Source organism: Micromonospora sp. WMMD961 (assembly GCF_029626145.1).
Lineage (GTDB): Bacteria > Actinomycetota > Actinomycetes > Mycobacteriales > Micromonosporaceae > Micromonospora.
On the sequence record NZ_JARUBJ010000002.1, the window covers coordinates 6,818,732 to 6,931,750 of the forward strand.

108 protein-coding genes, 1 tRNA gene and 1 riboswitch (1 of these 110 running past the window's edge) are annotated in these 113,019 nt (G+C 71.9%); of the genes, 42 read left to right on the plus strand and 67 right to left on the minus strand.

What is annotated here, in order from left to right; genetic code table 11:
- The 3 genes from O7614_RS31255 to O7614_RS31265 all read right to left on the minus strand — a co-directional run.
- A protein-coding gene (locus O7614_RS31255; protein ID WP_278141942.1) for a GNAT family N-acetyltransferase crosses the window boundary here: on the minus strand, positions 1-200 show its 5' end (the start). 820 nt of this gene lie to the left of the window's left edge; 200 of the gene's 1,020 nt are visible here — the first part of the coding sequence; its start codon is at positions 198-200; its stop codon lies beyond the left edge, outside the window.
- A 267-nt stretch (positions 201-467) separates the two neighbouring features.
- Positions 468-1,754, minus strand: a complete 1,287-nt coding sequence (thrC, locus tag O7614_RS31260; protein ID WP_278141943.1) for a threonine synthase — start codon at positions 1,752-1,754, stop codon at positions 468-470.
- Positions 1,755-1,763: 9 nt separating this feature from the next.
- Positions 1,764-1,899, minus strand: a riboswitch (SAM riboswitch).
- A 68-nt stretch (positions 1,900-1,967) separates the two neighbouring features.
- Positions 1,968-2,936 carry a DMT family transporter gene (locus O7614_RS31265; protein ID WP_278141944.1) on the minus strand — a complete coding sequence of 323 codons (969 nt, stop codon included), beginning with the start codon at positions 2,934-2,936 and terminating at the stop codon, positions 1,968-1,970.
- A gap of 91 nt (positions 2,937-3,027) precedes the next feature.
- Between O7614_RS31265 and O7614_RS31270 the strand changes: the two genes are divergently transcribed.
- Entirely contained in the window at positions 3,028-3,333 is a 306-nt protein-coding gene (locus O7614_RS31270; RefSeq protein WP_278141945.1) for a metalloregulator ArsR/SmtB family transcription factor, read from the plus strand.
- 219 nt (positions 3,334-3,552) lie between these two features.
- Here O7614_RS31270 and O7614_RS31275 read toward each other — a convergent pair whose 3' ends face one another.
- Together O7614_RS31275 and O7614_RS31280 are read right to left on the minus strand one after the other, a co-directional pair.
- On the minus strand, positions 3,553-4,002 hold the full coding sequence (locus O7614_RS31275) for a DoxX family protein (RefSeq protein WP_278141946.1): 450 nt from the start codon (positions 4,000-4,002) through the stop codon (positions 3,553-3,555).
- A gap of 376 nt (positions 4,003-4,378) precedes the next feature.
- Positions 4,379-4,612: a winged helix-turn-helix domain-containing protein gene (locus tag O7614_RS31280; RefSeq protein ID WP_278141947.1), complete on the minus strand. Its 234-nt coding sequence runs from the start codon at positions 4,610-4,612 to the stop codon at positions 4,379-4,381.
- Between the two features lie 229 nt (positions 4,613-4,841).
- On the opposite strand from O7614_RS31280, the gene O7614_RS31285 reads away from it, so the two are divergent.
- From O7614_RS31285 to O7614_RS31305, 5 genes are all read left to right on the plus strand, one after another.
- Positions 4,842-5,396 (plus strand): hypothetical protein, encoded by a 555-nt coding sequence (locus O7614_RS31285; RefSeq protein WP_278141948.1) that lies wholly within the window; start codon positions 4,842-4,844, stop codon positions 5,394-5,396.
- Positions 5,397-5,520: 124 nt separating this feature from the next.
- Positions 5,521-5,769 (plus strand): DivIVA domain-containing protein, encoded by a 249-nt coding sequence (locus O7614_RS31290; RefSeq protein ID WP_347404409.1) that lies wholly within the window; start codon positions 5,521-5,523, stop codon positions 5,767-5,769.
- Positions 5,757-6,011, plus strand: a complete 255-nt coding sequence (locus O7614_RS31295; protein ID WP_278141950.1) for a hypothetical protein — start codon at positions 5,757-5,759, stop codon at positions 6,009-6,011. The genes O7614_RS31290 and O7614_RS31295 overlap by 13 nt, the downstream gene beginning before the upstream one ends.
- A gap of 115 nt (positions 6,012-6,126) precedes the next feature.
- Positions 6,127-7,614, plus strand: coding sequence for a plasmid pRiA4b ORF-3 family protein (locus O7614_RS31300; RefSeq protein ID WP_278141951.1), 1,488 nt, complete (start codon positions 6,127-6,129; stop codon positions 7,612-7,614).
- A 193-nt stretch (positions 7,615-7,807) separates the two neighbouring features.
- Positions 7,808-8,419 carry a DUF4232 domain-containing protein gene (locus O7614_RS31305; RefSeq protein WP_278141952.1) on the plus strand — a complete coding sequence of 204 codons (612 nt, stop codon included), beginning with the start codon at positions 7,808-7,810 and terminating at the stop codon, positions 8,417-8,419.
- On the opposite strand, the gene O7614_RS31310 is transcribed toward O7614_RS31305, so the two are convergent.
- Together O7614_RS31310 and O7614_RS31315 are read right to left on the minus strand one after the other, a co-directional pair.
- Positions 8,409-9,272, minus strand: a complete 864-nt coding sequence (locus tag O7614_RS31310; protein WP_278141953.1) for an ABC transporter permease — start codon at positions 9,270-9,272, stop codon at positions 8,409-8,411. The genes O7614_RS31305 and O7614_RS31310 overlap by 11 nt on opposite strands.
- Positions 9,272-12,136: an alpha/beta fold hydrolase gene (locus O7614_RS31315; protein WP_278141954.1), complete on the minus strand. Its 2,865-nt coding sequence runs from the start codon at positions 12,134-12,136 to the stop codon at positions 9,272-9,274. Before O7614_RS31315 ends, O7614_RS31310 begins: the two co-directional genes overlap by 1 nt.
- Positions 12,137-12,508: 372 nt before the next feature.
- Here O7614_RS31315 and O7614_RS31320 point away from each other — a divergent pair, with 372 nt between their 5' ends.
- The 7 genes from O7614_RS31320 to O7614_RS31350 are packed head-to-tail and all read left to right on the plus strand — an operon-like array spanning position 12,509 to position 20,715.
- A complete protein-coding gene (locus O7614_RS31320; protein ID WP_278141955.1) occupies positions 12,509-13,687 on the plus strand; it encodes a hypothetical protein in 1,179 nt (392 codons plus the stop codon).
- Positions 13,674-16,238, plus strand: a complete 2,565-nt coding sequence (locus O7614_RS31325; protein WP_278141956.1) for a nitrate- and nitrite sensing domain-containing protein — start codon at positions 13,674-13,676, stop codon at positions 16,236-16,238. The genes O7614_RS31320 and O7614_RS31325 overlap by 14 nt, the downstream gene beginning before the upstream one ends.
- Positions 16,235-16,711, plus strand: a complete 477-nt coding sequence (locus O7614_RS31330; RefSeq protein ID WP_278141957.1) for a roadblock/LC7 domain-containing protein — start codon at positions 16,235-16,237, stop codon at positions 16,709-16,711. Before O7614_RS31325 ends, O7614_RS31330 begins: the two co-directional genes overlap by 4 nt.
- Positions 16,708-17,187 carry a DUF742 domain-containing protein gene (locus O7614_RS31335; RefSeq protein WP_278141958.1) on the plus strand — a complete coding sequence of 160 codons (480 nt, stop codon included), beginning with the start codon at positions 16,708-16,710 and terminating at the stop codon, positions 17,185-17,187. The genes O7614_RS31330 and O7614_RS31335 overlap by 4 nt, the downstream gene beginning before the upstream one ends.
- Positions 17,165-17,923: an ATP/GTP-binding protein gene (locus O7614_RS31340; RefSeq protein ID WP_278141959.1), complete on the plus strand. Its 759-nt coding sequence runs from the start codon at positions 17,165-17,167 to the stop codon at positions 17,921-17,923. The genes O7614_RS31335 and O7614_RS31340 overlap by 23 nt, the downstream gene beginning before the upstream one ends.
- Before the next feature lie 38 nt (positions 17,924-17,961).
- Positions 17,962-18,468: a hypothetical protein gene (locus O7614_RS31345; protein ID WP_278141960.1), complete on the plus strand. Its 507-nt coding sequence runs from the start codon at positions 17,962-17,964 to the stop codon at positions 18,466-18,468.
- Positions 18,469-18,504: 36 nt separating this feature from the next.
- On the plus strand, positions 18,505-20,715 hold the full coding sequence (locus O7614_RS31350; protein WP_278141961.1) for an AAA family ATPase: 2,211 nt from the start codon (positions 18,505-18,507) through the stop codon (positions 20,713-20,715).
- 57 nt (positions 20,716-20,772) lie between these two features.
- Here O7614_RS31350 and O7614_RS31355 read toward each other — a convergent pair whose 3' ends face one another.
- The 6 genes from O7614_RS31355 to O7614_RS31380 form a co-directional block, all read right to left on the minus strand.
- Positions 20,773-21,282 carry a GNAT family N-acetyltransferase gene (locus tag O7614_RS31355; RefSeq protein ID WP_278141962.1) on the minus strand — a complete coding sequence of 170 codons (510 nt, stop codon included), beginning with the start codon at positions 21,280-21,282 and terminating at the stop codon, positions 20,773-20,775.
- Between the two features lie 131 nt (positions 21,283-21,413).
- Complete coding sequence (locus tag O7614_RS31360; protein ID WP_278141963.1) at positions 21,414-22,247, minus strand: hypothetical protein; 834 nt, start codon at positions 22,245-22,247, stop codon at positions 21,414-21,416.
- 121 nt (positions 22,248-22,368) lie between these two features.
- On the minus strand, positions 22,369-22,797 hold the full coding sequence (locus O7614_RS31365) for a DUF3263 domain-containing protein (RefSeq protein WP_278141964.1): 429 nt from the start codon (positions 22,795-22,797) through the stop codon (positions 22,369-22,371).
- 104 nt (positions 22,798-22,901) lie between these two features.
- Positions 22,902-23,918 carry an ABC transporter permease subunit gene (locus tag O7614_RS31370; protein WP_278141965.1) on the minus strand — a complete coding sequence of 339 codons (1,017 nt, stop codon included), beginning with the start codon at positions 23,916-23,918 and terminating at the stop codon, positions 22,902-22,904.
- A complete protein-coding gene (locus O7614_RS31375; RefSeq protein ID WP_278141966.1) occupies positions 23,915-24,925 on the minus strand; it encodes an ATP-binding cassette domain-containing protein in 1,011 nt (336 codons plus the stop codon). Before O7614_RS31375 ends, O7614_RS31370 begins: the two co-directional genes overlap by 4 nt.
- Before the next feature lie 121 nt (positions 24,926-25,046).
- Positions 25,047-25,832 (minus strand): DeoR/GlpR family DNA-binding transcription regulator, encoded by a 786-nt coding sequence (locus O7614_RS31380; protein WP_088987368.1) that lies wholly within the window; start codon positions 25,830-25,832, stop codon positions 25,047-25,049.
- Between the two features lie 200 nt (positions 25,833-26,032).
- Here O7614_RS31380 and O7614_RS31385 point away from each other — a divergent pair, with 200 nt between their 5' ends.
- From O7614_RS31385 to nagA, 3 genes are read left to right on the plus strand one after another with little or no spacing between them, the layout of a single operon-like run.
- Positions 26,033-26,962, plus strand: coding sequence for a sugar isomerase (locus O7614_RS31385; protein ID WP_278141967.1), 930 nt, complete (start codon positions 26,033-26,035; stop codon positions 26,960-26,962).
- The gene (locus O7614_RS31390) at positions 26,959-28,008 is read left to right on the plus strand and encodes an ROK family protein (protein ID WP_278141968.1); all 1,050 of its coding nucleotides are present in this window, start codon (positions 26,959-26,961) and stop codon (positions 28,006-28,008) included. Before O7614_RS31385 ends, O7614_RS31390 begins: the two co-directional genes overlap by 4 nt.
- Positions 28,005-29,114 (plus strand): N-acetylglucosamine-6-phosphate deacetylase, encoded by a 1,110-nt coding sequence (gene nagA, locus O7614_RS31395; protein ID WP_278141969.1) that lies wholly within the window; start codon positions 28,005-28,007, stop codon positions 29,112-29,114. The genes O7614_RS31390 and nagA overlap by 4 nt, the downstream gene beginning before the upstream one ends.
- A 301-nt stretch (positions 29,115-29,415) precedes the next feature.
- On the opposite strand, the gene O7614_RS31400 is transcribed toward nagA, so the two are convergent.
- Complete coding sequence (locus tag O7614_RS31400) at positions 29,416-30,639, minus strand: DUF4032 domain-containing protein (protein WP_278141970.1); 1,224 nt, start codon at positions 30,637-30,639, stop codon at positions 29,416-29,418.
- A 120-nt stretch (positions 30,640-30,759) separates the two neighbouring features.
- Between O7614_RS31400 and O7614_RS31405 the strand changes: the two genes are divergently transcribed.
- Together O7614_RS31405 and O7614_RS31410 are read left to right on the plus strand one after the other, a co-directional pair.
- Positions 30,760-31,497, plus strand: a complete 738-nt coding sequence (locus tag O7614_RS31405) for a phosphatase PAP2 family protein (protein WP_278142443.1) — start codon at positions 30,760-30,762, stop codon at positions 31,495-31,497.
- An 11-nt stretch (positions 31,498-31,508) separates the two neighbouring features.
- Positions 31,509-32,747, plus strand: coding sequence for an APC family permease (locus O7614_RS31410; protein WP_278141971.1), 1,239 nt, complete (start codon positions 31,509-31,511; stop codon positions 32,745-32,747).
- A 27-nt stretch (positions 32,748-32,774) separates the two neighbouring features.
- On the opposite strand, the gene O7614_RS31415 is transcribed toward O7614_RS31410, so the two are convergent.
- The 5 genes from O7614_RS31415 to O7614_RS31435 all read right to left on the minus strand — a co-directional run bounded on the left by O7614_RS31415 (position 32,775) and on the right by O7614_RS31435 (position 40,112).
- On the minus strand, positions 32,775-33,530 hold the full coding sequence (locus O7614_RS31415; RefSeq protein ID WP_278141972.1) for an ABC transporter permease: 756 nt from the start codon (positions 33,528-33,530) through the stop codon (positions 32,775-32,777).
- Between the two features lie 26 nt (positions 33,531-33,556).
- Positions 33,557-34,546, minus strand: coding sequence for an ATP-binding cassette domain-containing protein (locus O7614_RS31420; protein WP_278141973.1), 990 nt, complete (start codon positions 34,544-34,546; stop codon positions 33,557-33,559).
- Positions 34,547-34,576: 30 nt separating this feature from the next.
- On the minus strand, positions 34,577-37,426 hold the full coding sequence (locus O7614_RS31425; protein WP_278141974.1) for a BTAD domain-containing putative transcriptional regulator: 2,850 nt from the start codon (positions 37,424-37,426) through the stop codon (positions 34,577-34,579).
- Between the two features lie 76 nt (positions 37,427-37,502).
- On the minus strand, positions 37,503-38,150 hold the full coding sequence (locus tag O7614_RS31430; RefSeq protein WP_278141975.1) for a DUF416 family protein: 648 nt from the start codon (positions 38,148-38,150) through the stop codon (positions 37,503-37,505).
- The gene (locus tag O7614_RS31435) at positions 38,151-40,112 is read right to left on the minus strand and encodes an NAD-binding protein (protein ID WP_278141976.1); all 1,962 of its coding nucleotides are present in this window, start codon (positions 40,110-40,112) and stop codon (positions 38,151-38,153) included. It abuts the gene before it with no gap.
- A gap of 95 nt (positions 40,113-40,207) precedes the next feature.
- Between O7614_RS31435 and O7614_RS31440 the strand changes: the two genes are divergently transcribed.
- The 4 genes from O7614_RS31440 to O7614_RS31455 all read left to right on the plus strand — a co-directional run bounded on the left by O7614_RS31440 (position 40,208) and on the right by O7614_RS31455 (position 44,196).
- The gene (locus O7614_RS31440) at positions 40,208-40,690 is read left to right on the plus strand and encodes an MSMEG_6728 family protein (RefSeq protein ID WP_278141977.1); all 483 of its coding nucleotides are present in this window, start codon (positions 40,208-40,210) and stop codon (positions 40,688-40,690) included.
- A 27-nt stretch (positions 40,691-40,717) separates the two neighbouring features.
- On the plus strand, positions 40,718-42,271 hold the full coding sequence (locus tag O7614_RS31445; RefSeq protein WP_278141978.1) for an FAD-dependent oxidoreductase: 1,554 nt from the start codon (positions 40,718-40,720) through the stop codon (positions 42,269-42,271).
- Positions 42,272-42,337: 66 nt separating this feature from the next.
- Positions 42,338-43,540: a hypothetical protein gene (locus O7614_RS31450; RefSeq protein WP_278141979.1), complete on the plus strand. Its 1,203-nt coding sequence runs from the start codon at positions 42,338-42,340 to the stop codon at positions 43,538-43,540.
- A 212-nt stretch (positions 43,541-43,752) separates the two neighbouring features.
- A complete protein-coding gene (locus O7614_RS31455; RefSeq protein WP_278141980.1) occupies positions 43,753-44,196 on the plus strand; it encodes an HNH endonuclease in 444 nt (147 codons plus the stop codon).
- Positions 44,197-44,265: 69 nt separating this feature from the next.
- Here O7614_RS31455 and O7614_RS31460 read toward each other — a convergent pair whose 3' ends face one another.
- The 3 genes from O7614_RS31460 to O7614_RS31470 all read right to left on the minus strand — a co-directional run bounded on the left by O7614_RS31460 (position 44,266) and on the right by O7614_RS31470 (position 47,096).
- Positions 44,266-45,984, minus strand: coding sequence for a serine/threonine-protein kinase (locus O7614_RS31460; RefSeq protein ID WP_347404388.1), 1,719 nt, complete (start codon positions 45,982-45,984; stop codon positions 44,266-44,268).
- 79 nt (positions 45,985-46,063) lie between these two features.
- Complete coding sequence (locus tag O7614_RS31465; protein WP_278141981.1) at positions 46,064-46,291, minus strand: hypothetical protein; 228 nt, start codon at positions 46,289-46,291, stop codon at positions 46,064-46,066.
- Between the two features lie 22 nt (positions 46,292-46,313).
- Complete coding sequence (locus O7614_RS31470; protein WP_278141982.1) at positions 46,314-47,096, minus strand: enoyl-CoA hydratase/isomerase family protein; 783 nt, start codon at positions 47,094-47,096, stop codon at positions 46,314-46,316.
- Between the two features lie 273 nt (positions 47,097-47,369).
- On the opposite strand from O7614_RS31470, the gene O7614_RS31475 reads away from it, so the two are divergent.
- Positions 47,370-47,933, plus strand: a complete 564-nt coding sequence (locus O7614_RS31475; RefSeq protein ID WP_278141983.1) for a hypothetical protein — start codon at positions 47,370-47,372, stop codon at positions 47,931-47,933.
- Here the strand turns inward: O7614_RS31475 and O7614_RS31480 are convergent.
- The 4 genes from O7614_RS31480 to O7614_RS31495 all read right to left on the minus strand — a co-directional run bounded on the left by O7614_RS31480 (position 47,921) and on the right by O7614_RS31495 (position 49,779).
- Positions 47,921-48,565: a histidine phosphatase family protein gene (locus tag O7614_RS31480; protein ID WP_278141984.1), complete on the minus strand. Its 645-nt coding sequence runs from the start codon at positions 48,563-48,565 to the stop codon at positions 47,921-47,923. The two genes, O7614_RS31475 and O7614_RS31480, sit on opposite strands and share 13 nt — an antisense overlap.
- Positions 48,566-48,785: 220 nt before the next feature.
- On the minus strand, positions 48,786-49,205 hold the full coding sequence (locus tag O7614_RS31485; RefSeq protein ID WP_278141985.1) for a VOC family protein: 420 nt from the start codon (positions 49,203-49,205) through the stop codon (positions 48,786-48,788).
- 35 nt (positions 49,206-49,240) lie between these two features.
- Complete coding sequence (locus tag O7614_RS31490; RefSeq protein WP_278141986.1) at positions 49,241-49,642, minus strand: AraC family transcriptional regulator; 402 nt, start codon at positions 49,640-49,642, stop codon at positions 49,241-49,243.
- 60 nt (positions 49,643-49,702) lie between these two features.
- Positions 49,703-49,779: transfer RNA gene (locus O7614_RS31495), tRNA-Thr, on the minus strand.
- A gap of 350 nt (positions 49,780-50,129) precedes the next feature.
- Between O7614_RS31495 and ugpC the strand changes: the two genes are divergently transcribed.
- Complete coding sequence (ugpC, locus tag O7614_RS31500) at positions 50,130-51,221, plus strand: sn-glycerol-3-phosphate ABC transporter ATP-binding protein UgpC (protein ID WP_278141987.1); 1,092 nt, start codon at positions 50,130-50,132, stop codon at positions 51,219-51,221.
- 56 nt (positions 51,222-51,277) lie between these two features.
- Here ugpC and rlmB read toward each other — a convergent pair whose 3' ends face one another.
- Together rlmB and cysS are read right to left on the minus strand one after the other, a co-directional pair.
- A complete protein-coding gene (gene rlmB / locus O7614_RS31505) occupies positions 51,278-52,408 on the minus strand; it encodes a 23S rRNA (guanosine(2251)-2'-O)-methyltransferase RlmB (protein WP_278141988.1) in 1,131 nt (376 codons plus the stop codon).
- Positions 52,408-53,823, minus strand: coding sequence for a cysteine--tRNA ligase (gene cysS / locus O7614_RS31510; RefSeq protein WP_278141989.1), 1,416 nt, complete (start codon positions 53,821-53,823; stop codon positions 52,408-52,410). Before cysS ends, rlmB begins: the two co-directional genes overlap by 1 nt.
- A gap of 153 nt (positions 53,824-53,976) precedes the next feature.
- On the opposite strand from cysS, the gene O7614_RS31515 reads away from it, so the two are divergent.
- From O7614_RS31515 to O7614_RS31525, 3 genes are all read left to right on the plus strand, one after another.
- Positions 53,977-54,597, plus strand: coding sequence for a helix-turn-helix domain-containing protein (locus O7614_RS31515; protein WP_278142445.1), 621 nt, complete (start codon positions 53,977-53,979; stop codon positions 54,595-54,597).
- Between the two features lie 224 nt (positions 54,598-54,821).
- A complete protein-coding gene (locus tag O7614_RS31520; RefSeq protein ID WP_278141990.1) occupies positions 54,822-55,850 on the plus strand; it encodes a hypothetical protein in 1,029 nt (342 codons plus the stop codon).
- Positions 55,851-56,039: 189 nt separating this feature from the next.
- A complete protein-coding gene (locus tag O7614_RS31525; RefSeq protein WP_278141991.1) occupies positions 56,040-56,969 on the plus strand; it encodes an AfsR/SARP family transcriptional regulator in 930 nt (309 codons plus the stop codon).
- Here the strand turns inward: O7614_RS31525 and O7614_RS31530 are convergent.
- The 3 genes from O7614_RS31530 to O7614_RS31540 form a co-directional block, all read right to left on the minus strand.
- Positions 56,931-58,616 (minus strand): vanadium-dependent haloperoxidase, encoded by a 1,686-nt coding sequence (locus O7614_RS31530; RefSeq protein ID WP_278141992.1) that lies wholly within the window; start codon positions 58,614-58,616, stop codon positions 56,931-56,933. The two genes, O7614_RS31525 and O7614_RS31530, sit on opposite strands and share 39 nt — an antisense overlap.
- Before the next feature lie 69 nt (positions 58,617-58,685).
- On the minus strand, positions 58,686-59,393 hold the full coding sequence (locus O7614_RS31535) for an HAD family hydrolase (RefSeq protein WP_278141993.1): 708 nt from the start codon (positions 59,391-59,393) through the stop codon (positions 58,686-58,688).
- A 13-nt stretch (positions 59,394-59,406) separates the two neighbouring features.
- A complete protein-coding gene (locus O7614_RS31540; RefSeq protein WP_278141994.1) occupies positions 59,407-60,363 on the minus strand; it encodes a DMT family transporter in 957 nt (318 codons plus the stop codon).
- 85 nt (positions 60,364-60,448) lie between these two features.
- Between O7614_RS31540 and O7614_RS31545 the strand changes: the two genes are divergently transcribed.
- Complete coding sequence (locus tag O7614_RS31545; RefSeq protein ID WP_269682087.1) at positions 60,449-60,994, plus strand: CGNR zinc finger domain-containing protein; 546 nt, start codon at positions 60,449-60,451, stop codon at positions 60,992-60,994.
- Here the strand turns inward: O7614_RS31545 and O7614_RS31550 are convergent.
- The 3 genes from O7614_RS31550 to O7614_RS31560 form a co-directional block, all read right to left on the minus strand.
- The gene (locus O7614_RS31550) at positions 60,961-61,536 is read right to left on the minus strand and encodes a GNAT family N-acetyltransferase (RefSeq protein ID WP_278141995.1); all 576 of its coding nucleotides are present in this window, start codon (positions 61,534-61,536) and stop codon (positions 60,961-60,963) included. The two genes, O7614_RS31545 and O7614_RS31550, sit on opposite strands and share 34 nt — an antisense overlap.
- 168 nt (positions 61,537-61,704) lie before the next feature.
- Complete coding sequence (locus O7614_RS31555) at positions 61,705-61,887, minus strand: DUF397 domain-containing protein (RefSeq protein ID WP_278141996.1); 183 nt, start codon at positions 61,885-61,887, stop codon at positions 61,705-61,707.
- Positions 61,878-62,690, minus strand: a complete 813-nt coding sequence (locus tag O7614_RS31560; protein WP_278141997.1) for a helix-turn-helix transcriptional regulator — start codon at positions 62,688-62,690, stop codon at positions 61,878-61,880. Before O7614_RS31560 ends, O7614_RS31555 begins: the two co-directional genes overlap by 10 nt.
- Before the next feature lie 657 nt (positions 62,691-63,347).
- Between O7614_RS31560 and O7614_RS31565 the strand changes: the two genes are divergently transcribed.
- Positions 63,348-63,701: a hypothetical protein gene (locus O7614_RS31565; RefSeq protein ID WP_278141998.1), complete on the plus strand. Its 354-nt coding sequence runs from the start codon at positions 63,348-63,350 to the stop codon at positions 63,699-63,701.
- On the opposite strand, the gene O7614_RS31570 is transcribed toward O7614_RS31565, so the two are convergent.
- The 5 genes from O7614_RS31570 to O7614_RS31590 form a co-directional block, all read right to left on the minus strand.
- Positions 63,646-65,055, minus strand: a complete 1,410-nt coding sequence (locus O7614_RS31570; protein WP_278141999.1) for a class II fumarate hydratase — start codon at positions 65,053-65,055, stop codon at positions 63,646-63,648. The genes O7614_RS31565 and O7614_RS31570 overlap by 56 nt on opposite strands.
- Positions 65,056-65,090: 35 nt before the next feature.
- Positions 65,091-68,069 (minus strand): BTAD domain-containing putative transcriptional regulator, encoded by a 2,979-nt coding sequence (locus O7614_RS31575; protein ID WP_278142000.1) that lies wholly within the window; start codon positions 68,067-68,069, stop codon positions 65,091-65,093.
- A 257-nt stretch (positions 68,070-68,326) separates the two neighbouring features.
- The gene (locus O7614_RS31580; RefSeq protein ID WP_278142001.1) at positions 68,327-69,994 is read right to left on the minus strand and encodes a fumarate hydratase; all 1,668 of its coding nucleotides are present in this window, start codon (positions 69,992-69,994) and stop codon (positions 68,327-68,329) included.
- Between the two features lie 126 nt (positions 69,995-70,120).
- Positions 70,121-71,530 carry a PQQ-binding-like beta-propeller repeat protein gene (locus O7614_RS31585; RefSeq protein ID WP_278142446.1) on the minus strand — a complete coding sequence of 470 codons (1,410 nt, stop codon included), beginning with the start codon at positions 71,528-71,530 and terminating at the stop codon, positions 70,121-70,123.
- Between the two features lie 129 nt (positions 71,531-71,659).
- Entirely contained in the window at positions 71,660-72,166 is a 507-nt protein-coding gene (locus O7614_RS31590; protein WP_278142002.1) for an Lrp/AsnC family transcriptional regulator, read from the minus strand.
- A gap of 139 nt (positions 72,167-72,305) precedes the next feature.
- On the opposite strand from O7614_RS31590, the gene hppD reads away from it, so the two are divergent.
- Genes hppD through hisC form a run of 4 tightly spaced genes read left to right on the plus strand, consistent with a single transcriptional unit; the run spans position 72,306 to position 76,504 of the window.
- On the plus strand, positions 72,306-73,511 hold the full coding sequence (gene hppD / locus O7614_RS31595) for a 4-hydroxyphenylpyruvate dioxygenase (protein WP_278142003.1): 1,206 nt from the start codon (positions 72,306-72,308) through the stop codon (positions 73,509-73,511).
- Positions 73,512-73,522: 11 nt separating this feature from the next.
- The gene (locus O7614_RS31600; protein WP_278142004.1) at positions 73,523-74,230 is read left to right on the plus strand and encodes an RDD family protein; all 708 of its coding nucleotides are present in this window, start codon (positions 73,523-73,525) and stop codon (positions 74,228-74,230) included.
- A gap of 37 nt (positions 74,231-74,267) precedes the next feature.
- Positions 74,268-75,404 carry an RDD family protein gene (locus tag O7614_RS31605; RefSeq protein WP_278142005.1) on the plus strand — a complete coding sequence of 379 codons (1,137 nt, stop codon included), beginning with the start codon at positions 74,268-74,270 and terminating at the stop codon, positions 75,402-75,404.
- Positions 75,401-76,504: a histidinol-phosphate transaminase gene (hisC, locus tag O7614_RS31610; RefSeq protein ID WP_278142006.1), complete on the plus strand. Its 1,104-nt coding sequence runs from the start codon at positions 75,401-75,403 to the stop codon at positions 76,502-76,504. Before O7614_RS31605 ends, hisC begins: the two co-directional genes overlap by 4 nt.
- Positions 76,505-76,639: 135 nt before the next feature.
- Here the strand turns inward: hisC and O7614_RS31615 are convergent, their stop codons facing one another.
- From O7614_RS31615 to O7614_RS31640, 6 genes are all read right to left on the minus strand, one after another.
- Positions 76,640-77,035 carry an LPXTG cell wall anchor domain-containing protein gene (locus tag O7614_RS31615; RefSeq protein ID WP_278142007.1) on the minus strand — a complete coding sequence of 132 codons (396 nt, stop codon included), beginning with the start codon at positions 77,033-77,035 and terminating at the stop codon, positions 76,640-76,642.
- A 98-nt stretch (positions 77,036-77,133) separates the two neighbouring features.
- A complete protein-coding gene (locus tag O7614_RS31620) occupies positions 77,134-78,390 on the minus strand; it encodes a PQQ-binding-like beta-propeller repeat protein (RefSeq protein WP_278142008.1) in 1,257 nt (418 codons plus the stop codon).
- Between the two features lie 81 nt (positions 78,391-78,471).
- The gene (locus tag O7614_RS31625) at positions 78,472-78,954 is read right to left on the minus strand and encodes an SRPBCC family protein (RefSeq protein WP_278142009.1); all 483 of its coding nucleotides are present in this window, start codon (positions 78,952-78,954) and stop codon (positions 78,472-78,474) included.
- A 143-nt stretch (positions 78,955-79,097) separates the two neighbouring features.
- Positions 79,098-79,307, minus strand: a complete 210-nt coding sequence (locus O7614_RS31630; RefSeq protein ID WP_088987326.1) for a DUF397 domain-containing protein — start codon at positions 79,305-79,307, stop codon at positions 79,098-79,100.
- 174 nt (positions 79,308-79,481) lie between these two features.
- Entirely contained in the window at positions 79,482-80,678 is a 1,197-nt protein-coding gene (gene fahA, locus O7614_RS31635; protein WP_278142010.1) for a fumarylacetoacetase, read from the minus strand.
- Complete coding sequence (locus O7614_RS31640) at positions 80,675-81,544, minus strand: hypothetical protein (RefSeq protein ID WP_278142011.1); 870 nt, start codon at positions 81,542-81,544, stop codon at positions 80,675-80,677. The genes fahA and O7614_RS31640 overlap by 4 nt, the downstream gene beginning before the upstream one ends.
- 95 nt (positions 81,545-81,639) lie before the next feature.
- Between O7614_RS31640 and O7614_RS31645 the strand changes: the two genes are divergently transcribed.
- Positions 81,640-82,806, plus strand: a complete 1,167-nt coding sequence (locus O7614_RS31645; protein WP_278142447.1) for a cupin domain-containing protein — start codon at positions 81,640-81,642, stop codon at positions 82,804-82,806.
- A gap of 140 nt (positions 82,807-82,946) precedes the next feature.
- Here O7614_RS31645 and O7614_RS31650 read toward each other — a convergent pair whose 3' ends face one another.
- The 4 genes from O7614_RS31650 to O7614_RS31665 are packed head-to-tail and all read right to left on the minus strand — an operon-like array spanning position 82,947 to position 85,721.
- Positions 82,947-83,975: a tetratricopeptide repeat protein gene (locus O7614_RS31650; protein ID WP_278142012.1), complete on the minus strand. Its 1,029-nt coding sequence runs from the start codon at positions 83,973-83,975 to the stop codon at positions 82,947-82,949.
- 10 nt (positions 83,976-83,985) lie between these two features.
- Positions 83,986-84,471 (minus strand): 2-C-methyl-D-erythritol 2,4-cyclodiphosphate synthase, encoded by a 486-nt coding sequence (ispF, locus tag O7614_RS31655; protein WP_278142448.1) that lies wholly within the window; start codon positions 84,469-84,471, stop codon positions 83,986-83,988.
- Between the two features lie 13 nt (positions 84,472-84,484).
- Positions 84,485-85,180 carry a 2-C-methyl-D-erythritol 4-phosphate cytidylyltransferase gene (ispD, locus tag O7614_RS31660; protein WP_278142013.1) on the minus strand — a complete coding sequence of 232 codons (696 nt, stop codon included), beginning with the start codon at positions 85,178-85,180 and terminating at the stop codon, positions 84,485-84,487.
- 55 nt (positions 85,181-85,235) lie between these two features.
- Positions 85,236-85,721: a CarD family transcriptional regulator gene (locus tag O7614_RS31665; RefSeq protein WP_007073334.1), complete on the minus strand. Its 486-nt coding sequence runs from the start codon at positions 85,719-85,721 to the stop codon at positions 85,236-85,238.
- Between the two features lie 328 nt (positions 85,722-86,049).
- Here O7614_RS31665 and O7614_RS31670 point away from each other — a divergent pair, with 328 nt between their 5' ends.
- Positions 86,050-86,739, plus strand: a complete 690-nt coding sequence (locus O7614_RS31670) for a hypothetical protein (protein ID WP_278142014.1) — start codon at positions 86,050-86,052, stop codon at positions 86,737-86,739.
- A 21-nt stretch (positions 86,740-86,760) separates the two neighbouring features.
- On the opposite strand, the gene O7614_RS31675 is transcribed toward O7614_RS31670, so the two are convergent.
- From O7614_RS31675 to O7614_RS31690, 4 genes are all read right to left on the minus strand, one after another.
- The gene (locus O7614_RS31675; RefSeq protein ID WP_278142015.1) at positions 86,761-87,408 is read right to left on the minus strand and encodes a hypothetical protein; all 648 of its coding nucleotides are present in this window, start codon (positions 87,406-87,408) and stop codon (positions 86,761-86,763) included.
- Between the two features lie 31 nt (positions 87,409-87,439).
- Positions 87,440-88,489, minus strand: a complete 1,050-nt coding sequence (locus O7614_RS31680) for a type III polyketide synthase (RefSeq protein ID WP_278142016.1) — start codon at positions 88,487-88,489, stop codon at positions 87,440-87,442.
- Between the two features lie 97 nt (positions 88,490-88,586).
- Positions 88,587-89,753, minus strand: a complete 1,167-nt coding sequence (locus O7614_RS31685) for an acyl-CoA dehydrogenase family protein (RefSeq protein ID WP_278142017.1) — start codon at positions 89,751-89,753, stop codon at positions 88,587-88,589.
- 41 nt (positions 89,754-89,794) lie between these two features.
- Entirely contained in the window at positions 89,795-90,568 is a 774-nt protein-coding gene (locus tag O7614_RS31690; RefSeq protein ID WP_278142018.1) for a methyltransferase domain-containing protein, read from the minus strand.
- Between O7614_RS31690 and O7614_RS31695 the strand changes: the two genes are divergently transcribed.
- The 4 genes from O7614_RS31695 (at position 90,567) to disA (ending at position 95,233) form a co-directional block, all read left to right on the plus strand.
- Positions 90,567-91,454 (plus strand): UbiA family prenyltransferase, encoded by an 888-nt coding sequence (locus O7614_RS31695; protein ID WP_278142019.1) that lies wholly within the window; start codon positions 90,567-90,569, stop codon positions 91,452-91,454. The two genes, O7614_RS31690 and O7614_RS31695, sit on opposite strands and share 2 nt — an antisense overlap.
- 139 nt (positions 91,455-91,593) lie before the next feature.
- Positions 91,594-92,373, plus strand: a complete 780-nt coding sequence (locus tag O7614_RS31700; protein WP_278142020.1) for a hypothetical protein — start codon at positions 91,594-91,596, stop codon at positions 92,371-92,373.
- A gap of 85 nt (positions 92,374-92,458) precedes the next feature.
- Positions 92,459-93,916, plus strand: a complete 1,458-nt coding sequence (gene radA, locus O7614_RS31705) for a DNA repair protein RadA (RefSeq protein WP_278142021.1) — start codon at positions 92,459-92,461, stop codon at positions 93,914-93,916.
- A gap of 132 nt (positions 93,917-94,048) precedes the next feature.
- Positions 94,049-95,233 carry a DNA integrity scanning diadenylate cyclase DisA gene (disA, locus tag O7614_RS31710; protein ID WP_145778622.1) on the plus strand — a complete coding sequence of 395 codons (1,185 nt, stop codon included), beginning with the start codon at positions 94,049-94,051 and terminating at the stop codon, positions 95,231-95,233.
- A gap of 29 nt (positions 95,234-95,262) precedes the next feature.
- Here disA and O7614_RS31715 read toward each other — a convergent pair whose 3' ends face one another.
- The 3 genes from O7614_RS31715 to O7614_RS31725 all read right to left on the minus strand — a co-directional run bounded on the left by O7614_RS31715 (position 95,263) and on the right by O7614_RS31725 (position 97,182).
- Entirely contained in the window at positions 95,263-95,982 is a 720-nt protein-coding gene (locus O7614_RS31715; protein WP_278142022.1) for a hypothetical protein, read from the minus strand.
- A 118-nt stretch (positions 95,983-96,100) separates the two neighbouring features.
- On the minus strand, positions 96,101-96,673 hold the full coding sequence (locus O7614_RS31720) for a peptide deformylase (RefSeq protein WP_278142023.1): 573 nt from the start codon (positions 96,671-96,673) through the stop codon (positions 96,101-96,103).
- Complete coding sequence (locus O7614_RS31725) at positions 96,670-97,182, minus strand: ACT domain-containing protein (protein ID WP_278142024.1); 513 nt, start codon at positions 97,180-97,182, stop codon at positions 96,670-96,672. Before O7614_RS31725 ends, O7614_RS31720 begins: the two co-directional genes overlap by 4 nt.
- Positions 97,183-97,278: 96 nt before the next feature.
- On the opposite strand from O7614_RS31725, the gene O7614_RS31730 reads away from it, so the two are divergent.
- Entirely contained in the window at positions 97,279-98,190 is a 912-nt protein-coding gene (locus tag O7614_RS31730) for an A/G-specific adenine glycosylase (protein WP_278142025.1), read from the plus strand.
- Positions 98,191-98,606: 416 nt separating this feature from the next.
- Here O7614_RS31730 and O7614_RS31735 read toward each other — a convergent pair whose 3' ends face one another.
- From O7614_RS31735 to lysS, 3 genes are all read right to left on the minus strand, one after another.
- Entirely contained in the window at positions 98,607-101,150 is a 2,544-nt protein-coding gene (locus O7614_RS31735) for an ATP-dependent Clp protease ATP-binding subunit (protein ID WP_145778617.1), read from the minus strand.
- Positions 101,151-101,695: 545 nt separating this feature from the next.
- Positions 101,696-102,040 (minus strand): Lsr2 family protein, encoded by a 345-nt coding sequence (locus O7614_RS31740; protein WP_145778616.1) that lies wholly within the window; start codon positions 102,038-102,040, stop codon positions 101,696-101,698.
- 111 nt (positions 102,041-102,151) lie between these two features.
- Positions 102,152-103,660, minus strand: a complete 1,509-nt coding sequence (gene lysS, locus O7614_RS31745; RefSeq protein ID WP_278142026.1) for a lysine--tRNA ligase — start codon at positions 103,658-103,660, stop codon at positions 102,152-102,154.
- Positions 103,661-103,749: 89 nt separating this feature from the next.
- On the opposite strand from lysS, the gene O7614_RS31750 reads away from it, so the two are divergent.
- Positions 103,750-104,490, plus strand: a complete 741-nt coding sequence (locus O7614_RS31750; RefSeq protein WP_278142027.1) for a class I SAM-dependent methyltransferase — start codon at positions 103,750-103,752, stop codon at positions 104,488-104,490.
- A gap of 36 nt (positions 104,491-104,526) precedes the next feature.
- Here O7614_RS31750 and O7614_RS31755 read toward each other — a convergent pair whose 3' ends face one another.
- The 8 genes from O7614_RS31755 to O7614_RS31790 form a co-directional block, all read right to left on the minus strand.
- Positions 104,527-105,285, minus strand: coding sequence for a type III pantothenate kinase (locus O7614_RS31755; protein ID WP_145778613.1), 759 nt, complete (start codon positions 105,283-105,285; stop codon positions 104,527-104,529).
- 17 nt (positions 105,286-105,302) lie between these two features.
- Positions 105,303-106,199 (minus strand): carboxylating nicotinate-nucleotide diphosphorylase, encoded by an 897-nt coding sequence (gene nadC / locus O7614_RS31760; RefSeq protein ID WP_278142028.1) that lies wholly within the window; start codon positions 106,197-106,199, stop codon positions 105,303-105,305.
- Positions 106,196-107,890, minus strand: coding sequence for an L-aspartate oxidase (locus tag O7614_RS31765; RefSeq protein WP_278142029.1), 1,695 nt, complete (start codon positions 107,888-107,890; stop codon positions 106,196-106,198). The genes nadC and O7614_RS31765 overlap by 4 nt, the downstream gene beginning before the upstream one ends.
- Positions 107,891-107,998: 108 nt before the next feature.
- Positions 107,999-108,895: a septum formation family protein gene (locus O7614_RS31770; RefSeq protein ID WP_278142030.1), complete on the minus strand. Its 897-nt coding sequence runs from the start codon at positions 108,893-108,895 to the stop codon at positions 107,999-108,001.
- A 95-nt stretch (positions 108,896-108,990) separates the two neighbouring features.
- Entirely contained in the window at positions 108,991-109,419 is a 429-nt protein-coding gene (panD, locus tag O7614_RS31775) for an aspartate 1-decarboxylase (protein WP_278142031.1), read from the minus strand.
- A gap of 44 nt (positions 109,420-109,463) precedes the next feature.
- Positions 109,464-110,312, minus strand: coding sequence for a pantoate--beta-alanine ligase (panC, locus tag O7614_RS31780; RefSeq protein WP_278142032.1), 849 nt, complete (start codon positions 110,310-110,312; stop codon positions 109,464-109,466).
- A complete protein-coding gene (locus O7614_RS31785; RefSeq protein WP_278142033.1) occupies positions 110,309-111,283 on the minus strand; it encodes a Rossmann-like and DUF2520 domain-containing protein in 975 nt (324 codons plus the stop codon). The genes panC and O7614_RS31785 overlap by 4 nt, the downstream gene beginning before the upstream one ends.
- A 111-nt stretch (positions 111,284-111,394) precedes the next feature.
- A complete protein-coding gene (locus O7614_RS31790) occupies positions 111,395-111,970 on the minus strand; it encodes a TetR family transcriptional regulator (RefSeq protein WP_278142034.1) in 576 nt (191 codons plus the stop codon).
- A 118-nt stretch (positions 111,971-112,088) separates the two neighbouring features.
- Here O7614_RS31790 and O7614_RS31795 point away from each other — a divergent pair, with 118 nt between their 5' ends.
- Positions 112,089-112,997: an SDR family oxidoreductase gene (locus O7614_RS31795; protein WP_278142035.1), complete on the plus strand. Its 909-nt coding sequence runs from the start codon at positions 112,089-112,091 to the stop codon at positions 112,995-112,997.
- Positions 112,998-113,019 lie beyond the last annotated feature (22 nt).

Below are 113,019 nucleotides of genomic sequence, written 5' to 3' on the forward strand. Positions count from 1 at the left end.
GCTGGCGCCCCCTCCAGGCGGGCCAGTGCCCAGAGCGACTCGGTGCCGGGCATCGGCGTGTGGAACAGCGCGTCGAAGCGTTGCCGGCAGAAGGGCGGAAGCTCCGGCAGATCGACGTCTCGGGCCGCCGACCCGATCCGGTACGCCTCGTCGACCGATGCCCGGTCAGCGCCGTCGAACGGCGCGATCGCGATGCTCATGCCGCTGAGCGTGCGCCCGAGAAAGCGATCGGGCCAGCGAATTAATTCGCTGGCCCGATCGGACGTGGTCGGGAGGGACAATCGCACAACGCCTCCGGCGTTGGGTCGCAAGAACTTCAAAAGTCTTCGGCGAAATGCCCTCCCGCACGGAGCATCTTGCGCCGTCCGGTTCCTGCCGTCAAGTCCGTAGCGGCGGGTTATCCACACTCACAGCGAAAACCCAGTTACCCGGCGGATCGCCCGGCCCTCCGTCCGGGCAGGCCGGGATCAGCCGAGCAGACCGGCGTCACGGGCGGCCCGCAGCGAGGGCTTGATGTGGTGGGTCGGCCCGACCTGACCGGCCACCGCGTCGATGGTCTTCAGGCCCTCGCCGGTGTTGAACACCACGGTCTCCGCGGTCGGGTCCAGCCGACCGGACTCGACCAGCTTGCGCAACACCGCCACGGTGACGCCGCCTGCGGTCTCCGCGAAGACACCCGTCGTGCGGGCGAGGTCGCGAATGCCGGCGCGGATCTCGTCGTCGGCGGCGTACTCCATCCAACCGCCGGTGCGACGGACCGCCTCCAGGGCGTAGAGGCCGGCTGCGGGGTCGCCGATGTTGAGGGACTTGGCGATGCCGGTGGGCTTGACCGGGGTGATCGTGTCGGTGTCGGCTTGCAGCGCCACGGCGATCGGGTTGCAACCCGCCGACTGGGCGCCGAAGACCTTCCAGCCGCCGGCCGGCGCCTCGACCAGGCCGACTTCCACCAGCTCGGAGAACGCCTTGTCAATCTTGGTGAGCAGCTCGCCGCTGGCCATCGGGATGACCACCTGCGCGGGGATCCGCCAACCGAGCTGCTCGGCCACCTCGTAGCCGAGGGTCTTGGAACCCTCCGCGTAGTACGGCCGGACGTTCACGTTGACGAACGCGGTGTCCTCGAACTCGTCGGTCTCCACCAGCTCGCCGCAGAGCCGGTTGACGTCGTCGTACGAGCCGTCGATGGCGACCAGCTCGCCGCCGTAGACGGCGGTGGTGATGACCTTGCCCTGCTCCAGGTCGCTGGGGATGAAGACCACCGAGGGCACCCCGGCACGGGCCGCGTGCGCCGCCACCGAGTTGGCCAGGTTGCCGGTCGACGCGCAGGCGAACCGGGTGAAGCCGAGCGCCCTCGCTGCGGTGAGCGCCACCGAGACGACCCGGTCCTTGAAGGAGTGGGTGGGGTTGGCGCTGTCGTCCTTGACCCAGAGCGGCGCCGTGATGCCCAGCTCGGCGGCGAGGTACGGGGCCGTCACCAGCGGGGTCAGCCCCGGGTCGAGGGTGACCCGGGTGGCCGGGTCCTGACCGGCGGGGAGCAACGCGGCGTACCGCCAGATGTTCTTCGGCCCGGCCTCGATCTGCTCCCGGGTGACCGTCGCCAGTGCGGCGGTGTCGTAGTCGACCTCCAGCGGGCCGAAACACTCGTAACACGCGTGCTGGGCGGCGAGCGGGTAGCGCGCCGAACAGGCACGGCAGACCAGGGCGCGGGCGGGGCTGGCGGAGGTGTCGATGCCGGAGGCGGCGAGCGTCGACGTCATGTCGAAGTCCTCTCATCTTTCCCCGCATCGCACGGTGCGGCGGGGACGGAATTGGCACCTGCCCCGCGGGTCGCTCAGCGGTGAGCGCGCGGGGTGGTTGCCGGGGCGTCGTCGGGCCGTATCCCTCAGCCCCTCTGGATGAGGTATGCAGTTGTGCCGCCGAGTCTAGGACAACGCTGTCGGCCCTAGCTACCGCCGATCCCAGGGAGTGGGTCAGCGAGCGCTCACCGCGGCGGGATCGGTAACCGCGATCGGGTCGGTCACCGCGGTGGCACGAGGCAGCGACGAGACCCGGGTACGGGGCCGGCTGGCCAGATTCGCGGCGACCAGCGCGGCGATGGTGACGGCGGCCCCGACCAGCTCGACGGCCTCCGGGCGGTAGCCCCGGGCGATCTGCACGGCGAACGTGGTCACCGGCACCAGGTTCATGAACAGCGCGGCGTTGGCGGCCCCGAGTCGCTGCACTCCGGTGTTCCAGGCCAGGACCGCTATGACAGCTCCCACGATCACGGCGTACGCCAACTGTGGGGTGACCGCCACGAGGTCGGCGGCGGCCGGCGCGTGCTGCCAGCCGACGGCGTCCGCGCCGATGCTCGCGGCCAGCATGGCGGCCGTGCCGGCGAGCGCGGTCAGCGTGGTGAAGCGCAGTGGCGACCACGCGCCGAAGCGGCTGGCGCCGTGCGTGTAGATGGCCCAACCGACCACCGCGCCGACCATCATCAGACCGCCGAGACCGAACTGACCGAGCCCGGCCAGGCTTCCGCGCGTGATCACCAGACCGACGCCGAGGAGCGCCACCAGGGAGAGGCTCAGCAGGAGCGGCTTCGGGCGTACGCCGTCCCGGGCCCAACGGACCAGCTGGGTGATCACCGGGGTGGTGGCCACGAAGAGCGCCACCTGCTGCGGAGCGGCGTGTTCGAGCGCCAGGCTGGTGAGCACGTTGAAGCCGGCGAAGCCGACCACGCCGAGCACCACCACCTCGACCGTCCGGACGCCGGGCCGCAGCGCGTCGGCACCCTCGCGGAGCAGCAGGATGGCGACCAGGACGACGGCGGCGAGAAGGTAACGGGCGGTGGTCAGGTTGAGCGGGTCGACCCGGGTCAACGCGCTGGCCAGGACCGGGAACATCACCCCCCAGCCGAGGACGGCGAGCAGCGGGTAGGCGGAGGCGCGGGATCGCATCGGCAGCTCCAATGTTCGAGTATCGTCGAACCAACGACACCGACAGTAGGAGCTTGTTCGACATTTGTCGAACAACGGTTACACTGGTCACATGGAGCCGCACGAACCCGACCTGACCGCCGTACCGGTCACCGCCGTGCTGGCCGCACTCGCCGACGACGTGCGGCTGCAGATCGTCCGGGCGCTCGCCGAGGGCGGCGAGGCCGCCTGTGGAAGCTTCGACTTCGGGGTGTCCAAGGCGACTCGCAGCCACCACCTCAAGGTGCTGCGCGAGGCCGGCCTGACCCGCACCCGCGCCGCCGGCACCAGCCGCCTGGTCCGGCTCCGCCGCGACGAGGTGGACAAGCTCTACCCCGGCCTCCTGGACGCGGTCCTCACCTCCCGCCCGCCGGCCTGACCGCCCCGACTCCCCGTCGCGGACCTGCCCCGCGCCCGACTCCACCGACCTTCCCGCGCCCGACTCTCGGACCTTCCCGCGTCCGGCTCCCTGGTCCCGCACCTGTCCCGCGCATCCTTTGGAGCTGAATCGTTCACGGCATCACCGGACATGCGCTCCCCAGCACGCGTCGCCGGAACCACCTCGTCGGGGCTCCGGCGACGCGCGGGACGGGTGCGGTCAGACGGACACCGGGCTGGGTTCGGCCACCGAGGACGGCGGAGCGTCGGTGCGACGCCGGAAGAGCAGTGCGTCGAGCGCCCACGGGCCGGAGCCGAGCGCGGCGACCAGCAGGAACGACCAGCAGAACAGGGCCGACAACTCGCCCCCGTTGTGCAACGGCAGCAGGTGGTCCGGCTGGTGCACGACGAAGTAGGCGTACGCCATCGAGCCGGACGCAAGGAGCGCGGCGGGTCGGGTGAACAGCCCGACCAGCACCAGGGCGCCGCAGACCAGTTGGATCAGCGCGGCCCACCAGCCGGGCCAGGTGCCGACCGGTACCGCCTGGCCGGTCATGGGGTTGCCGCCGAACAACCCGAAGACCGAAGTCAGACCATGCAGCGTGAACAGCAGCCCGATCACGATGCGGAACAGGGACAGGGTCGGCCCGCCGAGCCGAGTGACGTTCATAGGTACCTCCATCGAAGGAAACAGATCTCTTCAATGTGAGGCATGAAAGTATCGAAGTTTATAAATTCCTTGCTAGTGGGAAAGTCCCCGGTCGGAATGTACCGGCGTCCAGGGCCTCGCGTCGAGCACCCGCAACGCCACAGCCGCGACAACCGCGCCCTGAGCTGCGCAAATAGTCCAGTCACGGCAGGCCAACCGCCGTGGGCACGCTCCCACACTGTGGGTGCGGCCCGTTACGCCCACCTTCCACACGGGCCTGGTGCAGCCCTCACCCGCGATGAGGTGTCTCGCGAGTCATGCGACCTCGCTCGCCGAGATGGAGTTGCGCTCGAATTTTCGTGGTGCGGGCATGCGGGGTGCTCACAGCTAGGCACGCCTACCGTTGGTCATCGGCTCGATCACGCACGAAGACGCCGCGACCCTGATGCCCCTCGATCAGGCCCTCGGCACGCAGGGTCAACATGGCCGAGCGGATGACCTGGGTAGAGACCCCGTAATGGGCGCACAGCTCAGAGATGGACGGCAGCTTGTCGCCAGGCTTCAGGTCGCCCGACCTAATCCGATCGCGAATCTCGGTGGCTATGCGCTCGTAGAACGGCGTGACTGACACGGTGGCACTCCCTCGTCGGCACCACCATCTGACCACTCTTCGCTTATGACATCAAGTTCTTGGTGTCTCAAGGGTTGCACTACTAATACTAGGCATCATATGTTGGAGCCGAGGCGGCCCTCGTCGGCAAAACAAGGGACGACTCACCCCCGGGTACGCCCGGTTCGCCGGGGCGGCACCCTCATGTGCTGCCCCGGCATCCCCGTAACCCCACGAGAGGAGTCCACCCGTGACCGTGTCGGAGACAACGACGGACGTGCCGGAGGCGAGCGCGATCTGGTCCGTGGAGCAGGTGACCGCCGAGCTGCGGGAGACGTACCTCGCCGTCGCCGCCGCCGCTGTGCTGCTGGAACGGACCGGGGCGGGTTGCGCACACCCGGCGATCCGGCTGGCCCGGCGCAGCGGCGAGGATGCGCTCGACCTGGCCGGTGACGCGGAACGGCAGCTCAGCGACGGCGTTGACCTGCTCCGCGCTGACGCCGGCCATCAGGATCGGGCCACCATCGGCGCTCTGGTCGAGGTGCTGGACACCGTCCGGGACCAGTTGGCCGGTGCGGCCACCCGGATCGGTGTGCTCCCGGCCCGGATCTCCACCGCTGGGCAGCAACTCCTCGACCCTAACCAGCACGACCGGCCCAGCCACCCGGCGACCGAGACGGCGGCCGGGCAGTGGCACCGCGCCGCCGACCAACTCGGGCTGATGGCCGAGAGCCTGTCCGCTGCGGTCGCCGCGCTCACGTCGTACACCGGTGGGTTGTCCGGCGTGGAACCCGCCACCGCCTGAAACCTGCCCGCGGACCTCCGCGCGACGGGAAAGGCCCGGGGTGGGTGCCGGTCGACCCCGCCCGCCTCGGTGCCGCCCGGGACCAGCATCGAACGGAAGGCGACCCACCGTGATCTACCAGGCCATGCGGCGCCTGCTCCCTCAGCACGTCCGCGCCGCCACCTTCGATGTCCGCCGGTGGCGCGGCCTCGACCCCACACAGGTGTACGGCTACCTCGCCCTTGTCGCCGACGAACTGGAACGGCTGAGCCGCGATCTCGCCACCGCGCACACCGAGGGTGAACGCATCCGCCAGGCCCTGCGGCAGTGGCAGTCGCGGCACACCGACTGTCGGCACACCTCGACCGCCCCGAACAGCCGGTGGTCCCGGTGACCGAACCGCACTGGATCATCCACCTGCCGACCACCCTGCGCCGGGTCGACGACGCTGCGGCGCTGGCCATGGCGCTGCGCCACTCCCTCGGCCACGTGCTCGCCATCGACTTCGGCGAGACGACGCTCAGCGAGGAAGACCGACAGTTCGTGCGTACCCGGGTCTGGTGCGACATCAGGATCGCCGGGACCGGCCGCTGCGGACGCCCGGCGGACCACGACGGACCCTGTGTGGCACCGTGACACAGCCTCGGCGGGTCGTTTGTGGGCCGGGTCGGCACCGTGTAGACATGCGCGGATGAGCCCGGTGAGCCGTCGTCGCAAACGTGCCACGTCCAGTCGATCAGGTCAGCGGGTCGTGCGTCTTGCCGAGCCCGTCAACCCGGAACCGTGCGACTGCCCGGCGTGCTCGGATGCGGACGTCGACCCGCACGAGCTCATCGACGCCCTGGTCACCGGGGGCGCTGAACTGCTCAAGACGGACGATCCCATTGAGGCGGAGCTGTTCGCCGCATCGTTCCTGGCCGCCGGAGACCTCGCCGGTGACGGGTTCACCGAAGCGCTCGACGCTGGCATCGTTCCGGCCGTGGCCGAGATCGCCACCCCGGAAGCCCTCGCGGTGCTGCTCGCGCTGGACACCGTGCACGACGGGACGGCCGCCGCCGAGGCCGCCCGGCAGCTGCTGAACGCGGGGGTGCCCGCCCCGAGTTGGGCAGACGAGGTGCGCGAACCGCTCCAGGCCGGCACCTGTCGACGGTTCGCCGACCCGGCGGGCAGCGCCTCCATGCTCGTCTGCACCTTCGACCGGGCCGGGCGGTCGTACGGGTTCGTGATCCACATCGACCATCTGGACTGTGATGCTGCGGCGAACCTGGTGCTGTTTCCCGCCGAGGTCCTGGAGGAGGTCGTCAGCACGCTCGCGGAGAACAGCCGCCGCGCGGGCGTGACAGTCACCGAGGAGTCGCTGGACCCTGCCGAACTTCGCTGGCAGGTCGAACGTGCCCTCGACGCCCGTGCGGACCACGACCGGGAGGCCGACCCCGCCGAGTTGGCCGACGAGTTCGAGGAAGGGGACGAGGAGGGGCCGGGTTACCACCTGCTGGCCGTGCTCCTGCGGGCCTGGATCCGAGCGCTGCCCGAGCCGACCCGGCCAGCCGCCCGGCACCACGACGGACCGGCCGCCCTCAGTCTGGTGGACGACATGGCGCAGATCCTCGCGGCGGCGCAGCAGATCCAGAGCCGCGGCTCGCGACGGGCCGGCAGCCCTACGAAGCTGCCGGCGAAACGGAGGAAGTCCGCGCCGCCCGCGCCGATCTACCAGATCAAGGTTGGCCTTCGCGGGGCGAAGCCGCCGATCTGGCGACGCCTGGAACTGCCCGCCGACACCAGCCTGGCCGCCCTGCACGACATCATCCAGGTGGCGTTCGGCTGGAACGACTCCCACCTGCACGTCTTCGAGACGGCGTACGGCGACTTCGGGGTCGCCGACCGGGAGTTGGGCTACCGCGCCGAAGCCCCGGTGACGCTGGAACAGGTCGCGTCCGGCGTCGGTGACCGGTTCAGGTACACGTACGACTTCGGCGACGGCTGGGAGCACGAGATCGTCGTGGAGAAGGTGCTGCCTCGCCAGGCCATCGCGTACCCCCGATGCACCGGCGGGCGGCGGGCGGCCCCGCCGGATGACTGCGGCGGCATCTGGGGTTACGCCGAACTCGTCGAGGTGTTGGGCGATCCCGGCCACCCCGAGCACGGCGACCGGCTGGAATGGCTCGGCCTTGCCTCGGCCGCCGATTTCCAGCCCGCCCGGTTCGACGCCGCCGAGATCACCCAGGCCCTGCAGGCGTAAGCATGCATGCGATGCCCTGAACGATTCAGCTCGAAAGGCGGACCGGGACGGCACGCCAGTCGGCCAAGGGGCGTGTCACCGCCCCGGATCCGGGGCAGCTCTACAGGCTCCGACCACCCGACGGCAGGTCTGCACCAGCGCTGCCGCGAGGGTCGGGCAGCGGTGGGACACCTCGATGGGTGAGGATCGACAGATGATCTTCAGCCGTACGGCAGCACGGCGACGGGCCGGCGCAGCGGTCGCGGCGGCTCTTGTGCTCACCGCCTGCACCCCCGACGGCCATCGCGGCCAGGGCGGAGACCCGACAGGCCCGCCGCCGACCGTGTCGAGCCCCACCGCGTCGGCCAGCGTCGAGCCGATGGCGTCGTGTCCGGCCTCCGGCGTGCGGATCCGGTCCACCGGGTCGGACGCCGCGATGGGCCTCCGCGCCCTCGGCCTTGAGCTGGTCAACTGCGGCGACCGCCCCTATCAGCTCAACGGGTACCCGATCCTGCACGTGTTCGACGAACAGCGCGAGCCGGTCATGCTGCGGGTGGTCAACGGCGCCAAGGAGATCACCTCCGGCTTCGACCAGCCGCCCCGGAAGGTCACCCTCGCCACCGGGGAGCGGGCCACCGCCGTGGTGCTCTGGCGCAACCTCGTCACCGATTCGACAGTGGTCGCCACGAACGGGAAGTACCTGACCGTCGCGCCGGCTGCCGGGCTGCCAGCCGCCGAGGTCGACCCGGACGGGCCGGTCGACCTGGGCAACACCGGCCGGATCGGCGTCAGCGCCTGGAAGAAGGCCGACCCGGCTACGACGTGATGTCCTTGCGGGTGAAGCGCCAGAACGCCAGCCCCCAGAACAGCGTCGCGTAGCTGATCGCCGAGACGCAGCCGCGCACCACGTCGTCTGTCTGCATCGGCGTCGACAGCAGCCCCAGCCAGGCGGTGCTGAAGTGGGTGGGCAGGAAGTCGCGTATCGCGCCCAGGGCGGTGATCTGGTCCAGGATGCTGGACAGGATCCACAGCAACACCGCGCCACCGACCGCGCCCAACGCGGCGTCAGTGGTCACCGACAGCAGGAACGCCAGCCCGGCCACCACCAGGAGTACGACCGCCAGGTAGCCGAGCACCGCCAGCAACCGGAGCAGCCCCTCGGTGGGTTCCAGCTCGGCGGCGACAGTGCTGCGCAGCGGCGACCAGCCGTACCGCAGGGTCCCGACCAGCAGCGCGGTGCCGGCCAACAGCACCAGGGCCAGCCCCGAGTACGCGAGCGCGACCACCAGCTTCACCGTCAGCAACCGGGCCCGGGGCACCGGGATCGCCAGCAGGTACCGCAGGCTCCCCCAGCTCGCCTCGCTCGCCACCGTGTCCCCGCAGAACAGCGCGACGACGACCACCAGCAGGAACGACGCCGACACGAAGATCGAGAACAGGGTGAAGTTGAGGCCGCCCGAGGTGGCCAACTCGACCAGGCTGGAGAACTCGTTGCGGCCGTTGTCGTCGTCGCCCGAGTCGAACTGGAAGGCGATCAGGATGATCAGCGGCAGCAGCACCATGAAGCCGAGCGCCACTTGGGTACGCCGCCGGGACGCCTGCCGCCGGAACTCCGCCGCGAAGGGCATGGTGGCCGCGGCCCGGTAACCGCGGGCCTCGCCCGCTTCGGAAACAACCATCACCGGTCACCGCTTCCCCGAGAGTTCTCGCCCACCAGGGCGAGGAACGCGTCCTCCAGGCGGCGCCGGGGCACCACCCGGTCCACCCCGATGCCGGCGCGCACCAGCTCGGCCACCACCTCGCTGCGGGCCGTGCCGTTGGTGTCCACCACCAACTGGCCGTCGCTCTCCGGCAGCACCCGGACGCCGTGCAGCCGGTCCAGCACCGCCCGCGCCGCCACCCGGTCGCTCACCTCGAACAGCACGCTCGGCGACTCGCCCACGATCTCCTCCACCGGCCCGGACGCCACGATCCGGCCCTTGTTCACCACCACCGCGTGGGTGCAGGTCTGCTCGACCTCGGCCAGCAGGTGGCTGGAGACCAGCACCGCCCGCCCGTCCGTGGCGTAGCGCTGGAGCACCCGACGCATCTCGGCGATCTGCGGCGGGTCGAGCCCGTCGGTCGGCTCGTCCAGCACCAGCAACTCGGGCAGGCCGAGCATGGCCTGGGCGATGGCCAGGCGCTGGCGCATCCCGTGGCTGTAGTTCTTGATCTTCCGGTGCACCGAGTCGCCCAGCCCGGCGATCTCCAACGCCGCGTCGAACCGCGCGTCGTCCCACGGCCGCCCGGTGGCCCGCCAGTACGCCTTCAGGTTCTCCAGACCCGACAGGTGCGGGAGGAAACCGGGCCCCTCCACGAGCGCGCCGATCCTCGACAGCACCGGCGATCCGGGCACCAGCCGGCGACCGAAGACGTAGATCTCCCCGGCGGTCGGCTGGGTCAACCCCATCAACACCCGCAGGGTGGTGGTCTTGCCGGCGCCGTTGGGCCCGAGCAGACCCACCACCTGACCGGGGTGCACCTCGAAGTCCACGTTCGACACCGCGACGAAGCCGTCCGCGTACTCCTTGCGTAGTGCGCGCACGGCCAGCGGGGTGTCCGCGTACTCCGGATGCACGGAGCGGTCCTGGCGGCGGTGTCGGCGGCGGACCACGGCGACGACCACGACGAGCCCGATCGCGATGGCCGCGAGCAGGCCGGCGAGCACCCAGCGCCAGAGCGTCGCGGCGGTGGGGATCGGCTCGCCGCTGACCGTGGGCACCGTGACCGCCCCGTCCGCCGCCACCGTGTAGACGGTCGGTTGCGCGGGCGTGGTGTACGCCTGGTCGGAGGTGGCCACCACGAGACGCAGCCGGTGGCCGGCCTCCACCCGCCGGACGATCGCGGGCAGTGTCACGGTGACCGGGCGGGCGTCCTGCACCTGCTGCGGCAGGCCGGTGAGCCGGATCGGGGCGACCAGCCCGTTCGGCAGGGTGGCCGCGCCGTCCGGGTCGACGTCGTAGAGCTTGACGAAGAGCACGGCCTCGCCGGTCGGCGACGCGGCCCGCACGGTGACGGTGGGCGACCCGGCGACGTCGACCGCCTCGGTCAGCGGTGCCGACTCGAACCGGGCGTGCTGGCCGGGCACGTCGCCGGCCACACCGTCCAGCAGCGAGGCGAGACCCCCGGCGAACGGGATCGAGGAGATGGCGGCCGGGTTGCCGTTGGGCGGGTTCGCGACCGGCTGGGCCGGTCCGGCGACCGGGATCTCCCGGCGGGCGTTGCCGGTCAGGCCCGGGTAGTCGGCGCGGCGGAAGGCGGTGGCGACGAGGCCCCGGTCGAGCGCGTCGAACCCGGCGATCCGGGACCAGGTGAAGTCGTCACCGGGCGCGTCGCCCTCGCCCTTGACGTAGTGGTCGAGCCACTGCACGGTCAGGAACTTCACCCGGTCGGAGTCCGAGCGGGGTCCACTGCCACCGTCGTGCCCGCCGGTGAACCAGGCGACGCGGACCGGGGTGCCGGCGGCGGCGATGCCACGTGCGTTCGCGTCGGCCTCGCCGAGGGGGAAGAGCGTGTCCGCCTCGCCCTGCACCAGCAGGGTGGGTGCCTTGATCCGGTCCAGGACGCCCGCCGGGCTGGACCGACGCAGCAGGTCCACGGCGGCCTGGTCGGCGCGACCGGTGGTGGCGATCCGCAGGTACGCGGCGCACACGTCGGCGGCGAAGCGACCACAGGACGGGTCGGCGGCACCGGTCGGGACGCCACCGGGACCGTTACCCGGGCCCGCGCCCGGCCCGGGGCTGGGTGGACCGGCCGACGCCGGTGCGCCCTGCGGCGCGGCGGCGGTCACGCCGGAGAGCCCGGCCGGCCCGGATCCCACGTTGCCCCCACCACCGAAGAAGAGGCCGGCCCAGCCCTTCTTGAACACGCCCTCGGTCGGTGCCCCGCCGGTGCTCTCCGGCAGGAAGGCCCGGGACAGGTCGTTCCAAGTGATCATCGGGACGATCGCGTCGACCCGGCTGTCCTGGGCGGCCAGCAGCAGCGCCAACCCGCCGCCGTACGAGCCGCCGACCACACCCACCTGCGGGTCACCGGCGGCGTTGGTGCGCACCTCCGGCCGAGCTGCCAACCAGTCCAGCAGCCGCTGGGCGTCGCGCACCTCGTAGTCCGGGTTGTCCAGGTGGATCTCGCCGCCGCTGCGACCGAAGCCCCGCGCGGTCCAGGTGAGCACGGCGTAGCCGCGCCCGGCGAACTCCTCCGCGTCGGAGCGCACCGACTCCTTCGTCCCGCCGAACCCGTGCGCCAACAGCACCGCCGGCACCTTCCGACCCGACGACGCGTCGTCCGGCAGGTAGAAGGTCGTGTCCAGGTTCACCGGCTGGTCGCCAGCCGGTCCGGAGCGGACGGTGAGCATCGCGCTCTCGGTGCGTACGCCCGATCCCCGCGGCCACACCGCCCAGGTCACGGCGGCGGCCAGCAGCACGACGACCGCAGCTGCGGCGATCGCGCGGCGGCGGGTGGGCAGGGCACGCCGGAACCACGCGGCCGGCGACGGCGGTGTCATGCGGCACACGGTACGGCCCACAGCCTGAGCGTTGGCTGAGATCCGCCGTACGTCCGTCCGGTTGCCCCGATCGGTGGGGGGTGGGGGTGCGAGCGCGCACCGTCCGGCGCGGCCCAGTGAGTTGACTTCGGATTCCGTGAATTCCGATCTTTTCGCGGATATCCATCGCGATCCCTCCATGTCACACCCATCGACGCAACGGAGAGTGCCCGAGACGCGGACAAATGGTGACATCGCTTGAACTGACGCGAACCTGACTCGCCGACCAAGGCCTGACCAGTGGGGGGTTCGGTTAGTTTTCCGGTCCGGTGCACGGGACTGTTCGGCTACCCGAGACCACACCAACCCGCGCCCACGCCGGAGGAGACACACATGACAGTCCCCGCGCCGCGGGCCCGCCGACGGCCGTCCACCGTGGGCCGCCTGCTGCCGCTGCTGCTCATCGGGGCGCTACTCGCGCCGGTCGGGCTGCTCGTCAGCTACGCCTGGCGGCAGACCAGCGACGACCGGACCCTGGCGGCCCGCGAACGCATCGGCGTGCAGTACCTCACCGCCCTGGCCGGAGTGACCGACGCCCTCGTGGAGGCCCAGTCCGCCACCGTCAACGGTCGACCGGTCGCCCGGGAGGCGTTGGACCGGGCGGTCGAGGAGGCCGCCGCGGTGGACGCCCGCATCGGCAAGGAACTGCTCAGCCAGGAACGCTGGGCCGGCGTACGGGCCAAGCTGGAGGCGCTGCGCGGACGCACCACCACCGACCCGGAGTCCGCCTACACGGCGTACGGGGAGGCGTCCGACCTTCTGCTGGCCCTGCACCGCAAGGTCCGGGAAAGTTCCGGCCTGGTCCGTGATCCCGCTGCCGACTCCTTCTTCCTCCAGGACAGCGCCGGCCAGGATCTGCCCGAGGCGGTGGTGGCCGCCGGTCGGCTCGCCGACCTGGGTGCGCTGATCTCCCGCCGGCCCGCCGCCGAGCAACCCCGTGCCCTGATGGAGCTGAGCGGCCTACGGGTGGCCGCGCTGGCACCCGCCGGCGACCTCGTCGACAACCTGCGCTCCGCCGTGGACGGCTCGGAGAGCACCGACCTCGGCGCCAACGTGCTGACCCCGCTCGACACCTATCAGCGCTCGGTGGAGGCGCTGGCCGCCTACTCCACCCCGGCGAGGGGCACCGGCGTCGTGGACCAGACCCAGTTGGCCGCCGCCGGGCTCAACACACACCGCGCGGCCCGCCAACTCCAACCGGTCATCCTCGCCGAGCTCGACGCCCTGCTGGTCGAGCGCATCGACGAGCTGGACCGGGACCGCTGGCTGATCATCGCAGCGGGGGCCGTCGCCGTGCTGCTGCTGGGCTGGCTCGCCGCGCTGTCGATCAACGCCGCTGGCCGGGCCCGACGCCGAGCCGCCCTGGCCGCGAGCCACACCGACAGCCCGGACACGCCGGTGCGGGGCGATCCCTGGCAACCGGCGACCAGTGAGCCACGAGGGCTGCAACCCGCAGGCGCCGTCCGGGAACCGGAGACCGCGCAGTGGGGGGCGTTCGATGCTGCTCGGTAGGCTCCGCATCCGCGGCAAACTCGCCCTTCTCGTGGTGATCCCGCTGCTCAGCATGATCGGACTTGCCGTGCCGGTCATGCTCGACCGGGTAGCCGCAGCCCAGCGGGCCGGCGACACCGCCGAGCGGGTACGGCTCGCCAGCCGGGTCGGCAGCCTGGTCCAGGACCTCCAGCAGGAACGCATCCTCTCCGTCGGTTACCTGCTCGGCCGGGTGGATCGGAGCGAGCTGGTCCGCAAGTCCGCCGACGTGGACGACCGGGTGGCCGACCTGCGGGCCGCTCGTAGCGACGCGTTGACCGACCGGGTGGACAGCGCCCTGGACCGGGTGTCCAGCCTCGTCGACCTGCGGGCCGCAGTGCTCGCCCGGGTCGCGAACCCCGGTCAGGTGATGGAGACGTTCGGCCCGGTCCACACGGGGATCATCGAGTCCCTGCGGCTGGTGTTCGGGGTGGACACCGACACGTTGCCGGGCCGTCAGGTGCTCGCTCTCGACGGGCTGCTCCGGGCCGACGAGGGCCTGGCGGCCTGCGCCACGTTGAGCCTGCTGGTCAAGGCGGTCGGCAGCCCGGACACCGTCGCCGGTTACGTGTCGTGCATCGCCGCGCTCCAGGTCGACAGCGCACGCTTCCGCAGCCTGATCACGCCCGAGCAGCTCACCGTGGCCCAGCTCAACGACGCGGCCGTGGCCGCGCGTACCAGCCCGGACTTCCTGGTCACCAGTGCTCGGGACCCGGCCGCCGCGGTCCGCCCGGTGCCGATGGAGGCGCTCTTCCCGGCCGTCCGCACGATGATCCGGCTCGGTCAGTTCGTCGAGAAGAAGCTGGTCGCCGACGTGCTCGCCGAGGCGACGGCCGAGCAGCGGCGCGCACTGACCGCCGCGTACCTGGTCGGTGCCGCCGCGGCGTTGATCCTGACGCTGGTGGTGCTGCTCAGTGTGGCGGTCGCGCGGACGGTGGCTCGACCGTTGACCCGCCTCACCAGCTCCGCCGACCGGGTCGCCCGGGTCGCCGAAGCCGAGCTGGTCCGGGTCACCGACGACGAGGCGGAGAGCCCACAACCGGTCCGGTTGGAACCTGTGGACATCCGGGCCAACGACGAGATCGGCGACCTGGCGCGGGCCTTCGACCGGGTGCAGAACACCGCGGCGCGGCTGGTCGAGCGGCAGGTCGCGGGCCGGCGCAACGTGGCGCAGATGTTCGGTCACGTCGGGCGGCGCACCCAGAACCTGGTGGGCCGGCAGCTCGCGCTGATCGACCGGCTCGAGCAGCAGGAGGCCGACCCGGGTCGGCTGGAGCACCTGTACCGCCTCGACCACATCTCCAGCCGGCTGCGCCGCAACGCCGGCAGCCTGGTGGTGCTCTCCGGCGCGGCCGGGGCCGACGCGCACACCGCGCCGGTGCCACTGGCCGACCTGGTCCGGTTGGCGCTCGGCGAGATCGAGGACTACACCCGGGTGGAGGTCCGGGTGCCGGCGGGCATCTCGGCCGCGCCGGCGGTGGTCGGTGACCTCATCCTGGCGTTGGCCGAGCTGATGGAGAACGCCACCGTGTTCTCGCCGCCGCACACCCGGGTGCTGGTCGCCGCCGAGGCGGCCGGCCTCGGCGCGCGGATCTCCGTGGTGGACCACGGCATCGGCATGAACGAACAACGGCTGGCCGAGGAGAACGCCCGGTTCACCCGCCGGGAACGGCTCGACCTGGCCCCCACCGAGGTGCTCGGTCTCTTCGTGGTGGGTCGGCTGGCCCGCCGGCACGGCTGGGAGGTGGGTCTGGCCGCCACCGTCGGCGGTGGGGTGACCGCGCACCTGGAGATCCCGTCGACGTCACTGGTGCTGCGCCGCGCCGACCGGGCCGGAGCCGCAGTGGCCCGGGCCACCGTGCCGGAACGGGACCGGCGTGCGCCGGCCGCAGCCGAGACCGACCAGGACGGCCGATCCCTCGCGGCGGCCATCGCCGCGCCGGCCCGCTTCGACTCGGACCTCCTCAGCCGGGCCACCCGCAGCCTGGAGGCCGGGCCGTCCTGGAACGCGTTCGGCCACAGCCAGCCGGAGCAGACCGCCCCCGCACCCCCGGCGGCGGAGCCGTCGGGCACGCCGACCGGGCCACGGATCCGGCAGCGGGTGCCCGGGGCCAGCCTGGACGCCTCGGCCGCACCGACCCGACCGGTGGACGCCACCGGCGCGGACCCCGCCGCAGCGCGCGCCCTGGTCGAGGCGTTCCAGGCCGGTGTACGTCGGGCCGAGGCAGCCAGCGTCGGGGCGACCGCGGCCGACCTGGGCGCGACCGTCGACCTGCCGAGCACGCCGGGAGGCGCCGGCCCCGCGGTGGCGGGTAACGCCAGCCCGTCGGACAGCACTTGGGCTCGGCCCCGGCTGAGTCGACGGGTGCCCGGGGCGAACCTCACGGCCGTCCCGGCCTGCCAACCGCCCAGTACGCATCTCGGTGACCCGGCCGAGGTCCGGAACCTCATCAGCGAGTTCGAGGCGGGCGTTGCCCGCGCTCTGCGCGAAGTCAGCCCAGACCACCGGAACGAAGAAGGATCATCACGGTGACCAGCCCCTTCCTGCACGACAACGTCGACCACCAGAGCCAGCCCGCAGCCGGTGGGGACCTCAGCCCGGAGGCCCGTACGTTCAACTGGCTGCTTGATTCCTTCACCTCCAGCACCGCCGGGGTCCTGGAGGCGATCGCGGTCTCCTCGGACGGCCTGCTGATGGCCATGTCGGCGATCAAGGACCGGTCCAACGCGGAACGGTTGGCGGCCGTCGTTTCCGGGATGACCAGCCTGGCCGGTGGGGCAGCCAGCTGGTACGCCCTCGGCGGCCTGAACCGCGTGATCGTCGACATGGCCGACGGCTACCTGCTGATCAGCGCGATCAGCAGCGGTTCCGTGCTCGGGGTGGTCGCCGACCGGTCGGCGAACCTGGGCACCGTCGCGTACGAGATGACGCTCTTCGCCGGGCGGGCCGGCGGTGCCCTGACCCCGCGGTTGATCGTCGAGTTGAAGAACGCCGTCCAGCAGTGACCCCAGAGGTCGCCGGCGAGGATCCGGACCCGCGGGTCCGGATCCGCCCGTACCTGCGCACGCCGCCCCCGCCGGGGGACGGTGCGGCGGCACCGGCGCTGCCCGAGCCGGAGGCGGGCGGTGGCGGGCCGACAGGTCCCCGTCCGTTCGTGCTCACCTCCGGGCGGGTGGCGGGTGCCGACCCGGCGATCGGGCTGGAGACCCAGGTGACCGTCCGGATGGACAGCGGCTGGTGGGCCGGCCCGCCGGACGCCGTGATGGCACCGGAGATCCAGGCGATCATCGCGCTCTGCGCCGAGCCGATCTCGGTGGCCGAGATCTCGGCCCGGACCCGGCTGCACTTCGGCGTGACCCGGGTCCTGGTCGGTGATCTACGGGCGGCCGGGCATCTGGACGTGCACGTCACCGACACCGACGACGCCCTCGACCCCAATCTCATCCTGCGAGTGATTGATGGACTCCGTGCGATCTCCTGAATGGCCGGTCGCCCCCATGGGCGGGGCCTCCGCGAACAGTGCCGCCGCCCGTTACGGCAGCTCACCGGGCACCGGTCCGATAATCGGGCGGGCCGGCCCGCCGCCGGCCACGCCACCGCCTCCGTACCAGCCCTCGTCCGGTGCGAAGCCGACGCCGCCGGTCGGTAAGCCGGCCGCACCTCCGATCCCGGTCAAGATCCTGGTCGCCGGCGGCTTCGGGGTCGGTAAGACCACCACAGTGGGTGCGATCTCCGAGATCGCGCCGCTGACCACCGAGGCCGAGATGACCACCGCCGGGATCGGCGTGGACGACCCGGGTACCCGGTCGACCAAGACGACCACCACGGTGGCGATGGATTTCGGTTGTGTGACCATCGACCGCAGTCTCAAGCTCTACCTGTTCGGCACGCCGGGGCAGTCCCGGTTCGGCTTCATGTGGGACGACCTCGCACGGGGGGCGCTGGGCGCGTTGGTGGTGGTGGACAGCTCGCGGCTGGACGACTGCTTCCCGGCGATCGACTTCTTCGAACGGGCCGGGCTGCCGTTCGTGGTCGGGGTCAACGCGTTCGACGGGCGGCTGGCCCTGGAACTCGGCGAGATCCGCTGGGCGCTGGCCATCGGCGACCACGTTCCCCTGGTGCAGTTCGACGCCCGGGACCGACTCTCGGTGCGGGACGCCCTGCTGGTCGTCCTGGACCGGGCGCTGGACCGGGCCACGCGGGACCGGAGGGCCTGAGCCGACCGGCTCCGGCCGTGGCGGGAAGGAGTGATGCGGTGAGGGGTGACCTCGACGAGACGCTGGCCCGACTGGCCCGGCGCGAGGAGGCGCAGCGCCGACGGGTCAACGACCAGGACGACACCACACCGCCGTCGGGTCAACCGGCTGTGGGGCGCGGCAACGCCCGGCCGGGCCGGCACGACCCACGCCACGCGGGGGCGGACCCCTCGGGCGACACGGCCGGTTGGGGGCCGGTCGAGGAGGTGGCCGAGGCGGTACGCCAGGCCGTCGCCGCCCACCCGGGGCTGTCGGTGACCGTGCACGTGGAGCACGACGGGCGCACGTACCCGTTGCGGGTGTCCTGGGACGGGCCGGACGTCACTGTCGTTCCGGTGCCCCCGGCGGCCCCGGTGGAACCTCCACCGACCTGGCCGCTGTCCGGCCGGACGGTGCCCGCCTGGGCTCCCGGCCCGGTCGGGTTGACCCCCGACCCGGCGGCCCGGTTGGCCGAGCTGATCCGCCGGGACCCGTCGCTGTTGGACGAGTTGGATCCGCGGCGCTGACCGGCGGAGGTGGCTGACGACCGCTACGGTCGGGCGGTGGCGCAACCCGACCTGACCTTGACGGCGAGCCTACGGCCGGCCGCGTTGGACGCCCGACGGGGCATCGTCCGGCTGCACCCGGAGGCGATGACCGCACTGGGCCTGCGCCCCGGCGACCCGGTCCGGCTCGCCGGCCGCCGGGAGACCGCCGGCATCGTGGCGGCGGCGGCACCCGGCGCGAGCAGCGCCCTGATGTACGCCGACGACCTGGTCCTGGGCAACCTGGGCCTGCGCGACGGTGGTCAGGTGCGGGTCAGCCCGGCGCCGCTGACCCCGGCGGGTCGGGTCGTCCTGGCCGGGCCGGTGGGGGTGGTGGCGGCGGTCAGCCCGGAGATGCTGCGGCTCGCCCTGCTGGGCAAGGTACTCACCGCCGGTGACGACGTGTCGCTGCTGCCGCAGGATGTGCTGCCGGACGCGTCGGTACGCGGCCTGGTCGAGGCGGCTCGTCGCAGCCTCGCCAACACTGTCGGTTTCGCCTGGACCAGCACCCTGCTCACCGTGGTCGCGGTCGAGCCGGCCGTCGGCGCGCTGGTCACCATGAACACGGTGGTCGCCTGGGAGCACGGCGCGACCACCCACGGGCCCAGCGCGGCCGACACCGCGCCGCCCGAGCCGCGCGGGGCGGCCGACACGGCCCCGGTCGACGACGCCCCGGACGTGGACGAGCTGCCCGGGCTGCGGGCCCAGGCCGAGGAGCTGACCGAACTGCTCGACCTCGGTTTCCACCACCGGGAGGTGCTGGGCCGGCTGGGCACCACGATCTCGTTGGGGGTGCTGCTCGTCGGCCCGGCGGGCTCCGGGAAGTCGGCGCTGGTCCGGGCCGTCGCCGCCCGGGTCGGTGCCCGTGTCCATCCGCTCTGGGCACCGGAGGTGGCCGCGCTGGCCAACCAGGCCGCCGCTGACCGGCTGCGCACCGCGGCGACAGCGGCCCGCGCCGGGGGGCCAGCGGTGCTGCTGGTCAGCGACGTCGAGGCGCTCGCACCGGCGGACGAGCCCGGCCCGGTGGCGACGGTGTTCCGCCAGGTGCTCGTGGAGAGCATCCGGGCCGGCGTCGCCGTGGTCTGCGCCACCAGCCGACCGGAGGCTGTCGACAGCGCGCTGCGCGCGCCGGACCTGTTGTCGCTGCGGATCAGCATCCCGCTCCCCGACCAGGCGCTGCGCCGCGAACAGCTCACCGTGCTGACCCGGCAGGTGCCGCTGGCCGACGACGTCCGGCTGGACGACGTGGCCGCGCGTACCCCCGGGTTCGTCGCGGCGGACCTGGCCGCGCTGGTCCGGGAGGCCGGGGTACGCGCGGCACTGCGGCAGAAGTCCGCCGAGACGCCCACTGTGTCGATGGCCGATTTCACCGCCGCCCTGGAGGTGGTCCGGCCGACCACGATGGCGGCGTCCACGCTGGACCTGGCCTCGGTGACCCTCGACGACGTGGGTGGCCTGGACGAGGTCAAGCAGACCCTCACCGAGTCGGTGTTGTGGCCGTTGACCTATCCGGACACGTTCGCCCGGCTCGGCGTCCAGCCGCCACGTGGCGTGCTGCTCTACGGGCCACCGGGCTGCGGCAAGACGTACCTGGTCACCGCGCTGGCCGGGTCGGGCCGGGCCAACGTGCTGTCGGTGAAGGGCGCCGAACTGCTCTCCAAGTGGGTCGGCGAGAGCGAGCGCGCGGTCCGGGAACTGTTCCGCCGGGCCCGCGAGGCGGCTCCCACACTGATCTTCCTGGACGAGGTGGACGCGCTGGCCCCGGTACGCGGCCAGGCGACCGACGGGGGCACCACGGACCGGGTGGTCGCCGCTCTGCTCACCGAACTGGACGGGGTGGAGACGCTGCGCAACGTGGTGGTGGTCGGCGCGACGAACCGGCCGGATCTGGTCGACCCCGCACTGCTGCGACCGGGCCGGCTGGAGCGGCTGGTCTACGTGCCGCCGCCGGACGGGCCCGCCCGCTCGGAGATCCTGCGGGCCGCGTCCCGGCAGGTGCCGCTGGCCCCGGACGTGGACCTGGCGACCCTCGGCGACGAACTGACCGGCTTCTCCGCCGCCGACTGCGCGGCGCTGGTCCGGGAGGCGGCGCTGGCCGCCATGCGTGAGTCGCTCGCCGCCGCCACGGTCACCGCCGGGCATGTGGCGACCGCGCGGGCACGGGTGCGACCGTCGCTGGACCCGGCCCAGGTGGCCTGGCTGGCCGCGTACGCCGCTGACCGGGAGTGAGCCGACCAGCACAGGTGGTCGGTGGTGACCTCCGCGGCTGCCGCCGACCGGCCGGCGTCAGAGCGCGGGTGGCGTCGAATCCAGGCTGATTTCGGCGCGCACCTTACCGCCCTGCTCATGCAGTTTCGCGCCACATTTGTCAAGAACGGCGACAGCGCCCACGTTGTCCGGAGTCGTCTCCGCCACCACGACTCGCATTCCCGCCCGGGCTGCGGCGTTCAACAACTCGCGCAGGGCTGCCGCGCCGATCCCCTGCCCGCGCGCCGAGCGGCCGAGCCACATCCCGGTCTCCACCGTGTCGGGCTCGTCACAGCGCGTCATCCGCACCATGCCCACCACCTCGCCGCCGGCGAGAATCGCGTACATCTGCGAACGGGTCGGGCCGTCCAACCCGCCGAAGCTCGCCCTGTGGAACTCCCGAAAGGCCTCACGGCGGGCGAGCGACCAGCCGGCAGGTGCTTCGACCGGCGGCATGACATCGCCGGGCTCCGCCTCGGCAGCCGCTACGGAGAGCAACGGCTCCAGGTTCCGCTCGTCCACCGGCTCCAGCCGGACCGCACCCGCCACGTGCCGCAGTCTGCCGCCCCCATCGGCCGAAGTCCACCCCAACGGCGATGCACTGGCGGTCCGGCCACCCGTCCCGGCCGGTCGGGCGGCCTGGGTGTTACTCATCACGCTCTGTTGTCACCCGTTGGTGGTCAGAGCGCCGGCCCGAACTCGCAGAACACCACCGAGGCGTCGTCGGTCGCCTTGTGCCGGCGCAGCCGATCGGGGTGGTCGCGCTCTGCGGCCCGGACCCGGTCGATCAACCCGCCCGGCCCGTGGGCGCTCAGCAGGTCCAGCAGACCGGGCCAGTCGGTCAACCCGAACTGCTCCACCGCGCTGGACGCGCCGTCGCTGAGCAGAGCCGCCCGGCGCAGCGCCGTCGGGCCGTGCCGGGGCAGGGTCCCGGTCACCGCGTGGAAGGCCGCGTCGGGATCGGCCGCCGCGACCCAGTAGCCGTGGGTGCGGTTCATCCGCTCCCGCTGGACGCTCACGGCGTGCCGGAACCGGGTCATCGGGTCCGCGGCCCCGCCCGGAACCGTTGCGACCGTCTCCCGCAGCTCCACCATCGCCGCGTCCAGCCGGCTGTCGGTCACCACGCTGACCTGACCGCCGCAGTCCAGGACCAGCGGGCTGTCGCAGAGCACCAGGTAGTCGACCTGGTCGCCGCAGTCGCGCAGGAGGCAGACCGTGCTGGACGGGGTGCCGGGATGGTCGAGGTCGCACTGCTCGCCGTGGTCGGCACGCACCGCGAGGATGGCGGCGGCCAGGTTACTGGTCAGACGGGCCGCCGGGCGGACCGCCTCCGCCACGCCGAGCCGGGCGGCCAGGTGCCGGACGTACCACTCCGGCCCGTGCACGCACCCGGTGTCGAAACCCTCCGGCACTGTCGCGCCGTCGAGGACACCGACCAGCGGCCCGATCTGGAACACCAGGTCCTCGTTGACCGGCCGGCCGGGGGCCGGCGCGGACGCGGATCGTACGCGCATCACCGTTGCTCCCCGGTCGGATTGCTGCCCGTCATGACCCGCCCCCTCCGTCGCCTCCGGCGAGACGCGCTCGCCGCGTACCCCTTGGGCCTGGTGCCATTCCTGCTCCGGCCGGTGGAGGTCAGCGGCGACGGTTGCGGGCGCGCGACGAACGCAGCCGCCGGAGCCGACCGATCAGGACGGGATCGGCGGCGAGTGCGGCCGGATTGTCCAGCAGCCCGTTGAGCAGTTGGTAGTAGCGGGTCGAGGAAACCCCGAACGTGTCCCGGACGGCTTGCTCCTTGGCCCCGGCGTGCCGCCACCACTGCTGCTCGAAGGCGAGGATCGCCCGCTCCCGCTCGGTCAACGCCGCCCCTCGGTCGACGGGCTGGACGTCCACCGGTTCAACCGGCAGCGCCGACTCGTCGGCGGTCTCGATCGGCTCGGCCGGCAGCGCCGACTCGTCGGCGGTCTCGATGGGCGGAGCGGGCCGGGGGGCCGGAACGGTCGGCCCGACGCCACCCGGGCGAGCGTCGGTGGACGGCTCCGGGGTGGTGGCGTCGACGGACATTCGCTCAGCCTAGCCAGCGAGGACCCCTGTCGCAGCAGCCGGCGCGGCGTCGACCGAACGCACGAAGGCCCCCGACTGTCGCCGGGGGCCTTCGTAGCGGTACCTCAGGAGATGTCGCGGCGACGCATCGCCCAGAGCGCCGCCCCGAGGATCACCACCAACCCGACCGAGAACAGTGCGGACGACTGCTGCCAGGTGATGTCCAGCGTGGCGGGTTTGCACTCCCCGTAGTAGGTCGCGTTACAGGAGTTCCAGTCCTGCAACGTCACCGTCTTCGTCATCCAGGCCAGCGCGTACGTGGGCAGCAGCCACGCCTCGGTGAACCGCACGCTGGCCATGGACAGCAGGATGCCCAGGCCGAACTGGCCGACCACCATCACCGCCACCACGCCGCCGAGGGCCATCGCGGTGTGCCGACCCAGCGAGGCGAGGGCGAAACCGATGGTGGTGAGCACCAACACCAGCACCACACCGCGTACGCCGGTCAACATGAAGGACTGCCATACCCCGGAGGTCATCTTCTCGGTGCTGCCCCGGAAGCTGGCGACCGCCCAGAAACCGGCGAACCACAGCACCGCGGCCGGCAGCGTCACCGCCAGGATGCCGGTGAGCAGCGCGGCCAGCTTGGTCAGCAGTACGGTGAGCCGCTTCGGCCGCCAGAGCAGCAGGTTCATCATGCCGCCGGTGCTCCACTCGGCCCCGATGAAGGACGCGCCGATCACGAACCCGACCAGGGCGAGGATCGCCGCGAACGGGATCAGCGTCTCGTCGAACGTCTCCCGGAAGTCGAACGTCGACGGCAGGAACCACTCCGCCTTGATCTCTTCCCGGGGCGGTGGCGTGATCACCGAGCAGTCATCGGGGTAGCGGCCGTCGCTCGGCGTGCCGGCCGTCTTGGCCCTCTCACACTCCGCGCGCTCCCTCTCGCTCCAGCGCACCTGCTCCTGGTACTGCTGGTCGGCTTGGCGCTCGGCCCGGGCGAGCTGCCCGGCGTCGATCTTCTGGTTGGTGAAGAACACGCCGACCACCACCGCGGCCAGCACCAGCAGGCCGAGCAGCGTCATGTAGCGGGTGAAACGCCGCTTGGCGAGCCGGCGCAACTCCGTACGATAGAGGCTCACGCGCCCCACCCTCCCCCGGCGGCGCCGGGCTGACCCGTCCCGCCGACCTTCATGGACTCGTCGACCTGCCGGTGCTGACCGGGTACCGGCGCGGTGGCGGTCAGTTCGAGGAAGACGCTCTCCAGATCGACGGCGATCGGCGCCAACTCGCTGACGTAGAGGTTCTGCTCGGCGAGCAGCCGCGTCACCGAGGCCGGCTTGTCGACGCCGGCCAGCATCAGGTGGTCGGGATGACCGGTCACCCGGATCCCGGCCTTGGTGAGCGTCTCGGTTGCCACCGGCAGGTCGCTGACCGCCTCCAACCGGATCCGGACCGCACCGGACGAGTGCTGCGCGAGCACCTCGTCGACCGGGCCGAACGCGACCCGCCGTCCCAGCGAGATGATGGTGACCGAGTCGCAGATCAGCTGGATCTCGCCGAGGATGTGGCTGGACAGCACCACAGTCATCCCCGACTCGGCGAGGTTGCGCATCAGCGTGCGCATCTCCCGGATGCCGCCCGGATCGAGGCCGTTGGCGGGCTCGTCGAGGATCAGCAGCTTCGGGTTCTTCAGCAGGGCCGAGGCCACCGCGAGTCGTTGCTTCATGCCCAGCGAGTACGTCTTGACCCGCTCGCCGGCCCGGTCGCGCAGCCCGACGAGTTCCAACACCTCGTCGACCCGGGTGGCCGGCACCTCGCCCGCCCCGGCCAGCAGGGACAGCGTGTCCCGTGCGGTGAAGTGCGGGAAGAACTGCGGGCTCTCCACGATCGCGCCGACCTGGCCGGCGACCGCGGGCAGCGCGTCGGGGACCTCGTGCCCGAGCAGCGCCATCCGGCCGCCGTCGGGTCGGATCAGGCCGAGCAGGGTACGCAGCGTGGTGGTCTTGCCGGACCCGTTGGGGCCCAGGAAGCCGTGCACCTGCCCTGCGTCGACCCGCATGTCGAAGCCGTCGAGCGCGTTGCGGGTGCCGCGTCGACGACTCTTGTACGTCTTACGTAGACCTTCGATCTCCAGGACAGCCGACAAGCTGCACCTCCCCCGATGGGTGGGCGTGACAGCCGACACCATACGCGGTATGCAGGAGCACGCAATACGCGGTATGCATCGACGCGCCGATAGCGTCAATTCATCGACGGAACGTGACGGCTCAGGCGCAGACGACCTGCACGCCGGCGGCGCGGAACGCCTCCACCACCTCCGGGGCGGCACCGGAGTCGGTCACCAGCGTCTCCACCCGCTCCACCGGGCAGATCCGAGCGAAGGCGTGGCCCCCCAACTTGGACGAGTCGGCGATGATCACCACGCGCTTTGCCCGGGCCACCATCAGGTTGTTCATCGCCGCCTCGCCCTCGTGGTGGGCGGCTGCGCCGAGCTGCGGGTCGATCGCGTCCACACCGAGCAACGCGACGTCCAGGGTGACCTCACGCAGCAGCGCCCCGCCCAGCGGACCGACGAGTTCGAACGACTTCGGGCGCACCACCCCGCCGGCCACCACGACCTTCATCCGGGACCGCACCAGCAACTCGTTGGCGATGTTCAACGCGTTGGTGACCACGGTGAGCTGGGCGCCCTCGGCGCTGGTGTTCAGGTCCGGGCGGACGGCGAGAGCCCTCGCCACCTCGGTGCTCGTGGTGCCGCCGTTCAGGCCGACCACCGTGCCCGGCGTGACCAGCGCGGCGGCGGCTGCGCCGATCCGCTGCTTTTCCGCCGAGTGCTTGGCCGTCTTGTAACGCAGTGGCAGGTCGTACGAGACGCCGTTGGCGACCGCGCCACCCCGGGTCCTCGTGATCATCTGCTGCTGGGCGAGCTGGTCGAAGTCACGCCGGATGGTGGCCTGGGAGACGTCCAGCCGCTCGGCTGCCGCCTCGACGCTGACCCGGCCGTTGTCGGTCAGCATCTCGAGAAGGGCGTTCCATCTGGCGTACCGGTCCACCGCGGAGGCCCTCCCAGCAACTGCACGGACGGTGATTGATTGCGTGCACACTAGTGCGCGAAACTGGGTGGGCGCAAAAGACTGACCTGCGCGATCGGCTGACCGGTTGCCACGGCCACCCGCATTCGCGCAGAATAACGCGCGAAATGCGGGTCTAACGAGCCGTATTGCGCACCGGTCGCCCCTGCGAGGAGTTTTCCATGGCGTACGTGGACGCGGAGATCGCGAGCCAACCCGACTGCTGGCGGGAGGCGGCCGAGCTGGCCGGTGTCGTCCATGGCGACCTGCCGCGCCCCGGCGAACGAGTCGCCGTCGTCGGTTGCGGCACGTCGTGGTTCATGGCCATGGCGTACGCGGCCCGCCGCGAGCAGGCCGGCCAGGGTGAGACCGACGCGTTCCAGGCGTCCGAGTTCCCCGCCGGCCGCCACTACGACCGGTTGATCGCGATCACCCGCTCCGGCTGCACCACCGAGGTGGTGGAACTGCTCGCCGCGCTGCGCGGGCGGACACCCACCACAGTCATCGTCGGCGACCCGGCGTCCCCGGCGGTCGACCTCGCCACCGCCGCGGTGACCATGCCCTTCGCCGACGAGCGGTCGGTGGTGCAGACCCGCTTCGCGACCACCGCGCTGGCCCTGCTCCGGGCCCACCTCGGCGATCCGGTGACCGCGCTCGCCGCCGACGCCGAGGTGGCGGTGCGTTCGCCGCTGCCGATCGACCCGGCCCTCATCGGGCAGGTCACCTTCCTCGGTCGGGGGTGGACGATCGGGCTGGCCCAGGAGGCGGCGCTGAAGTGCCGCGAAACGGCGATCTTCTGGGCCGAGGCGTACCCGGCGATGGACTACCGCCACGGGCCCATCTCGGTCGCCGCGCCCGGCCGGCTGGTGTGGGCGTTCGGCGAACTGCCCGACGGTCTGCCTGAGGACGTGGCCGCCACCGGCGCGGCTTTCGTGCACAGCCGCACCCATGGTTGGCGCACGGTGTTGGGTAGCTGGTCCGCCGGTCGTACCCCGGTCGACCCGATGGCCGACCTGATCCTGGCACAACGCTTCGCGGTCGCGCTGGCGACCAGCCGGGGCCTCGACCCGGACGCGCCCCGGCACCTGAGCCGGTCGGTGGTGCTGGCGTGAGCGACGCCGTGGACGCCGACCGCGTGGTCGTCGCGCTGGACGTCGGTGGCACCGGCATGAAGTGTGCCCTGGTCCGGCCGGACGGCGTGGTGGTACGCACCGAGCGGCACCCCACCGACGCCGGACGCGGCCCGGCGGCCGTGGTCGCCACCGTCCTGGACGTGGCCGAAGGGCTCGCCGACAAGGCCCGCGCCGACGGCCTCACCCCGATCGCGGTCGGCATCGCCGTCCCCGGGGTGGTGGACGAGGCACGCGGGGTCGCGGTCTGGTCGGCGAACGTGGGCTTCCGGGACGTACCCCTGCGGGACCTGGCGGTGCGACGGCTCGGCCTGCCGACGGCGCTCGGCCACGACGTGCGGGTCGGCGGTCTCGCCGAGGCTCGGCTCGGTGCCGGGCGCGGTGCCGGGCACGTGCTGTTCGTGGCGATCGGCACCGGCATCGCCGCCGCGCACGTCGTGGATGGCCAGGCCGCTGTGGGCGCGCACGGCGCTGCCGGGGAGATCGGCCACATCCTGGTCCGGCCGGACGGCCCGCGCTGCGGCTGCGGCCGACCCGGCTGCCTGGAGGCGGTCGCCTCGGCCGCGGCGGTCGGACGCCGCTACGCCGAGCTTGCCGGCGCGGCTGCCGAGCTTGCCGGCGCAGCCGCCGAGCTTGCCGGCGCGGCTGCCGACGCTCCGGTGTCAGCCGCCGAGCTTGCCGGCGCGGCTGCCCACGCTCCGGTGTCAGCCGCCGAGGTGGCCGAGCGGGCCGCCGCCGGCGAACCACTCGCCGGCCAGGTCTGGCAGGAGACGGTCGAGGCACTCGCCGACGGCCTGGCCAGCGGGCAGGCGCTGTTCGACGTGGCGACGATCGTGCTCGGCGGTGGCCTCGCCCAGGCCGGGGATCGGCTGCTGACCCCGCTGCGGGCGGCGCTGCACGAGCGGATGACCTTCCACCGGGAGCCGCAACTGGTCGCGGCAGCCCTCGGCGACGAGGCCGGCTGCCTCGGTGCCGCCCTGCTCGCAATGGACGCCGTACGCGGCCACGACCACCAGGAGATGCGATGACCCTACGGGTAAACGGCCGCGTGGTGACCCCTACCGGTGTCATCCGACAGGGCTGCGTCGAGTGGGACGGGGATCGGATCACCGCGGTCGCCGAGTATCCGACGGTCCGTGACGGGCACTGGATCCTGCCGGGCTTCGTCGACATGCACACGCATGGCGGCGGCGGCCACACCTTCACCACCGGGGACGCCGACGAGGCCCGGGCGGCGGCCGACTTCCACCTCGCGCACGGCACTACCACCGTGCTGGCGAGCCTGGTCAGCGCACCCTTCGAGTTGATGCGCTCGGCCACCGAGGCGTTCGCCCCGCTGGCGGAGGAGGGTGTGCTGGCGGGTGTCCACTTCGAAGGGCCCTACCTCTCCGAGACGCGTTGTGGCGCGCAGAACCCGGAGTACCTCCGCGACCCGTCGACCGACGAGCTGGCCGAACTCATCAAGCTGGGCCGGGGCGCGGTCCGGATGGTCACCCTCGCCCCGGAACGTGACGGTGCGCTGGAGGCGATCAAGCTGCTCACCTCGCAGCGGGTGGTGGCGGCGGTCGGCCACACCGACGCCACGTACGAGCAGACCCGGGCCGCCGTCGCCGCCGGCGCCAGCGTCGGCACCCACCTGTTCAACGGCATGCGACCGGTGCACCACCGTGAGCCGGGCCCGGTGGTGGCCCTGCTCGACGCGCCCACCGTGATCTGTGAGCTGATCGCTGACGGGGTACACCTGCACGACGGGATGCTGACCTTTGTCGCCGCGACCGCCGGGCCGGACCGGGCCGCGCTGATCACCGACGCGATGGCCGCCGCCGGCATGCCCGACGGCGAGTACGAACTGGGTGGTCAGGCCGTCGCAGTTGCCGACGGGGTGGCCCGACTCGCTCGCGACGGCGCGATCGCCGGGAGCACCCTGACCATGGACGCCGCGCTGCGGCACGCCGTGACTGCCGGAATTCCGATCGCCGACGCGGCACGGATGGTGGCCACCACCCCGGCCCGGGCCATCGGCCTGGGTGACCGGGTCGGGGCCCTCCAGGTGGGCCTACGCGCGGACCTGGTGGTGCTGGACGACGACCTCAACGTGGTGCGGGTGCTGCGCGGCGGCTCCTGGGTGAACTGACCGTTACTGCCCTCGCTGAGAGCCAGGCCGCTACCGATCGCGCCTGGTGCCCCGCCTGTCGAGCTGCCCCACATCCGGGGCAGACCAGGCGCGCGAGCAGCCTTTGGAGCTGAATCGTCTACGACATCGGGCTCGTCACCGGCGTGCCCGGCCACCGGCCGACCCGACCGACCCACCCCAACCGACCAGGACTGAATCGTCTACGACATCAGCTCCAAAGGCAGCCGCCAGATAGTCGGGGCGCCGAACCGACGAGGCAACCGTGAGAGGCCAGGCCCGGACGACCAGGCCGGGCGGAGTCTCAGTTGAGGCTGGGGACGTCCACGCCGAGGATGGCCTGCTCGTCGGGGCGGTGCACCAGCACGTCGCTCAGGTACGACTGGACCGCGTGGCGCATCCCGACGTCCCGGCCGGCCTGCTCGGAGAGCAGCCACTTGTGCTCGATGATCTGCGCGAACAGCTCCTGCGGCTCCAACTTGCGACGCAGGTGCGCGGGAACGGCCCGGACCACCGGCTCGAAGACCTCGGTGAGCCAGCGGTGGGCGGCCTGCTGCTCGTCGATCAGGTCGCTCTCCGCCCGGTAGGCGTCCAGGTCGTTGAGCAGCTTGCGCGCCTGGTTCTCCTCGGCGTCCAGACCGGTCAGCCGCAGCAGCCGCCGGGTGTGGTAGCCGGCGTCCACCACCTTCGGCCGCACCAGGAAACGCCCGTCGTCGATGGACGACATGGCCACCTCAGCCACGTCGAAGCCCAGCTCGTTGAGGCGGCGGATCCGGCCCTCGATGTCGTGCCGGGCCTCCCGTTCGACGGCCTGCTCGTAGGTGATCTCGTGCCACAGCCGCTCGTAGCGCTGCACGACCTCCTCGCAGACCACCTCCGGGTCGATGGACTCGTGCAGCAGACCGGCGGCCTGCAGGTCCAACGCCTCGCCGAAGATGTTCACCCGGGCGATCTCCAGGTCCTCACCGCGCTGACCGTTGGAGAGCGAGTTGTGCAACGCGCCGGTCTCCGCGTCCACCAGGTAGGCGGCGAACGCACCCGCGTCCCGACGGAACAGCGTGTTCGACAGCGAGCAGTCGCCCCAGAAGAACCCGGTCAGGTGCATCCGCACGATCAGGGCGGCGAGCGCGTCGAGCAGCCGGCTCATCGTCTCCGGTCGCAGGGTGTGCGAGAAGAGCGCACGGTACGGCAGCGAGAACTGGAGGTGCCGGGTGATCAGCACGGATTCGAGGGGCTCCCCGTCGTCGGTCTGCCGATCGGCGACGACCGCTACCGCCTCCACCGAGGGGAAGTCGATCCGCTCCAGGGCCCGGAGCAGGTCGTACTCCCGCTCGGCGATCCGCTCGCGGGTCTCCTTGAACGCGTAGACATAGTCACCGAGCCGGACGAACCGGACGATGTGTCGGGAGATGCCCTGCGGCAGTGCCACCAGGTGTTGGGCAGGCCACTCCTCCAGCGGAGTCGACCAGGGCAGGTCGAGCAGCGCCGGGTCCACGAGGGCAGACGTGATCCGCACGGGCACAAGCATGACGCCTCGCCCCCCGCATCCGCCTCACATCGTGGTTGGGCCCACAGCGCCGAACACCCCGGCCTCGCACCGGGCCGGTAGCGTGGTCGCGTGTTCAAACCCACGGCGGTACGACGTGACCTGCGGCTACGGCCCGTCCGCCCGGCCGGCTGGTGGTTCGACGCCCTCCTGCTGGTCGGATTGGTGGGGTTGACGGTGGCGCTCGCCGCCGGCCAACTCTTCGGGTTGGACCGGGCGGTCGCCGACTGGGCCGACGCGCATCGACCGACCGCCGCGTACTGGGTCGCCCGGGTGCTGAACTTCCTCGGCCAGGGCACCCCGCTGACCCTGATAGGCGCTGGGCTGGGCGTGCTGCTGGCCGTCCGGCTGCGATCGGTGCGGCCGATCCTGCTGCCGGTGGTCGGGTTCGTGATCACCACCTTCACGATCGGTCCGCTGAAGGTCTGGACTGCACGGGCGGCACCGAGCGCCAGCGTCAAGGAGCCTTTCCTGTCGCCCGAGCAGACCCTGCCGCTGTTCCACGACGACCTGCCGGTGCGATTCGCCCAGTCCTACCCTTCGGGGCACGTCGCCAACGCCATCGTCTGGTACGGCGTCATCGCGCTGCTGCTCGCCCCGCTGGCCCGCAGCTTCGGCCGGCAACTCCCGAGCCGGCTGGTCACCGTGATCCGCATCGTGCCCCCGCTGGTGGTCCTCACCACGACCACCTACCTGGGTTGGCACTGGCTTACCGACTCGGTGGCCGGGCTGCTGCTGGGTCTGCTCCTGGACCGGCTGCTGCACCGGGTGCCCTGGGACGATCTGCCGCTCCCCGGCCGGCTACGCGAATGGGACCGGCCGTTCACGTCGTACCCCTAGGGTTTCGGCCCGTGGACCAACTGGCGCGGCGGCTCGGCGTACCCGATGCGGTTGTCATCGGTTTGGGCTCGATGCTCGGTGCGGGCGTCTTCGTGGTCTTCGGCCCGGCGGTGGCGGCGGCCGGCGGCGCCGGGCTGCTGCCTGCGCTGGTGCTGGCCGGTTTCATCGCCTTCTGCAACGCGACCAGTTCGGCGCGGCTGGCGGCCCGTTTCCCGGAGTCGGGTGGCACCTACGTCTACGGCCGGGAGCGTCTCGGGCCGTTCGCCGGGTTCCTGGCCGGCTGGGGGTTCGTGGTCGGCAAGACGGCGAGCTGCGCGGCGATGGCGTTGACCATCGGGGCGTACCTGTGGCCGGGGCAGGCCCGACTGGTCGCGGTCGGCGCGGTGCTCGCGGTGACCGCTGTGAACCTACGCGGCATCGGCAAGACGGCCACCGCCACGAAGCTGCTGGTCGCGCTCGTGCTCGCGGTGCTGACAGTGGTCACGGTCGTCGGCGTGGCAGGTGGACCGGTGCGCCTAGACCGGCTGGGCGAGCCCGGAGGATCCGCCCGGGGCGTGCTGACCGCCGCCGGGCTGCTGTTCTTCGCCTTCGCCGGGTACGCCCGGATCGCCACGCTCGGCGAGGAGGTCCGCGACCCACGGCGGACCATCCCCCGTGCGGTGCCGCTGGCCCTCGGGCTGGTGTTCGCGGTCTACCTGGTGCTGGCCATGGTGACGCTGGGCGTGCTCGGCGCCGACCGGCTGGCCGGGTCCGCCGCGCCCCTGGTCGACGTGGTGACCGCCGCCGGGCTGCCCGGCCTGGCCTGGGTGGTCCGCGCCGGGGCCACGATCGCGGTCGTCGGCGTGCTGTTGTCGCTGGTCGCCGGGGTGGGCCGGACCACCCTCGCGATGGCCCGCCGCCGCGACCTGCCCGGCGCGCTGGCCGCCGTGCACCCGGTGCACCAGGTGCCGCACCGGGCCGAGCTGGCCGTGGCCGCCGTGGTGATCGTGGTGGTGCTGCTCGGCGACGTGCGACAGGCGATCGGCTTCTCCAGCTGCACGGTGCTGGTCTACTACGCGATCACCAACGCGGCGGCGCTCACGCTGGGTAGGGAGTCTGGTCGTCGACTGCCGGTGCAGGTACTCGCCGGCCTGGGGCTGGCCGGGTGTCTGCTGCTCGCGGTCAACCTGCCCGTGACCAGCGTGCTCGCGGGGTTCGGTGTGCTCGCGGCCGGTGCCGCCTGGTACGCGCTGCGCCTCGCGCGCCGGTGACCCGCAGAGGCCACCGGCGCGTGGGGTTCAGCGGCTCAGCCGCCGATAGCGGCGCACCGCCAGCGGGGCGAAGATCGCGATCAGGAGCACCGGCCACAGCACCGCCAGCAGCATGGCGTGCTCCGCCGGCCAGGAGTCGCCACCCAGGCCCGGGTTGCCGAACAGCGCGCGCATCGCCGCCACGGTGGCCGACAGCGGGTTCCACTCCGAGATCGTGCCGATGACCGGTGGCATCAGCTCGGGCGACACGAAGACGTTGGAGATCGCGGTGAGCGGAAACGCGGCCGGGAAGACGATCACGCCGACCGTGTCCGGGTTACGGACCAACAGCGCCAGGTAGATCCCGATCCAGGTGATCGCGACTCGGAGCAGCAGGAGCAGCCCGACGGCGAGCAGGGCCTTGCCCACACCGTGTCGCCACTGCCACCCGACGAGCAGGCCGCAGACCAGCAGGGTGGACATCTCCAACAGCGCGCGGAGCAGGTCGGCCGCACTGCGACCGGTCATCAGGGCGGACCGGGCCATCGGCATCGACCGGAACCGGTCGACGACGCCTCGGCTGAGGTCCAGCGCCACGCCGGTCGCGGTGGCGCCCAGGCCGTACAGCATCGTCATCACGAAGACGCCGGGCAGCAGGAACTCGCGGTAGTTGCCACCGCCGGCCACCTGCATGCCGCTGCCGAACACGTACCCGAAGACCAGCACGAACATGATCGGCAGTGAGAAGTAGAGGATCAGCTCCTCCGGCGCGCGCACCACGTGGATCATGTTTCGCCTGGTCATCGTCCAACCGTCGGCCACCGCTGCCGTCATGCCAGGTCCGCCTTTCGTCCGGCGCCGACGGGCTCGCGGGCCTCGTCGGGCCGGTGCCCGGTCAGGTACAGGAACGCCTCGTCCAGCGTCGCGCGCCGCAGACCGATGTCCTCGACCGCGATCCCGGCGTCGTCCAAGGCCCGCACCACGTCGACAAGCCCGGCCACCCGGTCGGCCACCGGGACGCTGAGGCGCCGGATCTCCCGATCGACCTCCGGCTCGACACCGCAGATCGGCGCGACGACGCCGGCGGCCCGGGTCAGCGCGGCGAGGTCACGGACCACCACCTCGATCCGGTCACCGCCGGTCATCGACTTCAGCTCGTCCGGTGAGCCCTCGGCCACCACCCGCCCGGCGTCGATCACCGAGATGCGGTTGGCGAGCTGGTCGGCCTCCTCCAGGTACTGCGTGGTGAGCAGCACCGTGGTCCCGTCCGTGACCAGGCCGCGGACCAGGTCCCACACCTGGTTACGGCTGCGCGGGTCCAGGCCGGTCGTCGGCTCGTCGAGGAAGAGCACGCGGGGGGTACGGATCAGGCTGGCGGCGAGGTCCAGCCGTCGGCGCATTCCGCCCGAGTACTCGCCGGCGGACCGACTCGCCGCCTCGCTCAGCCCGAACCGTTCCAGCAGCTCGTCGGCGCGATGGCGGGCTTGCCGCCGGCCGAGCCGGAACAGTCGGCCGAACAGTTCCAGGTTCTGCCGGCCACTGAGGATCTCGTCGACCGCGGCGTACTGCCCGGTCAGCCCGATCCGGGCGCGCACCTCGTCCGGCTGGCGCAGCACGTCGTACCCGGCCACGCTGGCCCTGCCGGCGTCGAAACGCAGCAGCGTGGCAAGGACCCGTACCGCCGTCGTCTTACCCGCGCCGTTGGGGCCGAGCAGCCCGTACACCGTGCCGGCCGGCACGGCCAGGTTGAACGTGTCCAGCGCTCGGGTCGGGCCGTACCGCTTGCCCAGCCCCTCGGCGACCACCTCGAAAGTCGTCATGCCCCCACGGTGCGGTGGTCCGCTGACGAGTCACGCACGGTCCGCTGACGGCGGCGCACCGGGGCCGGCCTGCTCCGCCTCGGCGATCTGTTCGAGAACGAACATGATCTCCGTCCGGGTGGCGTCGCCGACGTACCAGCCGGTGAGTCCGCCGGTGAGCGCCACTTCGCAGAACCGCCTCGCCTCGACCAGATCACCGCGCAGCCGTGCCACCTGGGCGAGGCCGAGCCGGGCGCCGGCGACGAACTCCGGTGCGCCGCTGCGCTGCGCGAGGAGCAGGGCTGCGGCGAAGTCGTCGTGCGCCGCGCCGAGGTCACCGGCGCGCAGCCCGATCTCGCCCCGCGTACGCAGCATGTCGGCCTGGTCGACAGTCGATTCGAGTTCCTCGGCCAAGCCCATGGCCTGGTCCATGTAGGCGCCCGCCGCTTCCGGATCATCGCGCCAGGCGGCGAGTTCGCCGAGCACGCCCAGCGTGATCATGGACCCCCAACGGTCCCCGGCCTGCCGGAAGCCGTCGAGCGCGGCGTCCAGTGCCGTCCCGGCCTCGTCCCACCGACCAATCCACATCTGCACCGAGCCGCTGCCCATCGCGTCCAACGCATTGATCCACACGTCCGAGCCGACCAGCCGTCGCAGCTCCCGCATCAGCTCGTTGACGTGCTCGGACCCGCCGGACGGCGGGCCGGCCGAGATTCCCGACAGATACAGCAGGAAGGGTTGCCGGGGCGGTCGGTCGAGACTGCGGATGACCCAAGGCTGTGTTCTCAGCGAGTCCAGCGGCCCGGATCCACTGAGCGAGGCGTTGTAGACGCACAGCGCGAACTCCTCGCGCAGCCCGGGAGGCGCTTCGGCACCGAGCACGTCGAGGACGTCGGCGGCCAGCCGGGCCCCTTCCCCACGCATGCCGCGCAGCCACCAGTAGAACGACAGGGCCGCGACCAACCCGGCCGCGTCGGCCGCGTCTCCGGCAACGGTGGCACGGCGCAGCGCGGCATGGAGGTTGTCCCGCTCGGCGTCGAGCCGCCGCAACCAGTGCAACTGCTCCGCTCGCCGGAGGTGGTCGCTGGCGGTCCAGGCGAACTCCAGGAAGTACGCGGTGTGCGCACGGCGCAGGTCGTCGGCCTCGCCCGCGTCGGCGAGACGCTCGGCGCAGAAGGCGCGGACCGTCTCCAGCATCCGGTACCGGCCACCGGACATCTCCACGAAGGACTTGTCGACCAGGCCGGTCAGTGCGTCGACGACTTCCTCCCTGGGCAGGCCACAGACCTGTTCGGCAGCCTCCAGCGTCGCACCGCCGGCGAAGACGGTCAGGCGTCGAGCCATCGTCCGTTCGGCATCGCCGAGCAGATCCCAACTCCACTCGACCACGGCTCGGAGCGTCCGGTGTCGCGGCGGCGCGGCCCGACTGCCCATCGACAGCAGCCGGAACCGATCGTCGAGGCGGGCAGCCACCTCGGCGACGGGCAGTGCGCGCAGCCGGGCGGCGGCCAACTCGATAGCCAACGGCAGGCCGTCGAGGGTGCGGCAGATCCGCAGCACCGTGTCGACGGTGGCCGGCGTGACGGTGAAGTCGGGTACGACGTCGGCGGCCCGCTGGGCGAAGAGGCGGACGGCGGCGTAGTCGTCGGCTTCCGGCGCGGACGCTCCCAGCGGTGGCAGGGTGAGCCCGGACAGCGGGCACAACGCCTCGCCGGCCAGCCCAAGCGGCTCGCGACTGGTGGCCAGGACACGCAGGGCCGGGCAGGCGCCCAGCAGACGCGCGGCCAGCCGGGCGGCATCGGCGATGACGTGCTCACAGTTGTCGAGCACCAACAGCAGCCGGCGTTCGGCGAGCGCCTCGACCAACCGGTCGGTGGGTTGCCGGCCCGGCTCGGCCGGGGCGCGCAGGCCCGCGTCGCGCAGGCCGAGCGCGCTCAACACCGCCTGCGGTACGTCCGAACCGTCGGCCAACCCGGCCAGTTCGACGAAGCGGACCTCCCCGTCGACCCGGCCCGCAGCCTCGATCGCCAACCGGGTCTTGCCTGCTCCTCCGGGACCGATGAGGGTGACCAGCCTCCGCTCGCCGAGCAGATCGCCGACGCGCTTGAGCTCCTCGTCCCTACCGACGAACGTGGTGAGCTGGCTCGGCAACGCCCGTTGGGTCGACGCGCTCTCCTCACCTCGCAGCACCGCGAGGTGGATCGCGGCCAGCTCCGCCGACGGGTCGGTGCCGAGCTGCTCGGCCAACGTGCTCCGGGCGGCCTCGAACTCGGCCAGCGCCTCCGCCAACCTGCCCAGTGCGGACAGGGCACGCATGAGCTGGCCCCGTGACCGCTCCCGCAGCGGGTGCGCGGCGACGAACTCCCGCAGCTCCGCGACCAGTGCTGCCGACGCACCCATCGCCAGGTCCGCGTCGACCCGGTCTTCGATCGCGGCCAGCCGTAGTTCGTCCAGCCGGGCCGCCTGGGCGGGCGCACCCGGAACATCGGCCAGGGCGGGGCCACGCCACAGCGCCAGCGCCTCGCGCAACACGGTCGCCGCTCGGGGCCAGTCACCACCGGCGAGCGCGCGCCGCCCGGCCTCGGCACGTCGCTCGAACTGGTACGCGTCGACATCCTCGGGATCCACGGCGAGGCGGTAGCCGGCCGGGTGGAACTCGATCGGGTTCTGCTCGGCGGGCAGAGTCTGACGTAGGCGCGACACCTGGGACTGGAGCGCGTTGGCCGCACCTCGGGGAGGGCGTTCGCCGTACAGGCCGTCGATCAGTCGGTCGGCGGAGACGACCCGTCCCGCGTCGAGCAGAAGGAGCGCCAGCAGCGCGCGCAGCCGAGGGCCGCCCACAGGAATCTCGCGCCCGTCGGCCAGCAGCACCTGGGTCGGCCCCAGGATGCGGAAACGCATGCATGGATTGTCACTCAGCGCCGGTCCGTTCACGCTGACCGATCGCCGATCTTGCAGATCATGAGGCCCCTGCCGATTACAGCGCCCCACCAACTGAGAGCCGTCGAGCAGCGGTACGTAGTTCGGTGACGGCTGACCGCTCGACCGTCGACTCCTGCAGGAGTCTCAATGCCTCCGCTTGACGCCGCAGCTCAGCCTGAACGAGGGGCGACTCCCGCAAGGCCTCCCGGTCGTCCGCGTCGAGCACTTCGAGGCCCTGCTCGCGAGCCGCGAATTCGTCGACGGCCGCATACGCCCGCTCGGCGGTGTACGCGGCATAGGAGGCGTCATCGGCACCCAGCAGCTCGAGCAGGTAGACGAGCGACGCGATCGCATCCTCTGCCTGGGGTGCCCATTCGTTCCATTCATCCGCCGAGGGCAACAGCTCCTTCACCGACTCCGGCGACGGCAGGTCCGAATGGATCACCTCCGGCTCGCGGCCTTCCAGAGCCGACCAGACAGCGTCGACGCTGGCCCGCACGAGGTTGGCGTCACCAACCTGCTCCAACTCGCTGTATCTCACGTACGAGGCCACCAGAACCTCGACGCAACTGGCCGCGAACGCAATGCGTCCGGACAGTGTGAGGGTGGTGAGGACCTCGCGAAGCCTCTGACCATCGAAACGCACCGTAGACATCAGCACCCCACGACCATCGATCGGCGGACAACCCGACAGCCTGTTCATCTACGTGGCCTCCGCGTCCCGGGTCGGCGGTGACGCGCCGTCGACAGGCGACAACGGAGTCGGTACCGGATGAGCTGCACCGGGCGCCGAAGCAGCGACCTCCTGACCTGTCGGTCCCGGCAGTGGTTCAGGTCCTGCTGCCAACTGGGTCGGTACGGGCCGGGGCACCGATCCGATGTGACCGGGTGGCGTCAGGGTCCTGCCCGGCACGGGTGGGGCGCACCGCCGCGTCAGCCAGTCCAACCCGCGCCGCCGGGCGACAACGGTCAGTCGATCACCGGCGAAGATCACCTGCCGGGGGTCGAGGTCCTTCCACCAGATCGTCTTGCCACCGCCGGCCGGAGTCCGGGCGATCAGCCGGACCTGCCCGTCCCGGTTGACCACCTCCAGCGGTCGTCCGTCCAGCTCGGATCCGGCGGCGACCGGCACCTCGGCCACCGGCAGCGCGTGCCGGTCGACCGGAATGGTGGTGATCACCGCGCGTTCGGTGAGCGCCCCGATGAAGGCCGGGGCGGCCAGGTAGGAGACCGACCGGGACACGCCGAGGGCGAAGGTCTCCTCCACCCGCTCGGCGAAGTCACCGTCGAAGAACCGCAGCACCACCCGCAGGTCGTTACGCAGATCGCGAGCGGTGAGTGCCGCCTCCAGGTTGGCGACATCGTCGGTGGACGCCACCACCAGCGCCTGGCAGTCCGCCACCGACGCGGCGACGAGCGTTTCCGGCAGCGCGGCGTCGCCGACGATCAGCGGCACCTCCAGTTGACGGGCCAGGGCTGCGCCGCGCGGCTCCGGATCCTTGTCGATCGCCACCACCTCGACGTCGTACTCGCGGAGCTGCGCCATCACCCGCGTCCCGACGTTGCCCAGGCCGATCAGGACGACGTGCCCGGCCCGCGCCGGCTGCAACCGGCCGCTGTGCAGAGCCAGCCGGGCGTTGACGATGCCGTCCACCACCACCGCGGTGATCAGCGGGATCAGCGCCAACCCGGCCAGGTTGAGCACCACCTGCATGATCTGCGCGTCCGGCGGCTTGCCGGTGTCCGGGTCGGCGCCGCTGAGCGTGGTGACCAGCGTCAGGTACAACGCTTCCAACGGAGAGACGTCCTCGGCGCGGGAGATCAGCGCCCCCAGCACCGCGATCAGCGCGAGCACCATCATCACCGCGATGCCGATCTTGCGGGTGGCAAAACCACGGATGGCCCGCATGAGTACGGCGACCGGGCGACGCCGCCGACGGGCTCGGACCAGTCGACGGGCGGCAACCTCGGTGCCCGGCGGCTGCCCGGTCGCCTCGGCGAGCACCAGGTCCGCACCGGCCTGCTCGGCCGGCAGCAACTCGACGCCCTGCGCCTCGTTGAGGTGGGCCAAGGCGCAGACCACATCCTGCGGTCGGACGTCGGTCCGCCGCGCCACCCGCAGCGTCTTGTCCCGATGCTGGAAGGAGCTGGGGTCGACCTCGTTGAGCGCGGCGGCCACGAAGGCCGGCGCGGCCATCTCGGCGTCGGAGAGCACCTCGACCGGCGCCTTCAGCAGTTTGCGCACCCCGTCGGCGAGCGTGCCGTTGAACATCCGCAGCACCTGGCGGACGCGCTGGTCGACGGCCTGCGCGCAGAGCGCGGCATGCAGGTTGCCGACGTCGTCCTGGTTCAGCAGGGCCAACCCGGTCGCCCCGGCCAGACCGGCGGCCTCGAAGGTGTCCACGTCCAGCCGATCCGAGCGGACCACCCGGACTCCTCGTAGTGCCGCCACGTCCGGGCCGTTGCTGCGGTAACGCTCCGGCACCACGACTGTCACCCGGGCCCCACCCGCCGGCAGCTCGGATTCGAGCATCGCCCGGGCCACGTAGTAGGCGAGCGCGTCCTTTCCGCAGACCACGTAGTGCGGTCGCGGATCGCCGGCGGACCGCAGTCGCCAGTTCCACTCGACCGCCCGTCGCGCCCTGTCCCGCCACGGCTCTGCCATGCCCGGATCGTAATCAGCACGGCCATGCCGGGCGACCCTGTCCGGATCATCCCCCGACCAGGCATGCCCGCACCGACGACGGGTAGAGCAGCGACATGCAGACGTTCCTCCCGTACCCGGACTTCCTGGCCAGCGCCCGCGCGTTGGACCAGAAGCGGCTGGGCAAGCAGCGGGTGGAGGCCATCCAGGTGCTACGCGGACTCACCCGACCCGATTACGGCTGGCGCAACCACCCGGCCGTGAAGATGTGGGCCGGGTACGAGGAGGCGCTCACCCGCTACGGGCTGGACATGTGCGCGGTGTGGACCGAACCGGGGCGGGCGGACACCTGCGCCACCACGATGACCGTCGACCTCGCCGCCGCCTGCGGGGCCGGGGTCGTACGGACCCAGGAGGAGCTGGACCGGGCCGGCGAGCTGCCGCCGTGGCTGGGCCGCGACGACCTGCACCTGAGCCACCGCTCGTCGTTGCTGCGCAAGGACCCGTCGCACTACCGCCCGCTGTTCGGCGACGACGTCCCGGAGGACCTGGAGTACGTCTGGCCGGCCTCCGACCGCGAGCGCCGCTGCCTCCCGTAGGGGAGACTGAGCCGACGGAGGTGCGCCATGGCGTTGTCGCAAGTGGTGGGTCGGCTCATCGGCGTACGGCAGCACGTGGTGGACCCGGGCGGCGGTGGCGCGCACCGCGTGCCGCGACCGACCACGGCGGTGGTGGTCGGCGGCGGCATCGCCGGCATGTCGGCGGCGGTGGTGCTGGCCGAGCGGGGTGTGGCGGTCACGGTGTTGGAGGCCGCACCGACGCTCGGCGGTCGACTGGGAGCCTGGCCCGAGGCGCTCTCCGACGGCAGCCAGCAGAACGAGCACGGCTTTCACGCGTTCTTCCGGCAGTACTACAACTGGCGGTCGGTTCTCCGCCGGGTCGACCCTGACCTTGCCTTCCTCAAGCCCATTCCGGGCTACCCGATCCTCAGCGAGCAGTGGCCGACCGAGGAGTTCGGCAAGCTGCCGCCGGCACCTCCGGCGAACCTGCTCGCGTTGCTGCTACGTAGCCCCAGCCTGCGCCTGGCCGACCTGCGACTGATGGATCGCGACGCCGCGTTGCCGCTGCTCACCTACGATCCGGTACGCACCTACGCCGAGTTGGACGGCACCACCGCCGACGAGCTGCTGGCGTCGCTGCGGCTGCCGGACCGGGCGCGGGCGATGCTGTTCGAGGTCTTCTCGCACTCGTTCTTCAACCACGAGGCCGAGATGTCGGCCGCCGAGATGGTCGCGCAGTTCCACTTCTACCTGCTCGGCAACCCGGAGGGGCTGGCGTTCGACTGCCCCGACGAGGACTACGCCACGGCGATCTGGGAGCCGCTGACCCGGCACGTCGAGAAGCACGGCGGCCGGGTGCTCACCAGCTCCGCCGCGACCGGGGTGCACCGCGACGCCGACGGCTGGCGGGTGGCGACCACCGACGGCGGCAGCCACCCGGCCGGGCACGTCGTGCTGGCTGTCGACCCGCCGGCGCTCGCCGCACTGGTCGCGGCCTCTCCCGATCTCGTCGAGCAGGCACCGGAGCTGGCGGCGCGAATGCCCGCGTTCGGCCGGCCCGGCCCGCCGTACGCGGTGGCGCGGTACTGGTGCGACGGGGACGTGGCCGCCGAGCGGGCGGTGTTCAGCGGGGTGTCCCGGCAGCCCACTCTGGACTCGGTGACGCTCTACCACCGGTTGGAGAACGAGCCTCGGCGCTGGGCGCGGCAGACCGGCGGGTCGGTCATCGAGTTGCACGCGTACGCCTGCGAGCCCGACGTACCGGCCGACGAGCTGGCCGAACGGATGCGCCGCGAGCTGGTCGCGCTCTGGCCGGAGGCCGGCGACCTGCGGGTCCGCGAGCTGCGGGCACGGGTCGAGGCGCAGGCGCCGGCGTTCACGCCGGGCAGCCACGCCTGGCGTCCCGGGGTACGCACCGACGCGCCCGGCGTCTACCTGGCCGGCGACGGCATCGCCACGGACTTCCCGAGCGCGTTGATGGAACGCTCCGCGGCGACCGGGATCATCGCCGCGAACCACATCCTGCGGGCAGAGGGCGCCTCGGCCGAGCCGGTGCGCTCGATCCGACCGCGAGGGCTGCTGGCCGGGCGCGGCAAGCCGAATCGACGAAACCCGACATAAGCCGCATAAGCTGCCGTACGCTCGAATGATCAACCGTCGATCGGCCGGGCGGGAGGGCAGCGGCAGATGTCACCACTGCACCGCGCCGGCGGGAACAGCGGCCCACCGATCGACGACATCGGCCGCGACGACGCGTACCCGCTGATCCGCGACGAACGCTCCTGCATCGTCACCGCCCTTCGACTGGGCTGGTGGATGGCCGACGCCTACCACCACGGGCAGCACGCGGAACTGGGCGCTCCCGCCGAGGCGCGTCCGGCCGTACCGCCGGCCAAGCTCTCCAACCTCACCGAGATGTCCGCCCACCGACGGATGCGGATGTATCTCGACGGCGTGGACGTCGCACTGGCCCAGATCGCCGAACTCACCAGGCACAACGGGCCGGTGCCCGACACCGCCGCCGCCCGTGCCCTCCTGCCCGGCCTGGACCGGCCCGACACCGCCGACCCGGTGCCACTGCTGCTCGCCCTCGACGACCTCAACGTGGACGTGCTCCGCTGGGCGATGGCCACCAACCACCGGGTCGGCCTGGCCTACCGGCTGGGCCGGTCGGTGGCCGACACCGTCCGGGCCGGCGACGCCGCCCAGTTGCTGAGGCAGTTCGGCGGTCGCCAGATCCAGATCAGCCGGTGGTTGGACGAGCTGGCCACCGTCCTGCCGCCGTACTCGGCAGCGGTGGTGCGTCGGTCCCTGGCCGCCTGGTCGAGCGCCGTCGACCGGGCGGGCCACGGCGACCCGGCCGCGCCGACGCCCGCCGAGCTGAGCCGGGCGCTACGCGGCCAGGGCGACCTCTGGCGCGACGTGCTCACCGGCGGCCTGCACCCACGCGACCTACTCGACGAGGAGGACTACGCGGTGATCGCCAGGAACCTGATGATCCGGGACCGGCGACTGGTGGCGCAGGCGGCACGGGGCATCTTCTGGCCGGTGCTGGCACCCGTGCTGTTGGTGCTCTTCGTGGTGGTCGGGGTGAGTGCCGCCGCAGCAGCCGGCTCACCGACCACCAGGGCCACCGTCGCCTTGGTGGGCCTCGGCGCCGGACTGGCCGCGATCTGGCGGTCGGTGTCCGGGCCGGCGCTGGCGGTCGCGGGTGAGGTCAACCGCCCTCTGCTGGACAGCGAACTCACCGCGCGGATGGCCCTACGGATGAACCGACCACTGACCACCGCGCAGGCCCCGCCGCGAGTGGCGTCCCGCCGCCAGCGGCGTCCCGAGGACGCGGGCCGATCGAAATACGTTGCCGGTGTCTCCCCCGCGGACCTACCGTGATCGCGCAAGGTCAACCACCACCGCGGGAGCAGCTCATGGCGATGTCGCACGTCACCACCGTGCCGTTGTTGCTGCCCAGCGACGGTTGCCGAGCGGAAGGTCCCCGGGCGGGCCGGCCCGACTGACGCGTACCCGTACGCGCCGAGCCGCCCGTCCGACAGCCGGACCGGGCGGCTCTTCGCTGTCCGGTCGTCGTATGGAAAGGAGTCCCGGTGGACGCCGTCCTCGTCGTCAACGCCGACCTCGGCCCGCTGCACCGGGTCACCGTCCAACACGCCGTCCGGATGCTCTGCCGTCGGGTGGCCGAGATCCACGAGGCCGAGCCGGACCGGGTGATCGGGGTCTTCCCGATGCCCCGGGTGGTGCGGCTGGTCCGCTACGTGGTCACCAGGTGGAGGTTCAACTCCGGGCCGGCGTGGTCCCGCTCCGGTGTGCTGCGCCGCGACGACAGGTGCTGCGCGTACTGCGGCGGCGCGGCCTCCACCATCGACCACGTCCTGCCCCGCTCGCGCGGCGGCCGGAACACCTGGCGGAACACCACTGCCGCCTGCTACGCCTGCAACCAGCGCAAGGGCGACCGGACGCCGGCGGAGGCGGGCATGCCACTGCGCCGGGAACCGGTGAACCCGGGCTGGGGGGCGCTGGCCGGGCGGTGACGGGCCGGCCGGCGGGAACGGGGGGCCGTGTCCGGGTACGTCCCGGGCGCGGCACCCGCCGGCCCCCGATCAGGCGGCGCGTTCCTTGACCTTCGATCTGGGGTTGCCGTTGGGGCAGTTCAGCCGGATCTCGCTACGGTGCTCCGCGGAGGCCAGCTCGACCTGGACCTGCTTCGCCGGGCCCGGGTCGTACGCCTCGGCCCGGAAGCCGGGGGCGGGAGTCACCGCGAGCACCTCGACCGATTTCCCGACGCACCGAACGGTGACTGTCCCGCCGCGCGCGCCGACGGACGTGCCCCCACCAGGGGTGGGCGTCGGCGCGGCTCCGGTCGGGGTTGGGGTCGGGGTCGCTGTCGGGGTGGCGACGGTCGGGCTCGGGCCGGTCGACGGGCTCGACCGGGGTGCAGGTGCGGTGCCGTCAGCCGGCGGGACGACGGCCGGTCCGCTGTCGACCTCGACTAACGGCTCCTCACTGCTCGGCATCCCCACCGTGGTGGTGCCCGGACCGGTACCCGTCGACGGGCCTTGCGGCCCGGGTCGGCGGTTGTTCGAGTCGCCGAGCGATCCGGCCATCGCCACTGCGGCGAGCACCGCGCCGCTGACCGCCAGCATCGCCCGCCGACGACGCCACGCTCCGCCCGGCGAGGTCGGCTCGGGGGCCGCTGGTGCGGTCGGGTCGACCGGCTCTGCGGGCGACGCGCCATGTGCTCGCCCGGTGCCGTCAGCCGCCGCGGTGGCGGTCGACGCGGTGGCGGTCGACGCGGTGTCGGTCGCCGCGGTGTCGGTCGCCGCGGTGTCGGTCGCCGCGGTGTCGGTCGCCGCGGTGTCGGTCGCCGCGGTGTCGGTCGCCGCGGTGTCGGTCGCCGCGGTGTCGGCGGCCGTCCCGGCCGCGTCGGCGGCTGGGTTCGTGGCCGCCCCGCCCGTGTCAGCCGCCGCGGTGGCCGCCATCCCGCTCGCGTCTTCGCCCGGTGCGGCGGAGAGGGAGGCGGCGGCGAGCAGGATGCGGGCGGCCTCGACGGCCGGCGGCCGGTCCGCGGGATCGCGAGCCAGGCACCAGCGATAGAGGCGGTGGACCTCGGGCGGCACGCCATCGATCGCGGGCAGCGGGTCCGGTTCGACGTGTGTGGGAGCGCGGAGCATCCCGGTCTGCGCTTCACCCGGCCACGGCAGCCGGCCGGTGAGCACCCGGTGCAGCAGCAGACCGAGGGCGTACACGTCGCAGGCCGGCAGCACCTCCCCGGCCTCCAGCCGCTCCGGGGCCAGGTAGGCCGGGGTGCCCAGCAACCGCCCCTCGAAGTCGATTTCCGAGTCGCCGGTGGCTGCGGCGATGCCGAAGTCGAGCACCTTGGCACCGGTGGGCGTGAGCATCACGTTGCCCGGCTTGATGTCGCGGTGCACCAACCCTCGCGCGTGCGCGTCGGCGAGCGCGGAGGCCACCTCGGCGCAGACCCGCAAGCCTGCGCGAGGCGGCAACGGCCCGACCAGCAACCGTTGTTCGAGAGTGTGACCGCCGAGCAGCTCCATCACCACGAACGGGACCTGGACGCCGTCGACCGACGACTCGCCGTAGTCGTAGACGCTGGTGACGTGCGGATGCGACAGCCGGGCCGCTGCCCGGGCCTCGCCCTGGATCCGCTGCCGCGCGCCCGCGTCCGAGGCCACCAGCACCTTCACCGCGACATCCCGTTCGAGCACTTCGTCGTACGCCCGGTGCACTGCCGACATGCCACCACTGCCGAGGCGTTCCATGAGCCGGTAGCGGCCCGCAAGCAACTGATCACGCTGCACGACGGACAGCCTGCCGTACCGACCCGGGGCCGGGCCACCCCGGGATCGAGATCCTGCGATGATTGCTAGCGCGCTGCGGCTAGCGTCCGCCGAGATCGGGGTGGGCCCGCAGGAACGCCTCGCCCTGGTTGGCACCTCTAAGGAGCACCACGATCAGGACGACCCAGATCACCATCAGCACCCCACCGATCACCGTGTGGAACGGCGCGAACCCGAGCAGCACCTGACCGAGGCTCACCGCCGCCAACCCGACGATCAGCACCGCGAGCCAACGCTGGCGGACAGCCTGACGCGCAGTTTCCACCACGACCGCGACAGCTCAAACGCGGTCAGTCGGCGGTCGGTGGTTGCCAGGCGAAGCGGGGAGTACGGCGCTCGGCTATCGCCGCAACACCCTCCCTGGCCTCGCCGGTGGTCACCACCTTCCGGTGCCACCAGGCCACCCGCGCCGGTCCGGCCCGATCGTCGATGATCTCCTTCGCGGCGGCGACGCTCACCGGCGACCGCTGGGCGATCGTCGCCGTCAGCTCGTCCACCCGTCCGGCGAGCCGGTCGGAAGGCACCACCTCGTCGACCAGGCCGATCCGCAGGGCGCGTTCGGCGCCGATCAGCTCGGCGGTGAACAGCAGGTGCTTGGCGGCGGACGGGCCCACCAGCCGGGCAAGCCGGCGCGTGGTCGGCGCGGGATAGACCAGACCGAGCCGGGCCGGCGGTACGCCGAAACGGGCATCGTCCGCGGCGATCCGCAGGTCACAGGCGACAGCGAGCTGGGCGCCACCGCCGACGCAGGCACCCCGGATGGCCGCCACGGTCGGCTTGGCGAAACGGGCCAGCCGTTCCTCGGCATCCACCGCGATGCTGGCGTCACCGGCGTCCAGCAGCTCGGCCAGGTCGCCGAGGTCGGCACCCGCACAGAAGGCGTCGCCGGAGCCGGTGAGCACCAACGCCCGTACGTCGGGGTCGGGCTCCAGCCGGTCGAGCAGTTCGGGAAGCTGACGCCACATGGCGGCCGTCATCGCGTTACGCCGAGCCGGGTTGTGGATCACCACCGTCGCGACCGGTCCGGTCACCTCGACTGTCAACTCCGCGTCCGACACGCCCGATCCCCTCATCCGCGCCACAGTGCGCAACGACGTCGACCGACCCGCGACGCACCCGACCCGCGACGCCGCCCGCCGGGCCCGGCGACCATAACCGCGCCGACCCGTGACCGATCGGCCAGGCCCGCCGCAGGCGTTGTACTGGGCGATCTTGGACAGTTTCCGTTAGCGCGTCACGGAAACTGTCCAAGATTGCCATGACCGAGCGAGGCACGGGATCGATGATGCCGTCTGGCGGATGCCGTTGACGGGGAACCGACGCTGCGGGCCGCGCGTCCGACGAGGATGAGAGCCACGTCGACGACCGGCGTCACCGTCGCGCTACTGGTCGCCCTGCTGGCCGGGTGCACCAGCACCGACCGGGCCGGCACCGCCGGAGATCCTCCTCCGGAGACCCCCGCCCCGACGGCCACCGGCATCCCGACGCCCGGCGTCAAGCCCACAGTCGCCCCGACTGTCGATGCCGCCCCCACCAGCCTCGCATCGGACAGCGCGGCACCCCGGGTGACGCTACGAATCTCTGGCGGCTTCGCCGGGCGTGGTGACTCCATCACCGTCGAGCCGGACGGCAGGTGGACCATGGTGGACCGGGCCGGCAGTCGACGCAGCGGCAAACTCACTCCTGCCGACCTGGGTAGCCTGACCAGCCTGGCCGCCGACCCCCGACTGGCTGCCGAGTCGGGGCCACCACCCACCTCGACCAGCTGCTCAGACGTGTTCCACTACCGGCTCGTCGTGGGCCGCAACGAGAGCGGGTACGCCGACTGCCCGGCCGACGCGAGCCCGCCGCCGGCCACCCGGGCGGTGGTCAAGCTGCTGCTGCGGGCCACCGGCACCTACACCAGGTAGTCCGGGGGCAGGCCGGTGGCTCGCAACTCCGGCGGAAGATGGGCCACGTCGTTGACGGCGAGCAGGTTCGGCGGGCCGGCAGGGCTGTACCGGATCACGGTCAGCCCCGCGTTGTGCGAGTTCGAGCCCAGCCATCGTCGCTCCGGCGCGTCGAGGGCGTGCCGTACCAGCCAGCCGATCAGGAAGGTGTGCGTCACGACCAACTCGCGGACCGGCTCGTCACCGTCTGTCGTTCCGGTGGCCGGGCCGGCGAACCGCCGCACCGCCTCCGCCGTCACTCGCGGCCCGTCGACCCGCTGAGCCGCCGTGAACTGGGCCAGAAACGTCGCGTACGCGGGCGGCAGGCCGGACGGGTCCGTGTCGTGTGGGAGGTGGTCACCGGCCAACTCCGTCTCGTACACCGGAACCTCGGGCAGCGACGTGGCGATCAGCTCGGCGGTCTGCGCGGCCCGGCGCAGCGGCCCGTGGTGGACGGCGGTGAACCGCCGGCCCCGCAGGCGTTCACCGAGCAGGATGGCCTGCCGCCGACCCCTCTCCGACAGGCCGGAGTCGGGCTCCTCGGTCGCGGCACTGCTCAGACCGGTCAGGTCCTGTTCGGCGTGCCGGGCGAGGTACAGCAGTCGGGTCGGCATGCCGAACACCCCAGCACACCGGGAGGTGCGGTGGCGACCCCGCACCTCCCGGCTGTGCGGGCTCTCAGCTCAGTCGGCCCGCCCGGAGGCCGCCCGCGCGAAGGTGACGGACAGCCACAACCAACCGGCCGACACCGCCAGGCCGAACGCCACGGTCCCGACCGACATCGGCCCGTGGTACCAGGGGAAATGGTGCGGCCTGGCTCATCGTCGATCCCCCCTACGCCCGCGGGAACATCTGGCCGATGCGGATCTTGTTGCCGAACGGGTCCCGGATGCCGAAGTCGATCCCGTACGGGCGCTCGGTCGGTTCGTCGGTGATGTCGACGCCCTTCGCCACGAGGTCCTCGTGCGTCTTGTGGGCGTCGTCGGTGGTCATGAAGAGGTACCCGCCGAGGGCACCCTTGCTGAGCAGTTCCCGGACCTGCTCGGCGGTGGCCGGGTCCAGCGCGGGCGGGCCCGGCTTCTCCAGCAGGATCTCCCGCTCCGGGTCGCCGGGCAGGTTGACCGTCAACCAGCGCATGAAGCCGAGGTCCTGGTCGGTGTTGACCTCCATGCCGAGTTTGTTCACGTAGAAATCGAGCGCCTCGTCCTGGTCGAGGACGTAGATCTGGGAGCGGCTGATCGCGTTCATCGTCATGCCCATGACGCTAGAGGTAGACCGTGACCTGCGGCTTATCCAAAACTGCTGGGTCGGGTCCAGGCTTTGGTGAAGCACGACGGCACGTTGGCGGGCGCGCCGCGTTGACGCCGGAAATCCGAGGGCGACTCCCCGACGATCTGGCGGAACGTCCGACTGAACGTGCCCAGGCTGCCGAAGCCGACCGCGTAGCAGATGTCCGTCACGTCCCGGTCGGTCTCCACCAGCAACGCCATCGCCCGCTCCACCCGGCGACGTTGCAGGTAGCGGTGCGGGGTCTCACCGAAGGTGGCCCGGAAGGTACGGATGAAGTGCGCCTCGGAGACGTGCGCGATCCGGGCCAACGCGGGGATGTCCAGAGGCTCGGCGTACGCCCGGTCCATCGCGTCCCGGGCACGCAGCATCGCCCGGTTCGACTCCTCCACCGCGCGGCTCATCGGCCTCCGTCTCGCCCGGTCGACCGTTACGCCCACCGATACGGGATCGGAGGGTTGAATTGGAGCCCCCGGCCGGGATCGAACCGGCGACATCTCGCTTACAAGGCGAGTGCTCTGGCCAGCTGAGCTACAGGGGCGCGTGCGTCGAGGTCAGCATAGCGAGTGACATCCGGATATCCCGCTCGCGAGGCCTCCCGAGCACGGGAAACGTCAGCAACCCGACGCCGGTAGGGCTTCGCGACGCTCAGCGGTGCGTCGATTGATGTCCGACCGTGCCGGAGTGACCGGAATGCGTAGGCGGGGTGCCGCGTTCGATCCTCCCTCACCTTGGCAGCAAGGGGAAACACGTTTACGGTTCATGACACGGACGACGACCCGGCGCCCTCGCGACGGAGCCGGCGTCCGTTGACCGGCGCGGACACGTGCCGGTCGCTCCTTCACTCGGATCGTCCGGCACGTTCCTGCCGGTGAAAGGAAGCGCTTCACCATGGCTACGGTCACCTATTCCAAGGCGTCCCGGGTCTACCCGGGCCAAGAGCGTCCCGCCGTCAACGAGCTGGACCTCGAGATCGGCGACGGCGAGTTCCTCGTCCTGGTCGGCCCCTCCGGTTGCGGCAAGTCCACCAGCCTGCGGATGCTCGCCGGCCTGGAGGACGTGGACGCCGGCTCGATCTACATCGACCAGCGTGACGTCACCCACCTTCCCCCGAAGGCCCGCGACATCGCGATGGTCTTCCAGAACTACGCGCTCTACCCGCACATGACGGTGTACGAGAACATGGCGTTCGCGCTCAAGCTGCGCAAGACCTCCAAGTCGGAGATCGACCGGCGGGTCAAGGAGGCGGCCGCGCTGCTCCAGTTGGAGGAGTACCTCAGCCGTAAGCCGAAGGCGCTCTCCGGCGGTCAGCGTCAGCGTGTCGCGATGGGCCGGGCGATCGTCCGCGAGCCGCAGGTCTTCCTCATGGACGAGCCGCTGTCGAACCTCGACGCCAAGCTGCGGGTGCAGACCCGTACCCAGATCGCGTCCCTGCAGGCCAAGCTGGGTGTCACCACGGTCTACGTCACGCACGACCAGGTCGAGGCCATGACCATGGGTCACCGGGTCGCGGTGCTGCTCGACGGTGTCCTGCAGCAGGTGGACACCCCGCGGGCGCTCTACGACACCCCGGCCAACGTGTTCGTCGCCGGCTTCATGGGCTCGCCCGCCATGAACATCAAGACCGTCCCGCTGAACGAGAAGGGCGCCGAGTTCGCCGAGATGTACATCCCGCTGACCCGGGAGCAGGTCGAGGCGGCCCGTGCCGAGGGTGGCGACGGCAAGGTCACCGTGGGCTTCCGCCCGGAGGACTGCGAGCTGGTCAGCCCGACCGAGGGCGGCATGCCGGTCGTGGTCGAGCTGGTCGAGGACCTCGGCTCGGACGCCAACATCTACGGCCACGCCGCGCTCGGTGGCAACTCGGAGCGCTTCGTGGTCCGCACCGACCGTCGCAACATGCCGAACATGGGTGACACCGTGTTCGTCAAGCCGACCGCCGGTCGCAGCCACGTCTTCCACGCCTCCACCGGCACCCGGATCTGACGTAACGCACTACCGACAGGGGCGGTCCGCTCAGGCGGGCCGCCCCTCGTCGTGTTCTACAGCTCGACGGAACGCCGGCGGGCGACCTCGGCCAGGGCGACCGCCGCCGCCACGCTGGCGTTGAGCGACTCGACCTCGGAGATCATCGGAATGCTCACGGTCAGGTCGCAGGTCTCCCCGACCAGGCGGGAAAGACCGCGCCCCTCGGAACCGACCACCACCACCAGCGGCCCGACCGCGGCCTCCAGGTCGTACAGGTCGGTGTCGCCGTCGGCGTCCAGGCCGACGACCATGAAGCCGGCGTCGCGGCACGCCTTCAACGACCGGGTCAGGTTGGTCACCTGCGCCACTGGCACCCGCGCGGCCGCGCCGGCACTGGTCCGCCACGCGGTCGCGGTGATCCCGGCAGCCCTCCGCTCGGGTACGAAGACACCCTGCGCGCCGAACGCGGCAGCCGAGCGGATCACCGCGCCCAGGTTGCGGGGGTCGGTGACGCCGTCCAGCGCGACCAGCAGCGGGGCCTGCTGCTCCAGGGAGGCGGCGACCATGTCCTCGAAGGGCTGGTACGCGAAAGGCGGCACCTGGAGCCCGACGCCCTGGTGCAGCACCCCACCGGTCATCCGGTCCAGTTCGGCCCGGCTGATCTCCAGGTTGGCGATGCCCCGGTCGGCGGCGGTCCGGATGATCTCGTTGATCCGGTCGTCCATGTCGATGCCCTGGGCGGTGTAGAGCGCCGTCGCCGGCACCTGGGCGCGCAGCGCCTCCAGCACCGGGTTACGCCCGACCAGCAGCTCCGGGGTGTCCTTGGAGGGGTTGGACTTGCGCCCCGGCGTGACCCGGGGGCCGGACCGTGCGGTGGGCTTGCCGCCCCGACCGCCGGTCGCACCCCGGCCGGCCGGCACACCCCGACCGCCGCCCCGGCCCCAGGTGGTGTCCTTGGTGCCCGGCTGACCGATCTTCGGGGCCCGCCCCTCCTCGGCCGCCGCGCGGCGCTCCTTGTCCTGCTTCCAGGCGGTGCGCTGCGGCAGCTTCTCGGTGCCCGAGTAGCCCTTGTGCCACGGCCGCTCGTCGGCGGGAAGGGTACGGCCCCGCCCGGCCAACGAGTCCTTGTTCTTGCCGCCGGAGCCCTTGGGGGCGCTTGCCTTCGACGTCAGTCGCCGGCCACGGCGCTGCGAGTTGCCGGCCATCAGTCCTGCTCTCCAATAGTCCAACGGGGGCCCTGGGGGGTGTCCTCGACCACCACGCCGGCCAACTTGAGCTGGTCACGTACCGCGTCCGCGGCGGTCCAGTCCTTGCGGCCCCGGGCCTGCGCGCGCTGCTCCAGGGCCAGCGCGATCAGGGAGTCCACCACGGCACGAAGATCATCCGATCGGCCGCCACCGGTCCAGGCCGGGTCGAGGGGGTCGATCCCGAGGATATCCAGCATTGCCCGCACCACGGCCAGGGTGGTGCGGACGGTCACATCGTCGCCGGCACTCAGCGCGGTGTTGCCGTCGCGCAGGTGCTGTTGCAGCACGGCCAGCGCGGCGGACGTGTTGAGGTCGTCGTTCATCGCCGCGACGAACCCGTCCGGCAGGTCACCGGGCTGCCCGGCGCCGACCCGCTCGGCCGCCCGCTGCACGAAACCCTCGATCCGGCGGTACGCGGTGGCCGCGTCCCGCAGCGAATCCTCCGAGTAGTCGATCACCGAGCGGTAGTGCGCCGCGGCGTAGTAGTAACGCAGCTCCACCGGCCGAACCCCGAGCGAATCCACGTACGCCAGGTCCAACGCGTTGCCCGCGGACTTGCCCATCTTGGCCCCACCGATGCTGAGCAGCCCGTGGTGCACCCAGTAGCGGGCGAACGGCAGCCCGGCGGCCTGGGACTGGGCGATCTCGTTCTCGTGGTGCGGGAACGTCAGGTCCAGCCCACCGCCGTGGATGTCGAACTCCGGACCGAGATACCGCCAGCACATCGCCGAGCACTCGATGTGCCAGCCCGGACGGCCCAACCCCCACGGCGACGGCCAGTACGCGTCCGCCGGCTCGTCCGGTTTGGCACCCTTCCACAGCGCGAAGTCACGCGGATCCCGCTTGCCCCGGTCCGGTGCGTCCCCGGCCGACTGCATCGCGTCCGGCGACTGACCCGACAGCGACCCGTACGCCGGCCAGGACGCCACGTCGAAGTAGACGTCGCCGGAGCCGTCGGTGGCCGGGTACGCGTGCCCGTCGGCGATCAGCTTCGTGATCAGCTCGTGCATCTCCGGGATGTGCCCGGTGGCCCGCGGCTCGTAGGTGGGCGGCAACACGTTCAACGACCGGTACGACTCGGCGAGCAGCAGCTCGTTCGCGTACGCGATCGACCAGAACGGGCGACCCTGCTCGCCGGCCTTGACCAGGATCTTGTCGTCGATGTCGGTCAGATTGCGAATGAAGGTGACCTCGTAGCCGGCGGCCAACAGCCAGCGACGCAGCACGTCATAGTTGACGCCGGAGCGAAGGTGGCCGATGTGCGGCGGGGCCTGCAGAGTGAGACCACACAGGTAGACCCCCACCTTGCCGGCTTCCCGCGGGACGAAGTCCCGCACCGATCGGGTGGCGGTGTCATACAGGCGTAGCGTCACCGTACAAGGGTAGCTGTCCGTGCCTGTCCGGGTCCGCCGGTGCCGGGTCGTACGCTGCCAGGCGTGGATGCGACCGCACGCTCGGATGAGACGCCGGCCAGCCCCGGCGCGGTTGCCGGTCCGCCCGAGGGCGACGCGGGGCGGGTCGGGGAGATGGCGCAGACCCTCGACCGGGGGCTGCGGATGCTGCACCTCGTCGCCGACGCGCAGGGCGGTCTGACCGTCACCGAGGTCGCGACCCGGCTGGGGATCGGCCGTGCCGCCGTCTACCGGCTGGTGGGCCCGCTGACCGGGCACGGGATGCTGCGCCGCGACGCCGACGGGCGGCTCCGCCTCGGTGCCGGGGTACTGCACCTGGCCCGACGTGCCCAGCCGCTGCTCGGCGAGAGTGCCCTGCCGGCGCTGCGCCGGCTCGCCGAGCAGGCCGGTGCCACCGCGCACCTGACCGTGGTCGAGGGTGGAGAGGGCGTCGCGCTGGCCGTGGTCGAGCCGAGCTGGACGTCGTTCCACGTCGCCTACCGGACCGGGGCGCGGCACCCGCTGGATCGGGGAGCGGCCGGGCGGGCCATCCTGGCCGGCCGGGCCGGGTTGGCGGAACCGGTGAGCAGCAGCGGGGAGCTGCAGTCCGGGGCGTACGGGGTGGCCGCCCCGGTGCTCGGCGTACCCGGGTTGGAGGCGAGCGTCGGCGTGGTCGCGCTCGCCCCGCTGGACGTCGACCTGATCGGCCCGCAGGTGCTGGCCGCCGCCGAGACCGTCGCCGCCGCCCTCCGCTGACCGTCTCACCCGCCTCGCTGGCCGGCTGGGCCTGATCGACTCGGGATCGTGGAAATCGGGGTGTTCCGACAGCCCGATTTCCAGGATCGCGAGTGGATCGCCGCGGACGCCATACCATGATCGGCAGGTCGAGCCGCGCCTGTCCACAGCGGTCGACGGTCGGCTCGAGGCGGGTTGTCCACAGGGGTTTCGGCGGGCGATCGGCAGCCGTCACGCTGCTCGACATGCCACCTCGTCCGTACCGACCCGATGCCCTGACCTGGCAGGTCTTCCGCGGCTCCGACGCTGTCCGGGGCGGCCTGCTCACCGAGCACCAGTTGCGCAGCGCCGCCTGGGTGCGCCTACGCCACGACATCTACGCCGACGCACGGTTGGAACGGGACCACACCCTGGCCTGTCGCGCCGCCCTCCTCCGACTACCGCCGGGTGTGCTGGTCGGCGGCCCGTCGGCCGCCCACCTGCACGGCATCGAACACGCCGCCGCCTTCACTGAGGACGTGCACGTCCTCGTGCCCCGGCAGTTGCGGGTCGGCGCACAGCGTGGCCTCCGCGTACACGTCAACGCGTCCACCCCGATATCGACCATCAGCCCAACGCCACGGCGGGCTAGATGGCTACCCCGACCGGGTGCCGTGGCGGTCGGGGCGGGCGGCATCGTGGTGCCCGATCCGGGCCACGGGCTGAGGACGGCCACCGCAGTGCGGCCCAACTGGGCCTCGGGCGTGCCGATCCCGCGCTCGGCCCCCGGTCGAGCCGCCTGGGAGACGGCCGTCTGGCTCGATCCGGTCCGCGCGGTCGGGATCGTCGACTCGCTGCTCGGGCGGGGGTTGACCGACCGCGACGAGCTGGCCGCGATAGCGGGCCGGAACGCCCATCAGCACGGTGGGCGACGGGCGCGGTGGGTCTTCGACCTGGCCGACCCCGGGGCACAGTCTCCGCCGGAATCGCATTTGCGCGTACGGCTGGTGCTCGGCGGGCTGCCACGGCCGATCGCTCGACATCCGGTGCGCCTGCCCAACGGCGTCGTCGTGCACCCCGATCTGGCGTGGCGGGAATACCGGGTGGCGGTCGAGTACGACGGCCAGCGGCAGGCAGGCCGGGATCAGCCGCAGCGGGACCGTCGCACGCTCAATCTGCTCGTCGGCGCGGGCTGGCTGGTCCTGCTTGTCACCGGTCGCCGGCTGCACAGCGAGTTCCCGGCAGTGCTCGGCGAGGTACGCGCCGCGCTGCTCAGCCGCGGATGGCGACGGTGAGCACCGGGGCCGGGTCGATCGTCGCCGACCGCTGAGGAGCCGATCGGACCCTGACCGTAGGTCTCATTGTCATCGCATCGTGCAACTTCTATGGTTACTGCTGCTTGGCGTTCTCCTCGAAACGGGGGCTGGAGGACTGATGGGCTGCTGCCGTTTGCGTACCGTCCGCTGTGACTTGGTCCGGCCGGCATGAGATTCCGATTGTTGGGCCCGCTCACCGTTGAGGGGGCCGAGGATCCGTTGCGTCTTGATGGCAGGCGTCCTCGGGCCGTCCTGGCGTTCCTGCTCCTTGAGGCCGGTGCGCTGCTCCGGGTCGAGCAGATCGTCGACGCGGTATGGGGCGACGCGCCGCCCCGGACGGTGCGAACCCAGGTACACGCCCAGATCTCGGTGGCACGCCGGTGGCTGCGCGCACTGCCGGACGTACGGATCGTCACCCACGCCACCGGGTACGCGTTGCAGGTCGCCCCGTCGGACGTGGACGTGAGCGTGTTCCGGCAGCTCGTCCGGCAGGGTCGAACGCTCGCCGGGACCGGGCAGCCGGCCGAGGCAGCCGAGGCGTACCGGAGCGCCCTGGGTTTGCACCGGGGCGAACCACTCGTCGACATCGAGGCCCCGTTCGCCGCTGCCGCCGCTGCCCGGCTCGCCGACGAGCGTCTCGGCGCACTGGCCGAACTGATTGGCCTGGACCTCGCGGCGGGCCGGCACCACGACCTGATCCCGGCCCTGTCCGCGCTGGTCGAACGGCACCCGTGGCACGAGCCGCTCTGGTGCCATCTGCTGGTGGCGCTGAACCGGGCCGGCCGGCGCGGTGAGGCGATCCGCTGCTACCAGCGGGCCCGCCGGCTGTTCCGCGACGAGTTGGGCGTCGAGCCGGGGTCGGAGCTGACACTGGCCTACCGCTCGTTGCTGACCGGCGGGCCGGCCGCAGAGCTCTCCGGTGAGATGGCCCGCACCCTCAATCGACTCTCGGAGGCGGAGCGGATTCTCGGTGAGGTCCGGCAACAGCTCTCCCGCCTGGGGCTCGACGGGTGGGCGGCGCGGCCGAATCCGGTCGCGCCGCCCGTCCCGCCACGTTCGTCAGACGGTGGTGCAACTGACGCCGAAATTGCGGCGTGACCCGTCCCGTAGCAGCACGGAGAGGGTTTGGCCGCCTGGACCGCACGCCTTGCCGGGGTTGACGGTCACCTGGTAGCGGCCGTTGGTGAAGGCCAGGGTGCCGACGCTCGCTCCTGGTTGCCCGTTCCAGGTGATGCCCGTGACGGCTCCCAGGTCAGTGACCGGTGTGCCGCCGGCAGCGAGTTTGAACCCGAGGGTGAAGGCCCCTCCGGCGACCGCGTCCGGGTAGCTGCCACCCAGGTAGCTCTGCCCGTCGTAGAAACCGTCCAGGGTGTACGCGGGGACCGCCGGTCGGAGAAAGTTCCCGGCGACGTAGTTGGCCAGAGCCGTGCCGGACGACAGCCCTGCGTCGGCATCGAACTGGTAGTGCACCCCCAGGTAGATCCGGCTGCGGGCGTTCTCCACGGCCGCCAGGCTGAAGCTGGTGAAGGTGCGGGTCACCCCCACCGCGTGCGGATCCTCCGTGGTGCCGATGAAGCGGAAGGCGTCCGCGCCGAAGAAGCCCTTCATCGCCCCTGCCCAGGCAGCCCCAAAGGTGGCGTGCCCCGAGGTGTACGCGGGGAACGGCGGGGAGAAGCTCACGTTGTTGCGGTCGGCGGAGAGCGGCTTCCAGTTCGGGTCGGCGGCGGTGTCGTCCCGGTAGTCGGAGCCGGCGAGCTTGATCGCGGTCTCCGGCCGCCACAGGTCGACCGAGGTCTGATACTTGGTGTCCCAGGACACCACGGCGGCGTCGGCCATGGTGATCCCGACCAGGGCGAACAGGCGGGCGTTGCCAGCCTGGTTCAGCTGGGCGGCGGCGGACACGATCCGGGTGTGCGCGAAGAGCTGACCTGGCGGCTTGTAGGTGCCGTCCAGATCGTTCGCCCAGAACCAGGCGGCCTGGGTCTGGTCCGCGTTACGAGCGCTGCCGCTGGCCGCGCCGAAGCTCTTCACCTCGTTGACCTGGGCGGCATATTGCGGGCTGGCGAGCAGCGTGGCGTAGCTGGAGTAGCCAGCCGGCGGGCCGGGCCGGAACTGGGTGTTGGAGGTCATGGTGAACGGCCTGGTCAGCCCCCAGCTCGGCGTGGCGGGCTCGCCCGAGCCGGTGCGCCGCCACTGGCCGGGCACGGTGCCGTCGACGTAGGTGGAGGTGTCCGGTGCCCCGTCGCCGGCCCGGAAGCTGATCATCGCCTGGGCGCTGGCAACACCCATCCGCTGGCCCTCGGTACGCGCCGCGGAGTTGGGGATGCCCTCCTGCGCCGCGGTCAGGTCGGCGCTGAAGTTGATCGACGGATAGACGCTGCGCAGCGTGTCGTACGCAGCGTGGTCGATGGCGGTGGCGAGGTCGGGGGTGATCCCGGCCGTCGGGGTCACCTTGATCCGGTACGCCTGCCCGATGCACCGGTCCGCGCCCGTGGCGCAGAGCGCGGAGTTCGCGGCGTCATACATGGCGCCGTGCATCATGGCTCCGGCCCTGGCCAGCGGGCCGGGAGCCCCGCCGACCTGGCGGAAGGTCCGGAGCAGGACGTCGTTCCAGTAGAGCACGTGGTCAGCGGGGCCGGCGGCGTGCGCCGGGGCGGCGGGTACCACGACGGCGGTGATGCCGATGGTGAGGGCCGCGAGCGCCGTGGCGCCGCGGCGGCGGAGGGACAGTTGCAACCAGCCCATGGGACTCCTTGGTCAGAGGCCTCGTCGCCGCGGCTGATGACCGCGGCTGTCCCAGGCTGGGCGGGCTGACTACGCGTCCACTACGTCTTCGCTACGGGCAGCGACCAGTCTGTTCAGCGCTACCGGGAGCGCGTCCAGACCGGACACCTCTAGGTCGGGGGTCACCCCGGGCGGGAGTGGTCGGTTGAGCCGGTTGAGCCAGATCCCCCGCAGCCCGGCGCGCTGCGGGCCGACCACGTCGTGCTCGGGCGAGTCTCCGACGTACGCGATGCTGGCCGGCGGCACACCGGCGGCCTGGACTACCGCAGCGTAGAACGCGGGGTCGGGCTTCTTGGGCAGGCCGTTCTCGTGCGCGTACACCTCGAAGGCGAACTCACCGGCGAGCCCGCAGCGTTCGGCGCGGCTGTTGCCGTTGGTGGCGAAGCCCAGCGCGTACCGGGTGCGCAGGGTCGCCAGCGCCGGCGCGACGTCCGGGAAGGGCCGGGTGAGGGCGAACCGCCGGGCGAAGAAGAGGGCGGCGATCTCGTCCAGGTGATCGTCGAGGCCGGCTCGGGCCAGCGACCGGGCGAGGGCGGCGCGGCGGATCTCCATCACCGGGGCGGCGCTCAGCTCGCCGAAGACCGCCCCCCAGTCCGACTCCAGTTCGGCGAGCGACACGCCGGCCGCGGCGGGTGTGCGCCGCCGCATCTCGTCGAGGACGGCCACCAGCCCGCCGGTCACCGCCGGGCGTAGATCCAGCAGGGTCTCGTCGGCGTCGAACACCACGTGGGTCAGCACGGCATCCACTGTCTCACCGGGCGTTGCCGGCCAGCACGGGCTCGGGGGTAGCGGGCACGGGCGAGCCGCGCAGTTCGTCGAGGCGCACCAGCGCGACCCCGGCGACGATCAACGCGCCGCCGAACAGTTGCCAGCCGGTGGGCAGTTCGTTCAGGAAGAGCCAGGCGATCAGCACCGCGAACAGCACCTCGGTCAGCCCGACGAACGACGACAGCCGGGGGCCGAGGATGCGGGTGCCGGCGATCCCGGCCAGGTACGCGATGACGGCGGCCACCAGCGACAGCCCGGCGATGGGTACCAACCAGCTGGTGGGCTGCCCGGCGAAGGTGACGTCGCCGAAGGTGGCGTGCAGCGGCAGCAGGCCGGTCAGCCCGACGAGGAGCAGCACGGCGGCACCGACGGCCATTCCACCGCTGGCCATGGCGACCGAGGGCAGCCGGGGGTCGACCCGGCCGGCGAGCACGAAGTAGCCGGCCAGGCCGAACGCCGCGCCCAACCCCCAGAGCACGCCCACCGGGTGGAAGTCGGCGGTGCCGGCGAGGTCGAGAACGAACACCAGCCCGACCAGGGCGGCCACCGATCCGGCCACGGTGAGCCGGCGGGGTCGCTGCCCGTGCCGCAACCACATCCAGGCCACGACGAGAATGATGCCGAGGTATTCGAGCAACAGAGCGACACCGACGGGCAGGTAGCGCACGGCGTTGAAGAAGCAGACCTGGGCCAGGGCCACCCCGAGGAGCCCGAACATCGCGATCGCCGAGGCGTTGCTCCGCAGCACGGACCACCTGCCGCGCAGCGACAGCAGGGCGGGGATCGCCAGCACCAGGGCGGCCACGCCGACCCGGGCGATCACCGCCGACTCGGCCGACCAGCCGGCCTCGATGAGTGACCGCGCGAAGGTGCCGGAGGTCGCGAAGGTGACGGCGGAGAGCACCGCCAACGCGGCGCCGGCAGCAGGTCGTGAGTGCATGTCGCGCTCCTCGGGTCGGCACCGTGTCATGACCAAACTATTCTTGTGCTGATGACGCTAGGCGTCCGCCATGACAGGAGTCAAGATGCTATTCGCTCATGACACCGAATGTTCGTTGATCGCCACCGCCGCGCTGGTCAACACCGCGGGCCGGGACGGCGAACTGCTGCCCGACGTCGCCGCGCTGGACGCGTTCTTCGTCCGCCACTCCTACAGCGGACGGCACGAGCACACCGACGCCGAGCTGCGCGCCGTGAAGGAGTTGCGCCCCCAACTGCGCCGCATCTGGCACGCCGAGCCGCCCGAGATCGTCGCGCTGGTCAACGGCCTGCTGCTGGAGCACAAGGCGTTACCCCAGCTCATCGAGCACGACGACGAGCCGTACCACCTGCACGCCGTTCCCCGCGACGCTCCGCTGGCGACCCGGATCGCGGTGGAGGCGGCGATGGCCATGGCGGACCTGGTCCGTTCGCGGGAACTGAGCAGGTTGCGCATCTGCGAGTATCCGGACTGCGACAACGTCGTCGTCGACCTGTCCCGCAACCGGTCGCGGCGGTTCTGCGAGGCCGGTTGCGGCAACCGCGCCGCCGTGACCGCCTACCGTGCCCGCCGCGCCGCCGGCCGCTCCTGAACCACCTCGTACTCCACCTCGCCGTGCTCGGTGCCTGGAATCGGGTCGTCCCACTGCAGGTGGAACGTGCGCACGTGGCGCAGCCCGGCCTTCGCCATCACCCGCCGGGACCGTTCGTTGACCGCCATCGTCTCGGCCCAGACCCGCCGCACCCCGACGGTGTCGAAGGCGTACCGGACCAGCGCCCGCGACCCCTCGGTCGCCAGCCCGCGCCCCCACGTCGAGCGGCGCAGCCGGTAGCCCAACTCGGCCTCGGTGCCGTCCGCCGACGGGTCGAGCGCGAACCACCCCAGGAACTCGCCGGACTCCCGATCGAGCGCCGCCCAGCGCCCCAACCCGGGATGCCGCTCGTACTGGGCCAGCAACCTCGGCAACTGCTCGTCCCGGACCGTCGCCAGCGCAGTGGCCACCCCACCGCTGAGGAACCGCATCACCTCGGGGTCGCTGTCCAGCTCGACCAGCGCGTCCACGTCGCCCATGGTCAACCGCCGAAACCGCAGCCGCGCGGTCCCCGCAGGAACCACCAGGTCACCGCCATCCACGACCGGATCATTCCGCCGCGCCACCCCACCGTCGACCCGTTTACCCGGGCCCACCCGCAAGATCCGCGCAACATCGGCGAATCTGCTGCCTCCGGCGCCGCCGAAGCAGCAACATCGGCGAAGTTGCGCGCGGTAACCCCGACCGCCGCCGCGCGCGAGGCAGTCGGGTCAGCGCGGGGGCGCGACCACGAAGAGCCGCCAGGAGTACGCGTCGACAACGAGCACGGGCCCGTCCGGGTCCTTGCTGTCTCGCACCCCGACCACGCCCCCGAGATTCGTAGCCACCTCGACGCACATGTTGTCCTGGTTGCTGCGGCTGCTCTTGCGCCAGTCAGCGCCGATCAACTCCACGACTCGGCCACCTCGCTCAGCAACTCGACGGACGCCTGCGGGGGCAGGGCTTCGCCCAGGGTGGCCTCCCAGACCCGTTGCAACCGCAGCAGATCCCCTGGCTGGTCCAGTTCCTGGCCACGAACCTGGCACTCCAGGTAGGCCAGCTCCGTGCCGTCGGGCAGGGTGGCCAGCGAGAACTGCCCGCCGAGCCCCGGGTACTCCTCGGCGGATCGCGGCACCACGTGCAGCCGGACCCGAGGGTGGCTAGTGGCGATGCCCGCCAGGTGCATTGCCTGATCGCGCATCACCTTCCGGCCGCCCACCCGTCGGCGCAACACCGCCTCATCCAGCACCGCCACGATGTGCGGCGACCGTTCGCTGTAGAGCACCTGCTGGCGGTCCATCCGGTCGGCCAGCCGCCGGTCGACTTCCTCGGCATCGAGCAGGCCACCCGCCTCGAAGACCGCCCGCGCGTAGGCCTCGGTCTGAAAGAGCCCGGGCACGTAGCGGTGCTCATACCACCGGACCGTGCGCGCCTGCTCAAGGATCGCCTGCCAGCCCCGTAGCCAGGGCTGGGCCCGGTCCAGGCTCACCAACTCGGTCGACATTCGGCCGAAGAGGCCGCCGGTGTCCAGGGCACGGTCGACGAGTTCCAGGTACTTCCCGGTGGGCGGCTGTTGACCCAACTCGACGGCGCTGACCATCGACGCCGAGTAGTTGACCGCCTTCGCCAACTCGTCCTGACTCCACCCTCGCCGGACCCGCGCCCGACGCAGCTCCGCGATCAGGAACGCCGCCGCCGTCATCTGCCCATCGGCCATGCCAGCCGCCCTCCACCCCGCCGACGATGAAATCCAGCCGACCAACAGAACCCGCGCAGCCCGAGAACAGGGCAACCACGACAGGTCGGCCGAACCCTTCCGACCGTAGTCGTCTGATCACCAGACTGTGAAGCGCGGCGCCGCTCCCCGCCCCCCGGGTCCTGCGGCATCGCACGGGACCGCCCGCTCCCCCGTGCCGGGCGGTCCCACTCCCGGACGAAGCAGACCGACGCCCGAAGATCGCGCTCGATCCTGGAAGTAGTGGGGTCCTGACGGGAACAGGCCACTACATCAAGGATCGAGCACGATCTTGTACGGCCCGACCGACGACGCACGGCAGAGCGCGGCGAGGCACTGCCTGCGAGGCGGCCCATGTAACGCCACCCCACGCGCCGCAACCCACACGCCGCAACCCACACGCCGCAACCCACACGCCGCAACCCCACGCGCCGCGACCCACGCGCCGCAACCCCACGCCGCAACCCCACGCGCCGAGACCCACGCGCCGCGCCCACACGCCGCAACCCCACGCCGCGCCCACACGCCGCAACCCCACGCCGCGACCACACGCCGCAACCCCACGCGCCGCGACCCGCGCCAGGCGACGCTCGCGGGGGTGATGTCACAGACGAGTCAGCTCGAAAGGACGACAACACCATGTCCCCGACCACCCTGGACGACCGGGCGACGACGGCCCGCCGACCGCACCTGCCACTGCGCCCGCTCTGGCTCTGCCGGGTCTGTGCCGCCCCGTGGCCCTGCCCGGTCGCCCGGCTCACCCTCTGTCAGGAGTACGCCCACGACCGGATCGCGTTGAGCGTCTACCTGTGCACGGTGCTGCACGACGCGGCTGCCGACCTGTACCGGCTCAACCCGCACGACGGGCCGGACCCCGCCGCGCTCTACGCCCGTTTCCTCGGCTGGGCGGCACCACGCGGTGACCTCGCCGAGCAGGTCAGGGGTGGGTCATCCGGAGCAGGTCCAGCGTCTCGTCCAACTGGGTCTCGGTGAGCTTGCCCGAGTCGACGTGCCCCCGGGAGATCACCACCTCGCGGATCGAGGTCTGCTTGGCCAGCGCCTCCTTGGCGATCGACGCGGCCTCGTCGTACCCCAGGTAGCGGTTGAGCGGGGTGACGATCGACGGTGAGCCCTCGGCGTACGCCAGGCAGACCTCGGCGTCCGCGACCAGGCCGACCACCAGCCGGTCGGCGAACAGCCGGCTCACCGCGGACAGCAAGCGGATCGACTCCAGCAGGTTGCGACCCATCACGGGGAGCATCACGTTCAGCTCGAAGTCGCCCTGCGAGCCGGCGAAGCTCACTGTCGCGTCGTTGCCGATGACCTGGGCGCAGACCTGCCGCATCGCCTCCGCGACGACCGGGTTGACCTTGCCGGGCATGATCGACGATCCCGGCTGAAGGTCGGGGATGCGCAGCTCACGCAGGCCGGCGCGGGGGCCGGAACCCATCCAGCGGATGTCATTGGCGATCTTGTAAAGGCCGATCGCCAGGGTGCGTAGCTGCCCCGAGGTCTCCACCAGAGCGTCCCGGGCACCCTGCGCCTCGAAGTGGTTGCGCGCCTCGGACAGCGGCAACCCCGTCGACTCGCGCAGTTTGTCGATCACCGCTGCGGCGAACCCGAGCGGGGTGTTGATCCCGGTGCCGACGGCGGTGCCGCCGAGCGGCAGCTCGGCCAGTCGCGGCAACGAGCCCTCCAACCGTTCGACGCCGTAGCGGACCTGGGCGGCGTACCCACCGAACTCCTGGCCCAGGGTGACCGGCGTGGCGTCCATCAGGTGCGTGCGACCGGCCTTCACCACCGTCTCGAACTCCGCCGCCTTGGCCTCCAGTGCGGCGGCGAGGTGGTTCAGCGACGGCAGCAGGTCCTCCACGATGAACTGGGTGGCGGCCAGGTGGATCGAGGACGGGAAGACGTCGTTGCTGGACTGGGAGGCGTTGACGTGGTCGTTCGGGTGCACCGGCGAGCCCAGCTCGCGGCTGGCCAGGGTGGCGATCACCTCGTTGGTGTTCATGTTCGACGACGTTCCCGAGCCGGTCTGGAACACGTCCACCGGGAACTGGTCGTCGTAGCCACCGTCGGCGACGTGCGCGGCGGCGGCGGCGATCGCAGCGGCCACGTTCGCGTCGATCACACCAAGGTCGCCGTTGACCTCGGCCGCCGCGCCCTTGATCTGCGCGAGCGCCTTGATCTGGGCCGGCTCGATCCCACGGCCGGAGATCGGGAAGTTCTGCACCGCGCGCTGGGTCTGCGCCCGCCACAGCGCCTCGGCGGGCACCTCCACCTCGCCCATCGAGTCGCGTTCGATGCGGTAACCGGTCGCGTCTGGAGTCGTCACGCGTACCATCCTGCCGCGCCGGTCGCCGAACCGCAGATGATCCGTCAGCCCAACTCGGCCAGCAGCCGTTCCACGTCGTGCTGGTCCGGCGACTCGACCTCCCGGTACAGGGACAGCGCCCGGGTCGCGTGCTCACGCGCCACAGCCGGATCGGTGGGAGCCAGGCAGCGGGCGATGCCCTCCAACGCCCGGGCCCGCTCATAGCGAACACCCAGCCTGGTGGTGTCGGCCAGGACCCGGCGGTACAGGTCGAGCGCGCTGGTCGTGTCCCCCTGGTCCAGGATCGCGCGGGCCAGCAGGTTGCGCGAGCCGCACTGGGCAGCGCGGTCCCCCACCTCGGTCATCGCGACGAGCGCCGCCCGGTGCAGGTCGGCTGCGCGTTCCGGGCGACCGGCCTCCCGTTCCATCATCCCGATCTCGTTGAGCACCTCGCCCTCACCGAAGCGGGCACCGACCTGTCGCTTGACGTGCAGCGCCACCCTCAGCAGCCGGCTGGCCGGCCCCACGTCGCCCATCCGGTGCCGGATCATCCCGAGGTGCCCGAGTGCGTTGCCGAGGCGGCGCAGGTCGCCGACCTCGCGGGCGATCCCCAGGTGCCGCCGGGCGGTGCGCAGCGCGTCGTCGGGTCGGCCCCACAGCAGCAGGGTCATCGTCAGGTTGTTGAGTTCGTTCGCCAGCGCGCCCATGTCGCGCATCCGCGTCGCCAGCGCCCGAGCGGCTTCGTAGCACTCCTGGGCCCGGCGGAACTGGAAGCTGACGGCATACGAGGTACCCAGATTGCCCAGAGTGTTGCGGTACTCGCGGCGCAGACCGAGCCGGCGGAAGATGTCGAGCGCCCTCTCCATCAACCGGATCGACTCCGGAAAGTTCCCCAGCCGGTAGTACGCCGAGGCGAGATAGTTGAGCATCGTCGCCACCGCGCGGTCGTCGCCCAGCTCCTCGGCGGCGCGCAGACCGGCCGAGTGCGTCTCGACCAACTCGTCGAGGCGACCGTCCTCGAACTGGGCGTGCCAGCAGGCCCTCGCCAACTGCCAGCAGTAGCGGAGGAACCCCTCGGTCTCCGCCAGCCGGACCAGGGCGACCCACAGGGCAAGGTTCTCGTCCAGCCAGGCGCGCCCCTGCTCGGCGGCGACCGTGACCAGGTCGGCGCGGATCGGCGCCGTCACCACGATCAGCGAATGCGCCGAGGTGAGCTCCCTCGTGCGCGCGATCACCGTGGCTACGTGCATGTGGTGGTCGAGGAGACGCTCGATGCCGTCCCGCCGCTCGACTGCCCGCTCCGGCTCGGCCACCAGGGTTCGCGCGTACTCGCGGACCAGGTCGTGCAACCGGTACCGACCCGGCTCCGCCTCCTCCACCAGGTGGGCGTCGACCAACTCGTCCAGCAGGTCCTGCGCGTCCGGCAGGGGCAGCTCGGCGAGGACGGCGGCGACCGCGTTGTCGAACCGTACCCCCGGGTGTAGGCCCAGCAGCCGGAACGCGCGCTGCGCCGCCGGCGACACCTGGGCGTACGAGAGGGCGAAGGCCCGACCGACGGACCGGTCGCCCACTTCGAACTCGGCCAACGGATCGCGGCGGGAGACCAGGCGCTCGGCCAGGTCGGCGATGCGCCAACGGGGCCGGTGCGCCAACCGGGCACCGGCCAGCCGAATCGCGAGAGGCAGGTGGCCACAGCGGCGGACCACCTCGGCGGCGGCCTCCGGCTCGGCCGCAACCCGATCCACACCGACCACGTGCCCGAGCAGCTCGACGGCCTCGTCGGTGTCCAGCACGGGCAACGACGACGGCCGTCCCTCGTCCACGCCGACGAGCCGACGACGGCTCGTGATCAGGACCAGGCACTGCGAGCCGTTGGGCAGCAGCGGGATCACCTGGTCGGCGGTCGCCGCGTTGTCCAACAGCAGCAAGGCCCGCCGGCCCGCCAGCTCACTGCGCCAGAGCGCCAACCGGTCGTCCTGGGTCGCCGGCACCCGCTCGGCGGGCACACCGAGCTGCCGCAGCAGCGTGGCCACCGCCGCCGCCGGTGTCAACGGGGTGCGCTCGCTGTGCCCGTGCAGGTCGATGTAGAGCTGGGCGTCCGGGTAGTCGCTGGCGAGGGCCGTGGCGATGCGTACCGCCAGGGTCGTCTTCCCACTGCCGGCCATGCCGTCGATCAGCTGGATCCGCGCGCCGGCCTCCACCTCCTTGACCAGGCGGGCCAGGGTTTGTTGCCGGCCGGTGAAGTCGCCGATCGCCCTGGGCAGTGAGCGGACCGGCGTGACCGCCCGGGTCTCCCGGCCGGTCAGTGCCAGGTCACCAGCGAGCACCCGCTGGTGCAGCTCCTGCAGTTCGGCGCCCGGCTCGATGCCCAGCTCGTCGGCGTAGAGCCGCCGGCCCTGTCGGTAGGCCGCGAGCGCGTCAGCCTGCCGACCGACCGAGGAGAGCGCGAGCATCAACTGACCGCGCAGTCGCTCCCGCAGGGGGTGCTGATCGACGCACTCGGCGAGCTCGTCGATCAGCTCCGTGGCCTGCCCGAGGCGCAACTCGACGTCGACGCACTCCTCCAGCGCGGTGAGGCGCTGCTCGTCCAGCGTCTGTGCGCGACGGCGGACGCTGCCGCTCGGGATGCCGCCGAGGGCCGGCCCTCGCCACAGGGCCAGAGCGGCACGGTATTCGGTACGCGCGTCGAGCAGGCGACCGGCCGCGTTGGCGGTACGGGCCGCCTCCACGCCACCCGTGAAGACCTGAGCGTCCAGGTCGGTGGGTGCGATGCGGATGCCGTACCCGACCGGGTCGGTGACGATGGTCTCCGGCACCAGCCCTAGCTCGGCGAACCGGCGACGCAACCGCGACACGCAGGTCTGCAACTGGGCCCGGGCGGTGGCCGGTGGCCGCTCCTCCCACACCGCGTCGACGAGTTCGTCGACCGGTACGAGCCGGCCGGCCCGCAACAGCAGCATGGCGAGCACGATCCGGTCGCGTCCCGCGGTGACAGTGGACTCGCCACCGCCGACCCGCAGGGGCCCCAGGATCCCGAACCGCATCTGCTCCCCCGCACTCCTGCCGCAACTTCCAGCAGCGTAGTCCGGCGGTCACAGATCGCCGCAGCCAGACGATAGTGATCTGAGAGCGGATCGACAGCGGTGCGCACAAGACTCGCTGCGGTTGTCGGTGACGACATCCGACGGGGGCGGTGCGCCCGTCCCACCCCGGTGGGGCGGGCGTACCGATGTCGGCAGAGCACGGACGACAGAAGGGGTGCCGAGCGAGTTCGCCCGGCACCCCTTCGCGTACGCGTCGGTCAGCGGCGGCCGACGGTGAGCACCGGTTTGGTGACCTCGGCGAAGAAGTCGTTGCCCTTGTCGTCGACCACGATGAAGGCGGGGAAGTCCTCCACCTCGATCTTCCAGACCGCCTCCATGCCCAGCTCCGCGTATTCGAGGACCTCGACGTGCTTGATGCAGTCTTGGGCGAGGCGGGCGGCGGGGCCGCCGATCGAGCCGAGGTAGAAACCGCCGTGCTGCTGGCAGGAGCGGGTCACCTGACCGGAGCGGTTGCCCTTGGCCAGCATCACCTGGGAGCCACCAGCGGCCTGGAACTTCTCCACGTAGGCGTCCATCCGGCCGGCGGTGGTCGGGCCGAAGGAGCCGGAAGCGTACCCCTCGGGGGTCTTTGCCGGGCCGGCGTAGTAGACCGCGTGGTCGCGCAGGTACTGCGGCATCGGCTCGCCGGCGTCCAACCGCTCGGCGATCTTGGCGTGCGCGATGTCCCGGGCCACCACGAGCGGGCCGGACAGCGACAGCCGGGTCTTCACCGGGTACTTGGACAGCTCGGCGCGGATCTCGTCCATCGGTCGGTTCAGGTCGACCCGTACGACCAACTCGGCGTCGAGCGAGTCGTCGGTGACGTCGGGCAGGAAACGCGCCGGGTCGGTTTCGAGCCGCTCCAGCCACACGCCCGACGGGGTGATCTTGGCGACCGCCTGCCGGTCCGCCGAACAGGAGACGGCGATCGCCACCGGGCAGGACGCGCCGTGCCGGGGCAACCGGACCACCCGCACGTCGTGGCAGAAGTACCGGCCGCCGAACTGCGCGCCGATGCCGAAGTTGCGGGTCAGCTCCAGCACCTCCGCCTCCAGCTCGAGGTCACGGAAGCCGTGCGCGCTCATCGAGCCCTGCGTCGGGAGGGCGTCCAGGTACTTCGCGGAGGCGTACTTCGCGGTCTTCAGGGCGTACTCGGCGGAGGTGCCGCCGATGACGATGGCCAGGTGGTACGGCGGGCAGGCGGCGGTGCCGATCAGCCGCAGCTTCTCCTCCAGGAACTGCATCATCCGCGTCGGGTTGAGCAGCGCCTTGGTCTCCTGGTAGAGGTACGACTTGTTGGCCGAGCCGCCGCCCTTGGCCATGAACAGGAACTTGTACGCGTCCGGGTGCCCGTCCGGGTCCTCGGCGTACAGCTCCACCTGCGCCGGCAGGTTGCTGCCGGTGTTCCGCTCGTCCCACATGGTCAGCGGGGCGAGCTGCGAGTAGCGCAGGTTGAGTTTGGTGTACGCCTGGTAGACGCCCCGGGAGATGGCCTCGGCATCGGCACCGTCGGTCAGTACGTGCCGACCACGCTTGCCCATCACGATCGCGGTGCCGGTGTCCTGGCACATCGGCAACACACCGCCGGCGGCGATGTTGGCGTTGCGCAGCAGGTCCAACGCGACGAACCGGTCGTTCGGAGAGGCGGCCGGGTCGTCGATGATCGCCCGGAGCTGCGCCAGATGCGCGGGGCGCAGGAAGTGCGCGATGTCGTGCATCGCCTCGGCGGTCAGCGCGGTGAGCGCGGCCGGCTCCACGGTCAGGAACCGGCGGCCTCCCGGCCCGTGTACGACGTCCACACCCTCGTCGGTGACCAGGCGGTAGTCCGTCTGGTCCGGGCCGGTCGGCAGCAGAGGGGCGTACGAGAATGCGGCGGCACTGCTCATGAGCGGCAAGCCTAGGGCAGACCGGTCGATCACTCCCACCCGCCGGGCGCGTCCTGGGACGCCGCTCTCATCCACCGGGGATTGACACGCTGCGCCGCCGGCTCGATCAGCCGGCGAGGCGCCTGCTCAGCCGTCCTTACCGCCGTCCGGCTCGGGGCAGAGCTCCCCCTTCGGCCCGCAGTCGCCGTTGTTCTGCCCACCGGGGCCAGTACCACCCGGTCTGGGATTCCCACCGTCGCCGGGTGGGCGGGCGGGCGAGCCGCCGGTCGCGCCGAACCGGACGTACCCGATCTCCCGGCCCTCACCGATGATCATGCCCTGCGACCCGACCGCGAGGGCGTTCGCCGAGGTACGCAGGACAGCCAACTCCCGACCGCTGCGCGGGTCCACCGCGACCAGCCGGGACGGCTTCTCATCGGCCACCACCGCCGCGTACGGGGTGAGCGCGGCACCGGCCTTGCCACTGGCCGGGCGGGTCCAGAGGACCTTGTCGGTGCCCAGCTCACGAGCGACCACCGAGCGCTTGTCGGCAGCCCGGAACACCGCCTGACGGTCGTCCACCGCGATCAACTTGGTGCCCGGCTCGCCGACCCAGAGCAGCCGCCCGTCGTACCCGTCGATGACCGCCTCGCGACCGTCCGGGCCCACACCGATCAGCACGTTCCGCGCGCCCTGCGGGTCCTCCCGCTGTACGCAGCCGGCGGAGTCGGCGGTACGCAGGTTGACCCCGGCCCGCTGCCAGGCCTCCTGCCCGGTCGCGGGGTCGCGGGCGGAGATGGCGAAGTAGCAGGCGCCGTCCTGGGAACGGGCCGCGATCCGCAGCATCCGTCCGCCCACCACCGACAGCCGCTCGTCCCGGCCGGGCTCGACGTTCTGCAACACCCGGCCGGTGGCGGTGTCGACCACGTGCACCCGTCCGTCCACCGGGAAACCGATCAGCGGCGGCGCGGCCTCCGCCCCGGCCACCCCGTCGTCGATCCGGGTGGCGGTCAGCCGGCGGGTGCCGCGCAGGCCCGGGTTGTCGGCGAGCAGGCCGCTGTGCACCCCGGGCAGGAAGGCCGTCCACAGGGGTGCGGTGCCGCGCGGATCCCACGCGCTCAGCGTGCAGTCGGTGGCGTCCGTGCACCGCGCGTCGAGGAGCAGGTTGCGGTACGTCCACACGGCCACCGCGTCGTCGTCGCGTCGCCGGGTCGCGCCGGTGGCCGGGTCGAGCAGCTCGTACCCCTTGACCAGGAGCTTGCCGACGGCGACGACCGGGTCCCGGTCACCGCCGGCCACCGCCGACCAGTCCGCCTTGCGTTCCCAGAGCTGGGCGCCGGTGGCCAGGCTTCGGGCCTCGACCCGGGTGCGCTGCTCGACCACGACGGCGTCGCCGGCGATGGTCACGCTGCGCGGAGTGCCGCCCACGCGTTGCTGCCACACCACGTCGGGCTCGGAGATGGGTTCGCTGCGGTCCACCCACTCCCACAGGCCCGGGAAGGGGTTCCACACGCCGGTCGCGGCGAGGGCGACGACCACGGCGAGGCCGAGCAGCAGCCCACCGCGCACGCTCCCCTTCGCCACCCGCACACCGTAGCCACGTTCGCGGATCTTCCGTACGCCCGCGCCGCCGTGTCGCCGCGCTTTCTGGCCCGGAAGGAAGGGCCCCTTCCTATACCGGAAGCGTTAGGAAGGGGCCCTTCCTTCGGTCCGAACGGCGCTGCGCACCAGCGGCAGCGTGCGATAGGGGATCTGCTCGGCCAACGCGATGATCGTCGACGCGCGGGTGATGCCGGCGGACGACACGATCTGGTCGATGACCCGTTGCAGGTCGGTGTTGGAGCGGGCCACGATCCGGCAGAGCAGGTCGCTGGAGCCGGTGATGGTGTGCGCCTCCAGCACCTCGGGGATCGCGGCGAGGTGAGCGGTGACCGGGTCGTGGCCGTGCCGCTGGCTGATTTCGAGGGTGACGAAGCTGGTCACCCCGAACCCGATCGCGGCCGGTGCGATCTCGGGGCCGAAGCCCTCGATGACCCGCCGCTCCACCAGCTTGTCCAGCCGGGCCTGCACGGTGCCCCGGGCTACCCCGAGCCGCCGGGAACACTCCAGCACCCCGATCCGCGGCTCCTCGGTGAGCAGTTCGATCAAGCGCACGTCGAGCCCGTCGAGCTGTACATTCTGCTCACCATTCATGGGTGGAGACCATACCGAATGCGCAACCTGACCAGCACTTCCGTTGACAGTTGCCCACCCGGTGCCGGGCCAGCGATCCTCGCCACAAGAACCGACAAGGGCGGCCCACGAGGCCGGCCGGTACGCGAGGGAGCCCACCATGACCCAGGCGATCGACCGACCCCAGTCGACCGAGGACGTCGACGTCGACCGGCTCGTCGGCGCCGTCGACCACGACATCAGCCGTGACCCGTTCCCGGTCCGGGGTCTCGACCACGTGCACTTCCTGGTCGGCAACGCCAAGCAGGCCGCGCACTACTACTCGACCGCGTTCGGCATGACCTGCGTGGCGTACCGTGGCCCCGAGCAGGGCTACCGGGACCACGCCCAGTACGTGCTGACCAGCGGTTCGGCTCGCTTCGTGCTGACCGGCGCGGTGCGCCCGGACGCCGAGGGCGCCGACCACGTGGCCCGGCACAGCGACGGGATCAGCGACATCGCGCTGGAGGTCCCGGACGTGGACGCCGCGTACGCCCACGCCATCGCGCAGGGCGCCACCAGCGTGGTCGAGCCGCACGAGGTGACCGACGAGCACGGCACGGTCCGGATGGCCGCCATCGCCGCGTACGGCGACACCCGGCACACCCTGGTCGACAGGTCCCGTTACAGCGGCCCGTTCCTGCCCGGCTTCGTGGCCCGTGGCCCGATCGTGGACCGCCAGCCGATGATCGCCGCCGGCATCCAGCCGAAGCGCTTCTTCCAGGCCGTCGACCACGTGGTCGGCAACGTGGAGCTGGGCCGGATGGACGAGTGGGTCGAGTTCTACAAGCGGGTGATGGGCTTCTCCAACATGGCGGAGTTCGTCGGCGACGACATCGCCACCGACTACTCGGCGCTGATGAGCAAGGTCGTGGCGAACGGCACCCGCAAGGTGAAGTTCCCGCTCAACGAGCCGGCTATCGCCCGCAAGAAGTCGCAGATCGACGAGTACCTGGAGTTCTACCAGGGCCCGGGAGCGCAGCACATCGCCGTCGCCACCAACGACATCCTGGCCAGCGTCGACGCGATGCGCGCCGCCGGTCTGGAGTTCCTGGACACCCCGGACTCGTACTACGACGACCCGGAGCTGCGCGAGCGCATCGGCAACGTCCGGGTGCCGATCGAGGAGCTGAAGGCCCGCAAGATCCTGGTCGACCGGGACGAGGACGGCTACCTGCTCCAGATCTTCACCAAGCCGGTGCAGGACCGCCCCACGGTCTTCTTCGAGCTGATCGAGCGGCACGGCTCGCTCGGCTTCGGCAAGGGCAACTTCAAGGCGCTGTTCCAGGCGATCGAGCGCGAGCAGGAAGCCCGCGGCAACCTGTAACACTTGCGAGCGTGACGCAGCCTCCGTCGTACCCGACGCCGCCGGCCGGTGGGCCTCAGCCCGCCGCCGGCGGCTTCGCGCCGCCGCCCGGACCACACCCCCAGGGGTACGCCGCGCCGCCGCAGTACGCCCCACCCGGGTACGCCCCACCGCAGTGGTACCCCGGGCCACCCGGCCCGCCACCTCCTCCGCTGAGCCCGAGCGGTCAGCCGCTGGCCAGCTTCGGCGACCGGTTGCTGGCGTGGCTGATCGACACGGCGTTGGCGAGTGCCGTCCTGTTGGTGCTGTTCATGCCGGTCTTCTTCGTCCTCTGGTGGCGGATGTTCACCGAGCTGAACCAGATCAACCCGGACGGCACCCTGGTGGAGCCCGATCCGGGCACCTTCTTCTTCGAGTTCTTCCTGCCGATCCTGTTGCTCCAGCTCGCGGTGCTGGTGCTGATGCTCGGGCTCTACTGGCTCTACCACGTGGAGTACCTCAAGCGCGGCGGTCAGACGCTCGGCAAGAAGGTCATGAAGTTGCGCGTGGTGCCGCTCGACCCGACCCGCACGCTGGACCGGCGGATGGCCGGCCGTCGGTGGCTGGTGCAGTTCCTGGCCGGTTCGCTGGTCCCGGGGTGCAGCTACGCCGACGGGTTCTGGCAACTCTGGGACAAGCCGTGGCAGCAGTGCCTCCACGACAAGTTCGCCGCAACCATCGTCGTTAAGGTGTCCACGTGAGCGAGCGAACCGGCAGGCAGCGAAGCGGAGCAACGGCGTGAGTGTGCAACCTGGCTGGTACGTCGATCCCGCCGACACCGAGACCCGGCGTTACTGGGACGGCGAGGGTTGGCTCGGCGCGCCCATTCCCGTCGACGCCACCCCGCCGGATGGTCCTCCGCCGCCCGAGCCGCCGCCCGCCCCGGTCACCCCGGCCGAGCCCCCGACCTCCGGCCCGGCTGCCCCTGGCTCCGAGACCGTCGCGCCCGGCTGGCCGCCACACCAGGGCCCACCACCCGGGTACGGCCCGCAGTCCGGCTACGGCCCACCACCGGTGCAGGGCCCCGGCTACGGCCCACCACCGGTGCAAGGCCCCGGCTACGGCCCACCACCGGTGCAAGGCCCCGGCTACGGCCCACCACCGGTGCAAGGCCCCGGCTACGGCCCACCACCGGCACAGGGCCCCGGCTGGGGGCCGCAGTCCGGCCCACCCGGTTGGGGTCCGCAGGGCGGTCCGCCCGGCTGGGCTCCTCCGGGCAGCCAACCCGGCTGGGTGCCGCCCGCTGGTCACCCTGGCTGGCCCGGGCGACCGCCCGAGCCAAGGCCGCATGGCCACGCGCTGGCCGGTTACGGTCGCCGGTTCACCGCCCGGCTGATCGACTTCGGCCTCATTCTCGCGCTGAACGTGCTGGTCAACGGCTGGTTCGTCTGGCGCTGGGCGCAGGAGTGGGCACCGTACTGGCAGGAGTTCTTCCGGCGCGCCGCGCGCGGCGACAGGTCCGCCGAGGGAATGCCGGTGCCCGGCGAGCAGGCCGGTTCGCTGCTCGTGGTGATCCTGCTGATCGCCACCGCGCTGTGGCTGGCGTACGAGGTGCCCGCCATGGCCGCCGGTGGGCAGACCTTCGGCAAACGGGTGATGCGGATCCGAGCGGTGCCGATGGCCGCCGACCAGCCGCTGGGCTTCGGCCGGGCACTGAGCCGGTGGAGCACGCTGGGTCTGCCGACGCTGCTCTGGTACTGCGCCGGGATCGGCCTGGTGCTGCAACTGGTCGACTCCCTCTCTCCCCTCTTCGACCACCCGCTGCGCCAGGCGCTGCACGACAGGCGCGCGCAGACGGTGGTCGTCGAAGTCCCTTACCGCCCCGGCTCCGCCCCCTCGGACGACCGCAACCAGCCCTCGGGAGACACTCCATGACCGACTCCGGACGTCACCAGCCGGCCCTGCGGCTGACCCGCGCCGACCTGGACGCGTTGCCCAACTACGTGCCGGGGCGCAGCCCCGCCGACCTGGCTCGGGAGTTGGGCCTGCCGGAGGCCATCAAGCTGGCCAGCAACGAGGTTCCGTACGGACCGCTGCCCGGGGTGGTGGAGGCGGTCACCGAGGCGATCATGGCCTCGCACCGCTATCCGGACATGGGCGTGGTCGCGCTGCGGGACGCGTTGGCCGAGCGGTACGGCGTGGAAGCCGACCGGATCGCCACCGGCTGCGGGTCGGTGGCGCTCGCCGAACACCTGGTTCGGGCAACCTGCCTGCCCGGCGACGAGGTGCTCTACTCGTGGCGGTCCTTCGAGGCGTACCCGATCATTGCGGCGACCAGCGGCGCGACCAGCGTGCGGGTGCCCAACGAGGCCGGGCACGGGCACGACCTGGCGGCGATGGCCGCGGCCGTGACCGACCGGACCCGGGTGATTTTCGTCTGCAACCCGAACAACCCCACCGGCACCGCGCTACGCCGGGCGGAGTTGGACGCGTTCCTCGACGCGGTGCCCGACGACGTGCTGGTGGTGATCGACGAGGCGTACCGGGAGTTCGTCACCGACGCGGAGGTGCCGGACGGGCTCGACTACCTGGACCGGCCCAACGTGGCGGTGCTGCGCACGCTGTCGAAGGCGTGGGGCCTTGCCGGGCTGCGAATGGGCTGGCTGGTCGCCCAGCCGGTGGTGGCCGCCGCCATCCGTAAGGTGGCAACCCCGTTCTCCAGCAGCACGGCGGCCCAGGCCGGGGCGCTTGCCGCGTTGACCCAGGTTGCCGAGATGGAGCGCCGCTGCGCCCTGGTCGTCGCCGAGCGGGACCGGGTCACCGAGGCGTTGCGCAAGTTCGTGCCCGAGGTGCCGACGAGTCAGGCCAACTTCGTCTGGCTGCCACTGGCTGATCGTTCGGTGGCGTTCGGTAAGGCGTGCGAGGCGCGCGGTGTGATCGTGCGGCCGTTCGCCGGTGACGGCGTCCGGGTCACCATCGGCACCCCGGCCGAGAACGACGCGTTCCTGGCGGCTGCGGAGGCGGCGCTGGCCTGACCGTGGGTCTGTCGTCTGTGGCCGGGGTGTGGCAGCGCGGCGAGAGCGGACCTCGGCCGGCGGCTGACGCTCCGGCGCAGGGCTCAGCCGAGTAGGTCCTCGCCCTGACTCGGGCCTGGGCGCGGACGATCGAACCTAGCCGAGGCGGCCGACTTGCCGATCACCTGCGCCCTCACGACACCCAGCTCGGCGGGCAGCGAAGAAGCCGACGAGGAGCAGGGTTGCACCCAGCCCGACGAGCAACGGGGTCGACCCGCCCGAACCGGTGACCGGCAACTGACCACCGTGGCTCGGCGTGGGTTGGGGTGTGGTGGGAGTGGGAGTGGGCGGCGTCGGTGTCGGTGTCGGTGTCGGTGTCGCCGGCAGGATCTCGAAGGTGACGCCGCTGCCGGCCGACGGCTCGGCCCGGGCGGCGCTGCCGGCGCGCGCCGAGGCGGGTTCGGAGCTCAGCACCGGCGGGACCGCCAGCGCGAGGCTGGCGGTGGCGGCGAGCGCGCCCCCCACGAGGTAGCTGGCTGCCGTCCCACCCATGCGCCGACCCCTTCCACGGAAACCTGAACCATGAGAAACATACCCTTTTCGAACACAGGGCATGGACGGCTCAGAAGTCCGGGCGGAAGACACCACGATCAGGTGGCGGCCAGGATCACCGCCTCCCCCGTGTAGTAGTAGCGCTGATCGTCACCGTTCGGATCGACCGGCTTGCGGAGTCGTTCGACCGCGACGTAACCGTCCATCACCCCCACCGCCCCGGGAGCCCAGCCGGTCCCGTCCGAGCCCACGTTGAGCGGGAAGCGGGACAGTTGGGCGCCTGTCACCGGGTCCAGGGTCACCAGGTCGTTCGCCTCGGTCAACAGGTGCACCCGGCCAGGTTGCGCCGCGAGCACCCGCGCCGGCCCGAGACCGTCGGTCCTCCACAGCTCGGTGCCCGTACGCGCCGATCGACCCACCACGACACCGTCGAGCACGGCGATCGACTGCTCACCGACCAGGGCGGCGCCGGCCGGGTCCAGGGTGGGGGCGGCGACCGGCGGACCGGCACCCAACAGCCAGCCCCGGCCGCCCTCGTCGCCCGGCCCGGCCGTCCGCAGCCCCAGACAGTCCGACCGGCCGGTACGGCAGCCGAGCGGCGTCACCACCAACCCGTCCGGGCCGTTCGGCGGTCGCCAACGCTCGCGTACCGCGCCGGTCGCCGCGTCCCGGAACTCGACGGTGGCCGGCCCGGCGCAGGTGTCCAGGCCGATCAACTGCCCGGCTGCCGTGGTGCCGACATCGCTGCGGCAGCTCCCGGGCAGTTCGACCCGCCACAGCTCCCGCCCGTCGCTCAGCTCGACAGCGCGCGCCTGGACATCCCCGGTCACCACCAGCACCGTCCGGCCGTCCGGGAGGTCGGCGAGTCGGAGTCCGCGCGGCTCCCAGACGGTGGCCGCCCCGGTACGGCGTACCACCGCTGAACTCTCGGCGGGCTTCGGACCGTCGGTTCGCCAGAGCACCCCGCCGGTCCGGGCGTCGAGTGCGACAAGTTGCCCGTCCGACCAGCGGCTGACCACCGTGCTGCCGCTGGCCACCACCCCGGTCAGCTCGGCCGGCCAGCGCCGGTACGACCAGTACGGGCTGGTCCGGTACCGCCCGTCGACCGGCCGGTCCGCGTAGACCTGGCGGTGTGCGGCGTACACCCGCAGTCTGCCGTCGACGATCAACGGGGCGACCGGCAGCCGACCGATCACTCCGGCAGCCGGTCGGGCCGGCGCCGGGTAGTCGCCCCGGGCCACGGTGCTCACCTCTGCCGGCGCGAGGACCCGGTGCACGACGACCACGACGGCCGCCGTCGCGAGCAGCGCCGCGACCGCGATCACCAGCCGCCGCCGGCCTCTCGGGAACCTCATGCCGCACCTCCGCCCGGCACCCTACCCAGCGGAGGGGGCCGGACCCCGGCCAGGTCACGGCGAGGAGTGACCGGCTGGCGCTCAGGCGGCTTCGACGGTGCCGGTGGCATCGGCCGCGACGGCCAGATCGGCGAGGTCACGCCGGAGCGCCACCTCCACCGCCCGCGCGGCGAGGCCGCCGAGCAACAGAGCCACCACCCGGCCGTACGGGTCCATCGGCACCGCCTCCTGGGTGACGGTGACCGCCGTGCATCCTCGACGGCGGCGACGGACCGGTCGCAGGCTCCAGGTGATGCGGTAGTCGACGCCGGCACCGGAGGAACAGAGCACCAGTCGCTGCGGAGCGATGGCCTCCACTACCAGGAACTCCTCGGTCAGCGTGCCACCGTCCGGCTGGGCGCGCTCCTCACGCCAGGAGGTGCCCGGACCGAACGGGCCCGGGGTGAGCACCTTGATCGGACCGGCCGCGGTCAGCCGGGCCGCACGGCCGGGCAGGTCGGTCAGGAGACGCCAGACATCGGCCGCGTGCGCCTCGATGATTCCGGTAACCGCCACCGTCGACATGCCGCCCTCCCGTGTCCCCGACGGTACGCGGAGTGAGGGCCGGACGGGGCCTCCGGGACGGAATTCCCACCACCCGGAGGCCACTCTGTCCGTTTGGACGGTTACTCGGCACCGGGCGTCGTCGACCGGTGCCGAGGCTTTCGTCAGCGTTCGAAGCGACCGGCTCGGATCGCGCCGATGAAGGCTGTCCACCCCGGCGGGCTGACCGCGAGTGTGGGGCCGGCCTGGTCCTTGGAGTCGCGGACCGCGACCAGACCGTGGACATCGACCAGGTTGTCCGCCACTTCCACGCAGAGCCCCTGGTCGTTGGAACGGCTACTGGTGCGCCAGATCGCGCCCGCAAGATCGTGCATCGTCGTTACCTCCGTGTGCGATGGATGCCCCACCGCTGACAGCCGGGCAGCGCCCGGCCCGGGCCGCGCGGCGAGGCAACGGGATCCGGACGATCAACGGATCAACCAGGGCTGGTTATCGCACGAGCTGTGCGATAACCAGTCCCGTGCACGAGACGGTTGGAATTCGTCCGCTCAGTTGGCCGGACGAACCGTGCCGGTGACCTCGCCGAGGGCGATGGTGGTGCCGTCCGGGCCGGGCGCGGTGGCGGTGATGGTCACCGTGTCGCCGTCGGCCAGGAAGGTGCGGGTCTCGTCGCCCACCTTGACCGGCTCTGCCCCGCCCCAGGTCAGCTCCAGGAACGAGCCGACCTGCGACCGGTCCGGGCCGGAGACGGTGCCGGAGGCGTACAGGTCGCCGGTGCGCAGCGACGCGCCGTTGACGGTGAGGTGCGCCAACTGCTGTGCCGGAGTCCAGTACATGGTGGCGAACGGCGGCTCGCTGACCTGCTCGCCGTTCCACTGGACCACGAGTCGGAGGTCCAGGCCCAGGTGCGGCACGTCCCGCAGGTAGTCGACCACCGGCGGGTCCTGGTCAGGGGCGGGCACGAAGGCGTCGCCGAGCGCGTCCAGCGGCGTCACCCAGGCCGACACCGAGGTGGCGAAGGACTTGCCGAGGAACGGCCCGAGCGGCTGGTACTCCCAGGCCTGGATGTCCCGAGCCGACCAGTCGTTGACCAGCACCACACCGAAGACGTGGTCGGCGAAGTCGTCCACCGCGACCCGCTGACCCAACGGGCTGGGTACGCCCACCACGAAGCCCACCTCGGCCTCGATGTCGAGACGTACCGAAGGACCGGTGACCGGGCCGTCGGCGGAGGGGCGCTGCCCGGTCGGTCGGATCACCGGCGTGCCGGAGACGACCACCGTGCCGGCCCGTCCGTGGTAGCCGATCGGCAGGTGCTTCCAGTTCGGCAGCAGCGGCGGCTGACCGGGGCGGAAGATCTGCCCGACGTTCGAGGCGTGGTGCTCGGACGAGTAGAAGTCGACGTAGTCGGCCACCTCGATCGGGAGCAGCAGCTCCACGTCGTCCAGGGGCACCAGCAACGGCTCCACCGCGGCCCGGTGCGCCGGGTCGGTCAGCAGTTCGGTGATCCGCTGCCGTACCGCCGTCCACTGCGGACGACCCAGCGCCATGAAGTCGTTGAGGGTGGACCGGCACAACGCGCCGGCGGCCAGCACCAGGTCGGCGGCCTCCGCCGCGGCCAGGTCGAACACCCACGACCCGATCCGTACGCCGATCCGTGGCTGCCCCCCGTCGGTCCGGAACACCCCGTACGGCAGGTTCGTCACCCCGTACGGCGACCCGTCGGCACCGGTCACCCAGGTCATGCGTCGTAGCCCCCGTTCACCAGCCCAAGCCGGATCAGATCGGTCAGTGGTTCCAGGATGCTGCACGAGCCGAAGCCGACCCACAGTGGCCGCGGCGCGTCCAGCCGCGCGCTCGCGCGCTCCAGCAGGGGGCGCGGGTCGAGAACGGTCAGCAGCTCGGCGACCGTCTCCACCCGGTCACCGTCGGCGGCCGCCAGGGTGGCGGCCAGCACGTTGGCGTAGCCGTGGTGGGTGAAGCCGGTCTCCGGGTCCAGGTGCCGGATCGCCTGGTGCAGGCCTGCGGTGAGTTTGAACGGCAGGCTCCGGTCGCGGCAGGCGCAGATCACGGCGGCCAGCTCGGCCGGCGTGGGGAAGAGTTCGGCAGCCAGGCCACCGGTGCGGAACTTGGCGGCGATCGGCATCCCGTCGGCGCGGGCGGCGGCGAGCGCGTCCAGCGCGCCCATCAGCCCGAAGGTCAGCGGCAGCTCGGCGTAGACGGCCTCGACGCCGGGCATCGCATCGGTGCGCCGCAGCAGTTCGGCGATGCCGGGCAGCGGGTCCTCACCGCGTTTGGCGACCGCCACCTCGACCTGGCGGGCGGTCACACCGCCGGGTGCCAGGAACGACAGCGCGAACGGCAGGCGGGCGATGCCGGTGTCACCGATCAACCCGATCACCAGACCCTCGCCCAGGTCGACGAGACCGCCCAGTTCTCCCGCCGCGACGGTCGAGGCGGGGATGAGCAGCGGGCCGACCAGGTCGGCGTACCAGGCGGTGCGGTGCCGACGGTGAGCGGCGAGCGCGTCGGGGAGCGTGGCGCTGCCCGGCGGGAAGACGGCGGCGTCGTCCACCAGGCCGTCGAGGAGTGCGGGCACCTGCGTTGACACGGAACAAGAATGTACGGGACGCTACGAGGAACGGACAACAGTGTCCGATTATCGGACGCGGTTGATCGGTGAACGGAACATATCGGGAGGGCGAGATGCCGTACTACCGCAGCGTCGGCGACGTGCCGCGCAAGCGCCACACCCAGTTCCGTCAGCCCGACGGCACGCTCTACGCCGAGGAGCTGATGGGCCAGGAGGGCTTCTCCTCCGACTCGTCCCTGCTCTACCACCGGCACGCGCCCACCGCGATCCTGGCCGCCGACGAGTTCACCCCACCCACGTTCACCCGAGCGCCGAACCTGCCGCTCAAACCCCGCCACCTGCGCACCCACAAGCTGGACACCGGCGGCGCCGACCCCGTCCTCGGCCGGCAGTACCTGCTCGCCAACGACGACGTCCGCATCGGGTACGTGCTCGCCGACCGGCCCTCACCGCTGTTCCGTGACGCCACCGGCGACCACTGCCTCTACGTCGAGTCGGGCACCTTGCGGGTCGAGTCTCCCTTCGGAGTGCTGGACGCGGTCGCCGGCGACTACGTCATCGTCCCCACCTCGACCATCCACCGGCTGGTGCCCACCGGAGACCAGCCCGTCCGCCTGCTCACCGTCGAGGCGTCCGGGCACATCGGCCCACCCAAGCGCTACCTCTCCGTACGCGGTCAGTTCCTGGAGCACTCGCCCTACTGCGAACGCGACGTCCGCGGCCCGGACACCCCGCTGCTCGTCGACGACGAGGAGGTCGAGGTGCTGGTCCGCCACCGCCGCGGTTGGACCCGCTACGTCTACGCCAAGCACCCGTTCGACGTCGTCGGCTGGGACGGGCACCTCTACCCGTGGGCGTTCTCCATCCACGACTTCGAGCCGATCACCGGCCGCATCCACCAGCCCCCACCGGTGCACCAGACCTTCCAGGGGCCCAACTTCGTCATCTGCTCGTTCGTGCCCCGCAAGGTCGACTACCACCCGGACGCGATCCCGGTGCCGTACAACCACCACAACGTCGACTCCGACGAGATGCTCTTCTACACCGGCGGCAACTACGAGGCCCGGCGCGGCTCCGGCATCGAACAGGGCTCGATCTCGCTGCACCCGTCCGGTTTCACCCACGGCCCCCAGCCGGGTGCGGCCGAGCGTTCCATCGGTGCGGACTACTTCGACGAGCTGGCCGTCATGGTCGACACCTTCCGCCCCCTGGACCTCTGCGACGCCGCCAACGCCTGCGAGGACGAGGGGTACGCCTGGACGTGGGCGCGTTCTGTGTAGTCGGCCTCGGGGTTTCGCCGGAGCCCGACCCGCTCTGGGCGGTCAGGCTTGATCCCGACGCGGGTCGGGCTCCGGCGAAACCCTGACGTGGTCGAGCTAGGCGACGCTGGTGATCTTTCGTGGTGTCGCCGGAGGTTGGGTTAGCGGATCGCGGTTCTGGTGAAGACGGCCAGCTCGGCTACCGCCGTGGCGGCGATGGCCAGCACCAGCGGCCACGGGGAGCCGACCACTGCGTACACCAGCAGCAGCAGCGGCGCGGCAGCCACGGCGTAGACCGCCAGGGCCATCGCCCGGTCCGAGTGCAACATGGCGGGCAGGACGGTCCGGGTAAGCCCGGGGAGCCGGGCCGCGAGCTGCCAGACCACGATCCCACCGGTGAGCGCGGCGAGCACCGCCAGGACCCGGGAGAACCCGTCGTTCGCCGCAGCCGCGACCGCGACCAGCACCGCCGCCACCAGCGACCAACCCGCGCCGTAGAGCACCAGGCGGTGCAGGCCGTACGCGAGGGTCCGCGGCGAGTCGATCCGGCTCGGACTGGTCGTCACCGCCTCGGCCACATGTTCCAGCGCCTCCGACCAGCGGCGCTGCTCCAGTCGCATGACACCGACGTCGTGACCGGCCTCGGCGATGCGCGGATCGAGCCGCAACGCCTCCCGGTACGCCCGCTCGGCCAGGTCGAAGAGGTCCAGCCGGGCGGCGACCAGACTGAGCACCAAATGCGCCTGCGGCTCCTCCGGGGCCAGTTCGACCCCGCGCCAGGCCGCGTTGAGCGCCGGCTGCCCGTTGCGGGAGTCGGCCAGGATCGCCGCGGCGCTGCGCTGGGCGTACGCGTCGGCCGGGCCGAGGGCGAGGATCCGATCGGCGGTGGCCGCCGACTCCGAGTAGCGCTCCAGGTCGGCCAACGCCATGGCCCGGACGACCAGCGGCGGCAGGGCCTCCGGCGCGGCCACCACGGCCGAGTCCGCCGCCTTGAGCGCCTCGGTCGGGCGGTGGGCGGCCAGGTGCACCCGGGCCAGCAGGGTGAGGGCGTCGACATCGTCCGGCTGTAGCGCCAGCCCGTAGGTCAACTCGCCGGCCGCCTCGTCGTGACGGCCGAGTTCGGCGAGCAGTTGGGCGCGCTGGACGTAGCCGTCGGCGGCGGACCGGTCGGGGGCGGGGTCGGTGGACATCGCGGCGAGCCTAGGCGGCCGGAGCGTCGTACACCAGAGCCACCGCGATGCCGGCCAGCCCCTCTTCGCGCCCGGGAAAGCCGAGCCCGTCGGTGGTCGCGGCGGACAGCGTGACCGGTGCGCCGACCGCGGAGGAGAGCACCTGCTGCGCCTCCGCACGGCGTCGGCCGATCTTGGGGCGGTTGCCGACGACCTGCACGGACACGTTGCCGATCTCCAGGCCGACGGCCCGCACCCGACGGGCCGTCTCGGCCAGCAGCGCCACGCCGGACGCGCCGGCCCACTCCGGCTCACCCACCCCGAAGACGGCACCGAGATCACCGAGGCCGGCGGCGGAGAGCAGCGCGTTGCAGGCCGCGTGTGCGACGACGTCGGCGTCCGAGTGGCCGGCGAGGCCGTCCTGGTCGGGCCAGAACAGCCCGGCCACCCAACAGGGGCGGCCGGGCTCGAACGCGTGCACGTCGGTGCCGATGGCCACCCTGGGAACGATCATGATCAGAGCGTACGCGTCAACCACCGGTGGCGAGCAGATGCTCCGCCAGAGCCAGGTCGAACGGTCGGGTGATCTTCACCGCGTACTCCGAGCCCGGCACGCAGCTCACCGCGACGCCCTGCTTCTCGACCAGCCCGGCGTCGTCGGTGAGGGAGTCACCGGCTGCGGCGTGCGCGGCGCTGAGCACGGCACGACGGAAACCCTGCGGGGTCTGCACGGCGCGCAGGGCGGAACGGTCGACGGTGCCGAGCACCACCTCGCCGGCACCGACCTCCTTGATCGTGTCCACGACCGGCAGGACCGGGATCACCGCGTCCCGCCCGTCACGGACCGCCGCCGCCACCGATTCGACCAGCTCGGACGGGGTGAGCGCACGAGCGGCGTCGTGCACCAGGATGATCGACGGCCCGGCGGGCACCGCGGCCAGCGCGGCGGCGACCGAAGCCTGCCGTTCCGCGCCGCCCGGAACAACGATCACCGGCGCCACCGGGGCCAGCAACTCACGAACGGCAGCCACGTCGGCGACCGGCGCGGCCACCACTATCGTGTGCACCGACGGTGCGGCGGCCAGCCGGCGCACGGCGTGCACCAGGAGCGGCTCGCCGGCGAGCAGGCGCAGCGCCTTGGGCCGGCCGGGGCCCAGACGTACTCCAGCACCCGCTGCAGGCACGAGGACCGCGACGTCACCGCGCGGATTGAGCTGCGCGGTCACGTCGCGGTCCTCGGTAGTTTCTTCACTACGAAGCGGAACGATGATGCTGTGCGGACTAGGCCTCGGTGAGGACCTTGTCGAGCAGCGTCTCCGCCTCGTCCTTGGTGCTCTTCTCAGCCAGCGCGACCTCGCCGACGAGAATGTCGCGGGCCTTGGCGAGCATCCGCTTCTCGCCCGCGGACAGGCCCCGCTCCCGCTCCCGGCGCCACAGGTCACGCACGACCTCGGCGACCTTCAGCGGGTTGCCGGAGGCCAGCTTTTCCAGGTTTGCCTTGTAACGCCGCGACCAGTTGGTCGGCTCCTCGGTGTGCGGAGCCCGCAGAACGTCGAAGACCTTACCGAGGCCTTCTTCGCCGACCACCTCTCGAACGCCCACGATCTCGGCGTTCTCGGCCGGCACCCGGACCGTCAGGTCACCCTGCGCGACCCTCAGGACGAGGTATTGCTTAGGCTCGCCCTTGATGACCCGAGTCTCGATTGCCTCGATGAGTGCGGCCCCGTGGTGGGGGTAGACAACGGTCTCGCCGACACTGAAAACCATAGGTTCGAAACCCCTTTCGCTGTGTCTAGGGTAACACGGTCAGGCACCGATGTCTCACCGATGTCCTGACCGTTGGCGCAGCTCAGGGGCCCTGTGAGAGGTCTTGCTTCAGCTTGACAGGCGGTCAAACCAATGGTTCGAACACGCTCCGTAACGTGCGGATGACTGCCCGGCACGGGTGAACAGAACGTCGAGATCAAGGGCTATGCGCTCCTCCTATGGTAGCCCGGCCGACCGGACCGCGCCCAGGTGTAGCGGGAGGAGCCCCTGGTGCGCGACCCTGGAGACCGAGCCGCACTCCGCTCTCGAGACCCTTCCAGGAGGTCCGATGGGCAAGCCGGATGCTGAGGGCCACGGGCCGGCCGACGGGCTGCCCGGCCTGCCACCCGAGTGGGGCCGCGTCGTGGTCCCCGACGACGCCTCCGCACTCGCCGCCGAGGCCGCCCAGATCCGCCACGAGCTGCGCAGGGCCACCGGCCTGCCCGGCAGCCACCGGGCCCTGGGTCTGCCGCTTCTGGTCCTGCTGGTGGCGGTCCTCACCACGCTTGCCGGCCTGCTCGTGGTCACCTGGCCGCGAGCCAGCCGCACCGAGCGCCCGACCCCGGCGCCCTACTCCCCGCCCGCGACCCTCACCGGGCGGGCACTGCCCGCACTCGACCTGGTCGACGCGGGTCAGGCACCAGTACCGCTGCGCGGCCTGCTCCCCGCCATGATCATCCTGCTGGACGGCTGCCCCTGCCCCGACCGGGTGGGCGACGCCCTGGCCGCCGCGCCCGTCGGGGTCTCCGTGGTCACCGTCACCGGCGGCCGGACGGTACCCGCTACCCCGACCAACCAGCGGCAGGTCCGCGCGCTGGCCGATCCAGCCGGAGGGTTGCGCTCGTTCCTGGGTCAACCGGCCCGTCCCGGCGTCGCGACAGCCCTGCTGGTCGACCGCACCGGCACCGTCACCCGGGTGCTGCCCGACCTGGGGCCGGTCGACGCGTACCGAGGTGACCTGAGCGCCCTCGGTGCCTGAGCGCCGCTCGGCGGCGGGGGTCTACCGGGGTAGCTCGACGAGCTGGGCCTCGACGTCGATCTCCCGCTCCCCCGTGGCCGACAGCGACACCCGGAACGGCCGGCCGCGTGACAGCACCCTGGCGCTGACGACCGTGCCGTCGCAGTCGATCTCGGAGGGCCCGGCCAGACCGGCACCGACGATCGTCACCGTCAGGCCGCCCGGCCTGGTGCACTGGTACTGCAGCAGGAGACCGGCGCTGCTCCCCGCCGACTGCCGGACGACGCTCTCCCCCGGGCCGAGTGCCACCCGCTCCCGCCAGACCGTCTCCCGGAACGGGAGCAGGCCGCCCTGGAAGACGAGGGTAGCGGGATCGCCCACGATGTCGGCGATCATGCCCGTCTCCGGGTCGATCTCCGCCCACAAGCCACCCGGCACGCTGACGACCTCGCCCGCCTCGTCCACCCGCACCGTCAACCGCTCACCGGGCACTACCCGGGTGGCAAGGGCGCGGTCCAGCGCGGTGCCCAGGCTCGGTCCGACCGTCGGCGCGACCGTCGAAGGACCAGCCGACCCGGCCGTCGAGGCGGGCGCGGTGGCACGCCACCACCCGCCACCGGCAGCCAACACGGCCACCGCTGCGCCCACCAGCACCGCCGAGCGCAGCCGGTCGTCCGTCGTCGCCCGCATCCGCCGAGCGTACCGGCCGGGCCGCAGACGATCAGTCCTGTCGATCCAGCAGGGCGGCGTACAGGGTGAGGCCGGGGCCGAACGCCAGCATGACGATGCGTCGAGCGGCCGGCGTCGCACGACCCAGCCGATCCAGGATCAGCAACACCGTCGGCGACGAGCAGTTGCCGTGCTCGTCCAGCGTCGCCCGGGACGCCGCCAGCCCGTCCGGGGGCAACGCCAACTCCCGCTCGACCACGTTGAGGATCCGTGGCCCACCCGGGTGCACCGCCCAACCGTCCACGTCGGAGCTTGTGACACCGTGCCGTGCCAGCAGGTCGTCGACCAGCTTGCGGACGTGCCTGGACAGCACCTGCGGCACCTTCGGCGACAACCCCATCCGGAACCCCGCGTCGGTGACATCCCAGGTCATGTGGTCGGCCGTCGAGGTGTCGGTGACGGACGTGACCTCGCGCAACGCGTACCCCCGGCCGCCCGGGACGACCACGGCGGCGACCGCCGCGTCCGAGAAGAGCGCGTGCGAGACGATCTGCTGGGTGTCCACTCTGGCGCTGGACGGTTGGATGTGCAGGCTGGTCAGCTCCGCGCAGAGCAGCAGCGCCGGCCGCCCCCGGGCGGTGACGAAGTCGCTCGCCGCGCCGAGCCCCGGCAACGCCGCGTAACACCCCATGTGGCCCACGAACATCCGCTGGGTGTCCGCGGCCATGCCGAGGTCCCGGGCGAGCAGGATGTCCAGCCCGGGCGTGGCGTACCCCGTGCAGGAACAGACGATGAACAAGCCGATGTCACCGGCGCCCAGCCCGGCCGCTGTCAACGCGCGGCCCACCGCCTCCTTGCCGAGCGGCAGAGCCTCGACCTGGTAGCGACGCATCCGGCGCTCGGTCGGCCAGTCCGACACGTCCTCCAGCAGCGGGTTGACCGCGGCCTGCCGCCGGGTCACCCCGGAATTGGCGAAGATGCGCTGGGCCAACGACCGGGTGGTGCCGGAGAAGTGCCGGGAGAAGAAGCCCTCCCACAACTCGTCTTGCAGAGCGGACGGCGGCTGCGCAGTCCCGAGCCCCGCGATCACTGGTACGGACACGATCCCCACCTCTCGTCAGATGCTGTCCTCCCCCTGGTCGTCCCACCAGCCACCTCGACTGGCCTTTCCTCCTCCGCACGGGTCGCACCCGGCCGCCTCACCAACGTGGTGCCGATCCGTCGCGGTCCGGGTCGCCGCCCAACGCGGCGATGCCCAGCCAGTCGGCGCAGACGTCCGACGTGGCCGGGTGCAGCGAGCCGCAACGGGCATCCCGGTAGAGCCGCTCCAACGGATGGCCCCGGCGGGTGGCCGAGGTGCCCGCCGCCTCCAACACCGACGCCGCCACCTCGGCGGCGGTGGTCCCGGCGAGCAGCTTCGCCCGCCACACCCAGCGGTTGGTCTCCTCGTCGCCCGGCGCCTCGTCCACCCGGCGGGCCGCCTCGGCGACCACCAACTGCGCCGCGGCCGTGGCCGCGTCCGCCCGGCCCAGGCGGGCCCGCACCGCCGGCAGACCGGCGAGGTTACGAGCGTTGAGATGCTCGGCCGCCGCGTCGACGGCCGCCCGGGCCACTCCCACGTAGACGGCCGCGTAACTGGCCACCAACCAGTGCGGCATCAGCTGGGCGACCACCAACGCCAGCCCCTCCACACCGCCGAGCAGCCGGTCCGCCGGCACCGTGACGTCCAGGTGCAGGTCGTGCGACGAGGTCGCGCGCATGCCCAGCGAGTCCCACGTCGGCTCCACTGTCAGCCCGGCACCGGCCGGCACCAGGAACTGCGACACCACCGACTGGTCGGCCGCACTGCGCGCCGCCACCAGGTAGCCGTCGGCGTGCCCGGCCCCGGAGCAGAAGGTCTTGCTGCCCTTGAGGTGCCAGCCTCCGGCGGTCGCCTCGTACGCCGTGGTGAGCTGGGACAGCCGGGCACCCGCGCCCCGCTCGCTCATCGCGACCGCGTACCAGGAGCCCTCCGCCGCGGCGGTCAGCAGCCGGTCCCGGGCGGCCAGCGCCTCGTCCGGCACACCGAGCGCCTCGGCCAACTCCTCGGTCACCGCGCCCAGGGCACCGGTCACCGAGGCGTGCATGTTGAACACCAGGGCGGTCGCACCGTTGCCCCGGGCAAGCTCGGTTGCCACCGCGGCGTACTCGGCGAAGCTCGCCCCCAGACCGCCCAGCGCCCGGGGCACCATCAGCCCGAACAGGCCAGCCTCCCGCAGGTCACGGAAGTCCTCGGCGGGGAAGGAACCGTCCCGGTCGTGCTCCGCCGCCCGCGCGGCGAACCGCGGCGCCAACCGGCGGGCTGCCTCAAGCGCCTGAACCGTCATATCGTCTCCTCCTCGGCGTCCCATACCCCGCCACGGCCCGACTATCCTTTGCGGACCCCCCGGCCCTGGTAGAGAACGGCGGTGGACCGGGTCGGCACGATTCGCGGCACCCGGCCGGCAGCGGCCACGCCGGACGCACGGGTCGCCCGGGCGCGGCGCAGCAGCCAGGCGAGCAGGCCGCCGACCTGCGGACGGATGCCCCGCAGCCGCAGGTCGACACCGTGCCGGGCACACTCCGCCACCAGAGCCTGAGCGTCCACGAACAACCGAGGATCGTGGATGCCACGCGGCACCGTCGGCAGCCGCTCGGCGATCCGCACCGCGACGAGCCGCGCCAGCGCCGTGTCGTTCAGGGTGTCCAACACCAGCAGGCCGCCCGGACGCAGCAACCGGCACGCCTCGGCCACCACACGCGGCCAGTCCGGCACGTGCTCCAGCAACTCACCCGCGGAGACCACGTCGGCGCAACCGCTCGGCAGCGGGACCGCTGTGGCGTCGCCCTGGACCACCCGTACCCCGTGCTCGGCCGCCTGGACCAACGCCGAACGGGTCAGATCGACCCCGATGTGGTGGTAGCCCTTGCCGGACAGGTGCGGCGCGAGCAGACCGGCGCCGCAGCCCAGATCGACCAGCACCGCGCCCGGGTGGGTGGCCGGTGGCACCAGCGCCGCGCGGGCCTCGGCCAGCCAGTGCAGCATCGCGAACGCGCCATCGGGCCGCCACCACTCACCGGCCAGGTCGTCGTACTGGCGCGGATCGTTACGCGGCAGCACCCGGGGGCCGGTGGACGCCGCGGCCGCAGCCACGTCTCGCATGGAACCGAGCGTGGCACGACTGCTCGGTAACGACCAGACTTCCCTTATGTCGTCGAGGGTGTTAGGGCTGGTCAGAGCGAGCCATCCGGAACCGGCCGCAGCGGTGACCGCGGTCTCCGGCCTGCTGGCGTGGGGGGTGGGCCATCGGCCGGTCGGAATCGTCTCCGTCGTGCTCGCCGTGCTGGCCAGCCAGCTCGCCGTCGGATGGACCAACGACGCACTGGACGCCGAGCGGGACGCCACTGTGGGGCGTACCGACAAACCGGTGGCCGCCGGCGCGGTCGGCCGGCGCACCACGGCCTGGGCTGCGGCGGTGGCCGCGGTGGCCTGCCCGTTGTTCGCGTTGACCACGAACCCGACGGCGGCGTTCTGGCTCACCGTCGCCCTGGTCTCCGCGCTGCTCTACGACTGGCCGCTGAAGGCCACCGTGTTCTCGGTGCTGCCCTACGCCGTCTCCTTCGGCGCGCTGCCCGCCTTCGTGGTGCTGGCGCTGCCCGGTCAGCCGACCCCGCCGGCCTGGCTGGTGGTCGCGGCGGCGTGCCTGGGCGCCGGCGCGCACTTTGCCAACGTGCTCCCCGACCTGGCCGACGACGCCCGGACCGGGGTGCGCGGCCTGCCCCACCGGCTGGGCGCCGCCGGCAGCCGGGCCGCGGCGGCCGGCCTGCTCCTCGCGGCGACCGCGGCGCTGGTCCTCGGACCACCCGGACCGCCGTCGGCGATCGGTCTGGCAGCGGTCGGGACGGCCGCGGTGGTGCCACCGCTGAGCTGGTACGCCGGTCGCTCGGCGGTCCGGGCCGGCCGGCGGCCGGTTTCGGCCTTCCGAGCGGTGCTGTTGGTGGCCCTGATCGACGTGGTGCTGCTGGTGGCGAGCGGTCGGGTGGTGTGAGCGGCACCCGAGCAGGTGGCAATGCCGGGTCCGTGTGCGGGCCTCGATCAGCTCCAACTACCCTGGAGCGCGGTCTGCGCGGGTATGGCCACCGTGCCCGGCGTGCGGCCGGGTGGGGATTGTGACGAGGAGGACCGACGTGACGCGCTCGATCAGGGGATCCCGGCGGGCGGCCCTGTTGCTGTCCGGGATTGCGGCGGCCAGCCTGCTGGCCTCGGGATGCGGCACCGGTCAGATCGCCGAGACGGCGTTGAAGGAGCCGTCGGTCCAGGGCGTCAACCTCACCACCGACAACGGTTCCTTCTCGGTCCGTGGCCTGCAGGTGGACTACCCGGGCACCGAGGGTTACCAGGCCGGCCAGGACGCGGGGCTGAGCGCGGTGATCTACAACGACTCCAAGGAGACGGTGACGGTCACCATCACCAGCGAGAGCGCCCGTGAGGTGGTGATCAGCGGCGGCTCGGCGAGCCCGTCGCCGTCGGCCTCCGAGTCCGCCTCGATGAGCCCGTCGCCGTCCGGTTCGGCCAGCCCGTCGGGCTCGACGTCCGGCTCGCCGAGCCCGACGGTGACGCCGTCCGAGACCGGGTCGTCCTCGGCCACCCCGTCCGCCCCGGAGTCGGCGCGGGCGTCGGGTTCGGCCAGCCCGTCCGCGCCGGGTCAGCCGGCCCGGATCGAGTTGGCACCGCTGAGCTACGTCCAGTTCAACTCCGAGGCCACCACGCAGCTCCGGCTGATCGGCCTGACCGAGGCACTGCGCTCCGGCCAGAACGTCGTCGTGACCTTCGACTTCGGCAACGGCAACACGGTCACCGGCCAGGCGCCGATCGCGGTGCCGCTCACCCCGGCCGCACCCCCCTCGCCGATCATCGAGCGTGAGGGTGGTTACGAGGGCAACGAGGGCGGCACGACCCACGAGTGACCCGACCGTCACATCGACGAACACCCCGGCGTGGTGACCACCACGCCGGGGTGTTTTCGTCGTACGCGAGGGCTAGCGTCCTGATGTGACCACCTCCCGATCAACCCCTCCGCGTGGCGGCACGGCCGGCGCCGCCCGTGGCCGGTCCAGCGCCCGCGAGCCACGTCCGGCCTACGAGTGCGACGCCTGCGGGCACCAGCCGCCCAAGTGGGTGGGGCGTTGTCCGGAGTGCGGCGAGTGGGGTTCGGTGGTCGAGAGCACGGTCACCGGCCCGACCGTCTCCGGCCGGGTGGTCAGTTCCCGGATGCCGTCCGAGCCGGCCCGCCCGATCGCCACCATCAGCGCCGCACCTGCCCGGGCCCGCCCCACCGGGTTGAGCGAGCTCGACCGGGTGCTCGGCGGTGGCCTGGTCCCCGGTGCCGTGGTGCTGCTCGCAGGCGAGCCCGGCGTGGGCAAGTCGACACTGCTGCTGGACGTGGCCCAGCAGTGGGCGGTCGGCGCCGGCAGCCCCTCGCTGGTGGTCAGCGGAGAAGAGTCGGTCAGCCAGGTGCGCCTGCGCGCCGAGCGGATGGGCACTCTGCACGACCAGCTCTATCTCGCCGCGGAGAGTGACCTGGCCTCGGTGCTCGGTCACCTCGACGCGGTCAAGCCGGGCCTGCTGGTGCTCGACTCGGTGCAGACCATCTCGACGACCGGCACCGAGGGGGTGCCCGGCGGGGTGACCCAGGTGCGCGCGGTCACCGCCGCGCTGGTCTCGGTCGCCAAGGAGCGGGGCATCGCCACCGTGCTGGTCGGGCACGTCACCAAGGACGGCCAGGTGGCCGGGCCTCGGGTGCTGGAGCACCTGGTCGACGTGGTGCTGCACTTCGAGGGCGACAAGCACTCGTCGCTGCGCCTGGTGCGCGGCGTGAAGAACCGGTTCGGGGCGGCCGACGAGGTCGGCTGCTTCGAGATGCACGAGGGCGGCATCAGCAGTCTGGCCGACCCGTCCGGGCTGTTCCTGACCCGCTACGCGGAGCCGGTTCCGGGCACCTGCGTGACAGTGGCGATGGAGGGGCGGCGAGCTTTGGTCACCGAGGTGCAGGCCCTGATCGGCGCGACGGTGGCCGGGTCACCCCGACGCACCGTCTCCGGCCTCGACTCGGCACGGCTGGCGATGGTGCTCGCGGTGCTGCAACGGCGCACCGAGCGGCTGACGCTGCACGACCGGGAGGTCTTCGCCGCCACCGTGGGCGGCATCCGGGTGGTGGAGCCGGCCGCCGACCTGGCGGTCGCGTTGGCGGTCGCCTCCGGAGGGCTCAACCTGGCCATCGCTCCGCACCTGGTGGCGATCGGTGAGGTGGGGCTGACCGGTGAGGTGCGCCGGGTCGGGGCGGTGCCACGTCGGCTGGCCGAGGCGGCCCGGCTGGGGTTCAAGGTGGCCCTGGTGCCGCCCGGTTGCGGCCCGACCAGCACCGGCGCCGGCCCCGAGCAGATGCGGGTGACCGAGGTCACGGACGTCCGCTCGGCGCTGCATCATGCGGCCCGCGCGTCCGCCGAGTGACCCACCGTGCCGACGAGGGTGGCGATACCGGACAGCGCGTCGCAAGGGGGAAACTGGGTGGAAGGGCCGCATCGTGACACATCACAGTAACCACGACAGCACCCACCGCACGGCAGTCCGTAGACTGTGCCCGTGCCGATCGACCGCGATACCACCAAGCCAGCCGGCGCGCCGCCTCAGGCCCGCACCGGCGCCGTGGGCTCGCCCGCCCGCCCGATCAGCGTGAGCGTGACCGCAGGCGCCGCCGGGAGTGCCGGGGACCCGTTGCGGGCCAACCTCGCCCTGATGGCTCCGGGCACGGCGTTGCGCGACGGCCTGGAGCGCATCCTGCGCGGTCGCACCGGTGCGCTGATCGTGCTCGGCTACGACAAGGTCGTCGAGGGTCTGTGCACCGGCGGCTTCCCACTGGACGTGGAGTTCTCCGCGACCCGGGTCCGCGAGCTGTGCAAGATGGACGGCGCTGTCGTGCTCTCCAGCGACGGCACCCGGATCGTCCGGGCAGCCGTGCACCTGATGCCCGACCCGTCCATCCCGACGGAGGAGTCCGGCACCCGGCACCGCACCGCTGAGCGGGTGGCCCGGCAGACTGGCTACCCGGTCATCTCGGTCAGCCAGTCCATGCGGATCATCAGCCTCTACGTCAACGGGCAGCGGCACGTGCTGGACGACTCGGCGGCCATCCTCTCCCGGGCCAACCAGGCCCTCGCCACCCTGGAGCGCTACAAGCTCCGGCTGGACGAGGTCTCCGGCACGCTCTCCGCACTGGAGATCGAGGATCTGGTCACCGTCCGGGACGCGGTGGCCGTGGTGCAGCGACTGGAGATGGTTCGCCGGATCGCCGACGAGATCGCCGGTTACGTGGTGGAGCTGGGCACCGACGGCCGTCTGCTCGCCCTTCAGCTCGACGAGCTGATGGCCGGCGTGGACGCCGACCGGACGCTGGTCATCCGGGACTACCTCCCGGTCGGCCGCAAGTCGCGCACCCTGGACGAGGCACTTGTCGAGCTGGACCTGCTCGGCGCGACCGAGTTGATCGACCTGGTGTCGGTGGCCAAGGCGATCGGCTACCCGGCCGCGTCCGACGCTCTGGACGCCGCAGTCAGCCCACGGGGCTTCCGACTGCTGGCCAAGGTGCCCCGGCTGCCGGTGGCGGTGGTCGACCGTCTGGTGGTGCACTTTGGCAGCCTCCAGCGGCTGCTGGGCGCGACCGTGGAGGATCTGCAGGCCGTCGAGGGGGTCGGCGACGCCCGGGCCCGAGGCGTCCGTGAGGGGTTGTCCCGGCTCGCCGAGGCGTCCATCCTGGAACGCTACGTCTGACCCGGTTCGGTGCTACGCCTGGAGCCGGGTCAGCCGGTGATGGTGAGCTTCGTCGGTGCGCTGAGCTTCGTGCCGACCCGGGCGAACACCTGGTACGACCCGGTGGGCGGGAACGGCCCGGCGGCCAGCCCGCTGCCGTCGCATCGGCTGGTGTCCCGCCCGTTCCAGACCACCTGGTAGGAACGCTCGAAGTTTGGCGTGAAGGACTGCGGGTCCGAGCCCTGGGCCTTGCCGCAGGTGTCCGAGGACCAGATCTTCTCCGCACCGGATTTGACGAAGATCTCCTGGGCCTCGGCACCGACGTTCCGGCTGCACGTCCGGTCCGACGTGTTCTTGATCTTGAGCTGCAGGTCGACCAGCGCCCCTCGCTGGACGGCTGTCGGGCTGGCCACCGAGACGACACTGATCTCGTCGTTGGTGCAGGTGCCGTCGTCTTCCGAGCCAGCTGCCGCGCCCAGCGGAGGGTCGTTGCTGGTGACCGCCGGGCTCGGGTTCGTCGCGCCTGAGTCGGCAGACGCGGACGGCGACGGACCCCCGGTCTGCGGTGTCAGCACCGGCCCGCCGGGATCAGACGTCGCAGCGGACGTCGCCGACGGGGAACCTCCCGCCGCCGGATCCCGACCGCCGGAACGACCCGAGTGGGTGCACGAATAAAGCAGGACAATCAGGAAGAGAAGCCCGGCTCCGAGTACGACGACGCGACGCCGCCAGTACACAGCGGGTGGCAGGGGGCCGACCGTCAGACGCATGATGCCCCCCACCGTAGTCGCGCCCCGCCCGCCAGCACGGTGCGACGCGCCGGAGCCACCTTCGGGCGCACGTTCCACCCTCCACTCAGGACAGTGAAGCGGGTCGCCCGGCAGCCGATCAGAGGTAGACCTTTCGCTGGTAGACGGCGTGCGCACCGGCCACCCGATCCAGGAAGAGCAGGCCCGCACAGTGGTCGATCTCGTGCTGCAACGCCCGCGCCTCGAACCCGTCGGTCACCAGCCGGACCAGATCGCCCGTGCCCGGTAGGTCGCCCTCCACCACCAGCCGGCTGGCCCGCTTCACGTCCCCGGTCAGATCCGGCACCGACATGCACCCCTCCCGGCCCGGCTTCCACCGCGTCGCCTCGACCACGCGGGCGTTGCAGAGCACGAACGTGCCATGCACCGTGACCGCCTTCGGGTGACCGGTCACGTCGACGGCGAACACGCGAGCGCCCACCCCGATCTGCGGCGCGGCCAGCCCGACGCAGCCCGGCGACACCCGCATCGTCGCTACCAGGTCGGCCGCGAGCTGGACCGTCTCCTTCGCGGTCGGGTCGACCACCTCGGCAGCCCGGCTCAACACCGGATGTGGGGCCGACACCACCGGCCGCACCTCACCCGGCACGGCCAGCGACTCCGGTGTCCAATCGCCCAGACCGGCATCCGGCCCGTTCTCCTCGCCGCTCACAACAGATCCGGGTCCGCCGGCCGGAGCGTGACCTCCACGCCCAACTCGCCAGCCGTCCGGGTCAGCCGGTCGACAAGCGCGTCCGCCACACCGGCCGGCAACTCGACCTCGGCCAGCACCACGTAGAGCGAACCAGCCAAGCGCGTACTCAGGTCGGTGACGTTCCCTCCGGCGTCGACCAGCACCCGCGTCATCGCCGCGACAATGCCCATCCGGTCCGAACCGTGCACCGCCATCACGTACGGCTCACCCACCGGAGGCACGTCGCCGTCCGGCGTGACCGCGCGTACCGTCGCCAGCAGTTGACCCCCGGCGGCCAGCGGCGCCAACGCGGCCTCCACCTCGGCGGCGGCCGGCCCGGTGCAGATGAGGGTCATCGCGAAATGCCCCCGCAGCCGCGTCATCGTGCTGTCGGTGAGGTTGGCGCCCAGTCCGGCCAGCACCTCGGCGACGTCGGCCACGATGCCCGGCCGGTCCCGACCGATGACGGTGATCGCGAGCTCGTTCATCCGCGCATTCTCTCCGATCGGACCAGCCCCGCCACGGCACCCCGCCCGAGCCGCCCATCCAGCGGGATCGCAGCGCGTGACATCATCGACGACGCCATGACTCAACCCGATTTCGCCACAGTGGTCAGCCGGTGGTTCCAGCAGCACGCCCGTCAGCTGCCATGGCGTGAGCCCGGGGTCACCCCGTGGGCCATCCTGGTCAGCGAGGTCATGCTCCAGCAGACGCCCGTCGTCCGAGTCGTACCGGCCTGGCAGGCGTGGCTGGCCCGGTGGCCGGACCCGGCGGCGCTGGCGGCCGACACCCAGGCCGAGGCGATCCGGATGTGGGGACGCCTCGGCTACCCCCGTCGGGCGGTCCGGCTGCGGGACTGCGCCGTCGCGATCGTGGACCGGCACGGCGGCGAGGTGCCGGACCGGTTGGAGCAACTGCTCGCACTGCCCGGCGTCGGCACCTACACGGCGCGGGCGGTCGCCGCCTTCGCCTACGGGCAGCGGCACCCGGTGGTCGACACCAACGTGCGCCGCGTGGTCTGCCGGGCGGTGGCCGGCGAGCCGGACGCCGGACCGGTCACCCGGCCCGCCGACCTGGTCGCCACCGAAGAACTACTGCCGGCCGAACCGGCCGCGGCGGCACTGGCCAGCGCCGCGTTCATGGAGTTGGGCGCGGTGATCTGCACAGCGCGGTCACCGCGCTGCCCGGCCTGCCCGGTCGAGTCGATCTGCGCGTGGCGGGCCGCCGGCCAGGAGGCGCCGGCCGGGCCAACCCGCCGAACCCAGCGGTACGCGGGCACCGACCGACAGGTACGCGGCCTGCTGCTCGGGGTGCTACGGGAGTCCACCGGGCCGGTCCCACACCAACGGCTGGACCAGGTCTGGATCGATGACGTTCAGCGCGCCCGCGCCCTGGCCGGTCTGGTCCAGGACGGACTTGTCGAAGCAGCCGGCACCGACAGCTTCCGCCTCGTCGGCGACGGCCCGTCCCACCCCACCGCCGACCTCGCCACCTGACCGGCCCGCCCCGCACAGCCACCGCCCCGCCCGCACCCCGCCCCGCCCGCGCCCCGCCCCGCCCGCGCCCCGCCCCGCCGGCGCCTCGACCCGGCAGCGCCTCGACCCGGCCCGGCCCGCCCGCCGCACGCCGCCCGCCGCAGATTGCGGCTCGGATGGCCGGCCCAAGGTCGTGCTCGATCCTGGATGTAGTGGTCTCGCGCACCGTTGGAGGCCACTACATCCAGGATGTTGTGCGATCGTGCGGAGAAAGCCCGGGCGATACGGCGCGAGCGCAAGTGCGGCCGGCGCGGGGCAGGCGCGCTGGAACGCGGGGCGGGCCGGGCAAGGTGGGCGTGACCTGTGGGGGGGGGTAGCGCAAAGGCGGGGCCCCGGTGGCTCATGCCACCGGGGCCCCGCCTTTGCTGCTGGTCGTGCTACTCGTCGGCGCCCGCTGCTGCGGTCCCGGCGGCGGTGCCACCGAGGTCGGCCGGCACGGCGTCCGGAACCTCGACCGGCTTCTCCGCGCCCCGGAAGACGAGCTTGGACTTGTCGATGTCGTTCGGGTCGCCCTCGCAGTCCACCACGACGATCTGACCCGGGGTCAGCTCGTTGAACAGGATCCGCTCGGAGAGGTTGTCCTCGATGTCACGCTGGATCGTGCGACGAAGCGGACGGGCACCGAGCACCGGGTCGAAGCCCTTCGCCGCCAGGTACTTCTTGGCGTTGTCGGTCAGCTCCAGACCCATGTCCTTGTTGCGCAGCTGGCCCTCGATCCGCTGGATCATGATGTCCACGATCGAGAGGATCTCGGTCTGGCGCAGTTGGTGGAAGACGATGGTGTCGTCGATCCGGTTGAGGAACTCAGGCCGGAAGTGCTGCTTGAGCTCGTCGTTGACCTTCTGCTTCATCCGGTCGTAGTTGGACTCGGAGTCCTCCGAGGCCTGGAAACCGAGCGACACCGCCTTGGCGACGTCACGGGTGCCCAGGTTGGTGGTCAGGATGATGACCGTGTTCTTGAAGTCCACGATCCGACCCTGACCGTCGGTGAGCCGACCGTCTTCGAGGATCTGCAGGAGCGTGTTGAACACGTCCGGGTGGGCCTTCTCGATCTCGTCGAAGAGGACCACCGAGAACGGCCGACGCCGCACCTTCTCGGTCAGCTGCCCGCCCTCGTCGTAGCCGACGTAGCCGGGAGGGGCACCCACCAGCCGGGAGACCGTGTAACGGTCGTGGAACTCGGACATGTCCAGCTGGATGAGGGCGTCCTCGCTGCCGAAGAGGAACTCGGCGAGCGCCTTGGACAGCTCGGTCTTACCGACACCGGACGGGCCGGCGAAGATGAACGAGCCCGACGGGCGCTTCGGGTCCTTCAGGCCGGCCCGGGTACGCCGGATCGCCTTCGAGACCGCCTTGACCGCGTCCTCCTGGCCGATGACGCGCTTGTGCAGCTCGTCCTCCATGCGCAGCAGGCGCGAGGTCTCCTCCTCGGTCAGCTTGTAGACCGGGATGCCGGTCCAGTTGCCGAGCACCTCGGCGATCTGCTCGTCGTCGACCTCGCTGACGACGTCCAGGTCACCGGCCTTCCACTCCTTCTCCCGCTGCGCCTTCTGACCGAGGAGCTGCTTCTCCTTGTCACGCAGCTGGGCGGCGCGCTCGAAGTCCTGAGCGTCGATCGCGGACTCCTTGTCGCGACGCACCTGGGCGATGCGCTCGTCGAAGTCACGCAGGTCTGGCGGCGCGGTCATCCGACGGATCCGCATCCGGGCACCGGCCTCGTCGATCAGGTCGATCGCCTTGTCCGGCAGGAAGCGGTCGGAGATGTACCTGTCGGCCAGCGTCGCGGCCGCGACGAGAGCCGCGTCCGTGATGCTCACCCGGTGGTGCGCCTCGTAGCGGTCGCGCAGGCCCTTGAGGATCTCGATGGTGTGCGCCAGCGACGGCTCACCCACCTGGATCGGCTGGAAGCGGCGCTCGAGAGCGGCGTCCTTCTCCAGGTGCTTGCGGTATTCGTCGAGGGTGGTGGCACCGATGGTCTGCAGCTCACCACGGGCCAGCATCGGCTTGAGGATGCTCGCGGCGTCGATCGCGCCCTCGGCGGCACCCGCACCCACCAGGGTGTGGATCTCGTCGATGAACAGGATGATGTCGCCGCGGGTGCGGATCTCCTTGAGCACCTTCTTGAGGCGCTCCTCGAAGTCACCGCGGTAGCGGGAACCCGCGACCAGCGCGCCCAGGTCGAGCGTGTAGAGCTGCTTGTCCTTCAGAGTCTCGGGCACCTCGCCCTTGATGATCTTCTGGGACAGCCCCTCCACCACGGCGGTCTTACCGACGCCGGGCTCACCGATCAGGACCGGGTTGTTCTTGGTACGGCGGGAGAGCACCTGCATGACCCGCTCGATTTCCTTCTCGCGCCCGATGACCGGGTCGAGCTTGCCCTCGCGGGCGGCCTGGGTCAGGTTGCGGCCGAACTGGTCCAGCACCAGGCTGGTCGACGGCGCGGCCTCACCCGGCGCGGCACCCGCCGCGGCGGGCTCCTTGCCCTGGTAGCCGGAGAGCAGCTGGATCACCTGCTGGCGGACCCGGTTGAGGTCGGCGCCGAGCTTCACCAGCACCTGGGCGGCGACGCCCTCGCCCTCACGGATCAGCCCGAGCAGGATGTGCTCGGTGCCGATGTAGTTGTGGCCGAGCTGCAGCGCCTCGCGCAGCGACAGCTCCAGCACCTTCTTGGCCCGCGGCGTGAACGGGATGTGCCCGCTCGGCGCCTGCTGGCCCTGGCCGATGATCTCCTCGACCTGCTGGCGGACGCCCTCCAGGGAGATGCCGAGGCTCTCCAGGGCCTTTGCCGCGACGCCTTCACCTTCGTGGATCAGGCCCAGCAGGATGTGTTCCGTACCGATGTAGTTGTGGTTGAGCATCCGGGCCTCTTCTTGGGCCAGGACGACAACCCGTCGCGCTCGGTCGGTGAACCGCTCGAACATGCCCTCGTGCTCCTCACGTGCCGTGCGCCTTGATGGTCAAGATCTTGGCGGGGCCGGTGCACGAACGTCCGGGACGGGCGTCCGTGCCTCCTTACTCTATCGTCGCCGACCGACTCAGCTGAGGTCGTGTGTCTCTGCTCTGGGTCGGTTCCACGTCGTTTTGGACAACCGTCCGCGCTCAGGACGTGTTCCGGTAGTCCTGTCGCTACGCGCAGAGCGAAATCCGACGGGCCCTACAGGTGCCCGATCCGGGCCTCGGGAAGGCCCCGGAGGGCTCAGCGAGGGCGGAACCGGGGGTCGCGACGAACGCCGCGCCCGTCCTCGGGGAGGTTGTCCACAGGATGTGGATAGCTGCTCCACTGGTTGTGGACAACGCCGCCGGGTGCCGAATGCTTCCCGGCCGCACACTGCTGCCGGACGCCGGCTGCTGCCCCGGCCGCCCACTGCTGCCCGGCCCGCAGATGCGGCGACGCCGGCCCGGAGAGGTACTCCGGCCCGGCGTCGTGTCGCCTGCGATGGCGGGTGGCCACCTGGTTGCTGACGGATCAGCGCTTCGCGTGGTACTCGTCGACGATCTCCTGGGGGATACGACCCCGGTCCGAGATGTCCTTGCCGGACTTCTTGGCCCACTCCCGGATCGCCTTGTTCTGCTCCCGGTCGGCGGTCGCGCCACCCCGACCGCGGGCGGCACGCCCACCGATCACGACGCCACCACGACCGACCTTGGTGCCGGCCCCCACGTACGAGGCAAAAGCGTCGCGCAATTTAGCGGCGTTCGCCTTCGACAGGTCGATCTCGTACTGAACGCCGTCGAGGGCGAACTTGACGGTCTCGTCAGCGTCCCCGCCGTCCAGGTCATCGACCAGCTTGTGAATGATCTGCTTGGCCACGTCCCACATTCCTTTCGAGCAGGGTGCTCCTGCTAACGAGAGCACAATAACCCGTACTCTGCTCGTCCCGTCAATAGGATGCCGTTACGGCTCGGCGCGAGCCGGGCGAGACTACTCGGGGCGGACCAACGGGAAGAGGATCGTTTCCCGAATTCCAAGCCCGGTCAGGGCCATCAACAGCCGGTCGATTCCCATTCCCATACCGCCGGCCGGCGGCATTCCATACTCCATCGCCCGAAGAAAGTCCTCGTCGAGACGCATCGCCTCGTCGTCGCCACGGGCCGCCAACTGCGCCTGGGCCACCAGCCGCTCGCGCTGCACGACCGGGTCGACCAGCTCGGAGTACGCCGTGCCCAGCTCGAAGCCGAGCACGTAGAGGTCCCACTTCTCGGCCAGGCCCGGCTCCGTGCGGTGTGCGCGGGTGAGCGGGCTGGTCTCCTCCGGGTAGTCCCGCACGAAGGTCGGCGCCTCGAGGCCGGGGACGACCAGTTCCTCGAACAGTTCCTCGGCCAACTTGCCCGGGCCCCACTTCGGGTCCACGGCCAATCCCACCTTGTCCGCGTACTCCACCAGGCGGGAACGGTCGGTGCGGACCGTTACCTCCTCACCCAGCGCTTCGGAAAGCACACCGAACAGCGTCACGGATCGCCACTCGCCGCCCAGGTCGAACTCTCGCCCGTCCGCGTGGGTCACCACCGTCGAGCCGCTGACGGCGACCGCTGCCTGTTGCACGAGATTGCGGGTCAACTCGGCCATCGTGTCGTAGTCGCCGTAGGCCTGGTACGTCTCCAGCATCGCGAACTCCGGTGAGTGCGAAGAGTCGACACCCTCATTACGGAAGTTGCGGTTGATCTCGAAGACGCGGTCGACGCCACCGACGACGGCGCGCTTGAGAAACAGTTCCGGAGCGATTCGCAGATACAGATCGGTGTTCAACGCATTGCTGTGGGTCACGAACGGTCGGGCCGCCGCACCACCGTGCAGCAGTTGCAACATCGGCGTTTCCACCTCGACGAAGCCCTGCCCGTGCAGTGAATCGCGCAGACTGCGTACGGCGGCAGCCCGGGTACGAACCATCTCCCGTGCCTGCGGCCGGACGATCAGGTCGACGTAACGCTGCCGGACGCGCGCCTCCTCGGAGAGCGGCTTGTGCGCCACGGGTAGCGGGCGCAGCGCCTTCGCGGTCATCTCCCACTGCTGCGCCAGCACCGACAGCTCACCGCGGCGGCTGGTGATCACCTCGCCGGTGACGCCGACGTGGTCACCGAGGTCGACCAGGCGCTTCCACGCCTCCAACCGCTCCGGCCCGACCCGGTCCAGGGAGAGCATCGCCTGCAACTCGGTGCCGTCGCCGTCCCGCAGGGTCGCGAAGCAGAGCTTGCCGGTGTTACGCACGAAGATCACCCGACCGGTGACCGCGACCTGGTCACCGGTCGCGGTGTCGGTGGGCAGGTCGGCGTAGCGCTCCCGGACCTGCGCCAGGGTGGCCGTGCGGGAGAAACCGACCGGGTAGGGCTCGACGCCCTCGGCGAGCATCCGGTCCCGCTTCTCCCGGCGGACCTTCATCTGCTCGGGAAGGTCGTCTGCGGGGTCCACTGGCACGGGGTTCTGCTCGCTCACGGCACGCTTCCTCGTCACGGGAGATACAGGGGGTCAGGCCCGAGCGTACTCAAGCGCTCAGGGGGTCGTTAACGGATAACCTGCCCGGCATGGCGGATCACACTCAGGCTCTCTCATTCGGCGCGGCGGCGGCGGACTACGACCGGTTTCGGCCCCGTTATCCGGAGGCGGCCGTGCGGTGGGCGCTGGACGGGGTGGGGAGTTCCGCCCGCGTCGTCGACCTGGGCGCCGGCACCGGCATCCTCACCCGCGGGGTGCTCGCCCTCGGCCACGAGGTGACCCCGGTGGAACCGGACGCCGACATGCGTGCCCAACTGGCGGCCGCCACCCCGGGGCTCACGGCGCTGGCCGGCGGCGCGGAGTCGGTGCCCCTGCCCGACGGAGTCGCGGACGCGGTGGTGGTGGGGCAGGCGTACCACTGGTTCGACCGGGAGCCGGCACACACCGAGATCGCGCGGGTGCTGCGGCCCGGTGGGACGTTCGCCCCGATCTGGAACATGCGTGACGATCGGGTGGACTGGGTCGCCGAGCTGGGCCGGATCGCGCACCTGGGAGACAATGCCGGCAACGTGGTCGAGAGGTACGCCGACTTCGGCCCCGCGTTCGGCCCGATCGAGCTGGGCGAGTTCACCCACCACAGCACGCTCACGCCGGACGAGATCGTCGCGATGCTGCACACCCGCTCGTACTGGCTCACCGCCACGCCCGAACTGCGGACGACGATCGACCAGGAGCTGTGGGATCTGCTGGCCACCCACCCCGACCTGACCGGCCGGGAGACCGTCGAGCTGCCGTACCGCACGATCGTCCTGCGGGCCCGGCGGCGCTGACACCCCGCGCGGCCACCGCCGCCGGAGCCGACCGGGTCACCGGTTGCGCTCGTAGACCATCCGCAGGCCGATCAACGTGATCATCGGCTCGTGGTGGGTGATGCTCCGGCACTCGTTGATCACCAGAGAGGCGAGGCCACCGGTGGCGATCACCGCGCGCACCTCGCCCAACTCCTCGGTCATCCGCTCGACGATCCGGTCCACCTGGCCGGCGAAGCCGAAGTACAGGCCGGCCTGGAGACACTCCACGGTGTTCTTGCCGATCACCGATCGGGGCTTGGTGGCCTCGACCTTGCGCAGCTGCGCGGCCCGGGCGGCCAACGCGTCGAACGAGATCTCGATGCCCGGGGCGAACGCCCCACCGAGGAACTCACCGCGCTCGCTGATCACGTCGAAGTTGGTGGTGGTGCCGAAGTCCACCACGATCGACGGCCCGCCGTAGAGGGTGTACGCGGCCAGGGTGTTCACCACCCGGTCGGCGCCCACCTCCTTCGGGTTGTCGATCGCCAACTGCACCCCGGTCCGTACCCCGGGCTCGACCACGACGCTCGGCAGGTCGGCGTAGTAGCGGCTCAGCATGGTGCGCAGCGACCGCAGCGCCGCCGGCACCGTGGAGCAGGCGGCCACACCGGTGATCTCGACGTTGTCCCCGGCGAGCAGGCCCCGGAACATCAGGCCCAGCTCGTCCGCCGTCGAACGGGCGTCGGTCTTGATCCGCCAGGAGTGCACCAGCTTGTCGCCGTCGAAGGTCGCCAGCACGGTGTTGGTGTTTCCGATGTCGATGCAGAGCAGCACGCACGCAGCCTAGACAACTACTCGATGCGCAGGTCCAGCGCGATGTCCAGGATCGGCGACGAGTGGGTCAGCGCACCCACCGAGAGGAAGTCGACACCGGTCGCCGCGTACCGGCCGGCCACCTCCAGGGTCAGCCCACCGGTCGCCTCCAGCTCGGCCCGGTCACCCACCGCGGCGACCGCCTCGGCCAGCACCTCGGGCGTCATGTTGTCGCAGAGCAGGAAGTCCGCACCGGCCTCCACCGCCTCCACCGCCTCGTCGACTCCTGTCACCTCGACCTGCACCGGCACCTCCGGGAACGACTCCCGGACCCGCCGGAAAGCCGCCGTGATGCTCCCGGCCGCCAGCTTGTGGTTGTCCTTGATCATGGCCACGTCGTAGAGGCCCATCCGCTTGTTGGTGCCCCCACCGGCCCGCACCGCGTACTTCTCCAACGCCCGCAGGCCCGGCGTCGTCTTACGGGTGTCCAGCACCATCGCCTTCGTGCCGGCCAGGGCGTCCGCCCAGGCGCGGGTGTGGGTCGCCACCCCGGACATCCGGCAGAGCAGGTTGAGCGCCGTCCGCTCGGCGGTCAGCAGCAGCCGGGTCGGGCCGGTCACCGTCGCCAGCACGTCGCCGCGGGCCACCCGCTCGCCGTCGCGGGCCAGCACCGACACCTCGACGGTACGACCGAAGCCCGTCACCTCGCCCACCAGCTCGAACACGGCGGCGGCCACGGCCATCCCGGCCACCACCCCGTCCGCGCGGGCCACCAGGTCGGCGGTGTCGGTCTGCTCCGCCGGAATGGTGGCCACGCTGGTGACGTCGAGGAAATCCGGACCCAGATCCTCGACCAGCGCGGTCTCGATCACCCGCCGCACCTGGGCCGGATCCAGACCGGCCGCACGCAACGCCGTCTCCGTCGACTCCGTCATGACCGTTCCTCCCATTGCTGCGTCACCCGGCCCTGCGCCCCGACCGACCCGACCAGGTGGCCCAGCCACCGCTCGTCGGCCGTCGGGAAGTCCTCCCGCCAGTGGCAGCCCCGGGTCTCACCGCGCGCGTACGCGGCGGCCACCAGTGTCGACGCCACGGTGAGCAGGTTCGTCGCCTCCCAGTCGGCGGTCCGCGGCCGGCCCCGGGCCACGCCCAGCTCGGTGAGCGTTCCGGCCGTCTCGGCCAGCGTCGTCGCGGACCGGAGCACCCCGGCGCCTCGGGTCATCGACCGTTGCAGGGTCGGCGTCACCTCGGCCGGCAGTACCCAACCCACACCGCCACGCCAGGCACCGGCGTCCGCCGGCTGCATCTGCTCGGGCAGGCCGGCGGCGATGTCCTCGGCGATCCGCCGGGAGAAGACCAGACCCTCCAGCAGCGAGTTGCTGGCCAGCCGGTTCGCGCCGTGCACACCCGTGCAGGCCACCTCTCCGCACGCGTACAGGCCGGGGATGGAGGTACGACCACGCAGGTCGGTGCGGACACCGCCGGAGGCGTAGTGGGCGGCCGGCGCCACCGGGATCAGGTCGGTCGCCGGGTCCACCCCGATCGCCAGGCAGGACGCCACGATGGTGGGGAACCGCCCGGCCAGGAAGTCCCCACCCAGGTGCCGCGCGTCGAGGAAGACGTGGTCCGCGCCGGACGCCAGCAACACCCGGTGGATGCCCTTGGCCACCACGTCCCGGGGCGCCAGTTCGGCCAACTCGTGCTGGCCGACCATGAACCGCTTGCCGTCGGAGTCCACCAGGTGCGCGCCCTCGCCGCGCAGCGCCTCGGAGACCAACGGCTGCTGCGCGTGCCCGGCCCCGGGCACTCCCGCGCCGGACGGGGTGATCAGGGCGGTCGGGTGGAACTGGACGAACTCCACGTCGGTCACCGCCGCGCCGGCCCGCATCGCCAGCGCCACCCCGTCGCCGGTGGAGACCGCCGGGTTGGTGGTGGCCGAGAAGATCTGCCCCATCCCACCGGTGGCGAGCACCACCGCCCGGGCCAGCAACGCGCCGACGCCGTCCTCGCTGCCCTCGCCGAGCACGTGCACAGTGATCCCGCAGGCCGGGCCGAGGCCGTCCGGGCCGTCACCCGGCGCACGCAGCAGGTCCAGGACCAGAGCGTGCTCGAACAAGCGGATCCACGGGTCGCGCTGCACCGCGGCGTGCAGAGCCCGCTGCACCTCCGCGCCGGTCGCGTCCCCACCCGCGTGCACGATCCGGTCCGCCCGGTGCCCGCCCTCGCGGGTCAGCATCAGGGAGCCGTCCGGGTGGCGATCGAACTCGGCACCGATGCGGATCAGCTCGCGCAGCCGGGTCGGCCCCTCCTCGACCAGCACCCGGACCGCAGCTGGGTCACAGAGCCCGACCCCGGCGATCTCGGTGTCCCGGGCATGCGCCGCCGGGGTGTCCGTCGGGTCGAGCACGGCGGCGATTCCGCCCTGGGCCCACCTGGTCGAACCGTCGTCGATATTGACCTTGGTGACCACCGTGACGTGCAGGCCCGCCTCGCGCAGGTGCAACGCCGCCGTCAGTCCGGCCACCCCGGACCCCACCACGATCACGTCGGTGGTCTCCACCCAGCCGGGCGCGGGCGCGGCCAGCAACGCGGGGAGGGCCGGCAGGTCGACGGTCGGAACGTCCATCCTCCCAGTCAACCCGAACCATCCTCGCCCGGGGCGGCGGGGGCGGGACGAGTGTTTTCGGCTACCCCGTCCGCCGCCGTCCGCCACGCGCCGGGCGGGGGCTCACGGTCACTTCGTCCGGACCGGAAGGCCGGCCGGGCCCGCGCCCTTCAGCGAGGCGGTCACCGTACGGTCGCTGAGCCACAGGTAGCAGCGCACCCCCCGGTCACCGACCTTCCAGCGCCCCGCACCGGGTGGACGGACCACCACACCACTGCGAAAGCGCAGGTCGGCGTCGTCCGGCACGCCGACGTACCGGCTGAGGGCGCTGCGGCAGCCGGTGTAGAGGGGAGCCCAGTCGGAGTCCCGGGTCGGGTACGCCGTGTCCGGCGCGCGCCACACGCCGACGAACTCGGCGTCGTGCTGTCGAGCGCACTCCACCGGCATCAGCGTCTGGACGCTCCGGCCGGCGGCCGTGCGCGTCTGCTGGCAACCGAGCCGCAGCCCGGAGGGCCCCTTCAACGCGTCCCGCAGGCTCCCGGAGCGGACGACCACGGTGGCCCCCGCCTCGGTCGTGCTCAACTCGGTCAGGTCGCACCGGAACCAGCGGGAACCCGCACCCCAGCCCGGCCCGGAGGGCAGCGCCACGGACAGCCGCAGCCGACCGGCCCGCCAGTCGTCGCCCACGTAGCCGGTCGCCCGGGTGTCACACTCGGCGAACGCGCCCCGCAGCTCGGTCGAGTCGCCCGCCGGGGCAGTGGCCCGTTCGACGGGGAACGCACCCACGTGCACGGTCTCCACCCGGTGCGGGCCGGCGCAGTCCACCGGCTCGTAGCTGGCCAGCGTGACCACCTCGGTGAAGTCGGCGGCCTGGCACACACCGGCGGACGGGGTGAACGCCGACGGTGGCGGCAGGGCCGCCCAGTCGTCGGTGAGATCACCGTCCAGGCCACCGGCACCCGCGCAGCCGACCAGCAGCAACGCTGCCCCGGCAGCGACGATCACTGTCGTCATGGCACGGCGCATCGCGGCCTCCCCCAGCCACCGACCGGCTTACGCCAGTACCCCAGGGTAACCGCTAATGACCTTCCGGTGACAGACCGGAATCGCCGCGCGGGGGATCAGACAGCGGACACGGCCAGCGGACTCGGCACCGGGTCGCCGACCATGCCGGGGGCCACCGCAGCCGCGTCCGCGCCCAACTCGATCACCCGGTTGTCGGCGTCCACGTGCACCACCCGTGGGCGGTACGACCGGGCCTCGGCGTCGTCCATCTGCCCGTACGAGATGAGGATGACCAGGTCACCGGGGTGCACCAGGTGCGCGGCGGCACCGTTGATCCCGATCACGCCGCTGCCCCGCTCGCCTGGGATCACGTACGTCTCCAGCCGGGCACCGTTGGTGATGTCCACGATCGCCACCTGCTCGCCGGGGAGCAGGTCGGCGGCGTCGAGCAGATCCTCGTCCACTGTCACCGAACCGACGTAGTGCAGGTCGGCCTGGGTCACCGTGGCTCGGTGGATCTTCGACTTGAGCATGGTCCGCAACATCGGGGTGGCCTTTCGCAAGGTTGGTGGAGGTCGGTGCGGCCGGGTCAGGGGCGCGGGGCGAGGTGGATGGCCGCGTTGTCGATCAACCGGGTGGTGCCCACCCAGGCGGCGATCACCAGCCGGGCCGGCCCAGACACCGGCCCCGGCTCCAGCTCGGGGTCGGTCAGCACCAGGTAGTCGAGGCGGGCGCCGGGCGTGCCGGCACCGAACGCGGCGTGCGCGGCGGTCAGCACCGCGCCCGCGTCACGGCCCTCGTCGGCGGCCCGTGCACCGGCCCGCAGCGCGGCCGACAGGCTCAGCGCCGCCGCCCGCTCCGGCTCGCTCAGGTAGCGGTTGCGGCTGGACAGCGCCAACCCGTCCGGCTCCCGGACGGTCGGCACGCCGACCACCTCGACCGGCACGTCCAGGTCGCGGGCCATCCGCCGGACCAGGGTGAGCTGCTGATAGTCCTTCTCGCCGAAGAACGCCAGTTCCGGCCGGGTGAGCTGGAGCAGCTTCAACACCACAGTGAGTACGCCGTGGAAGAAGCCGGGGCGACTCGCGCCCTCCAGCTCCGCGCCGAGCGGGCCCGGGTCGAGACGTACGTTGGGCTGGCCGTCCGGATACATGTCGGCCACCGACGGGGCGAAGACCAGGTCCGCCCCCGCCCGCCGACACACCTCCAGATCCGCGGCGAGGGTGCGCGGGTAACTGTCGAAGTCCTCGTTCGGCCCGAACTGCAACGGGTTCACGAAGATCGTCACCAGCACGTGGTCGGCCTGTTCGCGGGCCGCGCGCAGCAACGTCTCGTGCCCGGAGTGCAGCGCGCCCATGGTCATCACCACTGCGACAGTGCCCTTCAGGGCGGCCCGGGCCTCGGCCAACTCGGCGCGCGTGTGCACCAGCAGCGTCATGCGGCCACCTCCCGACCTATGTCGGCCAGCACCCCGAGCAGCGACTGCGCGTCCACCGGCCGCAGCCGACCGGCGGCGATCGCCCGGTCGGCGGTACGTCGGGCCAACGCCAGGTACGCGGGGACGGATTCCGGGGCGGTGGCCGCCAGCCGGGCCAGATGCCGCTGCACGGTGCCCGCGTCGCCCCGGGAGACCGGGCCGGTCAGCGCGTCGTCGCCGAGCCGCAAGGCGTTCTCCAGCGCGGCGCGCAGCAGCGGGGCAAGCACCTTCTCCGGCCGGGCCACCCCGGCGTCGCGCAGTCGGTCGGTCGCCTCGTTCACCAGGGTCACCAGGTGGTTCGCGCCGTGCGCCAGCGCGGCGTGGTACAGCGGGCGGTCCATCTCGGCCACCCACTCGGGCACGCCACCCAGGTCGGCGACCAGCCGGGCGGCCAGCGGGCGCAACTCCGCCGGGGCGGTCACCCCGTACGAGATGCCGTCGAGCCGGGCCAAGTCGTCCGGCGTACCGGTGAAGGTCATGGCGGGGTGCAGGGCGAGCGGCCGGGCACCCACGGCGAGGGCCGGGGCCAAGACGTCCAGCCCGTGCGCTCCGGAGGTGTGCGCGACCACCTGGCCCGGGTGCAGCGCGCCCCGCTCGGCGAGGTCGGCGACCACCCCGGCCAGCGCGTCGTCCGGCACCGCGATCAGCAGCAGATCGGCGGCGGCGTGGGCCACAGCGGCGGCCGGGCGGCGGGGCACCTCGGGCAGCAGCAGGGCGAGACGGGCTCTGCTGGCCCCGGAGTCACTGGTGACGGCGGCCACACGGTGCCCGGCGGCGGCGAGCGCGGCGCCCAGCACGGCTCCGACCCGACCGGAGCCGATGACTCCGACGGTGAGCAGACGGGAGGTGGCGCGGGCGCCGGGAACGGCGCGATCCCGCGAGGTGGCGGGCCCCTGTGGGGCGGCCGGACGCGGGCGCAGCGGTGCGCTCATGACGACGATCCAGTCCTCGAGAAGGGGTACCGGTCGATCGCAAGTATGCGCCCGGCCCGCCGAACCGGGACAAGCATGTGTGAAAACCTTCACCACCGACGAGACGGCTCGTCAGGGCGTTTCGGTCGAGGCCGACGTAACAGCGCGTAGCTCGGTGGCCACCTCGGCGATCAGGTCGGAGAGCGGGGCGTCGCTGTCGGGCGCGATCCAGCGGGCGAATGCGACCCGGAAGACCGTGGCACCTGACTCGGTGGCCAAAGTGGCAGTGGTCTCGTCGAGGCCCTTGGCACGCAGGGCGGCGGTGACCACAGCCGCCAGCGATCCCGACTTGCGCAGTTCACGCTCCTGCAGCTCGGGGCTGCTCTCGATGATGGTCTGCCGCGCCCGGACCAGTTCGAGACGGTCCGCGAAGACCTCCTCCGCCACCCGGCGGAAGGCGGTGACGACTGCCTCGAAGGGGCCGGCGTCGGTCTCGGTCACCGCCCGGGCAAGGACCTCCTCCACGCGCCCGCTGCCGCTGAAGAGAGCCTCGCGCTTGTCGCCAAAGAGTCGGTAGAAGGTGCGCTTGTCGAGACCGGCACGGGCGGCGATGTCGGCGACCGTCGTCTGCTCGAAGCCGCGCTCGCGGAACAGCTCGAAGGCGGCCGCCTCCAGGCGGCCGCGCGCGTCTGGTTGCCAGCGAGCCATCTGGCGATGGTATCCGATGTCACACTGCGACATTAAATCCGTCGCCATGTCGCGGTGTGACATCGCGCGAGGTACGGTGATGTCACAAGGTGACATTGGCACTCACGAAGGAACCACAATGCGCGTACTCGTCACGGGCGCCTCCGGCCATCTCGGCTCCGCAGTCGTCCCGAAACTGCTCTCCGCCGGCCACCAGGTCGTCGGCCTGGCCCGCTCCGACACATCCGCCACCGCCATCGAGAAGCTCGGCGCTCAGGCACACCGGGGCGACCTGTCCGACTTCGACGTGCTTCGGGAAGAGGCGTCCGCCGCCGATGGGGTCATCCACCTGGCGTTCCGCCACGACCTCATGCTCGACGGTGACCTTGCCGGTGCAGCCCAGGCCGACCTGGACGCCCTCACGGCACTCGCCGACGGCCTGGACGGTTCCGGCAAGCCCCTGGTCGGCACGAGCGGGACGGCCATGCTCGCGATGGGCGGCATCGTCGGTCGACCCGGCACCGAACGCGACACCTTCCCGAGCGGCTACCGCATCGACGCGGAGAACCTCGTGGCCGGCCTCGCCGCCCGCGGAGTGCGCAGCTCCATCGTTCGGCTCGCGCCGACGGTGCACAGTTCGCTCGACCGCTACGGCTTCATCACTACCATCATCGCTGCCGCCCGGCGCAACGGGTACGCCGCCTACGTCGGCGACGGCACCAACCGCTGGCCGGCCGTGCACACGCTCGACGCGGCCGAGCTCTACCGACTCGCCCTCGAAAAGGCCCCGGCCGGTACGCATCTGCACGCGGCAGCCGACGAGGGAGTCCCCTTCCGGCAAATCGCCGAGGCCATCGGCCGCAACCTCGACATCCCGGTCCGAAGCATCAGCTCCGACGAGGCGAACGAGTACTTCGGCTTCCTCGGATCGTTCGCGCAGATCGACAATCCGACGTCGTCCGCCATCACGCGCGAGCTGCTGGGCTGGACCCCCACCCACCCCGGTCTGATCGCCGACCTGGACGAAGGGCACTACTTCCAGGCCTGAACCACGAACGGCCGCCCGGACC

Excerpts from the sequence above, each read along its gene's own strand:
- thrC (WP_278141943.1), bottom strand. The coding sequence starts at position 1,754 with ATGACGTCGACGCTCGCCGCCTCCGGCATCGACACCTCCGCCAGCCCC.
- O7614_RS31265 (WP_278141944.1), bottom strand. The coding sequence starts at position 2,936 with ATGCGATCCCGCGCCTCCGCCTACCCGCTGCTCGCCGTCCTCGGCTGG.
- O7614_RS31270 (WP_278141945.1), top strand. The coding sequence starts at position 3,028 with ATGGAGCCGCACGAACCCGACCTGACCGCCGTACCGGTCACCGCCGTG.
- O7614_RS31275 (WP_278141946.1), bottom strand. The coding sequence starts at position 4,002 with ATGAACGTCACTCGGCTCGGCGGGCCGACCCTGTCCCTGTTCCGCATC.
- O7614_RS31290 (WP_347404409.1), top strand. The coding sequence starts at position 5,521 with ATGCGGCGCCTGCTCCCTCAGCACGTCCGCGCCGCCACCTTCGATGTC.
- O7614_RS31305 (WP_278141952.1), top strand. The coding sequence starts at position 7,808 with ATGATCTTCAGCCGTACGGCAGCACGGCGACGGGCCGGCGCAGCGGTC.
- O7614_RS31310 (WP_278141953.1), bottom strand. The coding sequence starts at position 9,272 with ATGGTTGTTTCCGAAGCGGGCGAGGCCCGCGGTTACCGGGCCGCGGCC.
- O7614_RS31315 (WP_278141954.1), bottom strand. The coding sequence starts at position 12,136 with ATGACACCGCCGTCGCCGGCCGCGTGGTTCCGGCGTGCCCTGCCCACC.
- O7614_RS31320 (WP_278141955.1), top strand. The coding sequence starts at position 12,509 with ATGACAGTCCCCGCGCCGCGGGCCCGCCGACGGCCGTCCACCGTGGGC.
- O7614_RS31325 (WP_278141956.1), top strand. The coding sequence starts at position 13,674 with ATGCTGCTCGGTAGGCTCCGCATCCGCGGCAAACTCGCCCTTCTCGTG.
- O7614_RS31340 (WP_278141959.1), top strand. The coding sequence starts at position 17,165 with ATGGACTCCGTGCGATCTCCTGAATGGCCGGTCGCCCCCATGGGCGGG.
- O7614_RS31360 (WP_278141963.1), bottom strand. The coding sequence starts at position 22,247 with ATGCGCGTACGATCCGCGTCCGCGCCGGCCCCCGGCCGGCCGGTCAAC.
- O7614_RS31365 (WP_278141964.1), bottom strand. The coding sequence starts at position 22,797 with ATGTCCGTCGACGCCACCACCCCGGAGCCGTCCACCGACGCTCGCCCG.
- O7614_RS31385 (WP_278141967.1), top strand. The coding sequence starts at position 26,033 with ATGGCGTACGTGGACGCGGAGATCGCGAGCCAACCCGACTGCTGGCGG.
- nagA (WP_278141969.1), top strand. The coding sequence starts at position 28,005 with ATGACCCTACGGGTAAACGGCCGCGTGGTGACCCCTACCGGTGTCATC.
- O7614_RS31400 (WP_278141970.1), bottom strand. The coding sequence starts at position 30,639 with ATGCTTGTGCCCGTGCGGATCACGTCTGCCCTCGTGGACCCGGCGCTG.
- O7614_RS31415 (WP_278141972.1), bottom strand. The coding sequence starts at position 33,530 with ATGACCAGGCGAAACATGATCCACGTGGTGCGCGCGCCGGAGGAGCTG.
- O7614_RS31420 (WP_278141973.1), bottom strand. The coding sequence starts at position 34,546 with ATGACGACTTTCGAGGTGGTCGCCGAGGGGCTGGGCAAGCGGTACGGC.
- O7614_RS31425 (WP_278141974.1), bottom strand. The coding sequence starts at position 37,426 with ATGCGTTTCCGCATCCTGGGGCCGACCCAGGTGCTGCTGGCCGACGGG.
- O7614_RS31430 (WP_278141975.1), bottom strand. The coding sequence starts at position 38,150 with ATGAACAGGCTGTCGGGTTGTCCGCCGATCGATGGTCGTGGGGTGCTG.
- O7614_RS31435 (WP_278141976.1), bottom strand. The coding sequence starts at position 40,112 with ATGGCAGAGCCGTGGCGGGACAGGGCGCGACGGGCGGTCGAGTGGAAC.
- O7614_RS31440 (WP_278141977.1), top strand. The coding sequence starts at position 40,208 with ATGCAGACGTTCCTCCCGTACCCGGACTTCCTGGCCAGCGCCCGCGCG.
- O7614_RS31445 (WP_278141978.1), top strand. The coding sequence starts at position 40,718 with ATGGCGTTGTCGCAAGTGGTGGGTCGGCTCATCGGCGTACGGCAGCAC.
- O7614_RS31450 (WP_278141979.1), top strand. The coding sequence starts at position 42,338 with ATGTCACCACTGCACCGCGCCGGCGGGAACAGCGGCCCACCGATCGAC.
- O7614_RS31470 (WP_278141982.1), bottom strand. The coding sequence starts at position 47,096 with ATGAGGGGATCGGGCGTGTCGGACGCGGAGTTGACAGTCGAGGTGACC.
- O7614_RS31475 (WP_278141983.1), top strand. The coding sequence starts at position 47,370 with ATGAGAGCCACGTCGACGACCGGCGTCACCGTCGCGCTACTGGTCGCC.
- O7614_RS31480 (WP_278141984.1), bottom strand. The coding sequence starts at position 48,565 with ATGCCGACCCGACTGCTGTACCTCGCCCGGCACGCCGAACAGGACCTG.
- O7614_RS31485 (WP_278141985.1), bottom strand. The coding sequence starts at position 49,205 with ATGACGATGAACGCGATCAGCCGCTCCCAGATCTACGTCCTCGACCAG.
- O7614_RS31490 (WP_278141986.1), bottom strand. The coding sequence starts at position 49,642 with ATGAGCCGCGCGGTGGAGGAGTCGAACCGGGCGATGCTGCGTGCCCGG.
- ugpC (WP_278141987.1), top strand. The coding sequence starts at position 50,130 with ATGGCTACGGTCACCTATTCCAAGGCGTCCCGGGTCTACCCGGGCCAA.
- rlmB (WP_278141988.1), bottom strand. The coding sequence starts at position 52,408 with ATGGCCGGCAACTCGCAGCGCCGTGGCCGGCGACTGACGTCGAAGGCA.
- O7614_RS31515 (WP_278142445.1), top strand. The coding sequence starts at position 53,977 with ATGGCGCAGACCCTCGACCGGGGGCTGCGGATGCTGCACCTCGTCGCC.
- O7614_RS31520 (WP_278141990.1), top strand. The coding sequence starts at position 54,822 with ATGCCACCTCGTCCGTACCGACCCGATGCCCTGACCTGGCAGGTCTTC.
- O7614_RS31525 (WP_278141991.1), top strand. The coding sequence starts at position 56,040 with ATGAGATTCCGATTGTTGGGCCCGCTCACCGTTGAGGGGGCCGAGGAT.
- O7614_RS31530 (WP_278141992.1), bottom strand. The coding sequence starts at position 58,616 with ATGGGCTGGTTGCAACTGTCCCTCCGCCGCCGCGGCGCCACGGCGCTC.
- O7614_RS31540 (WP_278141994.1), bottom strand. The coding sequence starts at position 60,363 with ATGCACTCACGACCTGCTGCCGGCGCCGCGTTGGCGGTGCTCTCCGCC.
- O7614_RS31545 (WP_269682087.1), top strand. The coding sequence starts at position 60,449 with ATGCTATTCGCTCATGACACCGAATGTTCGTTGATCGCCACCGCCGCG.
- O7614_RS31560 (WP_278141997.1), bottom strand. The coding sequence starts at position 62,690 with ATGGCCGATGGGCAGATGACGGCGGCGGCGTTCCTGATCGCGGAGCTG.
- O7614_RS31565 (WP_278141998.1), top strand. The coding sequence starts at position 63,348 with ATGTCCCCGACCACCCTGGACGACCGGGCGACGACGGCCCGCCGACCG.
- O7614_RS31570 (WP_278141999.1), bottom strand. The coding sequence starts at position 65,055 with ATGGTACGCGTGACGACTCCAGACGCGACCGGTTACCGCATCGAACGC.
- O7614_RS31575 (WP_278142000.1), bottom strand. The coding sequence starts at position 68,069 with ATGCGGTTCGGGATCCTGGGGCCCCTGCGGGTCGGCGGTGGCGAGTCC.
- O7614_RS31580 (WP_278142001.1), bottom strand. The coding sequence starts at position 69,994 with ATGAGCAGTGCCGCCGCATTCTCGTACGCCCCTCTGCTGCCGACCGGC.
- O7614_RS31590 (WP_278142002.1), bottom strand. The coding sequence starts at position 72,166 with ATGAATGGTGAGCAGAATGTACAGCTCGACGGGCTCGACGTGCGCTTG.
- hppD (WP_278142003.1), top strand. The coding sequence starts at position 72,306 with ATGACCCAGGCGATCGACCGACCCCAGTCGACCGAGGACGTCGACGTC.
- hisC (WP_278142006.1), top strand. The coding sequence starts at position 75,401 with ATGACCGACTCCGGACGTCACCAGCCGGCCCTGCGGCTGACCCGCGCC.
- O7614_RS31615 (WP_278142007.1), bottom strand. The coding sequence starts at position 77,035 with ATGGGTGGGACGGCAGCCAGCTACCTCGTGGGGGGCGCGCTCGCCGCC.
- O7614_RS31620 (WP_278142008.1), bottom strand. The coding sequence starts at position 78,390 with ATGAGGTTCCCGAGAGGCCGGCGGCGGCTGGTGATCGCGGTCGCGGCG.
- O7614_RS31625 (WP_278142009.1), bottom strand. The coding sequence starts at position 78,954 with ATGTCGACGGTGGCGGTTACCGGAATCATCGAGGCGCACGCGGCCGAT.
- O7614_RS31630 (WP_088987326.1), bottom strand. The coding sequence starts at position 79,307 with ATGCACGATCTTGCGGGCGCGATCTGGCGCACCAGTAGCCGTTCCAAC.
- fahA (WP_278142010.1), bottom strand. The coding sequence starts at position 80,678 with ATGACCTGGGTGACCGGTGCCGACGGGTCGCCGTACGGGGTGACGAAC.
- O7614_RS31645 (WP_278142447.1), top strand. The coding sequence starts at position 81,640 with ATGCCGTACTACCGCAGCGTCGGCGACGTGCCGCGCAAGCGCCACACC.
- O7614_RS31650 (WP_278142012.1), bottom strand. The coding sequence starts at position 83,975 with ATGTCCACCGACCCCGCCCCCGACCGGTCCGCCGCCGACGGCTACGTC.
- O7614_RS31665 (WP_007073334.1), bottom strand. The coding sequence starts at position 85,721 with ATGGTTTTCAGTGTCGGCGAGACCGTTGTCTACCCCCACCACGGGGCC.
- O7614_RS31670 (WP_278142014.1), top strand. The coding sequence starts at position 86,050 with ATGGGCAAGCCGGATGCTGAGGGCCACGGGCCGGCCGACGGGCTGCCC.
- O7614_RS31675 (WP_278142015.1), bottom strand. The coding sequence starts at position 87,408 with ATGCGGGCGACGACGGACGACCGGCTGCGCTCGGCGGTGCTGGTGGGC.
- O7614_RS31685 (WP_278142017.1), bottom strand. The coding sequence starts at position 89,753 with ATGACGGTTCAGGCGCTTGAGGCAGCCCGCCGGTTGGCGCCGCGGTTC.
- O7614_RS31695 (WP_278142019.1), top strand. The coding sequence starts at position 90,567 with ATGGAACCGAGCGTGGCACGACTGCTCGGTAACGACCAGACTTCCCTT.
- O7614_RS31690 (WP_278142018.1), bottom strand. The coding sequence starts at position 90,568 with ATGCGAGACGTGGCTGCGGCCGCGGCGTCCACCGGCCCCCGGGTGCTG.
- O7614_RS31715 (WP_278142022.1), bottom strand. The coding sequence starts at position 95,982 with ATGCGTCTGACGGTCGGCCCCCTGCCACCCGCTGTGTACTGGCGGCGT.
- O7614_RS31725 (WP_278142024.1), bottom strand. The coding sequence starts at position 97,182 with ATGAACGAGCTCGCGATCACCGTCATCGGTCGGGACCGGCCGGGCATC.
- O7614_RS31730 (WP_278142025.1), top strand. The coding sequence starts at position 97,279 with ATGACTCAACCCGATTTCGCCACAGTGGTCAGCCGGTGGTTCCAGCAG.
- O7614_RS31735 (WP_145778617.1), bottom strand. The coding sequence starts at position 101,150 with ATGTTCGAGCGGTTCACCGACCGAGCGCGACGGGTTGTCGTCCTGGCC.
- O7614_RS31750 (WP_278142027.1), top strand. The coding sequence starts at position 103,750 with ATGGCGGATCACACTCAGGCTCTCTCATTCGGCGCGGCGGCGGCGGAC.
- nadC (WP_278142028.1), bottom strand. The coding sequence starts at position 106,199 with ATGACGGAGTCGACGGAGACGGCGTTGCGTGCGGCCGGTCTGGATCCG.
- O7614_RS31765 (WP_278142029.1), bottom strand. The coding sequence starts at position 107,890 with ATGGACGTTCCGACCGTCGACCTGCCGGCCCTCCCCGCGTTGCTGGCC.
- O7614_RS31770 (WP_278142030.1), bottom strand. The coding sequence starts at position 108,895 with ATGCGCCGTGCCATGACGACAGTGATCGTCGCTGCCGGGGCAGCGTTG.
- panD (WP_278142031.1), bottom strand. The coding sequence starts at position 109,419 with ATGTTGCGGACCATGCTCAAGTCGAAGATCCACCGAGCCACGGTGACC.
- panC (WP_278142032.1), bottom strand. The coding sequence starts at position 110,312 with ATGACGCTGCTGGTGCACACGCGCGCCGAGTTGGCCGAGGCCCGGGCC.
- O7614_RS31785 (WP_278142033.1), bottom strand. The coding sequence starts at position 111,283 with ATGAGCGCACCGCTGCGCCCGCGTCCGGCCGCCCCACAGGGGCCCGCC.
- O7614_RS31790 (WP_278142034.1), bottom strand. The coding sequence starts at position 111,970 with ATGGCTCGCTGGCAACCAGACGCGCGCGGCCGCCTGGAGGCGGCCGCC.
- O7614_RS31795 (WP_278142035.1), top strand. The coding sequence starts at position 112,089 with ATGCGCGTACTCGTCACGGGCGCCTCCGGCCATCTCGGCTCCGCAGTC.